Source organism: Antrihabitans stalagmiti (assembly GCF_016482825.1).
Taxonomy (GTDB): domain Bacteria; phylum Actinomycetota; class Actinomycetes; order Mycobacteriales; family Mycobacteriaceae; genus Antrihabitans; species Antrihabitans stalagmiti.
This window is the reverse complement of record NZ_JAEMNV010000010.1, coordinates 114345-229687: the sequence shown is the minus strand read 5'-3', so window position 1 is coordinate 229687 and position 115343 is coordinate 114345. Positions and strand designations below refer to the sequence as shown.

Here is a 115343-nt window from a genome sequence, read left to right as displayed (position 1 = left end):
ACGAGGCGTCGGGAACGAGGGTCCGCTGTGTCGCCGAGTCTGCCCACGCGAGAAGAACTTTGGCGCCGGATCCCGCTGTCATCGGCAGTCGGGCGCCTACCAGCACTGTGTCGCGCAGGCCCGTCGGCGGCTCGACCGATGCGACGCAGACCCGAACCGAGCCTTCGCGACGGTACAACTGCACACTCTCGCCGGTGATTTCGCGAAGCCGGGGGAGCACGCTGCCCGCGGCTTCGACGAGGGTGTCGTTCGCGCTCGCGGCGAGTTCGGAGAGCGCCGGGCCCGGTCGCCACGATCCGTCGGCGTCGCGTGTCAACAGTCGGTGTACCTCGAGGCCGACAGCGAGCCGGTGCGCCGTTGCGCGCGGTAGGCCCGTCTGCTCGCACAGTTCGCCGAGATTCAACGGTTTCTCCGCCACAGCGCGCAGCACGGTCATGGCTTTGTCGAGCACTCCGATGCCGCTATGCTGTCTCATAGAACGATACTAGCGTCTCGCATGCTGGGATCGTCAAGTTACTGTATCGAGTGCAGCGAGCAACGACGCGATACTCGACAAGTGATCGATAACAGTCCCGATCGGGCTTCGAGCAGGCCGCGAAGGTGGAGAAAATGACGAACACCCCCCGCACGATGGCGGAAAAGGTTTGGGAGCAGCACGTAGTCGTGCGCGGTGACGGCACCGGCGAGGCGCGCGAACCGGATCTCATCTACATCGATCTGCATCTCGTACACGAGGTGACAAGCCCGCAGGCATTCGACGGACTACGGCTCGCGGGTCGTCCGGTTCGTAGGCCGGACCTCACGATCGCGACCGAGGACCACAACGTCCCGACCATCGACATCGACAAACCGATCGCCGATCCCGTTTCGCGCACGCAGGTCGAAACGTTGCGCCGAAATTGCGAGGAGTTCGGAATTCGGTTGCACCCGATGGGTGATCTCGATCAGGGCATCGTGCATGTGGTCGGACCACAACTCGGTTTGACGCAGCCGGGTACGACGGTTGTCTGCGGCGACAGCCATACCTCGACCCACGGCGCCTTCGGTGCGCTCGCAATGGGAATCGGCACGAGCGAGGTCGAGCATGTCCTCGCAACTCAGACTTTGTCGTTGCAGCCGTTCAAGACAATGGCAATCACGATCGACGGTGAACTGCAGCCGGGCGTGACGAGCAAGGACCTCATTCTTGCCGTAATTGCGAAGATAGGCACCGGAGGTGGGCAGGGATACGTCCTCGAATATCGAGGAGAAGCTATCCGCAAAATGTCCATGGAAGCACGAATGACAATCTGCAATATGTCGATCGAGGCGGGCGCGCGCGCAGGAATGATCGCACCGGACGAGACGACGTACGAATTCCTGAAGGGCCGACCACACGCTCCGGTCGGCGCGGAATGGGATGTGGCAGTTGCTGCTTGGGAGGATCTGAAGTCCGATCCCGACGCCGTTTTCGACGAGGAGGTACACCTCGACGCGAACGAACTCACGCCGTTCGTTACCTGGGGTACCAATCCCGGACAGGGTGCTCCGCTTGGTGATTCGGTACCCGACCCGGAGCAGATCCTCGACGAGAGCGAGCGCGCGGCCGCGGAGAAAGCGCTGCGGTACATGGACTTGCAGCCGGGAATGCCGTTGCGACAGATCGCCGTCGACACGGTATTCGTGGGGTCCTGCACGAACGGTCGCATCGAAGATCTCCGCGCGGTCGCGAGCGTTCTGAAGGATCGGCACGTCGCTCCCGGTGTGCGAATGCTGGTCGTCCCCGGCTCGATGCGGGTGCGCGCTCAGGCCGAGAACGAAGGCCTTGGAGCGGTATTCACCGCTGCGGGAGCCGAATGGCGTCAGGCCGGATGCTCGATGTGCCTCGGTATGAATCCCGATCAACTCGCTCCCGGCGAACGCTCCGCGTCGACGTCGAATCGCAATTTCGAAGGTCGCCAAGGCAAGGGTGGTCGAACGCACCTGGTATCGCCTCTTGTCGCCGCGGCGACTGCGGTACGCGGAACCCTGTCTTCCCCTGCCGATCTCGACTGACCTACCCAGACAAGCCAAGGAGTAAACCGATGGAATCCTTTACCTTGCATAAGGGAATTGGTGTGCCGATGCGCCGGTCGAACGTCGACACCGACCAAATCATCCCCGCCGTGTACCTAAAACGAGTCACCCGTACAGGTTTCGAGGACGGGCTGTTCGCAGCGTGGCGCAACGATCCTGAGTTCGTTCTGAACATCCCGCCGTACGACAAGGGCAGCGTGTTGGTTGCGGGTCCGGACTTCGGAACGGGATCGTCACGGGAGCATGCCGTTTGGGCTCTCTCGGACTTCGGATTCCGCGTTGTGATCGCCTCGAGGTTCGCCGACATCTTCCGCGGAAACGCCGGCAAGGCCGGTCTGCTTGCGGCTCGTGTCGCACAGCCGGACGTCGAACTGCTGTGGAAACTGCTCGAAAGCCAGCCCGGGCTGGAATTAATTGTCGATCTTCGAAACCGGACCGTCACAGCCGGAACAACGGTGCTGCGCTTCGACATTGACGACTACACGCGGTGGCGTCTGCTCGAAGGACTCGACGACATCGGACTGACGTTTCGGCAGGTAGACGCCATTTCGCAGTTCGAAAAGGCAAGGCCTTCATGGAAACCGACGACACTTCCGGCGCACGTTTCGTCGGACTAATCATCGGTTCCGACCCTCTTCGGAATGCTTGCCCCGCCATGCGAATTTCCTTCGAATCGCATGAAAATTCGCCTGGCACATAGACTCTTGGCGTTTTCCGGTTTACCTTGTTACTAGTCGGTCCAAAGATGGGCCATTAGTTTGCGGAGGAATTTCAATGAACAAGGCGGAGCTCATCGATGTTCTGACCGAGAAGCTTGGCGCGGATCGGCGGACGGCAACGGAGGCAGTGGAGAACGTCGTCGACATTATTGTGCGCGCGGTGCACAAGGGTCAGAGTGTGACGATCACTGGATTCGGCGTCTTCGAACAGCGCAAGCGTGCGGCACGTGTTGCCCGCAATCCGCGAACCGGCGAAACCGTAAAGGTCAAGCCGACTTCGGTTCCTGCATTCCGTCCCGGCGCACAATTCAAGGCAGTTATTGCGGGGAAGCAGAAACTGCCTTCGGCCGGTCCGGCAGTCAAGCGTGGTGCCGCAGCAGCCCCGGCAACGCGCGGTGCAGCCAAGAAGACAGCAACCAAGACCGCTGCCAAGAAGGCAACTCCTGCGAAGAAGGCACCCGCGAAGACGACAACTCGCGCTGCTGCCAAGACCGTCGCAGCAAAGGCGCCTGCGAAGACCGCAGCAAAGACAACGGCGGCAAAGAAGACCACCGCTGCAAAGGCTCCGGCACGCAAGACAACTGCAACGAAGGCGCCCGCAAAGGCTCCTGCGAAGACCGCAGCAAAGACAACAGCGGCAAAGAAGACCACCGCTGCAAAGGCGCCTGCAAAGACCGCGGCAAAGAAAGCCGCGCCAGCCAAGAAGGCACCGGCAAAGCGCGCAACCAAGAAGGCCTAGCGTCACCCGCCCACGCTTACAGCCTCGAAAACGCCCCCTGGTCCAACCAGGGGGCGTTTTCGTCGCGCATCAGGCCAACGGGAGGGGGAGAGGCCGATCCCTAACCGTCGGTGGGGAGTGGGCTGTCGATGTGATCGGCGGCGACCAGTACTCCGTCCGACAACGACAACACCCACATACTGCCTTTGCGGTTTCTGGCTGGCGGCAACTTGATTCCGTCTCGATCCGCCCACCAGCGAAGTAAATCCGGAATTACCTTGCCTTGACTGCAAATAACGCGGACCCCATCTTTGCCTGCAATTCGGCGGGCGCGATTGCGACCATTCTCGCGGTCGTCTGCATAACCCTCCTCGGACAGTCCGGGTTCGAGGCGTATTTCTGCACCGATGAGGTCGGCAAGCGGCTGCACCGTCTGAGTGCAGCGCACCCTGTCGGCGGAATGTAGGTGTGTGGCACCGAATGCGAGCAATTGTGGCGCCAGCGCGTCTGCTTGCGTGCGGCCGACCTTGTCGAGCGGGCGAAGGCGATCGTCGCCCTTGTACCGTGCGCTACGCCCCGCGCGAGCATGACGAACGATGAGCACGGTCGAGGTGTCGGCCGGCTTACGCGAAAAGCTACGCAGGACACGACGATCCATCGGATACGACACAGCGTGCATTGCGTCGGAAACGGGCAGCCATTTCACTTCGTCGACTTCGTCGTTGGCGACGAACAGCCCGTCGATACCTTCGGCGGCCCAGTAGTCGACCCGTTTCAGTTTCCGATGGCCCGGCACCGGATAGGTGATGCGATCGAGGTGTCTGCCCAATCGCACGTTGACGCCTGTCTCTTCGGCAACCTCACGCACGGCCGCGACGATCGACGTTTCGCCGGGTTCGATCTTCCCTTTCGGAAACGACCAGTCGTCATAACGCGGTCGGTGTATCAGCGCGACTTCGATGTCGGCAGGATCGGCCTCCGACCGACGCCACAGAACCGCTCCTGCCGCAAAGATATTCGCTTTGATCGGGTCGTGAGTCGAACTCACAGGGTTCCTCCCAGGCCCTTGCACGGATGATGCACGACAGAGTTACGAGGCGGTCGAGCGTCGTTGCCGCATCATCTCTTCCTGGTGTTCACGGACCTTCTCGCCTTCGGCGGGCGCCGCCACCCAACTTCCGTCTGCCTGCAACAGCCAGCATCGAGTCGTCGGATCCGTTGCCGAATCGAAGATCGCACCGAGTTGTGTGGATTGGCGCGGATCCTTCACCTGCACCATCACTTCGACGCGTCGATCGAGGTTGCGGTGCATCATGTCGGCACTCCCGATCCAGAATTCGTCGGACCCCTGGAAATGCAGAATTCGCGAATGCTCGAGGAATCGCCCGAGTATCGAGCGGACCTCGATCAGCTCGCTCAGCCCGGGCACACCCGGCTTGAGCGCGCAGATGCCGCGAACGACTACCTGTACCTGAACACCGGCCTGCGACGCGCGGTAGAGCGCATCGATGACCTGTTCGTCGACAAGTGCGTTGGCCTTCAACCTGATCCGAGCGTCGCGCCCGGCCCGCTTGTGTTCGATCTCCGCGTCGATCCGCTCGATGATTCCGCGTCGGACTCCGTACGGAGCGACGAGCAGGTTGCGGTAATCCTCTTTGCGCGAGTAACCGGTGAGCGAGTTGAACAGGTCGGTGAGGTCGGCGCCGAGTTCGGGCGACGCGCTGAACAGTCCGACGTCCTCGTAGAGGCGCGCGGTCTTCGGGTTGTAGTTACCGGTGCCTATGTGGCAGTACCGCCGAATCGTCGACCCCTCGCGACGGACGACAAGGCAAGTCTTGCAATGGGTCTTGAGGCCGACGAGGCCATACACGACATGGACGCCTGCCTGCTCCAGCTGCCGCGCCCACTTGATGTTGGCCTGCTCGTCGAACCGTGCCTTGATCTCGACGAGCGCAACGACCTGCTTGCCTGCCTCCGCAGCGTCGATCAGAGCGTTGACGATAGGAGAGTCACCGGAGGTGCGGTAGAGCGTCTGCTTGATCGCAAGCACCTGCGGGTCGGCCGCAGCCTGTTCGATGAAGCGCTGCACGCTCGTCGAGAACGAGTCGTACGGATGATGGACGAGAACGTCACCTTCGCGGAGGGTGGCGAACACACTCTTCGGAGTCTCGCGCTCACCGAAAGCTGGATGCGTCGCGGGCACGAACGGCTTGTCCTTCAATGCCGCGCGATCGACGCCGTACACCTGCCACAGGCACGAAAGATCAAGGAGCCCAGGGACTTGGATGACATCACCCGGATCGACGTCGAGCTCACGAAGCAGCAACTCCATCATGTGCTCGGTCATGTCGTCGGCGACCTCGAGCCGAACGGGTGACCCGAAGCGCCGCCGCGCCAGTTCCCGTTCGAGCGCCTGCAACAGATCTTCGTCGCGGTCTTCCTCGACCTCGAAGTCGGCATTGCGGGTAATCCGGAAAGCATGGTGTTCAACAACTTCCATGCCAGGGAACAACACCTGCAGATGCGCGGAAATGAGCGCCTCGGTCGGCAGGAATGCCGCGATCGGCGACGGCGGGTCTTCGCGCCGGACCCTGACGAAGCGGTCGACGTTGTCCGGCACCTTCACCCTCGCGAAGTGTTCGCCGCCGGTCGTCGAGTCCTTGACGGTGATCGCCAGGTTGAGACTGAGGCCGCTGATGTAGGGGAACGGGTGTGCGGGATCGACGGCAAGCGGGGTCAGAACAGGGAACACCTGCTCGTGGAAATGTGCCGACAAGCGCTCTTGCTCTTGGGTGTTCAGGTCCGCCCAGCCGATGATCTCGATGCCCTCCGCGGTCAGCTCGGGTAGCACCGAGTCGAGGAACACCCGAGCATGGCGGTCGGCGATCTCCTGGGTTCGACTGGCAATGATGGCCAATTGTGCTCGCGGCGACAGACCGTCGGCCGAGCGAACCGAGAGCCCCGTCTCGTCTCGACGTTTGAGACCGGCGACGCGAACCATGTAGAACTCGTCGAGATTGGACGCGAAGATCGCGAGGAACTTGGCACGTTCGAGGAGCGGAAGCGACGTGTCTTCGGCGAGGGCGAGCACCCGGGAGTTGAAGTCGAGCCAGCTCAATTCGCGGTTGAGATAACGATCTTCGGGAAGACCCTCCAGCGTCGCGTCGATCACATCCGGTGTTGCCGCGGGTGGTGCGGTCGGTACCCCTGGTTTGCCCGGGGCGCCGGCAGTGCGCTCGACTTTGCCCTGGGCCTCGTCACCGTTGTGTCCAGTTGCTTTTGTTGCCGCTCGGCCATCTGCGGTCTGCTTGCCGATCGTCTCGGGGTTGCTCACTCTTCGATCATCCCTCACAGAGCGACCGGCTCACACGCTGTCGCCGCTATTTCAACATGAACTTTCACCCGCGCACGCTCGAACCCAGCCGATTTCGTCGAGCACGCCACTCGTCGCCGCGCCGACGCCGAGTGCGACGGCGAGTTCGAGATCGTCTGCGGTGTCGACGTCGAGCCGCAGCCCAGGCCATTCGCCGGGGAGAGCGACCGCGCCGGTCTCCCGGTGGCGCATGGCGGATTCGCGACCGAACCTCGGCGTGAGTCGGCCGATCGGGTCGCGAAGAAGCAGCGCCGAGGTTCCGGTACCGCGGTGATCAACGACATAGGAGCGACGTCCACGCGGTGCGGCACCGATCGCGGCAGCAAGTTCACTGCCCTGCAACGCAGGCAGATCAGCCTGCAGTGCCAGGAGATCGACGCCACCGTGGCGGAGGCGGACGTGCTTGGCAGCGTGTGCGAGCGCTTCGTTCAACCGCTCGATGTCGGCGTCGGGCAGCCGCAGTGTGGGTTCGGGGTACAGCTCGGCACCGGCTGCGAGCGCAGTGTCGGCGACGATCGGATCGGGGGTCACGACGGTCACCGATGCGACGCGGGGCACCGAAAGGGCCGCCGTGACGGTGTCGGTCAGCATGGCGAGGACGAGTCGTTCGCGGTCACCCCGTGCGAACCGAGGTGCGAGCCTGCTCTTCGCGCGCGCCAAGTCTTTGACGGCAATCAGGGCGTGGACCTGGCTCATGCCTGCAATCCTGCCAGGAACCATATTTCCGAGGTCCGTCGCGGATGCGGGAGCACGCGATAATGTTGGCGGTTGTCGCGAATCACATCTGACATTGGAGCGAGCAGGCATGACCAAAGCAGCGGTGCTGGGTTCGGGTTCTTGGGGTACCGCGTTCGCGAAAGTCCTTGCGGAGGCGGGGACCGACGTCACGATGTGGGCTCGGCGTGCCGAGGTCGCGGACGCGATCGCAAACACTCACGAGAACCCCTTTTATCTTCCGGGTACGCAGCTGCCGGATTCGCTTGCCGCGACCTCCGATCATGTCGCTGCCCTCGACGGCGCCGACATCGTCGTCCTCGCGGTCCCGTCGCAGAGTCTTCGCGCCAACCTCGAAGGCTGGAGCGATTCGATCGGCAAGAATGCGACCTTGCTGAGCCTGGCGAAGGGCATCGAAAGCGGATCGCTGCTTCGGATGAGTCAGGTGATCACACAGGTGACCGGTGCGGACCCGAGCCGGATCGCTGTGCTGTCCGGCCCGAACCTCGCTCGTGAGATCGCCGCTCGTCAGCCCGCAGCGACCGTGATCGCCTGCTCGGATTCCGCGCGTGCCATCGACGTTCAGAAGTCCTGTGCAACAGGCTATTTCAGGCCGTACACCAATTCCGACGTGATCGGCTGCGAGATCGGCGGCGCCTGTAAGAACGTCATCGCCCTCGCGTGCGGGATGGCATCGGGAATCGGCCTCGGGGAGAACACGATTGCCAGCATCATCACCCGCGGCCTTGCCGAGATGATTCGGCTCGGTGTCGCGCTCGGCGCAAAGCCGGCCACCCTTGCCGGGTTGGCCGGTGTCGGCGACCTCGTTGCCACCTGCTCGTCGCCGCTGTCCCGGAATCGGTCGTTCGGTCACGTGCTCGGGGAGGGCGGGTCGATGGAGCGCGCGCAGGAAGCAGCACACGGCCAGGTCGCCGAGGGAGTCAAATCCTGCACCTCGGTGCGCTCGCTCGCCGACAGCTACGACGTGGAGATGCCGCTCACCGATTCGGTCCACCGTGTCTGCCACGAAGGTATGTCGGTGCAGGAAGCTGTCGGAAAGTTGCTCGGCAGGCAGACCAAGCCCGAGTGATCGCGCACCCGAGCCACCGTTCGTGCGATTCAGGCTGTCGACGGTACGGTTTGGGTCGTGACTAACCGGATCAAGGTCGCCGTGCTTTTCGGTGGCCGCAGCAACGAACACTCGGTGTCCTGCGTTTCTGCAGGCAGCGTCCTCCGCAATCTCGATCCGGAGCGCTTCGAGGCGGTACCGATCGGGATTACGCCGGAAGGTACCTGGGTGCTCGGTGCCTCGGATCCGCATGCGTTGACGATCAAGGACCGCATGCTGCCTACGGTCGACGGTTCCGGATCGGCATTGGCCCTCACGGCGGATCCGACACGCGAGGGTGCGCTCGTTGCTGTCGGTAAGGGCGAAGCGGGTGCGGTGCTCGCCTCCGTCGACGTCGTCTTTCCTGTACTGCACGGCGCCTACGGCGAGGACGGCACGATCCAGGGTCTGCTCGAGCTCGCCGACATTCCGTATGTCGGTCCGGGAGTGCTGGCGAGCGCCGCCGGCATGGACAAAGAATTCACGAAGAAACTGCTCGCCGCGGAAGGCTTGCCGATCGGGCATCAGGTCGTCCTGCGTCCCGGAACGGCCACACTGACCTCCGAGCAGCGTGACGAACTCGGCCTGCCGGTCTTCGTCAAGCCCGCGCGTGGCGGTTCCTCGATCGGGATCTCGCGGGTGACTCAGTGGGAGGATCTCGAGACCGCCGTCGCCGACGCGCGTAAACATGATCCGAAGGTGATCGTCGAGGCGGCGGTTGTCGGTCGCGAAGTCGAATGTGGCGTACTCGAATTTCCGGACGGTCGGATCGAAGCGAGTGTCGTCGCCGAAATCCGGATGCCGGACACCTCCGGCGATGGTGGCGCGTTCTACGACTTCGACACCAAGTACCTCGACGATGTCTGTGAATTCGACGTTCCCGCAATCCTCGACGAGGGTGTCAGCGACCGGATTCGTGCGCTCGCCGTCGAGGCCTTCGTCGCCTTGGACTGCCAGGGTCTGGCTCGCGTCGACTTCTTCGTCACGCCCGACGGCCCTGTGATCAACGAGATCAACACGATGCCCGGCTTCACGTCCATCTCGATGTATCCGCGTATGTGGGAGGCGGCAGGCATCGACTGCACGACGTTGGTTTCCACCCTGATCGACACCGCGTTGGCGCGAGGCACGGGCCTGCGCTGACGCGGTACACGAAGGTCAGTTCGGCAGTGGCGCCGGATCGATGTCCTTCCGGGGCATAGTTTTCGCCACGACGTCCGTCACTGTTTGAATCGGCGTCGGACCCGCACCGTCAGGTGTCGTCATGGCGACGTAGATGCCGCGATCGACGACGAACCACGTACTCGCGGCAATCGACTGATCAGCGCCCGACACCTGGAACCACTGCACTTCGTCGTCCGGAGCGCTGCTGCTCACCTTGATGCCCTGCAGTACCGACGCCGAATCGAACGTGTCCGGTCGGTCGAGCCCACAGCGCAGCACGATCGGATCGGAGCCGTCGTCTCGCTGCCATGCCTTCGTCGCGGTCGGCGCAGGCTGTGCGAGTTCGGCGTCGGTGAAATCACCGAGCGAGTTCGGCAGGGCTGCCAGCAGGGCGGCACACTCGGGACTCGTCGCAGCGGGAGCAGGCACCGGTGCCAGCGCCACAGGCTCCTTCACAGGGTTACTGTTCGCCAGCACGGCCGCGACGATCACACCGACGACAAGGGCAACCGGCAACGCGACTGCCGCGGCGATCAAAGCCGGTGAGCGTCGTTCCTGTGCGGACGCCGTGTCGGCGGGCTCGGCTGGTTCGTCGTTTGTCGAACCCGGTGTCTTCGGTGTCATCTCCCGGCCTGCTCGGCGCCGTTTCGTACTGTCGCGCCGGCCACCTCGCAGGTGAGCGTCCGTGTGATGCCGGCGATCTGCTGCACCTCGCGCACGATCGCGGCCAGTGTGGAAGCGGACTCGGCTGCCGCGCGGACGATCACGTCGTAGGGTCCTACGACTGCTTCCGCCGACGTGATTCCTGCGACCGCCGCGACTAGTGTCGCGACCGGCGTCGCCTTGCCGACCTCGGTTTGTACAAGAATGAATGCCTCGACCACTGCTGCAACTTACCGCAGCGGTCCGCCCCGACCGAAGGATGCTCGATGGTTGCGAGTACCCCCGCCGAACGGCCCGAGCCGGACGGATCGGACGTCGATTCCACGTTGCCGACGGTGTCGGAGACGTCGCCGACCGTGTCGGAGATCGGTGAGTTCGCCGTCATCGATCGAGCGACCCGCGGTCGTGTGCAAGCGGAGACGACAATCGTCGGGCCGGGCGACGACGCGGCGCTTGTCGCCGTTGCCGACGGACGGGTCGTCGCTACCACCGATATGTTGGTGCAGGGCAGGCACTTTCGCCTCGATTGGTCGACCCCGGAACAGGTCGGTCGCAAGGCGATCGCCCAGAGCGGCGCCGATGTGGCGGCTATGGGCGCCCGACCGACCGCGTATCTGGTGTCGCTCGGGTGCCCGCCGGCTACGCCGATCGCCGTGACCGACGGACTCACCGACGGACTGTGGCTCGAGGTAGCGGTGTCCGGCGGTTCGATCGTCGGCGGCGATCTCGTCCAATCCGGGCAGGTGGTGATATCCGTCACCGCGCTCGGCGACCTCGCCGGGAGGCCGCCGGTGCTGCGGTCGGGATGCCGGGTCGGTGACGTCGTCGCGGTGGCCGGACGCCTCGGCTGGTCGGCTGCTGGCTTGGCTCTGTTCGGAGCGGGAATCGACGCACTACCGGATGTGCTTGCCGCACACTGCGTCCCGTCGCCGCCCTACGAGCAGGGGCCGATTGCCGCCGCTGCGGGTGCGACCGCCATGGCAGACGTATCCGACGGTCTCGTCGCCGATCTGAACACCCTGGCGCACGCGTCGGGCGTAGGGATCGATATTCGGTCGACGGATCTGGTCGTCGACCCGGAACTGTTACAGGCCGCCGACCTTGTCGGCGAGCACGCGCTCGGGTGGGTGCTCGGCGGGGGAGAGGATCACGCTCTCGTCGCCAGTTTTGTCAGTCGCGACGACGTACCGCAGGGGTGGACGGTCATCGGTGTTGTCATCGAAGGCGACGGGGTGACGGTCGACGGCGCGAGCGCACCGAACGCAGGCGGTTGGGATAGCTTCCAGCGGTGATGCGACGCCTCGGCACGTGGTTAGGTAGCAGCCATGGGTAAGCCGCTTGCTGAGGTCGTCGAAGCTGGTTGGGCTCGCGCGCTCGCGCCTGTCGCCGACCGCATCACCGAGATGGGTGAATTTCTCCGTGCGGAAAACGCGGCGGGTCGCGGCTACCTGCCCGCCGGGGCGAACGTGTTGCGCGCGTTCACCCAGCCGTTCGACGACGTGCGTGTGCTCATCGTCGGGCAGGATCCCTATCCGACACCGGGACACGCTGTCGGACTGAGTTTCTCGGTTGCTCCCGACGTCCGACCGCTGCCGCGCAGCCTGACCAACATCTACAGCGAGTACTGCAAAGACCTCGGTTTCAGCCCGCCGTCCAATGGCGATCTGTCGCCGTGGTCGGCGCAGGGAGTGCTGATGCTCAACAGAGTGCTCACGGTTGCCCCTGGCCAACCTGCCTCACATCGCGGCAAGGGTTGGGAAGCGGTGACGGAGCAAGCGATCAGAGCCTTGGTCGAACGTCCCGATCCGATGGTTGCGATCCTGTGGGGGAAGGACGCGTCGACGTTGGTGCCGATGCTCGGCGATGTTCCGTGCATCGAGTCCGCGCATCCGTCGCCGTTGTCGGCCTCGCGCGGCTTCTTCGGCTCCCGGCCCTTTTCGCGGGCGAACGAGTTGCTCGACGAACTCGGAGCGGACCCCGTCGACTGGCGCTTGCCCTGAGCTGAGCACATACCTGACGAACGCCGCTGCCGCGGACCGAATATCGGTCCGCGGCAGCGGCGTTGACAGCGGGTAGCCGTTAGACGGGGATGACGTCGAGGTTGCTCGGGCAGTAGGCGTAGACCGCTGCGCCGATCGTGTAGCCGATCTCGTAGTCGGTGAGGTCCGACTGATCGCGGCCTTCCTGTGCGACGGTTTCGAAGCTGTAGCCCTCGTCGAACGACTCGCAGATGTGGTGGCCGAGATTGATTGCCTTGCTGTCGGATCCGATATCGATGCCCTCGCCTTCGAGCAGTGCGAGGAAGTCCCTGTCGTCGGCGGTGAGGCTCGGTGCCGCGTTGGCAACACCGGCGGTGCCGAGGGCGGCGACAGCGATGAAAGCTGCGACGGAGGAGGTGCGGACGATGGACTTGATGCGGTTGGCGTTCATTTCGGTTGACCTTTTCTGTGGTGGGTTTCCGGTGTCTCGGAAGTTGTTGAGATGAACTTTCGCCGAGAGCCCTTATCGGGCGCTGAACGAGCGCTGAATCCGCTGATCGGCCGGAATTGCGCAGGCGCGACCTACTGCTGCTATACGCCGTATGACATCATCGAACGATGAGTACTTCGCAGTCGTTTCGAGGAGTGGGCGGTATCGCGCTCGCCGCCGACCGCTGGGGTCCGGACGACGGACCGGTCGTGATCATGTTGCACGGTGGCGGCCAGACGAGGCATTCATGGAAGACCACGGGCCTACGGCTCGGCGAGCACGGCTTCCGGGTGTTCGCCCTCGATGCCCGTGGCCACGGGGAAAGTGACTGGTCGACCGATCGCGATTACGAGCGGTCGACGATGGCGCAGGATCTGCTGGACGTGCTGGAGCAGATCGGTACGCACGCGGCCGTCGTCGTCGGCGCGAGCATGGGTGGACTCACCGCGCTGCAGGCATCCACGATGGTTGGTGCAGAACGCATTTCAGGAATCGTTCTGGTGGACGTCGTTCCGCGGCCGGAACTGGTCGGAATCACGCGGGTCTTCGATTTTCTGACCGCGCACAACGAAGGATTCGCGTCGCTCGACGACGCAGCAGACGCGGTGGCTGCCTACCTGCCGCACCGCGAGCGGCCGACCAACACGGACGGCCTGCGTCGCAATCTTCGGCACGCCGACGACGGTCGCTGGTACTGGCATTGGGACCCCGGGATGTTCGAGGGTGAGACGCCAGATCTTGCGATGCAGGTGCAACATCTGGAGGACGCGGCTCGGAAACTGCGGATACCGGTGATGTTGATTCGCGGGAAGCTGTCCGATGTGGTGAGTGAGGAAGGCGTGCAAGCGTTCCTGGATCTCGTGCCGCACGCGCGTTTCGTCGAACTCTCGGCCGCGGCCCACACCGCGGCGGCAGACGACAACGACGCGTTTACAACAGCTGTGTTCGACTTCGTGACGGAGACCTCGGCAGAGTAGTCCCTCGTCAACGCGCTGACGGTTGGTGCTGGGTGATGCAGTGAATGCCACCACCGCGGGCAAATATGTCGTCGGCCGCGACGGCGACGACTTTTCGGCCCGGGTACACGTCTGCGAGAATCGCTTGCGCCACAGCGTCGTTGGGGCCGTCGAAGCTGCACGCGATGACGCCGCCGTTGACGACGAGATGGTTGATATAGCTGTAGTCGACCCACCCCTCGTCATCGCTCAGCACCGTGGGCGCCGGCACTTCCACGATCTGGAACGGGCGGCCGTCGGCGTCTCGGCTGTCGCGTAGGACGTCGATGATCTCGGCGCACACCTCGAAGTCGGGATGCGACCGGTCCTGTTGGCTGTGCACGAGAACGACGCCAGGCGACGGCATCGCGGCCACGATATCGACATGGCCCTTCGTCCCGAACTTCTCGGAATCCCTGGTCAACCCCCGTGGTAGCCAGACGACGTGTCTGGCACCGATCGTGCGAGCAAGCTCCGTTTCGATTTCCGACCTGGTCAGCGTCGGGTTTCGCAGTGGATCCAGTTGCACGGTCTCGGTGACCAATACGGTTCCGCGACCGTCGACCTGGATTCCGCCACCCTCGTTGACGAGCGCCGACGGAACGTGGTCTGCGCCGGAGGCGGCCGCTACCGTCCTGCCGATCGCCCGGTCGTTGCCCCATTCGGCCCAGTCCTGTTGGCCCCAACCGTTGAACACCCAGTCGACAGCACCGACCCGCCCGTCCGGACCGAGCACGAACGTCGGCCCGATGTCGCGCATCCACGCATCGTCGAGCGGCGCCTCGAGGATGTCGATGTTCGGTCCGAGATACCTCTCGGCCACTTCGCGGTCGCTGGGGTCGACGACCACCGTCACGGGTTCGAATGCCGTGATCTGCCTGGCAACTGCTGTCCACGCGGTCCGCGCTTGATGCGCGCTCGCCTCGTCTGCCGTCATCGACGCACCGAACGGCGGGAACGCCATCCACACCCGGTCCTGCGGTTCGGTCTCGCTCGGCATCCGCCACGTCACGACGGCACCGATGCGTGCGCGCGACGGCCGTAGGGGTGCTCGTGGTCGACGGCGTCGGCGAGTCGGCCGTACGTGTCCGGCCGACGGGTCGTCAGGAACGGGAACAGCGCAAGCCAGTCCTTGCGCTGATCGAGGTCCAGATCTGCCACCAGGACGGTTTCGTCGTCGCGCGAAGCCGAAACCAGCACGCGACCATAGGGATCGGAGATGAAGGACGACCCGTAGAAGGCCACGCTGCCCTCGTCGCCACAACGGTTCGGGACGACCATAAATGTTCCGTTGGTGATGCCGTTGCCGACGATCACGTGTCGCCAGATCGGCTGGGTATCGAAGTCGGGAAAGCTCGGTTCCGACCCGATCGCCGTTGGGTACACCAGAATTTCCGCACCGCCGAGGGAATACATACGCGCGGCCTCGGGAAACCATTCGTCCCAGCAGGTCGGCAATCCGATTGCGGCGCCATTCAACTCGGCCGGGGAATAGACGGGGTAGGCGTCGTCGGCAGGTCCGCTGCGGAAGTAGGTGTCCTCGTAGTAGCCGACGCTGACCGGGATGTGGAGTTTGCGGGTGCGGCCGAGGAGTTCGCCTTCCGGCGACACCAGAATGGCGGTGTTGAAGCCGAGCCCGTCGGGTCCGTCCGCTTTTTCGTAGAGCGAGGCATGTACGCAGACACCATGTGTACGAGCGGCATTCGCAGCGAAGGTGAATGTGGGTCCGGTGTAGAGATCTTCGGCGGTGTCGCCTGGTGTGCCCGTTGCTCGCGTGTCTCCTGGGTACCGAGACAGGGTTAGTTCGGGCAGGAAGACGACCTTTGCGCCGAGCGCAGCGGCTTCGCCTATCGCGTCGGTCAGTTTGGCACGCAGGGCATCCGGATCGGGAATCCAGCTGTGCTGGACCACTCCGACGCGAAGGGGTTCGCGTGTGGTTGCGACGGACCGTGCGGGAGAGTGGGGTGGGGTGAGGGCAGTAACGATGTTCATTTCGTGTCCTTGACTGGGGTGTGGAGTTCGGTCGGGTGCGGCAGTGCCAAGTCGATCGCCAGGAGCACGCACGAGCGTGCGTCCGCGGTGGAAAGCTCGTTGCACAGCCAGCGCCCGGAGAGGCCTTCGACCAGTGCGGTCATGGTCGTTGCGATCTTGTGCGGATCGGTCGTCGTAGGGTTGTCTCCCGCGAGTTCTGCCTCCGAGAAAGCCTCGGAGACCGCGTCGGAAATCTCGGCGACCCATGCGGCGGTGGTACGCGCAAGTGGTTCCCGAAGTGCGACCTCGTAGACGGCGGATGCGCGTAATTCGTTCCACGCCAACGAGTTCTCGACGACGTCGGGGCGGTCTTGGATCTCGCCGAGCAGTGCGTGAACGAGTCGGTCACGGGCGGTGTCTGCTGTGGCGTCGCCCTCGCTTCGGTAGGCGCGGGCGCGGTCGTTGATGTAGTTGAGTGCGGCGTCGAGCAGTCCTTCCCGATCTTTGAAGTGGTAGTAGAGCAATCCGGGCGATACGCCTGCGACCTCGGCAACGTCGGTGACGCGAAGCCCGCGAATTCCACGCTCGGCGATTGCCGTTGCGCTTGCCCGCAGAATGGCATTGCGTTTCTCGCTCATCGGACGCGCTCTGGCCAGACGCGTAGCGCGATCAGATAGCCGCCCGCCGCGATCAGGGCCGATCCGATGAGGCTCACGTCGATGCCGCCGGCGAGGTCGGCAAGTGGACCCGAGTACAGCGACGTGTCGACAGCGAGCACCCCGAACAGCGACGCTGCGGCCCACGGGATCACTGCTCGCAGATTCCACCCGCCCGTGAACCAATACCGTCCGCCGCGGCGGCCCTGGTTGAAGACCTGCAGATCGGCCGGATCGTAATTGCCGCGGCGTGCGACGAGGAAGCCCGCGACATTGATCGCCACCCACGGTGCGGCAAGGCCGTTGAGTACCAACGTCATTGCGGTGATCGAATCGACCGCGTCGACCAGAAAGACACCGATGTAGAGGAGGGCGACCGCGAGCGTCGAGGTGATGAGGGTCGTATGGACGCGTCGCAACTGCGGCAGCAATGCCTCGAGATCGAGACCGCTCGCATACACATTGAGGACACCTTGGCCGAGCCCGCCTGCCAATGCGATGAGCACGATGGGCAGGACGTACCAGCCGGGTGCTTCGGCAACCAGGTCGGCGACGTAGGAGTCGCTCAGCGTCGTGAAGGTCGAGGCGGTGAACGAGCCGAACGAGGCGGTCAGGAACAGTCCGAAGAAGATGCCGGCCATGGTTGCGGTGACGATCGAACGGTCGCCGTACTTGGCCCGCGAGATGCGGCGGCTGTAGTCGCCGAGTGTCGGGGCATAGGACAGCGGTCCGCCGACCGCGAGGACTACCGCAAGAGTCCAGGTCTGCCAGAAGCCGCCGAGTAGATAGTCCCCACCGCCAGCACCAGGATCGAATCGTCCGCCGAAGGCAACAACTCCGAGCAGCAGCAGAACGCCGACGACCGGCAGGACGAATTTCTGCAGCGCGACGACTGTTCCGTGCCCGAACAGTGCGACCGCGACGATCTCGGCGGCGATGATGCCGTATCCGACCGCGAGCATCGCGTCGTTGACGGGAGTGCCGAACAGGCGATGCGAGGCAGCGATGAGCGCATCTCCCGAGGTCCACACCGCGATCGCCGCGTAGGCCAATGCGAACAGCAGTGTGAGCCCCGAACCGATCGTTCGGCCGGTGACACCGAAGTGCGCGCCGCTCGAGACCGTGTTGTTGGTGCCCGTGCGCGGGCCGAGAAGCGACAGCGGCGCGATGAGCAGGGTGCCGAGTCCGATGCCGACCGCACTGGCAGCCATTGCACTCGTCCAGCTGAGGCCGAAGGTGATCGGCAGCCAACCGAACACGATGACGGAGAAGGCGAGATTGCCCCCGAAGAAGACGGCGAACATGTTCAAGGGTCGGGAGTCTCGCTTGGACTCGGGGATGAACTCGACTCCGATGGCTTCGATCTGTCCGAAGCGATCGTCCGGGGTCGGCGCTGTCGGATCGCTTGTCGGCGCCTCCGGCGGGTGGGGGTCGGTGATCATGGTGAACCTCGTCTGGTGTCGGTGGAGGTGACTGCGGTCACATCTCCTGGACGAACCATAGACCTAACTGAAATTTCAGTCAAGGTTTTTAACGAACGGCATTCGGTTAGAGGCGCGCATGGGACGACAACGACTTGCCTGGCGTGGCCAGGCTGGGGTTCGGCGGAGCTTGTCGAGCGCTTGCTCAGGGCTCCAAATACTCGAAAACGAAGGCGCTGCTTCCGATTTGAATCACATCGCCGTGTCGCAGGACGGCGCTCTCCACAACCTGCTGCGCACCGACGAACACGCCGTTCGACGAGAAGAGATCTCTGATCACGATGCCGGCGGTGCTGCGAACGATCGCCGCGTGATAGCGGCTGACCTGATCGTCGGCAATAACGACATGGTTGTCGGGTGCGCGGCCGACTCGCAGCGTTCCAGGTCCGATCGGAATTATTCGGCCGGTCGGGTCGCGCAGTTGAGCGGGCGGTGTCTTCGGCCGGCTGTTGACGACAGTGGTCGCCATGACAGGTGCGGCCTGTGGTCGACCGGTCAGCGGCTCCTGCCGCAGAATCTTCAACTCGAGTTCCTGAATGGCAGGACTCGGGTCGACCGCCAACTCGTCGTCGAGGGATTTCCGTAGGCGCCTGCACGCATCCAAGGCGTCGGACGGTCGATTCGAAAGATAAAGCGCGATGATCCACTGACCCCACAGCGGTTCGTGCAGCGGATGCAGCCCGGCGAGCGAAGACAGTTCGGAGAGCACCAATGTCGGTCGACCACAAGCGATCTCGGCCTCGGCCCTGGCGATCTGCGTCGCAAGTCGCTCGTCCTCGAGCGGGGTGGCGTAGTCGTCTGCGAAACGGTGTCCCCGCAGATCGGCGAGGGCGGGGCCCGACCATTGCTCGAGCGCCGAGGTGAACTGCGTACTTGCCTCTTCGAAACGTCCCGCAGCCGCGAGCGTATGTCCTGCGCTCTTGTAGGCGTCGAAGCGTCCCGCGTCGCATTCGTGATCGGCAACAACCATTTTGTACCCGGGGGGAGCGGTGGTCAGTACGCGCATCGGGTCGATTCCCGGCACCTGAAATGCCTTACGCAGCTTCGCGATCGACACTTGCAGATGGTTGCGGAACGAGAGTGGCGGATTGCCGTCCCATGCGGCATCCGCGAGTGCGTCGGCCGAGACGACCTGATTGCGATTGATCAGCAGTTTCGCAAGCAGCGCACGTGGTTTCGCGCCGCCGATCGGCTGCGGTTCGCCATCGATGGTCAGCGCGATCGGGCCGAGAATGGTGAACCCGAGTCGGGCGGTGTCGTTGCCGGGTTCCGCTGTCATAGGAGATATCAAATCAGGTCGGTAGCTGCGCAGTTCTACTGTGTCGAGAAGTCGGGCTTTCTCTTTTCTACGAAAGCGTCGACACCTTCTCGGCCGGTCGGGCTTTCGGCCGATGCGGCGATGGCTGCAGTCTCGCGATCGAGTTGGTCGGACAGGGAGCTGGTTGCCGACAATGCGAGCAGAGCCTTGATACCTGCGTGCGCCGAGCGTGGACCCGCGGCGATCGACTCGGCAACGCGCAAAGCTTCCGCCGCAACATCGTCGTCCGCGACGACTCGCGACAGTATGCCGAGCCGAACGGCGTCGTCACTGTCGATGACGGCGTCCGTCAGGATGATCTCCTTCGCCCTCGCGGCGCCGACGATGCGCGGCAGATTCCACGACATACCGCCGTCGGGAGTGAAGCCGATGCCGGGGTAGGCCGGACGCAGTTTGGTCGACGGTCCGCCTATCGCGATGTCCGCGCCGCACACGAGGCTCATACCCGCTCCCGCAGCCCAGCCCTGCACGCCGACGACGATGGGTGCTGCCGCTGAGTCGAGCGCGCGAATGAAGTCGTGCAACTGCGTGGCGAGGTCGGTCAGAAATTCGCCGCGACTCGGTGCGGACGCGAAGGCTCGCACGTCTCCTCCCGCGCAGAAATTCTTCCCCGAACCGACGAGCAACACGGCGCCGACGTGGGCGTCGAGCGCACGCAACGCGGCGGTTCCCTCGTTGACGCCGCCGAAGTCGAGCGAGTTGCCCTTGGCGGGCGTCGAGATCGTGATTCGGAGCACGCCGTTCTCGATCTGGACGTATTCCGCCGGTTGGTTCGAAGTCATTGGTGAACACTATCTGTCGGCGCGGCGGGCCCAGAACGAGTCATCCTGATTTGGGTTGCGATGGTGATTGCGTCGACTCGGCTGGTGCCGTCGTCGGCGAAACCGTGACGGCGATAAAACGCGCGAGCACGGAGGTTCTGCTCGAAAACCCAGAGGAAACACGCCGATTCGCCGATCGCATGGGTCATCAATGCGGCGCCGGCGCCGGTGCCGTAGTGCGATCTGCGGACGTAGAGCGAATGCAGTTCGAGTTCGGCGGGCTGCTCGCCGTGCCGCGCAGGGCCGGCGTTGGCGAATCCGACGACGCGCGTCCGCTCGCCGTCGTCCTCCAGACAGAGGTACGTGGGATTCGGCGCGGCGCGTTGCTGCCTGCGCCAGGAGTCGGCGCGCCGATCGACGTCGAAGGCGTCGAGGACGTGATCGGGAACAATTCCGCGGTACGCCTCACGCCAGCATTCGATATGGCACTCGGCGGCGTCGCGAAGGAGCGCGTCGGTCAACACGTCGATGCGCCACATCAGACAACTATGGCCCGATGCTCGCGCATCGGGCCATAGAGGTAAGAGTGTGAATGCGTCAGCCGCGCGAGACCTTGCCGGCCTTGAGGCACGAGGTGCAGACGTTCAGCCGACGGGTGTTACCCGGTGCAACCTGCGCACGGACGGTCTGAATGTTCGGGTTCCAGCGACGGTTCGTGCGCCGGTGCGAGTGCGAGACCGACTTACCGAAGCCGGGGCCCTTGGCGCAAACGTCACAGACGGCAGCCATAGTCGCGATCTCCTATATATCTGGGGGTGTGGTGCTAGGTCAGGTGTTGCAGCCTGCGAGCAGTGAGCGCGGCATCGATACGGTAGAACCGAAACGACGTACTACCGAAGCAACACAGACGATCAGCGCGAGGCAACCCTGCAAGAGTAGCGGCACCCATGCTCATCCGCCAAACCGGTGAGCGTGCCGCGCAGTCGTCGAGGGTCGACGTTAATCTGACGGGGCCGGATCGAACGGAACAGGCCGGTGTAACGAACCAGGAGTTGGAGGGCGGACGCGTTGCTCGAGGTCCTGGAGACGCTGGACGGCGCTGCCGTCGTGCGATGGGGACATGCATGTGTCGAAGGTCTCGTTCGCCACTGCGACGAAATCAACGATCTGAACGTGTTCCCCATACCGGACTCCGACACCGGGACGAATTTGCTGTTCACGATGCGCGCAGCCGTCGACTCGATCGCCCGACTTGTTCCCGAGAACCCGACTGCACACGACGTAGCTGCGGCGATGGCACGCGGCGCGACGACGGGCGCACGGGGCAACTCCGGAATCATCCTGTCTCAGGTCATGCGCGGCGTCGCCGAAGCGACCGTCGACGGTCCGCTCACGGGCCGAACACTCGCGGACGCCTTGCACGCCGCAGCCACGCTGGTGCGAGGCGCGGTCAGCGTCCCGGTCGAAGGCACCGTCGTGACCGTTCTCGACTGCGCGGCGGCCGCTGCGCGCACCTGCGCGCGTGACTCTCCGGTCGCCGAAGTGGCGACCATCGCCGCCGACGCTGCGGTGGATGCACTGCAGCGCACCAGGGGCCAACTCGATGTTCTCGAGGCCGCAGGTGCCGTCGATGCCGGTGGGCTCGGCCTCGTCGTACTGCTCGACGCGATGGTCGCGGTGATCACCGGCGTCGAACCGCAGCGTCCACGTTTCGTCCGTGAACGTCGCAACTCTGCCGCTCCTGCGCGTGACGCGGCAGCGGACAGCCAACTCGCCCAGGACTACGAAGTCATGTTCCTTCTTCGTGAGACGGACGAGAACCAGGTCGCGATCCTGCGACGCCACCTCGGCCAACTCGGCGACTCGGTGATCATCGTGAGCGACGGCGACGGCTGCTGGTCGGCACACGTGCACTGCCGCGACGCCGGTGCGGCCGTCGACGCGGGACTGGCAGCCGGTCGTGTGCATCAGGTGCGAATCAATTGCTTCGCTCTCGACGCCGCCAACGCAGGCGCGGTCGTCGAGTCACCGACTGTCGACTTTGCCGATCGTGGCATCCTCGCGGTCGTCGCAGGCGACGGCGCTGCCGCTCTGTACGAGGGGGAGGGTGCGACGGTCCTGCGGTGCGACGAGCCGATCAGTGCGACGCAGTTGCTCAAAGCCATTCGCGCTATGGACAACCGCGAGGTGCTCGTACTACCGAACGGTGCGTTGTCCGCCCAAGAGCTTGTCGCGGTCGGCGTCGCAGCGCGCGATGCACGTCGCGATGTGCTGCTCCTGCCGTGTTCGTCGATGGTGCAGGGCCTTGCCGCGCTTGCCGTGCACGATCAGATGAGAATTGCCGTCGACGACGCTTTCGCGATGTCGGAAGCCGCGTCGAGTACCCGATGGGGTTCGTTGCGAGTGGCACCGGGGCGGGCCCTCACCCTCGTCGGCACCTGCAACGAAGGCGACGGGCTCGGCTTGATCGGCCACGAGGTCGTCGTGATCGAGGCCGACGTCGCAGTCGCTGGTCGTCTGCTGTTGGACCGCGTTCTCGGTCTCGGTGGCGAACTGGTGACGTTCCTCGTCGGTGCGGATGCGCCGGCCGAGCTCGTCGAGCAACTGTCCGAACATGTCTCGCAACATCATCAGGGCGTCGAGCTCATGATCTATCCGGGTGGTCAGGCCGGCGATCTGCTGCAACTCGGTGTCGAGTAGGGGAGGAGTTTTCGATGGCTGACCTAGGCGACCGACTCGACCATCTGCTCGGGAAGAAAGCTGCCGACACACTCGTCGAGGCCTTCGACATCACGACCGTCGAAGACCTGTTGCGCCACTACCCGAATCGCTATGCGTCGCAAGGTCAACCGCTCACCGAGGGCGATCCGCCCGATGGCGCGCACATCACGATCGTCGGCGACATCGTCAAGTCCGATCTGGTGAAGATGCGCAACCGTCCGGGGCACATGCTCAAAGTTGTTCTCGCCGCGGACAAACAGCAGGTGGACGCGACGTTCTTCAACGGAATGAAGGTTCGGCACAACATCAAGGTCGGTCGACGCGCGATGTTCTCCGGGACCGTCAAATACTTCCGAGAGAAGTGGGGCCTGAATCATCCCGGCTACCTGATCCTTCCCGAAGACCGCGAGAGCGACGACATCGTGGCCATGGATCGAGTTCGCGGCGGTGGGACGCTTGCCGGAATGGCGCGCAGCACACAGGATCCCGGCCAGGGTGTCGACATGTCGATCTTCGACCGACCGCTGCTGCCGGTGTATCCAGCGACCAGCAAGCTCGAGAGCTGGGACATCATGCGATGCGTCCGGCAGGTGCTCGATCAGTTGGATCCCGTCGACGATCCACTGCCGCAGGGTGTTCGGGGTGAGCACAGCCTCATCGGTCTCGACGAAGCGTTGCGGGCCATACACTTTCCCGACACGCAGGACGAGATCGATCGGGCCAAGGACCGACTCCGCTTCGACGAGGCAACCGCGCTGCAATTGGTGCTTGCTCAGCGCCGCAACGAGAATTCGATCCGGAATGCGCCCCCCTGTCCGCCGCGGTCCGACGGCATCGCTGCCGCGTTCGAGAAGCTGCTGCCGTTCGAGTTGACCGACGGACAGAACGAAGTGGCGCAGGAGATTTCGTCCGACCTGAGCAATGCACATCCGATGAGCCGATTGCTTCAAGGCGAGGTTGGGTCGGGCAAGACGATCGTCGCGTTGCGAGCGATGCTGCAGGTCGTCGATGCAGGTTTTCAGTGCGCGCTGCTTGCACCGACCGAAGTTCTTGCCGCACAGCACTATCGATCGCTGCGCGCGCTGCTCGGTCCGTTGGGCAACGCAGGTGAGCTCGATGCGGGCGAGGTGGCCACGAAGATCGTCGCCCTCACCGGGTCGATGTCGACGAGTGCGAAACGCACCGCACTGCTCGCCGCGGTGACCGGTGAAGCAGGCATCGTCATCGGGACCCATGCGCTCATTCAGCACAACGTCGAGTTCTTCGATCTCGGCATGGTCGTTATCGACGAGCAGCACCGCTTCGGCGTCGAACAACGAGATGCTTTGCGTGCCAAGGCCAAGCAGGGGACGAGTCCACATCTTCTTGTGATGACGGCAACGCCGATCCCGCGCACGATCGCGATGACCACACTCGGCGACCTGGAGACGTCGACCCTGCGCGAATTGCCGCGTGGACGGTCGCCGATCGTGACGTCGGTTGTGCCAGCCAACGCCAAACCCGCCTGGGTGGATCGGGCATGGGCGCGGATCAACGAGGAAGTTGCAGCCGGCCGTCAGGCGTACATCGTGTGCTCGCGGATCGGCGACGAGAAGGTGTCGGCCAGCGACAAAGAACCACAGACTCATTCGGTCATCGACATGTTCGAGGAGCTGCGGCACGGCGCCCTCGCCGGAATTGAGGTCGGGCTGCTGCACGGCAGGCTGCCCGCCGAGGAAAAAGACGGGGTCATGCGGGCGTTCACCGACGGTGACATCGATGTACTCGTCTGCACGACGGTCGTCGAGGTCGGCGTCGACGTACCCAATGCGACGGTCATGGTGATCATCGACGCCGACAGGTTCGGCGTCAGCCAGCTCCATCAGCTGCGCGGTCGGATCGGGCGCGGCGGCCACAAGGGTCTGTGCATCCTTGTCAGCGAAGCCAATCCGGTCGGTCCGGCGTTCGCGCGACTCCAGGCCGTCAGCGCGACGAACGACGGATTCGAACTGGCCGTCCTCGATCTGCGGCAGCGGCGAGAAGGCGATGTGCTCGGGGCGGCGCAGTCCGGTACGGATACGACGCTGCGTCTGCTGTCACTGTTGGACGACCTCGAAATAATCTCGGCGGCACAGGACTTCGCGCGGTCGGTCATTGCCGACGATCCAGGTCTGGCGCGCCATCCTGGTTTGGCGGCGATGATGAAGTCTGCCCTCGATGGCGAGCGCCTGGAATACCTCAGCAAAACGTAGGCGGCTACGCCGCTCGTGAGTCCTTTCGGAGGGCCCAACCTCCAAAAAGACTCACGAGCCGCGTAGCGGCCTAGGTGTCTATTTGCAGGTAACTGACTCCACGCAGGTCCAGCCACGCTCGACCTTCTTTGCGGACGACACGCATGACGACCGCATCGCAACCGGGACAGCGGACGACGATTCCTGGCGCGGTCGAATACACCTGCGCCGTCCCGAGTGCGTTTGCATTGCCGCAGGATTCGCACCTGCCGACCGCGGTCGTCAGGTCGGCGCAGAACAATTCGCGGAAGACGCCCGCGAGCGCATTCCCGTCCAACGGTCCTGTCATGGTTGTCCTCCGGTCGGTCCGAATCGTTCGGTCTTGATGTTCGCCGCCGAATGGCCTAGAGCGAGCAGAAGGTTCGCGGCGGCTTCGACGAAACCGTTGGAACCACAGACGAAAACGGCAGGCGCGTCGGCGGCGAGGAACCCGGGCACGTCGAGGTCGGCGGCGGTGATCCGACTCGGCGGTCGGGCGGAGTTCGGCGGAGCCGTCCGCGTGTAGATCGTTGCAACGGACAAGTCGGGTCCAGTGCTATCGACGAGTTCGGTGGCAAACAGCGAATCGTGCGGACTGCGCGTCGAGTAGACGAGATGAAAGGGCGCTGCGTCGGGGTTGTGCAGGCGAGTCCGCACCATCGCCATCAACGGCACGAGACCCGAACCACCGCCGATGAGCAACACCGGCCGTGGATCGTCGACGTCCCACACGAACCACCCGCCGAGCGGCCCTCGAATTTCGAGCTGATCGCCGACCTCGACGACCTGAGTGAGATAGGTCGAGACCTCACCGTCGGGCAGGTGGTCGATCGTCAACTCGAGTCGGTCGTCGGTGGCGGCCGACGCGATCGAATACGACCGTTGCGCTGTGTAACCGTCCTCGGCTGTCAGCCGAAGGTCGACGTGCTGGCCCGCCCTGTGTCCTGGCCAGTCGTCGACCTCGAGGACGAGTGTTGCGGCAGAGACCGATTCGACGCGTACGTCGGCAACGGTCGCCACCTGCCAGTTCAGTCGCCCCAATACCTTTGCTCGCGCCATGGATCTCCGTAGTTGTGATAGCCGAGCTGTTCCCAGAATCCGGGCTCGTCGTCGTCGCGCAGGTCGATTCCGCATACCCATTTCGCGGACTTCCACAGGTACAGGTGCGGTACGAGCAGGCGAGCGGGTCCGCCGTGTGACGGATGCAGGTCGTCGCCGTCGTAGGAGAACGCGATCCACGCTTTTCCGTCTCGAAGGTCGTCCAGGGGCAGGTTCGTCGTGTAGCCGCCGTAGGACCGAACGAACGCGAAGTCGGCTGCGGTCTCGACGTCGGCAAGCAGAGTATCGAGCGAGACTCCGCGCCATGCCATCCCGAACTGCGACCACTTGGTGACGCAATGCAGGTCGACCGTGATGTCGTCGGTCGGGAGCTTGCGAAACTCCTGCCAGTTCCACGACCGGGACTTACCCGCTTCGGTTGTGATCTCGAAACGCCAGTCCTCGCGTGCGATGCGGGGGGTCGGGCCGGCCGAGAGCACGGGGAAATCGGTGGTCCGATATTGACCAGGAGGCAGCTTCACGTCGCCGCTGGGACGGTCCGGTCGCTTGAAGCCGCGGGAGATGATTCCCATGGTCTGCAGAGGCTACGCTCGTGAGTCTTTCTTCAGGGCGGACCCGCCGAAAGACGCACGAGGCGCGCAGCGCCCTACCCGGGATACGGCAGATCGACGCTTGTGTTTTCGCCTACCCGAATGGGTCTGCCGATCTGAGGGAACGCTCGTTGGGCACACGCCGGCCGATCGCAGACCTTGCAGCCGGCCCCGATCGGGATCGCAGCCTCGGGATTGTCGAGCTGTAGGCCCTTCGAATAGACGAGCCTGTCGGCGTATTGGATGTCGCAGCCGAGGCCGATCGCGAAGTTCTTCTGCGGATTGCGATAACCCTGCCCGCCGCTTGTCGTCGTGCGCGCCATCCACAGATACCGGCGACCATCGGGCATCTGAGCTACCTGCGTGCAGATTCGGTCCGGGTTCGAAAACGCTTCGTGCACAACCCACAACGGACAACTTCCGCCGACGCGTGAGAAGTGAAATGCCGTCGCCGACTGCCGCTTCGAGATGTTGCCCGCTCGGTCGGTTCGAACGAAGAAGAACGGTATGCCTCGCTGGCCGTGCCGCTGCAGAGTGCTCAGTCGGTGACAGACCGTCTCGAATCCGACTTCGAAGCGCAGGGCAAGCAGGTCGATGTCGTAGCGCAATTCCTCGGCGGCTCGGAGGAACCGGCCGTACGGCAGAATCAATGCCCCTGCAAAGTAATTCGCTAGCCCGATGCGCGCGAGGGCACGGGAATCGGCGGCAAGCGACGTGTCGTCGACGATCGCATCCAACTCGTCGCCGTGCACAAGAAATGCGAGTGTCGTCGCGATCTGAAAGGCGCGTTGTCCTGGCTGCAGCCGTCTCGCCAGCGTCAACGTTCGACTGTCCTTGTCGTACACCCGTTTCGGCACAGTTCGGTCAGCGCCGTCACCACCGACGAGGACGGTGACACCCGCGAGGTCGGTGGCAAGACGCGCGAGCTGACGGTCGAGGGATCCGATGGTGAGGCGGTTGTCTTCGAACAATCGCTCGGCAGCATGATCGAGCAGCGGTATGTGATTGCGCTGGTCGTAGAAGAAGTCGCGGACCTCCTCGTACGGCATCGGGACCGTCGGATCCGTTGGGGCGGAGCCGGATACCTGTGCGGAGAACTGTTCGAGCTGTGCCGTCGCGGCGTGGAGACGCCGGTGCATGCTCACGATGGTCTGTGCGACGCCCGGCATCCGTGCGGCGAGTTCTTCGACCTCGCCGAGCGGAACAGCCTCGCCGGGTGCGGATTCGACGAGTGCCTCGTGCAGATCCGACACCAGCCGCGCATCTTTGTCGGCCGCGAAGAACTGCACGTCGAGGTCGAAGACCGAGTTCAGCTTCAGCAGCACTGCAACCGTCATCGGTCGTTGGTCTCGTTCCAACTGGTTGAGGTAGCTCGGCGAGAGTTCGAGCAGGCTTGCGAGCGCGGCCTGAGTCAAACCGCGTTCGTCGCGCAGTCTGCGCAGACGCGCGCCCGCATACATCTTTCGCACGTCGATCACGATACCCAGAACGGCCTTCGCAAGCTTCGCAAATTTCGCAGGTCTCATCCACAGAAATAGGCACATGCACGCTGTTCAGCAATCGATCGTCGATGCGTAGCCTGCGAAGAAGTCAGACTGCGAAGAAGTCGAACAACGAGGGAGACGAATGAAGGCGCACATTGTCCGGACCCGGCGCTCGGCCGAGCAATTCCCACGCTCGCAGCATCTCGCCAAGAAGATCGCAGACCTCGCGGTCGACCCGGTCGAGGTGCCAGCCGATACCGCGGAGATGGTGATCAACCGGATCATCGACAATGCTGCGGTTGCCGCCGCGTCCGTGGCCAGGCGGCCGGTGACGAGTGCGCGCGCGCAGGCGGTGCTTCATTCCTATCGGCCAGGTGCGACGGTCTTCGGGCTACCGGCGGCCGACCGCGTCTCACCCGAGTGGGCTGCGTGGGCAAATGGCGTCGCCGTTCGCGAACTCGACTTCCACGACACCTTTCTCGCCGCGGAATACTCGCATCCGGGTGACAACATCCCGCCGATCCTTGCGGTCGCCCAGCACACGGGCAGGTCGGGCGCGGACCTGATCCGCGGCCTCGCAACGGGTTACGAGGTCCAGATCGATCTGGTCCGGGGAATCTGCCTGCACGAGCACAAGATCGACCATGTCGCCCATCTCGGACCGTCGGCTGCGGCGGGAATCGGAACGTTGCTCGGCCTCGACGCCGAGACGATCTATCAAGCGGTCGGCCAGGCGTTGCATACGACGACGGCGACCCGTCAATCGCGCAAAGGCGAGATCTCGAGTTGGAAGGCGTATGCGCCCGCGTTCGCAGGCAAGATGGCCGTCGAAGCGGTCGATCGTGCATTGCGTGGCGAAGGTGCGCCGGCACCCATCTGGGAAGGCGAAGACGGTGTCATCGCCTGGCTACTCGGCGGTCCAACCGCCGAATACGTTGTCTCCCTGCCTGGTCCGGGCGAAGCAAAGCGTGCGATTCTCGACAGCTACACCAAGGAGCACTCCGCCGAGTACCAGAGCCAGGCGCCGATCGACTTGGCGCGGCGGATGCGTGATCGGATCGGTGACCTCGATCGGATCGCGTCCATCGTGTTGCACACAAGTCATCACACGCACTACGTGATCGGAACAGGTTCGGGTGATCCGCAGAAGTTCGACCCGAACGCCAGCCGCGAAACGCTCGACCATTCGGTGATGTACATCTTCGCAGTCGCGTTGCAGGACGGCGTCTGGCATCACCAGCACTCCTATGCGCCGGACCGCGCTCAGCGGCCCGACACCGTCGAACTGTGGCGCAAGATCTCGACAGCCGAGGATGCGGAGTGGACGCGCCGCTACCACTCGACCGACCCAGCCGAGAAGGCGTTCGGTGCACGTGCCGAAATCACCTTGAAGAGTGGCGAAGTGATCGTCGACGAACTTGCGGTTGCCGACGCACATCCGCTTGGAGCCAGGCCTTTCGGTCGCGCGCAGTACATCGAAAAATTCCGCACGCTTGCCGACGGCGTGCTCGACACCGCCGAGCAGGACCGTTTTCTCGACGCCGCGACGCGAACCGCCGAACTGTCCGCCGGCGAGCTCGATCAACTCACCTGCACAGTCTCCGACGACGTTCTCGCGTCAGCCCCGGCGGTGCCGACGGGCATCTTCGACTGGTCGGCAACCGTGTCGGAGACCAACTGATGTCGCGCGTGATCGCGGCGCCGTCGTCGGCGGGCGACAAACGTAGGGCGTTCCGAGCTGGTCTGGCGTCGGGCAAGATCCAGCGGCTGCCCGGCGCATTCTCACCGCTCGTCGCAATGGCGGCGCAACGCGCGGGTTTCGAGGGCGTCTATGTCTCGGGTGCGGTGTTGTCCGCCGACCTCGGGCTGCCCGACATCGGGTTGACCACGCTGACCGAGGTTGCGGGTCGCGGTCAGCAGATCGCGAGGGTCACCGACCTGCCGACGCTGATCGACGCCGACACCGGCTTCGGTGAGCCGATGAGCGCGGCGCGCACAGTGACCGTATTCGAGGACGCGGGTGTAGCCGGCGCCCACTTCGAGGATCAGGTCAACCCGAAACGCTGCGGCCATCTCGACGGCAAAGCCGTTGTCCCCGTTGCTGACATGGTGCAGCGGATTCGTGCTGCCGTATCGGCTCGGCGCGACCCGGACTTCGTCGTCTGTGCGCGGACCGACGCGCGAGCAGTGGAAGGCCTCGACGCCGCGATCGACCGCGCAAAGGCCTATGCCGACGCGGGCGCCGACCTCGTCTTCACCGAGGCCCTGGCCGACGAAGCCGAGTTCGAGAAGTTTCGCGCGGCCGTCCACGTACCGCTGCTGGCCAACATGACCGAATTCGGGAAGTCGGAACTGTTGTCCGCGCAGACGCTGGAAAACCTCGGCTACAACGTCGTCATCTATCCGGTCACGACGTTGCGGTTGGCGATGTTCGCGGTCGAGCAGGGTCTGCGCGAGATCGCCGAAACCGGCACGCAGCGAGCACTTCTCGACCGTATGCAGCATCGCGGCGAGCTCTACGACCTCCTGCAGTACGAGAACTACAACACCTTCGACAGCGGCATATTCAACTTCAGCCTCGAGGAGAGTTGGCAATGAGTGACATCAGGAAAGGCCTCGCTGGCGTAGTCGTCGACACAACCGCCATCTCGAAGGTGGTGCCGGAGACCAATTCGCTGACCTACCGCGGCTATGCCGTGCAGGAATTGGCTGCGTCATGTTCGTTCGATGAAGTCGCGTATCTCCTTTGGTACGGCGAACTTCCGAATCCTGGTCAACTGGAGATGTTCAGCCAACGCGAGCGCGCGTTGCGGCGAGCGGACCGGTCGTTGCTGTCGCTGGTCGCGAAACTGCCCGAGAACTGCCACCCTATGGACGTCGTCCGAACGGTGATCAGCTACCTCGGTTGCGAGGATCCGCAGGAAGACGACAGCGCCCGAAAAGCGAACCTGGCCAAAGCTTTGCGGATGACCGCCGTCCTGCCGACCGTCATCGCCGCCGACCTGCGTCGTCGGCGGGGACTGGATCCCATTGCGCCGCATTCGCATCTGGGTTTTGCGGAGAACTTTCTGAACATGTGCTTCGGGTCGATCCCCGACGCACGGATCGTGAAGGCGTTCGAAGTCTCGCTGATCCTGTACGCGGAGCACAGCTTCAATGCGTCCACCTTCGCTGCCCGAGTGGTGACCTCTACGCAGTCGGACATGTACAGCGCCGTCACCGCGGCGATCGGGGCATTGAAGGGTCCGTTGCACGGTGGTGCGAACGAGGCCGTGATGCACGACATGTTGGCGATAGGTGAACCTGCCGACGCCGCGGAGTGGTTGCGCCGCAAGCTCGCTGCCAAGGACAAGGTGATGGGGTTCGGGCATCGGGTCTACAAGAACGGCGACTCGCGAGTGCCGACGATGAAGGCGGCGCTCGATGAGATTGCCGCGCTCACCGGCGGCGTGAAATGGCTCGCCATGTACGACGCCATGGAGAAGACGATGGCGGACGCGACGGGAATCAAGCCCAACCTCGACTTTCCGACGGGACCCGCGTACTACCTGATGGGCTTCGATATCGAGATGTTCACGCCGATCTTCGTGATGAGCCGCATCACCGGCTGGACTGCACACATCATCGAGCAGGCGGGGTCGAATGCGCTGATCAGGCCGCTGAGCGAGTATTCGGGGGTCCCGCAGCGGGCGCTGAGGTCGTGAGTCCTTTTGGAGGGCCTGACCTCCAAAAGGACTCACGAGCGGCGAAGCCGCCTACAGTGCCGCGCGGACCAGAATTGCCGCCTCGACGAGGTTGTGGAGCGACGCCCCCACCTCTTCCGCTCCGCGGGTCTTCAGGCCGCAGTCGGGATTGACCCACAGGCGCTCGGCAGGAACGGCTTTCAGTGCCGCGTGCAGCGAGACGACGATCTCTTCGATCGACGGCACCCGCGGCGAGTGGATGTCGTAGACACCCGGACCGACACCGAGATCGAAGCCGACCGCATTGAGGTCGTCCAGCACCTCCATGTGCGAGCGTGCGGCCTCGATCGAGGTGACGTCGGCATCGAGTCCGGCGATCGCGTCGATCACCTCGCCGAACTCCGAATAGCAGAGGTGCGTGTGGATCTGGGTGGCATCGGAGACGCCGGAGGTCGCCAGCCGAAACGCCTCCACCGCCCAGTCGAGATAGGCCTGCTTGTCAGCTGCTCGCAGGGGGAGCAGTTCACGCAACGCCGGCTCGTCGACCTGCACGATCCGGATACCGGATGCCTGCAGGTCGACGGTCTCGTCTCGAATGGCAAGGGCAACTTGGCGAGCCGAGTCGGGCAGCGGCTGATCGTCGCGCACGAACGACCACGCCAGAATCGTCACTGGCCCTGTCAGCATGCCCTTGACCGGCTTCGAGGTGAGTGACTGCGCATAGGTGATCCACTCGACCGTCATCGGATTCCGACGGACGACGTCGCCGTAGAGGATCGGCGGCCGCACGCAGCGGGTGCCGTAGGACTGCACCCACCCGTTCGCCGTCGCGAAGTAACCGTCGAACTGCTCCGCGAAGTACTGGACCATGTCGTTGCGCTCGGGTTCGCCGTGGACGAGCACGTCCAGTCCCAGCTTCTCCTGCAGGGCAACGACATCTGCGATCTCGGACTGCATTCGCCGCACGTATTCGGCCTCGTCGATCTCGCCCTTGCGCCGCGCCGCGCGTGCAATGCGGATCTGGGAAGTCTGGGGGTAGGAACCGATGGTCGTCGTCGGCAACGCGGGCAGGTCGAGCCGCTCGGACTGCTTCACCCGACGCTCCGCCGCCGGTGCACGCCGACTCGAATCGGGACCGAGTGCATCGAGCCGAGCGCGGACCGTGGTGTTGTGCAATCGGGGATCCGACCGGCGATTCGCCAATGCGTCACGCGCCGTTGCAAGTTCGGCCGAGACAGTCTCGACGCCGTTGCGCAGTGCGCGGGCGAGGACGGTGACCTCTGCGATCTTCTCCGCTCCGAAGGCAAGCCACGACCGCAGGTTGTCGTCGAGATCGGGTTCGACGTCGAGGGTGTACGGAACGTGCAGCAGCGAGCACGACGTCGACACCGCAACGGTTCCTGCGCTCCCTAGCAACGTGCCGAGTGTGGACAATGCGGCGTCGAGATCGGTGCGCCAAACGTTGCGACCGTCGACGACGCCAGCTACGACAAGCTTGTTCGCCAACGCAGGCACTCCTGCGAGGCTGTCGACGCCGCCGGTGCCCGCGATCAGGTCGATCGCGATGCCGTCGACGGCTGTCCCCGCGAGGACATGGAGCGCTGCACCGAGGTCGCCGAAGTACGACGCGACCAGGATCGAGGGTCGTCCGGTCACTGCCGCGAGCCGATCGTAAGTGCTTCGTACGTAATCCAATTCAGCTGCAGTCAGGTCCGTGACCAGTGCTGGTTCGTCGATCTGAACCCACTCCGCACCTGCCGCGCCCAGTTGGGCAAGTAGGTCGGCATAGAGCGGAACGATCTCATCGAGGCGGTCGAGCAGCGACCCCGACTCCGACTCCGACCCCGACTCCGACTCCGACTCCGACTCCGCCCCCGACCCCGACGAGCCGACAGCCTTCGACAGCTTCAGGAACGTGATCGGTCCGACGACAACCGGTCGCGCCGAGATACCAAGTGCGACAGCCTCTGCCAGTTCGCCGAGCAGCTTCTCGGGAGCCAGCGCGAACGTCGTGTCAGGCGTGATCTCCGGCACGAGGTAGTGGTAATTGGTGTCGAACCACTTCGTCATCTCCAACGGCGTCACGGTCGCGTCGCCGCGGGCAGCGGCGAAGTAGCGATCGAGTTCGTCCGCGATACCAGCGACGCGTTCCGGCAGCGCACCGAGCAGGACGGCGGTGTCGAGGACGTGGTCGTAGTAGGAAAACGTTCCGACGGGGATGGAATCGAGTCCGGCGTCGCGCAGTTCGATCAGGTGCTGTTCGCGGAGCGTGCGAGCAATGGACGCGAGTTCGACCTGGTCGATCGTGCCCGCCCAGTACGACTCGATTGCTCTCTTGAGTTCACGCCTCGGCCCTGTACGTGGGGTGCCGAGGACTGTTGCCGAGAATGTCACGGTGTGTTTCTCCATGGGTGTGGCGAAAGTGGCCACCGCCCGACGGTGCGGCATCCCGCGGGAGCCCGGAGCGCACAAAACTGCAGGGAACCACCACGCAAGGATGCTCGCCCAATCCACGAGGCGGAGTCCGCTGGGTACGGCGTACCCAACACAGTCGGCAGGTCTTCGGACTCGCAGGCACTCGGCGCACATCGGCCGAACCTAGTGACCGTCGCTTCCCAGGCGTTGCACCCAGTGCGTGTGACGGTGGTCGTTCCTGCTTACCGCTGCGGGACAGTTCCGGATTCTCACCGGATTCCCTCTCACTCGGAAGACACTTGCGTGGCTCCGAGCTTCGACGCTGACGGGGTCTTCGGGGCTCCTCGTGACCTCACCGGCGAACCAGCTGCAAGGTGAGTATATGCCGTGGTGGGGGCCGCATCTTCGCTGCAGATACCTCACAGGTTGCGAAGATCGCTGTGAAGTTTTGCAATATCGCCGCCACAGGCGTTGAGAGGTCGCACGTGCCGGTACGTTAAGCCAATGTTCTCCAAAGTCTTGGTTGCCAATCGTGGCGAGATTGCTATTCGCGCGTTCCGCGCTGCGTACGAACTACGCATCGGTACTGTCGCCGTCTTTCCGTACGAGGACCGCAACTCGGTCCATCGGCTGAAGGCTGACGAGAGTTATCAGATCGGTCAGGAAGGCCACCCGGTCCGGGCGTACCTCTCGATCGACGAGATCGTCTCGGCAGCGAAAAGTGCTGGGGCAGATGCCATCTACCCGGGCTACGGTTTCCTGTCGGAGAACCCGGACCTCGCGTCGGCGTGCGCTGCGGAGGGCATCACCTTTGTGGGTCCGTCAGCGGAGATTCTCGAACTCACCGGTAACAAGGCGCGTGCGATCGCCGCGGCCAAGGCGGCCGGGCTGCCGGTGCTCGCATCGTCGGAGCCGTCGGCCAATGTCGACGAGTTGCTCGACGCCGCGAAGACCATGCAGTTTCCGCTGTTCGTCAAAGCGGTCGCCGGTGGTGGCGGACGCGGCATGCGTCGCGTCGCGGAACCGGGGTTGCTCAAGGAGTCGATCGAAGCCGCCGCACGCGAGGCGGAGTCGGCGTTCGGCGATGCGACGGTCTTCCTCGAGCAAGCGGTCATCGACCCTCGCCACATCGAGGTCCAGATTCTCGCCGATCAGCAGGGCAACGTCATCCATCTCTACGAGCGTGACTGCTCGGTGCAGCGTCGGCACCAGAAGGTCATCGAGCTCGCGCCTGCGCCGAACCTGCCCGAGGAACTGCGCGACAAGATCTGCTCCGACGCAGTCGCCTTCGCGAAGGAGATCGGTTACACCTGTGCAGGCACGGTCGAGTTCCTCCTCGACAAACGTGGCAACCACGTCTTCATCGAGATGAACCCTCGTATTCAGGTCGAGCACACGGTGACCGAAGAGGTCACCGACGTCGACCTCGTGTCGTCGCAGTTGCGGATCGCGGCGGGGGAGAGCCTCGACGATCTCGGACTGAGCCAGGACAAGATCGTGTTGCGCGGCGCGGCCTTGCAGTGCCGCATCACCACGGAGGATCCGGCCAACGGCTTTCGACCCGACACCGGCCGCATCACCGCCTACCGCAGTCCGGGCGGTGCCGGGGTACGCCTGGATGGTGGGGCAACGCTCGGCGCGGAGGTCGGCGCCTACTTCGATTCGATGCTGGTCAAGCTCACGTGTCGCGGACGCGATTTCGAGACCGCGGTCGCGCGTGCGCGCCGAGCGGTGACCGAGTTCCGGATCCGCGGCGTCGCAACGAACATTCCGTTCCTGCAGGCCGTGCTCGAGGACCCCGACTTCCGCGCAGGCAATGTGACGACCTCGTTCATCGAGGAACGTCCGCAGTTGTTGACGCTGCGCAGTTCCGCCGACCGTGGCACCAAGATCTTGAACTACCTCGCCGACGTCACGGTCAACAAGCCGCATGGCGAACGCCCGTCGACGGTCTACCCGTTGGACAAGCTGCCCGATATCGATCTGTCGATTGCACCGCCGGACGGCTCGCGCCAACGCCTGCTCGCGCTCGGGCCGGAGGGTTTCGCGAAGGCGTTGCGTGAGCAGAAAGCACTCGGCATCACCGACACCACATTCCGTGACGCACATCAGTCGTTGCTGGCGACCCGCGTGCGGACGACCGGTCTGCTCGGTGTTGCGGGCCACGTCGCGCGGCTCACTCCCGAATTGCTGTCGATCGAGGCGTGGGGCGGTGCGACCTACGACGTCGGATTGCGGTTCCTGCACGAAAATCCGTGGGAGCGCCTCGCGGCACTGCGTAAGGCGATCCCGAACATCTGTCTGCAGATGCTGCTGCGTGGTCGCAACACCGTCGGCTACACGCCGTATCCGGAGGCGGTGACGCGTGCGTTCGTCTCCGAAGCGACGGCGACGGGCATCGACATCTTCCGGATCTTCGACGCACTCAACAACGTCGATCAGATGCGCCCTGCGATCGACGCGGTTCGCGAAACAGGAACTGCGGTAGCCGAAGTCGCGATGAGCTACACCGGCGACCTCGCCAATCCGAACGAGACGCTCTACACACTCGACTACTACCTGCGCCTCGCCGAGCAGATCGTCGAGGCAGGCGCACACGTGCTCGCGGTCAAGGACATGGCCGGTCTGCTGCGGGCACCGGCGGCGGCAACACTGGTGACAGCCCTGCGGGAGAACTTCGACCTGCCGGTGCACATTCACACCCACGACACTCCGGGTGGTCAGCTCGCCACCTACCTCGCGGCCTGGCAGGCCGGTGCCGACGCTGTCGACGGTGCGAGCGCGGCGATGGCCGGAACCACAAGCCAGCCTGCGCTGTCGGCGATCGTGGCTGCGTCCGCGCACACCGAACGCGACAGTGGCCTCGACCTGCAAGCGGTCTGCGATCTGGAGCCGTATTGGGAGGCGCTGCGGAAGGTCTACAAGCCGTTCGAATCGGGTCTGCCTGCTCCGACCGGTCGTGTGTACACCCACGAGATTCCTGGCGGTCAGTTGTCGAACCTGCGGCAGCAGGCCATCGCACTCGGCTTGGGCGACAAGTTCGAAGAGGTCGAGGCGAAATACGCTGCGGCAGACCGTTTGCTCGGTCGGTTGATCAAGGTGACGCCGTCGTCGAAGGTGGTCGGTGACCTTGCGCTCTCGCTCGTCGGTAGCGGCGTCAGCGTCGACGATTTCGCGGCCGCTCCGAACAAGTTCGACATCCCCGATTCGGTGATCGGTTTCCTGCGCGGCGAACTCGGTACCCCTGCGGGTGGATGGCCGGAGCCGTTCCGCACGAAGGCACTCGAAGGTCGCAGCGAGGCAAAGCCCGTGACTCCGTTGACCCCCGAGGACGAGGCGGGCCTGAACGGCACGTCGGCCGAACGGCAGGGAACTCTCAATCGGTTGCTGTTCCCCGGCCCCACGAAGGAGTTCCTCGCCCACCGCGAAAAGTACGGCGACACCTCCGGGCTGTCGGCCAACCAGTTCTTCTACGGACTGCGCAGCGGCGAAGAACATCGCGTCACCTTGGAGCCCGGCGTGGTGCTGCTGATCGGCTTGGAAGCGATCTCTGAGCCGGACGAACGTGGCATGCGCACGGTGATGTGCATCATCAACGGTCAGCTGCGTCCGGTGTCGGTGCGTGATCGCTCGATCGCGGCCGAAGTTCCTGCCGCGGAGAAGGCCGACAAGTCGAACCCGGCTCACATCCCGGCACCGTTCGGCGGTGTCGTGACGTTGGCGATCAAGGTGGGCGACAAGATCACGGCCGGCGACACCATCGCGACCATCGAGGCGATGAAGATGGAGGCAGCGATCACGGCACCGCGCAGCGGCGTGGTCAGTCGGGTGGCGATCGGGTCGGTGCAGCAGGTCGAGGGTGGCGATCTACTCGCGGAGATTTCGGTCGGCGAGGAGTCGAGCGCCGAATAAGCAAGGCGAGAACGACAATCGAGTAGATACCGACGTGACGCGCATCGTTGCGGGCAGCGCAGGGGGCAGGCGATTGCAGGTGCCGCCTGCAGGTACGAGGCCGACCTCGGATCGCGTTCGCGAAGCCGTCTTCAGTGCGTTGTTCACCCGCCTCGATTTCGACGGGATCAATGCGCTCGACCTCTATGCGGGGTCGGGTGCACTCGGTTTGGAGGCACTCTCTCGCGGAGCCGAACACGTGTTGCTCGTCGAGTCGGATGCGCGTGCGGTCGCTGTCGTCAAACGCAACGTCGCGGAGGTCGGCCTGCCGGGTGCGGTGGTCAGGCAGGGGTCCGTCGCTGCGGTGCTCGCCGGGTCGCCAGGACGTGCCTACGATCTGGTGCTGTCCGATCCGCCGTATGCCGTCGCCGACGATGCCGTGACGGCCGACCTGAGAGCGCTGCGCGACGGCGGCTGGTTGGCGGATGGCGCACTCGTCGTCGTCGAACGCTCGTCGCGGTCGCCCGACACGACGTGGCCGGCGGGATTCGAGGTCGTCAGGGTGCGCAAGTACGGCGAAACCAAGATCGAGCTTGCGACTTTCGAGCAGCCAGAACCGGCGGCTGCCGATCCTGCTACCGTCTGAATCCATGACAGGTGCGGTGTGCCCCGGCTCGTTCGACCCGGTGACCAATGGCCATCTCGACGTTATCTCCAGGGCCGCTGCGCAATTCGACGAAGTAATCGTGACCGTCATGGTCAACAAGTCCAAGCAGGGTTTGTTCACCATCGACGAGCGGATCGAGATGCTTCGCGAGTCGACAGCACATCTGAGTGGCGTGCGGGTCGAATCGTGGCACGGCCTGCTCGTCGACTTCGCGCGCGAGCAGGGGATGAGCGCGATCGTGAAAGGCCTTCGCGGCGCGAACGATTTCGACTACGAAATCCAAATGGCACAGATGAACCAGAAACTCTCCGGTGTCGACACCCTGTTCATCGCAACCAACCCCACCTACAGCTATCTGTCGAGTTCGCTGGTCAAAGAGGTCGCGACCTTCGGCGGCGATGTCTCCGACATGCTTCCCGCCGAGGTACACAAGCGACTGCTCGCACGCCTGGCCGAACGTGCCACCAGCTGAACCGAAGCATGCCCAACGAAATCCAGGGCAGGAGATAGCCCGACACACCGAGTCGGCAACGGCCGGGTAGGTGCCTCGACGGGCACACTGGGACGAGGAGTGGTCTCGCGACGGTGTTTCTCGAACAGCGATGTCACTCCGACCGCAGTTGTTTCCACGTAGGACCTATCGGGCTGATGCTTGGAGATTGGGGTTTGTTGTGTACCGGGTATTCGAGGCGCTCGACGAGTTGGTCGCGATCGTCGAAGAAGCGCGCGGGATCCCTCCGACCCGCAGCTGTGTAGTTCCGCGCGGCGACGTGCTGGATCTGCTCGACGACGTTCGTGAGGCATTGCCGGGAGAATTGGACGACGCACAGGACGTGCTCGACCACCGTGACAAGTTGGTCGGGGACGCGCGCGCTGCCGCTGATCACACGGTGACGAGCGCGAACACCGAAGCCGTCAACACGATCGATTCGGCGCGCGACAACGCCGACCGCATCCTTGCCGACGCGAAAGCCCAGGCAGATCGGATGGTCGCCGAAGCAAGCTCGCACGCCGATCAATTGGTCGCGGATGCGCACGCGCAGGCCGACCAGACCATTGCCAACGGCAAGCGCGAATACGAAAGCGTCACCGGTCGGGCTCGTGGCGAGGCGGATCGCATGATCGAAGCGGGCAAGGCGTCCTACGAGTTGTCCGTCGCCGACGGTCGCGCGGAGCAGGAACGTTTGATCGCCGCCTCGGAGGTCGCACAGGCAGCGCACGCCGAGTCGGCACGGGTCATCGATGCCGCGCACGCGGAATCGGATCGACTGCGCGCGGAGTGCGATCTGTACGTCGACACCAAGCTCGCGGAGTTCGAGGAACTCCTCAACGGGACGATCCGTTCGGTTGGTCGCGGTCGTCAGCAGCTTCGCACCGGCGCGGGCGTGCCCGACTACGCCTCCGACTACGTGCCCGAATACGCACAGAGCAGGCGGGGCGAGCGGCGCTGACCTACGCGTCTTCGGCACCAGCGGTTTGGAGTAGTGCGCGCCCTCCCGTACCCTGGGGAGGTTGCCCAAGCCCTGATCCCGCTCTCATCGCAGATCTCATCGCATACGGAGTCCTTCCATGTCCGCTCGTACCGGTAGTCAGCGTCGTCGTTTGACCGACGCCGACTTTGTGCTGGATACCCGGACACTTGGGCGCCGAGCAGGGTCTATGCGTGAAGTGACGCGCACGGTTGTCACCCCGGTGCGGATCGGCCTCGATCTCATTGCGATCGAGGAAGGTGCAGAGGTCGATCTGAATCTGCGCCTCGAGGCGGTCTCGGAGGGTGTGCTGATCACCGGCACTCTCGGTGCAGATCTGGTCGGGGAATGCTCGCGTTGCCTCGAGCCGTTCGACGACGAGATTCAACTCCACCTGACCGAGCTGTTCGCATATCCGGACAGCACGACAGAGCGGACGACAGAAGAAGACGAGATCTACCGGGTCGTCGACGATCATGTCGACCTGGAGCCCGTCGTGATCGATGCGGTCGGTTTGGCGTTGCCGCTGCAGCCGTTGTGCACTCCCGATTGTCAGGGACTGTGCTCCGAATGTGGTGTTCGCCTGGCGATTGCCGGATCCGACCACGGGCATGAGATACTGGATCCTCGCTGGGCTGGGCTCGCTGCCAAGCAAGTACAAGGCGCAGGATCCGCCAGCAATCAGACTGTGAAACAAGAAGCCGAGGAGATTTAGTCGTGGCCGTTCCCAAGCGCCGGATGTCGCGTTCCAACACCAGGTCGCGCCGCAGCCAGTGGAAGACCACTGTGCCTACCCTCATCACATGCCCGAACCGTGGCTGTGGCGAGAAGACGCTGCCCCACACCGCGTGCCCGAATTGCGGCACGTACAAGGGCCGTCAGGTCACTGCGGCTGTCTAGTCCTCGACACGAGATACTGGTGACGAGCGACAAGAGCCCTGTAGGCCCAGCCGGCTCTGTCGGCACTTCCAACGGTGACGGCTCCGCAGCAGGTACCACCAAGGCCAGAGCGAACGAGCACGATGTGCTTATCGCGGCGCTGGGTGTCTCGCTGGAGCCCGAACTGTTGACATTGGCATTGACCCACCGGTCCTATGCCTACGAAAACGGCGGGTTGCCGACCAACGAGCGTCTGGAGTTCCTCGGCGATTCCGTTTTGGGTCTCAGCGTCACCGAGAAGCTCTACCTCGCGCACCCCGAGAAGTCCGAAGGTGAGCTCGCAAAGCTGCGCGCGAGCATCGTCAACATGCACGCACTCGCCGAAGTTGCTCGCGGTCTCGGCGAAGGCGGTCTCGGCCGCCATCTGCTGCTCGGCAAAGGCGAAGAGCTGACGGGTGGACGCGACAAGCCGAGCATCCTCGCCGACGGCATGGAGTCGTTGCTCGGTGCCGTCCACCTCGAACACGGCATCGATACCGCACGCGACGTCGTCCTCGACCTGTTCCGCGGCCTGCTCGAGCGCGCTCCTCGAATCGGTGCGGGTCTCGACTGGAAGACCAGCCTGCAAGAGTTGACGGCCGAACAGGGCCAGGGTCCACCGTCGTACGAGATCACCTCGACAGGCCCCGATCACGACAAAGAATTCACCGCCACGGTCATCGTCGGCGGGAACGCTCTCGGCACCGGCATCGGTCGATCGAAGAAGGAAGCCGAGCAGAAGGCCGCCAGTTCGGCGTGGGCGGCACTGTCGCCCGACGAGAAGTAGCCAAGCGCAACCGTGCCGGAACTTCCCGAGGTCGAGGTCGTTCGTCGAGGGCTCGCCGCACACGTTGTCGGTGCGACCATCGAAGCGGTCGAAGTCCTGCACCCACGCGCGATTCGTCGCCATTTCACCGGCGAGAACGACCTGGTCGGACGCCTCACCGGACAGCAGATCGTCAGTGCCGATCGGCGTGGCAAGTTTCTCTGGCTGACCTTGGAAGATTCCGGCGATGCCCTCGTCGTGCACCTCGGTATGAGTGGCCAGATGTTGGTGCAGCCGCCCGACGCCCCGGTCGAGAAACATGCCCGCATCATCGCGGTCCTCGACACCGGTCGCGAGTTACGTTTCGTCGACCAGCGAACCTTCGGAGGTTGGGCACTCGCGCCGCTGCGCGAAGTCGACGGCACCGTCGTACCGGAACCGGTCGCACACATAGCGCGTGATCCACTCGACTCCTTCTTCGACGCCGAAAGCGTCGTCAGCATCCTTCGCGGCAAGCACACCGAGATCAAACGTGCGCTGCTCGACCAGACCGTCGTATCGGGCGTCGGGAACATCTATGCCGACGAAGCGTTGTGGCGCGCCAAGATTCACGGCAATCGGCTCACCGACAAGTTGACCCGCCCACAATTGCGAAGTTTGCTCAACCATGTCGGATCCGTGATGGGAGAGGCCCTCACGAAGGGTGGCACGTCGTTCGATTCGCTCTATGTCAACGTCAACGGCCAATCCGGGTACTTCGAACGCTCGTTGGCCGCCTACGGTCGCGAGGACAGGCCGTGCCGTCGCTGCGGCGCACCTATTCGCCGTGAGAAGTTCATGAATCGCTCGTCCTTCTCGTGCCCGAAATGTCAGCCGCGCCCCCGATTGTAGAAGTTGGAATATTTTCGCCGACGGCTCCGCGCGCGGGCTACGGTGCATGAAGAGATCCGAACAGGGAGAGTTCGACGCCGTGGATTCGATATAGGAGGGTCGGATGCGAAAACTCACGTACTACGTTGCCTCGACGATCGACGGATTCATCGCCGCCGCGGACGGCACCGTCGACTTCTTTCCGGTCGGAGGTGATCACGGTCCGGCGATCACTGCGCAGTATCCCGAGACGCTGCCGACACGAGTGCGCGAAGCCCTCGGTATCGACGCGACGAACGACACCTTCGACACCGTTCTGATGGGACGCAAGACCCACGACTTCGGGGTCAAGACCGGCACCTCCAGTCCGTACGCACATCTGCGGCAGTACGTCGTGTCGACGACGTTGACCGAGAGTCCGGATCCCGCAATCGAATTGGTGAAGACGGACGCGTTGGAGACGGTGCGCGCCCTGAAGAAGGAGATGGGTCTCGGAATCTGGCTGTGCGGTGGTGGCGAACTTGCGCACCACCTACTGCCCGAGATCGACCAGATCTACCTCAAGCTGTACCCGATCGTGCTCGGTGCGGGTCGGCCGCTGTTCGGTACGGGCGGTCGCTCGGTCGAGCCACTCACCTTTCGTGTGACGTCCAGTCGGGTGTTCAACGACGGCGTCGCATTTGTGAAGTACAGCAAGCACTACTGACCACGAACGCCGCGGCGCAACTCGTCGAGCCACGCCGCCGAAGACGCGTCGCTCGGCGCGCGCCAATCGCCCCTGGGCGAAAGTGAGCCGCCCGAACCGACTTTCGGGCCGTTCGGCATCGCGGATCGTTTGAACTGATTGCGCATGAACCGATCCAGAAAGATCGTCAACCACCCTTCGATCGTCGCGAGATCGTATTCGTGCCGACCGTCGGGCGGAATCAGATCGGACCAGTCGCCGCGGGTGCGGTCGCGCCATGCAACGTGCGCGAGGTAGGCGATCTTGCTCGGCCGATACCCGAACCTGGTGAGGTAGTAGAGAAAGAAGTCGTGCAGTTCGTACGGACCGATCGCGGCTTCGGTGTCCTGCGCCTGACCGTCGGCACCTGCGGGGACGAGTTCCGGTGAGATGACGTCGTCGAGGATGGCGCCGAGCACAACCGAGGTCTCGTCGGAGTACCTGTCCGACTTGATCATCCAGCGCACGAGATGTCTGATCAGCGTTTTGGGAACCGAGCCGTTGACGTTGTAGTGCGACATCTGATCGCCGACGCCGTAGGTGCACCAGCCGAGAGCGAGTTCGCTGAGATCGCCGGTTCCGAGCACGATCGCGCCCTGCTGGTTCGCGAGTCGAAACAGGTGCGACGTACGCTCGCCGGCCTGGACATTTTCGAACGTCACGTCGTACACCTGCTCGCCACGGGCGTACGGGTGGTCGAGATCCTTCAGCATCTGTAGGCACGACGATCTGATGTCGATCTCGGCCGCGGCTACGCCGAGAGCTCGCATGAGGTCGTGCGCGCGTCCGAGCGATGCCGACCCCGTTGCAAAACCAGGCATCGTGTAGCCGAGGACGTTGGTGCGCGGCAGGCGGAGCCGGTCCATCGTCTCGACTGCCACAAGCAACGCGAGCGTCGAGTCGAGGCCGCCTGACACCCCGATCACGATGCGATCGATGCCGGAACTGCGCAGTCGTTTGGTCAGGCCCTGCACCTGGATGCTCTCCACCTCGCGGCACAGTGCATCGCGATCGGCGGAATCACTAGGCACGTAGGGAAAGCGGGGGACCGAGCGGCGGAGTTCGACGGACTCGTCCGGGTGCGTATCTTCGGCCGGGACATCGAAAGGTATGCGCCGCAACGCCCGTGCGCGATCGGAGTAATCGCCGACCTGATCCTGAAAACTGGTCGTGCGCATACGTTCTTGACGTAGTCGATCGAGGTCGATGTCGGCGAAAACGAGTTGCTCGTCGGTCGCGAATCGTTCGGAACGAGCAAGCAGCGTGCCGTTCTCGGTGACGAGTGCGTCGCCGTCCCATGCCAGGTCGGTCGTGGATTCACCGAATCCTGCGCTCACGTAGAGGTGAGCGGCGATGCAGCGAGCGGAATGCGCCGTGCACAACGCCCGCCGGTAGTCGGCCTTGCCGGTGGTGATATTGCTTGCCGAGAGGTTCGCAAGGACGGTGGCACCACCGAGTGCCGCCCAGGTGCTCGGCGGAATCGGCACCCAAAGGTCCTCGCACACTTCGACATGCACGGTGAAGCCGGCAATGCCACGTGCTTCGAAAAGCAGGTCGGTGCCGAAGGGGACGTCGCTACCCAGGAGTCGCACGGTGTAGGTCACGACGTCCCGGGCGGCGGCAAAGTACCGCTGCTCGTAGAACTCTCGGTAGTTGGGGAGATACGACTTCGGAACGACACCCAGTATCCGGCCGTCCTGCAGCACGACCGCACAGTTGAACAGGCTCGCGCCGAAGGCAAGTGGTGCTCCGACCGCTACGACGATCGACAATCCGCGGGTCGCCGACCGAACCGATTCGAGTGCATCGAGGCTCGCGTCGAGCAATGCGTCCTGCTGGACCAGATCGTCGATGCTGTACGCGGAAAGTCCGAGTTCGGGGAATGCGACGAAGGCTGCGCCACCGGCGGCGGCACGGCGCACGAGTGCGATGGTCTGGTCGGCACTGAACCGTGGATCGGCTACTCGAACCGACGGCACAGCGACCGCGACAGTTGCGAATCCATGCGAGTACGGCGAATCGAAGGTGGTGGTTTCCGACGTCACGCCCGAACGGTAACACCGGCGTCAGCCCGACCCCGGGCAACGTGATGTCGGTCGATCCGCCAGGATGGGTTCATGGATCCGATCGAAGCGCTGCGGGAGGTCGCGTTCTGGCTCGAGCGATCGCGAGCCGAGACGCATCGAGTCAAGGCCTACCGACGAGCGGCCGACATCGTCTCCGATCTCACCGATGCGCAGCGCGTCCTGCACGCGAAGGCGAACACCTGGACCAACCTGCCTGGAATCGGACCGAAGACCGCAAAGGTCATCAGCGAGGCCGCGGCAGGCGGCGAACCGGTGTACCTCACGGAATTGAAGAATCAGGCTGCCGAGATCGGCACCGGCGGACGAGAACTGCTCGCCGCGCTGCGCGGCGACCTGCACACGCACTCGGATTGGTCGGACGGTGGCAGCCCGATCGAGGAAATGATGCGCCGCGCAGCAACTCTCGGTCACGAATACTGTGCGTTGACCGACCATTCGCCGCGCCTGACCGTCGCGAACGGTTTGTCCGCCGAGCGGTTGCGACGGCAGTTGGACATCATCGCCGAGCTCAACGCCGAGCTTGCCCCTTTCCGAATCCTCACCGGTATCGAGGTCGACATCCTCGACGACGGTGGCTTGGATCAGGACGCGGATCTGTTGGCAGAACTCGACATCGTCGTTGCGAGCGTGCACTCGAACCTGCGCGCAGATTCCGACACCATGACGCGGCGAATGGTCTATGCGATCGCCAATCCGAACGTCGACGTGCTCGGCCATTGCACGGGTCGCCTCGTCGAAGGTGGACGGGGAACTCGCCCGGAGTCGAAGTTCAACGCCGAGGTGGTCTTCGAGGCGTGCCGACGCTTCGGAACGGCCGTCGAGATCAACAGCAGGCCCGAGCGCCGTGACCCACCGCGACGACTTATCGAGATGGCTCTGGAAACGGGCTGCCATTTCTCGATCGATACCGACGCGCACGCACCAGGCCAGCTCGACTGGCAGGGTTATGGCTGCGAGCGAGCGGAGGCGTGCGACGTACCGGCGGATCGTGTGATCAATACGTGGGCAGTCGACGAGCTACTCGATTGGACGAGGCAGCCGGGCTGACCGATCCGGTCGTTATGCCTCGTCGGTCAGGTAGCCGCCGCCGTGTGGGAAGAATTCGTCGGCGTTGTGCTCGACGCCGTCGTCCGTACGGACTCGCTCGATCACCAAGCCACGGCCCTGGCCGAGGTAGGCATCGGCGCCCGCGACGATCACCATGCCTTTGCCCTCACGAATGAACACCCGACCCGGCGTGCCGCCGTACACGCAGCGCGATACGGAGGCTTCGAGGATCCGTAGGCGTTGACCTCGGAAGTAGGTGTACGCGTTCGGGTAGGGGTCCGACAGGGCGCGGACGAAACGCTCGATCGCCTCGGCAGGCCAACGCCAATCGATGCGGCTGTCGCCTTCCGTGCGCTTGTGGAAGAACGTGCGGTCGTCGAGGTTCTGCGGTGTCCAGGTTGCCTCGCCTGATTCGATCAGGCGTAGCGACTCGGTGAGCAGGTCGGGGATCAGGTCGATGGTTGCGCGCACGAGATCGGTACCGGTGTCGTCGGGCCTGATCGGCACTGCGCTCTGCAGCAGGACGTCTCCTGTGTCGAGTCCTTCGTCCATGCGGTGTGCGGTGAGGCCGACCTGTTCGGCTCCGCTGATGACTGCCCAGATGACGGGGGAGAAGCCGGTGAACTTGGGCAGCAGCGAATCGTGCAGGTTGAGCGTGCCGAACTTGGGCCAGTCGTACACCTCGCGGGGGAGCCAGGTCCGCCAGTTGTTGGCGATGATGATGTCGGGCGCGGCTTCGGTGACTGCCGCGAGTAGAGCATCGTCGGGCCGCTTGGCGAGATGGACGGGAATGCCGTTCGCGCGTGCCAGATCTTCGACCGAATCCGACCAGATCGTCTCGTATACGTGATCGCTACGCGGGTGTGTGACGGCAAGCACAACGTCGTGGCCGGAGTCGATGGCCGCCTGCAGGGTCTTGTGACCCCACGTCTGGTACCCGAATGTCGCTACGCGCATGTGAATTGACCTTTTCTGCTATCGGCGGCGTGGTTGCGTCGGCTGATTGCGAACCAGCGTGTGCTCCCCGCGAGGTGCCCTCCCAGCTTGACCGACCAGCAAAGGTTATGCAAACCTAACCGAACTTGGAGTTGCTCGATCACTCCCCGTTCGACCGCGCACGAGACGGATGTCCGGCACTCGAAACACCGGAGAGGTTCACTTGGAATCGGCAGAGTCGTTGGCTGCCCACGCCAACCTTCGCCCGGCCACCCCAGCCGGCTCTGCAGCGGACTCCTTTCCTCTCACGGTCGCGCAGCGAGGCATCTGGTTCGCCCAGCATCTCGCGCCACACGTACCGATCGTCATCGCGAACTACGTCGAGGTCAGAGGTCGCCTCGACCTCGACGTTCTGCAGGAGGCGTGTAGGCGCGCAGCACACGAGGTCGGTAGCGGCATGCTGCGGCTGGTCGAGATAGCCGGTGAACCGCACCAAATCGTCGATCCGTCGCTCAACGACGTGATCGAGCGCGTCGACCTCCGTGCGGAACCTGACCCTGCTGCAGCGGCGATGGAATGGATGCTGCGCGATTACTCGGAGCCGCTCGATCTGCTCACCGACAGGCTGATCAACGCGGCCGTACTGCAGCTCGGTGCCGACCACTACTACTGGTACTCCTGCATACATCACATCGCTCTCGACGGGTACGGCGCGATTCTCTTTATGAATCGTGTTGCGGAGTTGTACACCGCCGCAGTGACGGGGACGGACGCACCGGCGTCGAAAGTGCCGAACCTGACGTCTCTCAACGCCGCCGAAGCCGATTACCGATCGTCGACGCGGTACACCAAGGACCGCGACTACTGGGCGAGTAAGGCCGACGACCTCGCTGATCCGATCAGCCTCGCCGCGCGCGCCGGACCGATGCGGTCGCGTCCCGAGGTCGTCGGAGGGTTGCTGTCGCAGGAACTGGTCACGTCGATGGGCGAGGCCGCGACGAGATTCGAGTCCGCCGACACCGCGGTGGTGATCGCCGCGGTCGCCGCCTATCTGTCACGGCTCACCGGCCTCGACGACATTGTGTTGAGCCTGCCTGTCTCCGCCCGCACGAACGCGGTGCTGCGCCGTTCCGGCGGCATGGTCTCCAACGTCGTGCCGCTACGGGTGTCGATCACACCGACGACGACCGTGTACGAACTGGTAGCCGCCGTCGGACTCGAACTGACCGGTGCACTTCGGCATCAGCGCTACAGGTCGGAGGACCTTCGTCGCGATGCCGGTGCCGGTGGCGCGCGCGGTTTCTACGGTCCGGCGATCAACATCATGAACTTCCCTTCGGACGTGCTGCTCGGATCGGTGCCGGGGCGATTCAACGTGCTGTCGACGGGACCCGTCGAAGACCTCTCGATCAACCTGTATCCGAGCGTCGAGGGCAGCGCACGAATCGACTTCGAAGCGAATCCGAACAGGTACGCCGCGAGCGAGGTGAGCGATCACTATCGTCGTTTCCTTTCGCTGCTTGGGGGTTTCGCGGACGCAGCGAGCAACGACCGCGTCTTCGAACTGAATGTGCTCACCGACTCCGAACGTGGCGCTCTTGTCCCGTTTCAGGGGCCGCGGGCGGTGCGACCCGCAGTGCTTGCCGACCTGTTCCGGCGCGGCGTCGCGGCCGACCCGACAGGTGCGGCTCTCGTTTGTGGTGATCGATCGCTCACCTACGCCGAACTCGATCACTGGTCGGATTTCGTGGCTGCAACGCTTGCGGACCGCGGTATAGGGCCGGAATCTTTTGTCGCGGTGGCATTTCCACGTGGTATAGAGTCTGTCGTCGCGGTGTGGGCGGTCGCGAAATCGGGTGCGGCGTTCGTGCCGATCGACCCGACCTACCCGGTCGAGCGTATTCGGCACATGCTCACCGATTCCGGCGTTGCGCTGGGACTCGCTGGTTCCGAACAACTCTCGACGCTACCCCGCGACGTCGAATGGGTGACGCTGCCCGGGGCCGACAGCGTTGGACCACCTGCGCCTGCTGAGTCGGCGCGGCCGGATGTGGCAGCCGCGGCCTACATGATCTACACGTCGGGGTCGACGGGCACTCCGAAGGGTGTGGTCGTCACTCACGAGGGTCTCGCTGCTTTTGCTGATCGCGCAGAGCTCGGTATCGGCACATCCTCACGCGTACTTCGGTTTTCGTCGTCCAGCTTCGATGCCTCCATCTTCGAGATGATCGCCGCTTTCAGTGCGGGCGCGACGATGGTCATCGCTCCGAACGACGTCTACGGCGGCGACGATCTGACGACGCTGCTCAGGGAGCAGCGGGTAACGCACATCATCTCGGCGCCGGCGGTGCTCTCGACGGTGGGCGAGGAACTCGACGATCTCGAAGCCATCGTGGTCGGCGGCGATATCTGCCCGCCCGACCTCGTCGATCGATTCGGTGATCGGTGCCGCTTCTACAACAGCTACGGACCGACCGAATCGACCATCGTCGTCACGGTCTCCGAACGACTGTCAGATTCGCGCGACGTGACGATCGGGCGTGTGATCGATGGGATGAGGGCGGTCGTCCTCGACCGGTGGCTACGCCCGGTGCCGCCCGGCGCTCTCGGCGAACTCTACGTAGGCGGGGCAGGACTGGCACGGGGGTACCACGATCGGCCCGAGCTGACAGCAGCGCGGTTCGTCGCCGATCCGTATCGGTCGGGGCAGCGGCTCTACCGCACCGGTGATCTGGTTCGCTGGGACGGCGTCGCCGATGCTCGACTTCTTTATGTCGGTCGCGGTGATCAACAGGTCCAGATCAACGGCGTGCGAATCGAACTCGGTGAGATCGACGCGGTACTGGCTGCGCACGAATCGGTCTCGTTCGCGCTCACCGATGTCAGGAACGGCGCCCTGGTCGCCTATGTCACGCCCGCTGCCGGGCACAGGGTCGACTCGGCGGCACTCGGTAGTTTCGCTGCTGAGTTCTTGCCGATACACCTGGTGCCCGGCGTATTCGTCGAGGTGGAAGCAGTTCCGCTCACACCGGCGGGCAAAGTCGACCGCCGCGCGCTACCCGATCCTGTTGCACTGTCCACCAGTCCTTTTCGTGCACCGACGAACACTATCGAGAAGACGATCGCTGATGCCGTCGGGGCCGTGCTCGGTCTGGAACGTGTGGGGGTCGACGATTCGTTCTTTGCTCTCGGTGGCGACAGCATCATCGCGATCCAGCTTGTCTCGAAAGCGCGCGCCGTGGGAGTTGTCTTCACACCACGCGACGTCTTCGAACGCAAGACCGTCGCCGCGCTTGCGCTGATAGCTGCGAAAGCCGATGCGGGTGAGCAGGTTCGGTTGCCGGAGTTGCCCGGTGCAGGGGTCGGCGCAATACCATTGACGCCGATCATGCGTGAGGTACTCGGGAGGGCTCCGACGGAGAGTGCCGTCGATCGCTTCTACCAAGCGGTTGTTGTGACAGCACCAGCCGATCTCGATTCCGACGCACTGCGTCGGACGGTCAGCGTGGTTCTGGACCAGCACGATGGTCTGCGGGCGACACTTCGAGGTGAAGAACTTGTCGTTGCTCCCGCGGGGAGTGTCGACGTGGCCGACATCGTCAGTCGGGTGGAACTGGCAGTCGGCGTCGATCCAGTTGCGTTGCTGGAGAACGTCACCGCTGCTGCCGTCGGTCGCCTCGCGCCGCGATCCGGCGTGATGCTTCAAGTGGTGTGGATCGAGCCGGCGGTCAGCGCGCAGGCCGAATCCCAGATCGTTCTCGTCGTCCACCATCTTGTCGTCGACGGTGTGTCGTGGCGAGTTCTGTTGCCCGACTTCGCTGTTGCCTGGCAGCAGGTTCGTACCGCCGAGGCACCCACATTGCCACCGGTGGGAACGTCGATGCGTCGCTGGGCCCACGCGCTCGCGGATCTGGCAGCACACGTCGAAAGCGAACGCGAGCACTGGATTGCGACGCTCGACTGCGCGCCGACGCCGCTCGGGTCCCGACCGCTCGAGCCGACCGACACCGGGTCGAGCGTCGAACGTATGCGGATCGACGTCGAACCCGACGTGACGCGGGCGCTGCTCACGACCGTTCCGGAATCGTTTCGTGGCGGCGTCGACGACGTGTTGGCGACCGCACTTGCAATCGCATTCGCGTCGTGGCGACCCGACCATCCGATCCTCGTGACGACCGAGACCCATGGCCGCGACGAAACGGTGGTGCCGGGTGCCGACCTGTCGCGAACGGTCGGCTGGTTCACCGCCGCCTACCCGGTCCGATTGTCGTTGTCCGACATCGAGATCGCGGACGCACTGGTAGGCGGCGCGAATGCCGGTCGCGCACTGAAAGCGGTCAAGGAGCAGATGCGCGCGGCACCTGGCAGCGGCATCGGATTCGGTCTGCTGCGTTATGCACGTTCCGATTTCGACGATGAGGCGGCGGGGCTTGCGGCACCGCAGATCAGCTTCAACTACCTCGGCAGAATCGATGCCCCCGGGCTCGCGGCGCTACCGGCAGGCACCGGATGGGTGCCCCGCACGGACATCGATCTCAACGGGCGCAGCGGCGCCGACCTCTCGGTCGCCTACGTTCTGGACATCAACGCCGCGGTTGTCGAGGGCGATCGACTCTCGGCGTCGTTTGCCTACCCGCGCGAGGTGCTTCGCGACGACGAGGTCACCGAGTTCGCCGAACTGTGGCGAACTGCCCTACTAGGCTTGGTCGCGCACACCGCGTCGGGCATTGCCGGCGGCTTGACTCCGTCCGACGTCCCACTGGTCTCGGTGGACCAGACGCGAATAGACCTGTGGGAGGCGCAGTTCGAGCAGTTGCGTGATATCTGGCCGCTCGCGCCACTGCAGGCGGGTCTGCTGTTTCATGCGACGCTCACCTCGGCGGACGTCGATGTCTACGTCGGCCAGATCGTGCTCGAACTCGGCGGGAATGTGGATGCATCCCGAATGCATCGTGCGGCGCAGCGTCTGCTCGATAGGCACGACACACTGCGGACCGCCTTCGTCTACGACGCGGATGGTGTTGCGGCTCAGCTCGTTCTTGGTGATCTCGACGTGCCGTGGCGTGAGGTCGATGGCGATGACGCCCGAGTGGTCGCGGCACAGGAACGGTCGTCGCGGTTCGACATGGCGACGGCGCCGCTCATCAGGTTCGTGCTCGTTCGGCACAGCGACGCCTCCGATCGTGCGGCCGCGACCCTCGTGATCACGAACCACCACATTCTTTTCGACGGTTGGTCGATGCCACTCTTCGTGAAGGACCTGCTCGTCCTCTATCTGACGGATGCTTCGATACCGATTGCTGCACCGAGCTATTCGGACTATCTGCAGTGGCTCGCCGGGCAGGATTCGGATGCCGCTCTCGACGACTGGGCGCGCGCACTGGACGGCGTCGACGGTCCGACGTTGCTCGTTCCGGATATCGATGTTCGCTCAGCGGCGGTTCCCGCCGAGCACGACATTCCGATCTCGGCCGAGGTTGTCGCCGGGCTTGCCGAACTCGCCCGATCGAGTGGGGCTACGGTCAACACCGTTGTACAGACCGGTTGGGGAATACTGCTTGCGCGTCTGCTTTCTCGCGACGACGTCGTCTTCGGGGCAACCGTGTCCGGCCGGCCCGCTGCGCTCGCAGGCGCAGGTGAGACGCTCGGACTCTTCATCAACACGATTCCTGTTCGGGTGCGGACCGATCGTGACGAACCGGTCGGCGCACTCGTCAGCAGACTGCAAATCGAACAGGCACAACTACTCGATGCCCACCACATCGGCCTCGCCGCCATCCAGGCTCGGATCGGAACAGGCGCTGTCTTCGACACACTGACGGTGTTCGAGTCCTATCCAGTGGATCGGGCGGGTCTCGACGAGCACACCGACTTCGCAGGTATGCGAGTCACCGGCATCGACGTCGCGGATGCGACGCACTATCCCGTCGCCGTCGTGGTGACGCTGGAGCCGACGCTGCGCATCACCCTCGAATACGCTCCCGGCGTCGTCGGCCACGATGCGGCACGGATCATCGGCCGTAGATTCGCCGCAGTGCTCGACGCGATGGTGTCACGACCGACGGCCACAGTCGGTTCGATCGGCATCATCGATTCCGACGAGCGCCGACTTGTCTTGCACGAGTGGAATGCCACAGCATCCGCGGTCCCTGAGTCCACGTTGGTCGATCTACTCGACGCAGCCGCCATGCTGCATCCGGACGCTGTCGCCGTGCTCGATCACGACATATCGCTGACGTACGCCGAGTTCACACAGCGGGCCGATGCTGTTGCACGCCAACTTGCCTCGCGTGGGATCGGTCCGGAGTCGCTCGTCGCAATAGCAATGCGGCGCAGCCTCGACTATCTGATCGCCATTCATGCTGTCGTCCGCGCCGGTGGTGCCTACGTCCCGATCGACCCGACGCAACCGACCGCCCGGATGGTGCACATCCTCGAAAGTGCCGAGCCCGATCTTGTCCTGGGCTCGCGCGCGGATGCCGACTTGCTGGCAGCGAACACAGCCGTCGACCTCGACGACGTGATGGCGGGTGCGGAATCGTTGGCGCCCCTCATCCCACCGACCCCCGCCAATGCCGCCTACGTGATCTACACATCGGGTTCGACCGGCCGTCCGAAAGGTGTGGCGGTCTCGCACGGCGCGATCGTCAACCGTCTGCTGTGGATGCAGGACAGCTATCCGATCGACACCGACGACGTCGTCCTGCACAAGACGCCCGCGACTTTCGACGTGTCGGTGTGGGAATTGTTCTGGCCGTTGCTGACGGGCGCCCGCGTCGTGATAGCCGAGCACGACGGCCACCGAGACCCCCGCTACCTCGCCGATCTCGTTGCGAAAGAGCAAGTTACGACCCTGCACTTCGTTCCGTCCATGCTGGACGTATTTCTCGAGACCGCTCCTGCCGGCGACTGCGCCTCGGTGCGGCAGGTCTTCGCCAGTGGCGAAGCGCTGCCGCGCAGCACCGTCGAGCGTGCGCACGGTGTCCTCGATGCGGAATTACACAACCTCTACGGTCCCACCGAAGCCGCCGTCGACGTCACGTTCCACCGCACGGACCCAGCAGACACCGGACCGGTGCCGATCGGTGCGCCGGTATGGAACACACAGGTCTACGTCCTCGACGGGCAGTTGACGCCGGTTCCGGTCGGCACACCCGGTGAGTTGTACTTGGCCGGAGCACAACTCGCGCGTGGCTACGTCGGTCGTCCCGATCTGACAGCGGATCGATTCGTCGCCGATCCGTTCGCGGACGGGCAGCGGCTCTATCGCACAGGCGATCTGGTGCGCTGGAACGCCGACGGTGAACTCGACTACATCGGCCGTACCGACTTCCAAGTCAAACTGCGTGGCCAGCGTATCGAGCTCGGCGAGATCGAATCCGTGCTCACGGAATTCGGCGGCGTTGTCGGCGCGGTCGTCGTCGTACGCGACGACAGACTGGTCGGCTACGTGACCGCCCGCGCCGGGGTTCGGATCGATACGCACGAGTTGGCTGACCACGCGGCGCTTACTCTCCCGCAGTACATGGTGCCGACCGCGTTCGTGGTTCTCGATGCAATGCCGTTGGGGCCCAACGGCAAGCTCGACCGGTCGGCCTTGCCCGACCCTGTCGGAACCGTTGCAGGCACAGTTGCGCCCTCGACGCAGGCCGAGGTCGACGTCGCACATATCTTCTCCGAACTCCTCGGCGGAGCCGCGGTCGGCGCGACCGACAGCTACTTCGAACTCGGCGGGAACTCGCTGACGGCCACCCGGGTGATCGCGCGTGTGAATGCGCGGTTCGGCATCGAACTGAGTGTCCGCCAATTGTTCGACGCGCCCTCCGTTCGAGGCTTGGCCGCGCTGGCAGACGCGGCGGAAAAGGCAGCGGACCTACCTACCCTTGCTGCGGGCGCTCGGCCGGATCGCCTACCGCTATCGCCTGCACAGCAACGTATGTGGTTGCTCAACCGGATCGACCCCGGCTCCGGGGCCTACAACATCGCCGCGGCGCTCCGGATCACGGGAGCCTTGGACGTCGGTGCCCTCGATGCAGCGATCGCCGATGTGATCGAGCGCCACGAAGTGCTCCGCACGGTCTATCCGGATTCCCCTGAAGGCCCGGAACAGTTTGTCCGACATGGCGCGTCGCCGCATGGGTCGATCGCACCCATCGAGGCGGCTCCGCAATCGGTGGCAGCTCACGTCGGTGCGGTGATGGCAACAGGTTTCGACGTCACCACCGAGGTGCCGCTGCGCGTGTCGCTGCTGCGGAGCGCTCCTGACGACTACGTACTCGTCATGGTCGTGCATCACATTGCTGCGGACGGCTTTTCGATGGGTCCGTTGACGCGCGACGTCATGGTTGCGTATCTGGCGCGGTCGAGCGGAGCTGCTCCTCGGTGGGCACCGTTGGCGGTGCAGTACGCGGACTATGCATTGTGGAAGCTCGCCGTGCTCGGTGCCGAGGAGGGTGAGGGTTCGAGGCACCGGCGTCAGCTCGATTTTTGGCGGGGTGCGTTGGAGGGCGTTCCGCAGTTGTTGGAGTTGCCGACCGATCGGGCGCGTCCGGTGGTGGGGTCGGGTCGTGGTGGCAGTGTCGATGTGGGGATCGATGCGGACGTTGTCGATGGGGTGCGGCGGTTGGCGGTGGCGTCGCGCTCGACGCCGTTCATGGTGGTGCATGCGGCGTTGGTCGTGTTGTTGGCGCGGTTGAGCGGTGGTGAGGACGTCGCGGTGGGGACGCCGGTGGCGGGTCGCGGCGAGGCCGTCCTGGACGATCTGGTGGGGATGTTCGTGAACACGGTGGTGTTGCGGACTCGGGTGGACGGGTTGTCGACGTTTGCCGATCTGTTGGGTGTTGTTCGTGATGGGGATGTTTCGGCGTTTGCGAATGCGGATGTGCCGTTCGAGCGGGTGGTGGAGGTGCTGGCGCCAGGGCGGTCGACGGCACATCATCCGTTGTTCGTCGTTGCGTTGTCGGTGGAGGAGCCTGCGCCGCGGGTGGAGTTGGCTGGCTTGGTGGTGCAGCCGTTGGACGCCGAAGAGGTGGTTGCGAAGTTCGATTTGCAGGTGACGGTGACATTGTCGGAAACCGGTGCGGCGTCGTGCCGGTGGACCTATGCGACGGACCTCTTCGACAGGTCGACCGTAGAAGCTGTAGCGCAGCGGTTCGCACGGATTCTGCAGGATGTTGTCGCCGATTCCAGCCGCAGGGTCATCGACCTCGACGAGGTGTCCGATACCGAGGTGGCTGGCCTGGTGCCTGCGGTGGGGCCGGGGGGAGTGGTACCGGTGTTGCTGCCGGACTTGTTTGCTGCTGGCGTGGTGGCCAGTGCTGGTGGTGTGGCGTTGGTGTCGGGTGGGACGTCGGTGTCGTATGCGGAGTTGGATGCTCGGTCCGATGTGGTTGCTCGGGTGTTGATAGGTCACGGTGTGGGTCCGGATTGTGTTGTGGCTGTTGCTTTTGCGCGTGGTGTGGATTCGATTGTCGCGGTGTGGGCGGTGGCGAAGTCGGGTGCCGCGTTCCTGCCGGTCGATCCGAGTTTGCCGCGCGAGCGGGTCGAGCACATGGTTGTGGATTCGGGTGTGGTGGTGGGGTTGACCGATGCGGCGGGCCGGGGTGGTTTGCCGTCGTCGGTGTCGTGGTTGGTGCTGGCGGGTGAGCACTTGGATGATGTTGTGTTGGATGAGGTTTCGGGTGTGGGTTGCGGTCCGGTGTCGGATGGGGAGCGGACGTCGTCGTTGCGGGTCGATCATGCGGCGTATGTGATGTACACCTCGGGGTCGACGGGGTTGCCGAAGGGTGTGGTCGTCACCCACGCGGGGTTGGCGGTGTTTTCGGCGGCTGCGCGGCCGGAGTTGGGTGTGTCGGCGGAGTCGCGGGTGTTGCGGTTTTCGTCGTCGAGTTTCGATGCGTCGGTGTTCGAGATGGTGGTGGCGTTCTCTGCTGGTGCGGTGGTGGTGGTTGCCGATCCGGGTGTGGTGGGTGGTGCGGAGTTGACGGAGTTGTTGGTGGCGCAGCGGGTGAGTCACATCGTGTCGGCGCCGGCGGTGTTGGGCACAGTCGATGCCGACGTGCTCGACCAGCTGGAGGCTGTTGTGGTTGGCGGGGATGTGTGTCCGCCGGATCTGGTGGCGCGGTTCGGTTCTCGGGTTCGGTTTTTCAACAGCTATGGTCCGACGGAATCGACGATCGTGATCACGATGACGTCGCCGCTGGTCGATGCGGGTGTGGTGTCGATCGGGTCGTTGTTGGCGGGTGCGCGGGCGGTTGTGCTGGATCGGTGGTTGCGTCCGGTCGCTGCGGGTGTTGCGGGGGAGTTGTACGTGGGTGGGCCGGGGTTGGCTCGGGGCTATCACGATCGGGTGGGGTTGACGGCGGCGCGGTTCGTAGCTGATCCGTTCGCTGCCGGTGAGCGGTTGTATCGCACGGGTGATGTGGTGCGGTGGCAGATTGGCGGTGCTGGTGGTGTGCCGGTGCTGGAGTATGTGGGGCGCAGCGATTTTCAGGTGAAGATCCGGGGTATGCGGATCGAGTTGGGTGAGGTCGATGCCGTGCTGTCGGCGGATCCTGCCGTTGCGTTTGCGGTGACTGTCGCGCGTGCCGGCGCTGGTGGCGAGTTGGCGCTGGTGTCCTATGTTGTTGCGGCGGCAGGGTTGTCAGTGGATGTCGATGTGGTGCGTGCGCAGTGTGAGCGCGTGTTGCCGGGGTACATGGTGCCGGCGTCGGTGATGGTGCTGGAGTCCGTACCGATGACTGCTGCGGGGAAGGTGGATCTGCGGGCATTGCCGGATCCGGTGTTCGTGGTGGCGGAGTTCGTTGCGCCGCGGACGGATTCGGAGGTGTTGGTCGCGGAGGTGTTCGGTGCGGTGCTCGGGGTGGCTCGGGTGGGTGTCGATGACGACTTCTTCGCTTTGGGTGGCAATTCGTTGAGTGCGACTCGGGTCGTGAGTCGGATCAACGAGCGTGCGGGCACAGCGTTGGGTGTGCGGGTGTTGTTCGATGCGTCGACGGTCGCTGGTGTTGCTGCGGTCGTGGCGGATTCGGGCCGTGGTGATCGGCCGGTATTGGCGGCGTATGAACGTCCGCTGCGGGTTCCGTTGTCGCTGGCACAGACCCGCATGTGGTTCCTCAACCGCTACGACCCGACGTCGACGGCCAACAATCTTTCGCTTGCGCTGCGTTTCTCGGGCGATCTCGATCCCGCGGTGCTGCGGAGTGCTGTTGCTGACGTGATCGAGCGCCACGAAACACTGCGAACCCGGTATCCGGACAGTGACACCGGTCCGTGGCAAGAGGTATTGCCTGTCGACGCTGTCGAGATCGAACTCGGTTCGGAAGCCGTCGGTGAACACGAACTACACGAACTCTTTGTGCGTCTCGCAGGTCGATCCTTCGATGTAAGCGTCGAGGTTCCCGTGCGGGTCGCCCTGCACGCCTTGCGAGATGGCGACCACATTCTGTTCGTCGTGCTGCATCACATTGCTGCTGACGGCTTTTCGCTGGGTCCGGTCGCACACGACGTCATGGTTGCCTACTCGGCGCGCACGGCAGGTACCGATCCTGCGTGGCAACCGCTCACCGTGCACTACGCAGATTTCAGTCTGTGGCAGCGCGACGTTCTCGGCGACGAGACCGATCCGGAGTCGCTGGTTTCGAGTCAAATTCATTACTGGCGAGAAGCTCTCGCGGATGCCCCGGAGTCAATCGAACTACCCACCGATCGGGCGCGGCCTGCACAGCAGAGCTTCCAGGCTCGCGAGATCGACTTCGAGATCGACTCGGCGGTGTATCGGCAACTGCAGTCCGTGGCGAACGCGAACGGCGCCACGTTGTTCATGGTTGTGCATGCTGCTTTTGCGGTGTTGTTGGCGCGGTTGGGTGCTGTCGACGATGTGGTTGTGGGGACGCCGGTTGCGGGTCGTGGTGAGCAGGCGCTCGATGACGTGGTCGGGATGTTCGTCAATACGTTGCCGTTGCGGACCCGCGTCGATGGTGGGTCGTCGTTTGCCGAGTTGTTGAGACTGGTGCGTGAGGTGGATCTCGGTGCGTTTGCACATGCGGATCTGCCGTTCGAGCGGATGGTGGAGGTGCTCGATCCGAGTCGGTCGACCGCTCGGCATCCGATCTTCGGTGTCGCACTGTCGTTTCAGAACATGGCACCGACAACATTCGAATTGCCGGGCCTGACCATCTCCGCATTGGAGGCCGACAATCCCGTCTCGGCCTTCGATCTGCACCTGACGATGACGCCGAGGGACGGCGACATCGCGGCCTCTCTCACCTATGCGACGGACCTCTTCGACGAGCGATCCGCAATGCACCTCGTATCTCGACTGCAACGCGTACTCGCCGCCGTCGGGGCCAAACCTGCTGTGCGAGTGGGTGATATCGATATTCTCGCGCCGGCTGAGGTCGAGGCTACGTTCGCACGGAACATAACGGACGCGGTGGTGTCGGATGTGATGTTGTTGGACGCTTTCGAGGCGCGTGTTGCCCAGTCGCCGGGTGCTGTTGCGTTGCGGTTCGGTGGGTTGTCGCTGACGTATGCCGAGTTCGACGGGCGGGTCTCGCGGTTGGCACGGTTTTTGATCGAGGGTGGTGTCGGACCGGAGTCGTTGGTGGGGTTGGCGATTCGGCGGTCGCTGGATCTGGTTGTCGGTATGTATGCGATTGTGCGGGCCGGTGGTGCGTGGGTTCCGTTGGATCCGGATCATCCGGTGGATCGGATTGGCCACATTCTGGAGACTGCCACTCCGGTGTGTGTGTTGACGACGTCGCGGGATCGCGTCGAGGGCCTTGGCTCGGTTCCGGTGGTGGAGATCGATGTCGTTGATCTGTCTGGTTTTTCGGCGGTGCCGGTTGCCGGGTCGGAGCGTCTTGGTGCGGTGCGGGGGGATAGTCCGGCCTATGTGATTTTCACGTCGGGGTCGACGGGTAAACCGAAGGGTGTTGCGGTTTCGCATGCGGCGATCGTGAATCAGTTGGCCTGGATGGGTGCGCAGTACGGGCTTGTCGAGTCGGATGTGTATTTGCAGAAGACGGCGACGACGTTCGATGTGTCGTTGTGGGGCTATTTCTTGCCGTTGCAGGTGGGGGCGTCGGTGGTGGTGGCGTCACCGGATGGGCATCGGGATCCGCAGTATCTGGCGGAGACGATCGCGGCTCATGGTGTGACGGTGACCGATTTCGTGCCGACGGGGTTGTCGGTGTTCGCCGGGGTGGCGGATGCGGAGTTGCTGTCGTCGTTGCGGTTGGTGTTCGTGATCGGTGAGGCGTTGCCGCCGGAGACGGTGTCGGCGTTCGGGTCGGTGTGTTCGGCTGCGGTGCACAACCTGTACGGTCCGACCGAAGCTGCTGTGTCGGTGACCTATTCGCCGGCTGTCGCTGATGGTGGATCGGTGCCGATCGGGGTGCCCGAGTGGAACACGCAGGTGTTCGTGCTCGATTCCCGGTTGCGGCCGGTGCCGGACGGTGTGTCGGGTCAGTTGTATTTGGCCGGTGTGCAGTTGGCGCGTGGGTACGTGGGTCGGGCGGGGTTGTCGGCGGATCGGTTTGTTGCCAATCCGTTCGGTGGTGGCGGTTCGCGGATGTATCGGACCGGGGATGTGGTGCGCTGGAACGGGTCCGGTGTGTTGGATTATGTCGGGCGTAGCGATTTTCAGGTGAAGTTCCGTGGGCAGCGGATCGAGTTGGGTGAGATCGAGTCGGCGTTGTCGGGGTTGGTATCGGTGCGTCAGGCGGTGGCTGCGGTTGTGGCGACCGAGTCCGGTGACCAGTTGGTGGGTTATGTGGTGCCCGAGGCAGGGGTGGTGCCGGATCCGTCGGATCTTGTTGCGGGGGTAGCGCGGGTGGTGCCGGCGTATATGGTGCCGAGCGCCGTGGTTGTGCTCGAGGAGTTCCCGTTGAACACGTCGGGCAAATTGGATCGGAAGGCGTTACCGCTGCCGGTGTTTGCGGCGAGGGTGTTCCGGGCGCCGGTGTCGGCGTCGGAGGTTCTGGTGGCCGGGGTGTTCGCGGAGGTGTTGGGTATCGACCGGGTGGGTGTCGACGACGACTTCTTTGCGTTGGGTGGCAATTCGTTGGTTGCGACGCAGGCCACTGCGCGGATCGGTGCGGCGTTGGGTGTGCGGGTTGCGGTGCGATCGGTGTTCGATGGGCCGTCGGTCTCGGGATTGGCTGCGTTGATCGATGAGTTGTCGGTCGATGCTGCTGAGGGTGGTGAGCGGGTCGAGTTGGTTGCCGGCCCTCGCCCGCAACACATCCCGCTCTCGCTCGGCCAGACTCGAATGTGGTTCCTCAACCAGTTCGAGCCGGAATCAGCCGCGTACAACATCCCGCTGGCGCTGCGCCTGACCGGAAGCTTGAATATCGTTGCGCTGCAAGCCGCAGTCGGTGACGTGCTCGAACGACACGAAGCGCTGCGCACCGTGTTCCCCGATGTGGGTGACGGTCCCGTGCAGCGAATCCTTTCGGCCGAAGAGGTTGCACTACAACTCGATCCGATCGACGTATCGACCGACGAACTGCCGAGGAGAGCGCTCGACGTCGTGAGTCGCCGTTTCGACGTCACGACAACGGTCCCGATCGCAGGCGCGCTGTTCCGATGCGAGACCGACTACGTCCTCGTCATGGTCGTCCACCACATCAGCGCCGACCGAATCTCGTTGGCACCGCTCGCTCGCGACATCGTGGTTGCCTACGAATCGCGTGTACGACGGCAGCAGCCAGGCTGGGCGCCGCTGTCGGTTCAGTACGCAGACTTCGCGATCTGGCAGCGCCGGGTGCTCGGATCCGACGCGGACCCGACGTCGATCGCACACCGACAACTCGACTACTGGAAAGCCACTCTGAGGGGGCTTCCCGAAGTTCTTGTACTGCCGTCCGATCGCCCCCGCCCGCCGGTTGCATCGCATCGTGGAGCGGCTGTCGAATTCGTCGTCGATCCAGCGACGACGGAACGCCTCGAACACCTCGCGCGAGCAGCGGGCGCGACCACATTTATGGTCCTGCACGCTGCGTTCGCGGTCACCCTGGCTCGACTTTCGGCAACGTCGGACATCGCAATCGGTACCCCGGTCGCGGGCCGTGGTGAGCGAGCACTCGACGACGTGGTCGGCATGTTCGTGAACACGCTCGTCCTTCGAACGCACATCGATGGTGCCGAACGGTTCTCGGACGTGCTTGCGCAGGTTCGCGACGTTGATCTCGGTGCGTTCGGCAACGCGGAACTGCCGTTCGAGCGGATTGTCGACGCGCTGCAACCGACTCGATCACAATCTCATGCGCCGCTCTTCCAGGCGGCGTTTGCATTCGAGCATCAGCAAGCCGACGCTATCGAGCTGCCCGGTCTGACGGTGACAGAATTTGCCTTCGACGCCGAGATCGCCCAATTCGATCTCGCGCTCACCATGGCCGAGGCGTCAGCGCCCGGCATGGGCTTGGCCGGGACGCTTCGCTTCGCGACAGATCTATTCGACCGCGACACGGCGGCCGCATTCGTGGACCGATTCGTTCGCATCGTCGAAGCTGTTGCGGCACAGCAGGATATCGTCGTCGGCGATATCGACCTGCTCAGCCTCGACGAACGAACTGCCCTGGTGCCGGTGTTGGGACCGCGAGGGATCGAGCCCGCGTCGCTTGCCGATCTCGTCGCGGCCGCAGTCGCTGCAAACCCTGACGGTCCGGCGATCGTATGGGATGGTGAGACGTTCACCTACCGAGCAGTCGACAAATGGACGACTCGGCTGGCCCGGGTGCTGATCGACCACGGAGCTGCAGCGGAAATGCTTGTGGCACTAGCTCTTCCGCGTAGTCTTGACTCTGTTCGCTCGGTGTGGGCGGTGGCAAAGACCGGCGCCGCGTTCCTCCCGGTCGATCCGTCGTATCCGGCGCAGCGCATTGCGCACATGCTGGGCGACTCGGGTGCTGCGCTCGGTATCACCACCGCAGAACTGCGATCCGGCTTGCCCGATTCGGTGACGTGGCTGGTTCTCGACGACATCGTCGACGAGATTGCCTCGGCAGCAACCGATCCGATCACCGATGCCGACCGAATTTTGCCTGCGCGACTACACAATGCCGCCTACATGATCTACACGTCCGGCTCGACCGGCGTGCCGAAGGGCGTCGTCGTCACCGGGACCGGATTGGCAAACCTCGCGGCCGAACGTCGTGTGCGCTACCGCATCGACTCCTCGTCGCGATTCCTGCACACCGCATCACCGAGCTTCGACATGGCGGTCGGAGAAATCGTGTCCGCGTTGTCGGCGGCCGCCGCGTTGGTGATTGCGCCGACGTCCTCCGTCGGCGGCGATGCGCTTGCGGAACTGCTCGATCGGGAAAGCGTCAGCCACGCGTTGATCACACCTGCCGTGCTGGCGACGATCGCACCCGACGCGCATCCGATGCTCGAGGTACTCGGCGTCGGCGGTGAGGCGTGCACCCCGGAACTCGTAGCGCGCTGGCAGCCAGGTCGCGTTATGTTGAACGGCTACGGACCCACCGAGGCCACCGATATCTCCACTGTTGCAGAACTTTCCGCCGGCAAGCCGGTATCGATCGGTATCCCCGTGCATGGGTTCGGCGTTCAGGTTCTTGACACGCGGTTGCTCCCGGTTCCTGTCGGTGTTGTCGGTGAGCTGTACGTCGCGGGTCCTGGACTGGCGCGTGGCTACCACGGCCGCCGTGGGTTGAGTGCGCAGCGTTTCGTCGCGAATCCGTACGGTGAACCGGGAGAGCGGATGTACCGCACAGGTGACGTCGTCGCCTGGAACAGCGAAGGCGAGCTCGTCTACCACGGCCGCAGTGACGGCCAGGTCAAGATTCGTGGCCATCGCATCGAGTTGGGGGAAATCGAAGCCGCCGCGGTTCGCTCACCGGGCGTTCGCCAGGCGGTTGTGCTCGTGCACGCGACGCCGCTGGGTCAACGCCTCGCCGCGTATCTCGTTGGTTCTGCAGTCGATTCGGCGGCTGTGCGCACAAGTCTCGAAGATTCGCTACCGCGGCAGCTGCTGCCCGACGCCTATGTCGTCGTCGATGAGCTACCGGTCACGGTCAACGGCAAACTGGACCGCGACGCGCTCCCGACTCCGGAGTTCGTCACTGCGGCAGTCGAGTTCACTGCGCCGGAGGGCGAAACGGAATCGGCGATCGCGGCCGTGTTCGCCGAGCTGCTAGGCGTGGAGCGGGTGGGTCGCGACGACTCGTTCTTCGCGCTCGGCGGGGACAGCATCGCGTCGATCCAGTTGGTCTCTCGTGCAAAGGCCCGCGGAATCGTCTTCTCGCCCCGCGATGTCTTCGAACAGAAGTCGGTTGCGGCATTGGCGACTCTCGCGCACCGTGCCGGAGGCGACCCTGTGCCGGTGCTCGACGAGCTTCCCGGTCGCGGTATCGGTTCGCTACCACTGACACCCGTCATGCGACTGATGACCGCTCGTGGTCACTTCGACCGCTACGCGCAGACGGTCGCGCTTTCGTTGCCGACCGGTATCGACAGGGCCGGAGTCGTCGCAACCTTGCGTACGGTTATCGACCACCATGATCTGCTGCGCGCGCGGGTCGTTGGCAACGGCGAGCAGGCACAGCTCGACGTGGCAGCAGCGGGAACCGTCGACGTCGATGCGCTCGTCCATCGTTGCGAACTCGCGCAGGGTGGCGATGTCGCCGCGACGGCGCGGGTCGAAGTCGATTGCGCCCTCGACCGATTGGACCCCGCAGCGGGTCGGATGCTGCAGTTCGTCTGGCTCGACCCTGTCAACGAACCGGGCGCCCTTGTCGTCGTCGCGCATCATCTGGTGATCGACGGGGTCTCGTGGCGGGTTCTCGTGCCCGATCTCGTGTCGGCGTGGGCACAGCTTCGGTCCGGGGCGGCTCCGGTTCTCGACGAGGTCGGTACTTCCTTCAGGCGATGGGCGCACTCGCTCGCCGATCTTGCCGTGGACCCTGCAACATTGGCCGAACTCGACCACTGGCGCGACGTCTCGGCCGGTTCCGATCCCGATCTCGGCTCGCGTGCATTCGATCCCATGATCGACACGATCGAGACCGTCGAGCACGTCTGCGTCGAGCTCGACGCCGCGGATACCGAGGCGCTGCTCACTGGTATCGCGTCGGTTTTCCGAGGCGGCGTCAACGACGGCCTGCTTGCCGCGCTCGCAATTGCGGTGCGGCGGTGGCGTGCTGCGCGCGGTGCGGACGAGTCGTCTCTGCTGCTACAGCTCGAAGGCCATGGGCGCGAGGAATGGGCAGTCCCGGGTGCAGATCTGTCCAGGACTGTCGGGTGGTTCACCTCGGTCTACCCGGTGCGGCTCGATCTCGCTGACGTCGACCAAGGCTCGGCGGGGGAGCTCGCGCAGGCCGTCAAGACGGTGAAAGAACAATTGCATGCGGTGCCACGGCGCGGGATCGGCTACGGCCTGCTCCGACACCTGGGTGCCGACACCTCCGATGTGCTTGCAGCCCTTCCCGATCCGCAGCTCAGCTTCAACTATCTCGGCCGTGTGTCGGGTTCCGAAATTCCGGTCGGTCTGTCCGAACTGGGCTGGACACCAACAGATCTCGGCGATGTCGGTGCCCGCGCCAATGCGACCATGCCCGCACCCGCCGTGCTCGACATCAATGCGATCGTGACCGATAAGCACGGCGCACCCACGCTGACCGCGACCTTTGCCTATCCCTCCGGCCTGCTCTCCAATGCCGAGGTCAGCGAACTGGCCGCGAACTGGACGACCGCGCTGCACGCACTGGCCGACTACGTTCGCAGTGGTGCCGATCCCGGTTTGACGCCGTCCGACGTCGCGTTGGCTCGAGTCACGCAGACCGACCTGACCCGGTGGGAAGCAACATATTCCGGACTAGCCGATGTGTGGCCGCTGTCGGCGTTGCAGCGGGGCCTCGCTTTTCACACCCAGTTGGCGACGGAGTCCGTCGACCCGTACACGACGCAACAATCGCTTGAATTGAATGGTCCTCTCGATACGGATCGAATGCGCGCTGCAGTCGACGCGTTGCTCGCCCGGCACGAGACCTTGCGCACCGCATTCGTTGCAACGTCGTCCGGGCAGTTGGTTCAGCTCGTTCTCGACCGAGTCGAGACGCCATGGCGTGAAATAGATCTGCGCGGATCGACGGACCTGACCTCCGCAATCGCTGCCGCCGAGGCCGGCGAACTCGGCACTCCGTTCGAGTTGGATGCACCTCCGCTCGTGCGTTTCGCTCTGGTGCGCTGCGGTCCACTGAACTACCGTCTCGTCGTCACGCTGCATCACATCAACGTCGACGGCTGGTCGATGCCGCTCTTGCTGAAAGACCTGCTGGTTCTCTACGCAACGAATGCGGACTCTTCGATGCTGCAACGGGTTCCGTCGTACAAGACTTTCCTGGCATGGCTTGCCGAGCGCGACGACCATGCTGCGGCGCAGGCCTGGACGGCAGCACTTGCAGGCCTCGATCAGCCGACTTTGCTCGCACATGGCGCAGCGAGCGGGGCTGGGGTCACAGGTGCCATCGTCTGTGACACCGGGGCGGAGTTGCTGGCTCGACTCACCGGTGTCGGCGCGCGCCTTGGCGTCACCATGAACACTCTCGTGCAGGCATCGTGGGGAATCGTTCTGGCGCGCATGCTCGGTCGCGATGACGTCGTGTTCGGTGCCACCGTGTCGGGCAGGCCCGCGGACCTGCCAGGAGTCGAGTCGATCGTCGGACTGTTCATCAACACACTGCCGGTCAGGATTGCTCTCGACGAGGACGAAACGATCGCCGACCTGCTGGTCCGCGTGCAATCGGAACAGGCAGCCCTGCTGGACCACCACCATCTCGGCCTGTCCGATATTCAGCGGATTGCCGGTGACGCAGCCGATTTCGACACCTTGACGGTGTTCGAGTCGTATCCGGTGGACGCGGCGACCGTCGCTGCCGCTGGCGCAATCGACGGTGTTCGCGTCGTCGGTGTCAGCGGAAGAGACGAGACCCACTACCCGTTCACCCTCACTATCGTCGCGGGTACGACGCTCACGCTGACGCTGAAGTACAAGACGGCCCTGTTCACGACCGAGTTCGCGACGCAGATGCGCGATCAGCTTGTGCGAGTACTCGAAGCCCTGGCGGGGGACGAACATATTCCGGTCGGTGTGATCGACATCATCGGTGCCGACGAAGCCAGGCGAACTGCACCGGCCAGAGGACGGTCGAGTGCACCGGCGTCGACGCTGATTTACTTGATAGCCACTGCGGTGCAACAGCATCCGGACGGTGTGGCGCTGCACTGGGCAGGCCGCGATCACACCTACGCCGACGCGGATGCGTGGGCCAACCGGGTCGCTCGAATGCTGATCGCGCGCGGTGCGGAACCCGAGACTTTCGTTGCACTCGCACTGCCGCGCTCGGCGGACTCGGTTCGGTCGGTGTGGGCGGTGGCGAAGACGGGCGCCGCGTTCGTCCCTGTGGACCCCACGTATCCCGCGGATCGCATCGCACACATGCTGACGGACTCCGGTGCGGCTATCGGTGTGACTACTTCTGCACAGCGACCGGGTCTGCCGGACACGGTCGACTGGGTGGTGCTCGACGAGTGCGAAGAGGAATTGGCCGGGGCATCGACGGCTGCGATCGATACCGACGAACTTCTAGCACCCGTTCGATTGTCGAATCCGGCGTACATGATCTACACGTCGGGCTCGACGGGCGTACCGAAGGGTGTCGTCGTCACGCATTCCGGTCTGGCGAATCTGGCTGCGGAGCGGCGCGAACGCTACCGCGTGCAGCCGACATCGCGGTTCCTGCACAACACCTCGCCGAGCTTCGACATGGCCGTCGGGGAGATGATCTCGGCGCTGTCCGCGGCAGCGACACTCGTTGTGTCGCCGGCGCCGGGGAGTGCAGAGGAGTTCACCGACTTCTTGACATCGAGGGCCGTCACACACGCGCTGATCACACCGACCATGCTTGCAGCACTCGATCCGGAGGGGCTCGACTCGCTTGCCGTCCTCGGCGTCGGTGGCGAAGCGTGCAATGCCGAACTCGTCGCACGCTGGCAACCGGGACGGGTCTTGCTCAATGGCTACGGCCCGACGGAGGCAACGGATATATCGACTGTTGCCGAACTGCTCGTAGGCAAGCCCATCGCGATCGGCACACCTGTGCACGGGTTCGAAGTAATGGTGCTCGACACCCGGTTGCGACCGGTCCCGCGTGGCGTCGCGGGCGAGTTGTACGTGGCAGGGCCAGGTTTGGCACGCGGATATCACGGACGACTCGGGTTGACGTCGGAGCGCTTCGTTGCGAATCCGTTCGGTGACGCGGGTGCGCGGATGTATCGCACTGGCGACGTTGTTGCCTGGAATGCCGACCGCGAACTGGAATATCGTGGGCGCGGCGACAACCAGGTCAAGATTCGTGGCCACCGCATCGAACTCGGCGAGATCGACGCAGCACTTGTCGAACACGCGGACGTCGACTACTGCGTGACGCTCGCGAGAACCGTCGACAACGGTGAGACGGCGTTGATTTCGTATGTCGTCCCGACCAAGGGGAGCGCACCCGACAGCGCGCAGATCATCGCGTTCGTGGCGGAATTTCTACCGCGGCACATGCTTCCGGCAGCTGTGGTCGCGATCGGGTCGATCCCGCGTACGCCGACGGGAAAGCTGGACGAAGCAGCGTTGGTGACACCGACACTTGCTGCGAGAGTGCCGTATCGGGCGCCGTCGACACCGACCGAGGTCGCTATTACGGAGATCTTCGCGCAGGTGCTCAGCCCTCGGAGCGACGGCGCCCCCGACATCGGGGCAGACGACAATTTCTTCGACCTCGGCGGCAATTCGATGATCGCGATGCGCGCGCTTGCACTGTTGCGCGAGAAGACGAACGCACCGGTCTCGTTGCAGTGGCTTCTGACCGACCCGACCCCATCCTCGATCGCGGCGTTGATCGACTCTCCCGAATCGGATGAATCGGGAGGGGCCTTCGACATCGTGCTGCCGATCAGAACTTCCGGTCCCGATGCTCCTGTCTTCTTCATCCATCCGATCGTCGGATTGTCCTGGTGTTATTCGACATTCGCACCGCACGTCGAAGGGACGAGGCCGATCTACGGGATACAGACGCCTGCAGCCCTGGGTGCCGAAGTGCTGCCCGAGTCGATCGACGCGCTCGCAGTCCGGTACGCGGCCGAGATTCGCGCGATCCAGAAGTCGGGCCCCTACCATCTGGTCGGCTGGTCGCTCGGCGGCGTTCTCGCGCATGCGATTGCAGTCGCCTTGCGCGATGCGGGCGAGAGTGTGGATGCACTTGTGCTGTTGGACAGCGTTGCCCACCCAGTGGATTCGCACGATGAGCAACTCCGAACAGGCGACCTGCTTGCAGGTCTGGGTCTATCGGGCGATCTCGAAGTCGAGATAGACAGCCTGACAGTGGATTCGACCGACGAACTGCTCACCCAGCTCGACGGTGTCGAGCTTCCGGCGAGTCCCGAGCAGATTCACAGGCTCGTCGAAGCTGCCGAACACAACGCGGCATTGCTCAGGCTGCACACCCCACGACGGTTCGACGGTGACGTGCTCTTCTTCACTGCTGCCGCAGGACGTTCGGACGTAGCGCGCACCGCCGACTCCTGGCTCCCGTACGTCGAACGGATCGTGGCGAACCACCGGATCGACTGCACCCACTGGCAGATGTGTACCGCCGACACCCTCGAAACGGTCGGGCCGCTTGTTGGTCGATACCTCGAACGAGACTGGGCCGCCGAGCAATTGGAGGTAGAACGGTGACACGCATCGGGTCGTTGTTCTTTGCGATTGCATCGGCCGTCGTCGTGCTTGCCGGATCCCCGCTCGCCGGATCCCCTCTCGCCACGGCCGAGCCAATCGCATCAGCACAGGTTGGCAGCCTCGACCGGATCGAAGAGATCGGCGACCGTCGCTGGGATGTTTTCGTCTACTCGCCGTCGATGGACGAGGTGATCAAACTTCAGGTGTTGCGTCCACGCGATACGTCGATGGCTCGTCCGACCCTGTACTTACTCAACGGCGCCGGAGCGGGGGAGGACGGTGCCAATTGGATCCGACAGACCGATATCGTCGATTTCTTCGCCGACAAGGACGTGAATGTCGTCATTCCAGTGGGCGGGTATCTGAGTTATTACACGGACTGGCGTAGCCAGGACCCAGTACTCGGCCGCAATATGTGGCAAACGTTTCTCACCCGGGAATTGCCACCGGTGCTCGATGACGCGCTCGGCGCGAATGGTGTGAATGCGATCGGCGGACTGTCGATGTCCGCAGGGTCGGTCCTCGACCTTGCGGTACAGGCACCCGGCCTCTACCGCGGTGTCGCGTCCTACAGCGGTTGCGCGATGACGAGCGACCCGATCGGTCAGGCACTCATCCGGATCGTCGTCGAGGGTGGCGGTAAAGGTGACACGAGGAATATGTGGGGTCCACCCGGCGATCCGGCGTGGGCACTCCATGATCCGTACGTCAACGCCGACAAGTTGCGCGGAACCGCACTGTTCATATCGAGCGCAACCGGTTTGCCGGGTCCGTACGAGATGCCGGGTGTGTCCAGGCCGACCGGCTCGCCGCCGTTGCAGGATCAGATCGCCGTCGGGGGCTTTATCGAGTCGGTGACGAACTACTGCTCCCACAGGCTGCAGCAGCGACTCTCTGACCTGGGCATTCCGGCGCAATTCGACTTCAGGCCGACCGGAACGCACTCCTGGCTCTACTGGCAGGACGCGTTGCGGACGTCGTGGCCAGTGCTTTCGGCAGCGATGGGAGTCGACTAGGGAGGGCGCTGGAGGTCGCCAGCATTGGACCGGTAACCAGGATAAGGTTAGGCTGCACTATCTATGACGGGCATGGAGAGCGACGATGAAAGCTAGTGACCACGAAAACGACATTTACGACATAGTCGGCATCGGGTTCGGTCCTGCGAATCTCGCGCTCGCCATCGCTGTTGCCGAGTACAACGAGCAACATTTGCAGGAACGACCGATCCGGGCGTGCTTCGTCGAGCGGCAACAGGGCTTCGGCTGGCATCGGGGAATGCTCCTCGAGGGCACGACGATGCAGATCGCGTTCCCGAAAGACTTGGCCACCTTCCGGAATCCGACCAGCAAATTCGGATTCCTGCCCTATCTGTTCGACCGCGAACGTCTCGTCGACTTCGTAAATCACCAGACGTTCTTCCCCACCCGCCACGAATTTCACGACTACCTCGAATGGGCGGCCGAGAAGGTCGCTGCAGACGTCAGGTACGGCCGAACGGTGCAACGGGTCCGCGCCGCACATGACGAGCACGGTGCAGGTGGTCACGTGATCGTCGAAACCACGGACGGTCTGCAGATTGCGACGCGAAACGTGTCGTTCGGCGCGGGGTTGCAGCAACGGATACCTGAGTGGGCAACACCGTCGCGGCGATGCTTCCACAATCACCAGTTCCTCTTCCGCATCGCCGAGTTGCCCGAGCCTGTGCACAATCGGTTCGTCGTTCTCGGCGCGGGCCAGAGTGCCGCAGAGGTCGTGCAGTACCTGCATACGAATTTCCCGGATGCCGAAGTGCACAGCGTCTTTTCGCGATTCGGCTACAGCCCGGCGGACGACAGCCCGTATGCAAATCGGATCTTCGACCCAGCCGCTGTCGACGAACTGCACAGCGCCCCCGACGACGAGCGGCGCAAAGTGATCGAACTGCATCGCAGTACCAACTACTCCGTCGTCGACCTCGACCTCATCAACGAGTTGTACAAGACCGAATACCAGGAACGTGTTCGCGGGCAACGGCGACTGTTCATGCGCCGCGCATCCGACGTGGTCGGAATCCGCGAGCTGGAGGACGGAATCGAAGTAGAGGTCCGAAGCAATCTCGACGGTCTCACCGATGCGCTACCGTGCGATGCCATCGTGTTGGCAACCGGTTTTCTTCCGACACCCATGTCGTCGATCTTCGGCGACCTCGTCGACGACACGGCAGGTCCGGTCGTCGTTGCGCGCGACTATCGAGTGGCGACCAGAACGGACGTCGACGCCGGCATCTATCTGCAAGGCGGAACCGAGAACTCGCACGGTCTGACGTCGTCGCTGCTGTCCAACGTCGCGATTCGATCGGGCGAAATCGTGCGATCGATCGTCGAACGTCGGGAGTGCGCAGGCGAACGTGACTCCGACGCGCAGAGCTTCGCCCGGGCATAGTTCGCCGGTGTGAAAATTCCCACCTTCACTTGCTGCCAGCCGCGCGGGCACCTACGTTGGCTCGTATCGCAGGAGTGAGCGACGTCGAGGTTCTCACGTAGTCAAGGTCTATCGAATGTTTCGAAAGACCAAAGGGCACAGGAGAATCGAGTGAAGAACCATATTGTCGTCGGCGCCTCCGGATTTCTCGGTCGCCGCGTTCTGCAGGCGTTGCTGCAATCCGATTCCGATGCCGTTGTCCATGTGCTCGTCAGCCCGCGCGAGCGTGCCGAACTTGCCAGTTCGACAGCGAAATGGCCTGAGGCCGAACGCATTCTAGCGCTGACGGGCGATCTGACCGCCACGGATTTCGGTATGGACATCGATCTGCCCAAGGTGCGAAACATCGTCCACATCGGTCCTGCACACCGAGCAGGACGAGGCAACACCCACGCTCACGCGGCCGACACTGCGGCTGTGATCGCACTTGCACAGCGCTGCGGCGCGATGTTGCACCACGTGTCCTCGGTCGCTGTCGCAGGCGATCACCGCGGGTCCTTCGACGAAACCGATCTCGATCTGGGACAAAGCTTTCCGACACGAACCCACCGCGCGTTCTTTGCCGCTGAACAACAGATTCGGACGAGTCCCGGCCTTGCCTGGCGGATCTACCGACCCGGGATCGTCATCGGCGATTCCGAGACCGGCGAGATCGACAAGATCGACGGTCCGTACTCGTTTTTCACCGCACTGTCCCGATTGGCGCAGCTGCCGTCTCCGATGCCGATCGCCCTGCCGAATATCGGGTCGACGAATATCGTCCCCGTCGACTATGTCGCCCGAGCCGTCGCGGCGCTCGTATCAGCAGACGGTCGAAGCAAGCAGACGTTCCACCTCGTCAACCCGAAACCCCAACCGCTCCATGAGGTTTACGCCGCTTTCGCGACCGCTGCCGGAGCTCCCAGCGCAGTCGTGCCCGTGCCAGGGGTGCGAGCGCCGCTGGCCCGAATGGGTGCCGTTCCCGGCCTACGGGCAATCCGCGACTTCACCATGGCCCGGTTCGGAATACCAAGTGCCGCAATAGATCGTGTGCTCGTCGATGCGAGACTCGGGTCCACGTTCACCAGATCCGCACTGCGCTTCGATCGCAGCATCACCGTCCCCGAACTGTCGACCTACGCCGGCAAGATCTGGCGCTACTGGGCCGACGACCTCGACCCGGCTCGTCTGCGACGGGTCTCCGGACCCGACGGCTTCCGCGGCCGCGTCGTGCTGATGACAGGTGCGTCGTCGGGCATCGGACTCGCCTCGTCGCATGCGCTCGCTCGGCGTGGTGCAACGGTGCTGATGGTTGCCCGAGGTGCCGAGGATCTGGACGCCGCAGTGGCTGCGATTCGCGCCGACGGTGGCGACTCGCACGGCTACGTCTGCGACATCACCGATCCCGAAGCCGTCGCGATGCTGGTCAAGACCGTGCTGAACGATCACGGTCGGGTCGACTACCTGGTGAACAATGCGGGCCGGTCCATTCGACGGTCTGTGATCAGTTCGACCGAGCGGATGCACGACTTCGAGCGAACGATGGCTGTGAACTACTTCGGGGCCGTGCGCCTCGTCCTTGCACTGTTGCCATCGATGCGCGAACGCGGCTTCGGCCACGTCGTGAACATCTCGTCGATAGGCGTGCAAACCAAGGCGCCGCTGTTCTCCGCCTACGTCGCGAGCAAGTCGGCCCTCGACGCATTCGCAACGATCGCCGCGGCCGAAAACCTCGATGCGGGAATTACTTTCACCTCCATTCGGATGCCGCTCGTTCGCACACCGATGATTGCGCCGACCGCCGCCTACTCGTCGTTGCCGGTCGACAGTCCGGAGAGTGCCGCCGAGCGAGTGGTGCGTGCCCTCGTCGACCGTCCGGACCGGATCGACACCCCCGTCGGGACCGTCGCCGATTACGTCGGCTTGTTGGCGCCGGACCTCAAGCGATTCGTCCTGCATCAGGTGTACAAGGCATTTCCCGAATCGTCGGCGGCTAAAGGCGGCGGCGGCAAGGCCCCAGAGGTACAGGCGCAACCCCGAACTGAGACAAAGTCGATGACACAGACGCTGCTGGCGCCGCTGATGGCCTTACCCACGCCGGGAGTCGGTTTCACCCGCAGGGTGCCGGGTCTGTACTGGTAGGGCGCTCCGCGCCTCGTGAGTCTTTTCGGTGGTTCTGCCCTCCGAAAGGACTCACGAGTAGTAGGCCTAATGGGTCCGCGAGTGTCCGTACGATGCGAAGATGCAGTTGTCTTACGAAACGGTCTACCTCGGTCTTTACGTCCAGTCCCGCGGCGGGCTCAAACGTGCACTGGTAGAACATCTTCGGAGTGATCGAGCACTGCGCAGCGGATCAGGGGAGCAACGCGGGAAGGCGCTGGGGAAAATCAGCATCGTCGAACGTCCCGCGGAACCTGACGATCGAAGCGCGGTGCCGGGGCATTGGGAAGCAGATCTAATCATGGGTGCCTCGGACGCGTCGGCAATCGGCACGCTTGTCGAGCGCAGAACGCGGTTCGTCATGTTGCTGCACTTGCCCGATGGGTATTCCGCGGAGCAGGTGCGGGCGGCGATGGCCCGGAAGATTGTGACGTTGCCGCGGGCTTTGACTCGACCTATCAGCAGGCGTCAGAGCGCCGAAATCAGTCAGCATGCCCAGTTCGCGGTCGGTCGCGGCATTCAGATCTATTTCTGTGATCCGCGATCGCCGTGGTTGCGTGGCTCCAACGAGAACACCAACGGGTTGCTGCGTCAGTACTTCCCGAAAGGCACCGATCTGTCGGTGCATTCGAGCAAGCGGCTCGACTTCGTCGCTGATCAACTCAACGGTCGCCCGCGCGAGACCCTCGAATGGGAGAACCCGGCCGAGAGGCTGAACAAACTACTCGTTGCGGCCTCGTCATAGAACCGCCCGCCTTGCCCGATTTCAACGCTGAGCAGGCACTTTTCGCGGAGGCCACTCGCGTTTTGTTGCAGTAGGTGCCTGCTCGCCGAGTTGGGTGGTGACGGGGTGGAGCCGCAGGCCTGAATGTGGTGTTGTGCAGGGACTTTGCGTCGGAAACTTGTCGGTGGGTGGCGATAAGCTTCGCACATGCTTTCGAACCCGACACCCGCACCCGCCACGGCGGTGGAAGCTGCGATGGTCGCGTTCGAAACAGCTCTCCAAGGGTTGCGTGACGTCGGATTCGGCGAACTGTCGAACAACCGCGACCGTCTCGACCTCGTGCAGCGATTCGAAACCGGAACACGCACGATCGCCGGTTTCGGAACCGTTCTGATCGCCGACATGCAGGAACAATGGATCCCCGGCGAGCTCGGCGACTACCGCCTCGCCGACGTTCTCGCCGACACCCTGCGGATCTACCCCAGCGAAGCCAAAGCCCGCCGCAGGATCGCCGAAGACCTCGGACCCCGCACCGGATTCTCCGGCGCACCCTTGGACCCGGTCTACCCGAACACCGCCGCCGCCCACCGTGACGGGGCGATCGACCGTGCCCACATCACCGTGATCCGCGAATTTTTCGCCCAGGTTCCCAGCTACGTCGATGCTGAGACCCGCGAGCAGGCCGAAGCGAAACTGGCCGAGCAAGCCCGGATTCTGCGGCCCGATCAACTCCGCCGCGCAGGCAACCGGATCCTGGCCTACCTCAATCCCGACGGGAACGCACCCGAGGTGGACCGCGACCGCAAACGGACTTTCATCCTCGGCAAACAAGGCACCGACCTGATGACCAAAGGCAGCTTCTGCGTCGACCCCGAACTGCGGTCCTACCTCGAAGCACTGTTCGCGAAATACGCGAAACCCGGGGTCGGGAATCCGCACGACGCTGACTCGACGGTCGATGCCGAACCCACCGACGAGGTCGCGCACCGTGACGAACGCTCGGTCGGGCAACGTCAACACGACGCCCTGACAATGGTGCTACGCGACGCGCTCGCCTCCGGCACCCTCGGCCAACATCGTGGGCTGCCGGTGACTGTGGTGGCGACCATGACGGTGAAAGAACTCGAAGATGCGTCCGGGACTGCGATCACCGGCGGCGGATCGTTACTTCCGATCCGGGATGTGCTGCGCGTGGCACGACATGCCCACCACTATCTGGCGTTGTTCGACGACGACGACGGCCGACCGATCTATCTCGGCAGATCGAAACGCATCGCTCAAGGTGATCAACGTCTGGTGTGTTACGCCCGGGACAAAGGCTGCACCTTCCCGGGATGTTGGCGACCAGCCAATTGCTGTCAGTGTCATCATTGCCGGGAATGGGTGGCCGAACTCGGGCTCACCGATGTGGATCAACTTGCGCTGGTGTGTGATTCGCATCATCGGTTGGCCGGGGTCAAAGACACCGACTGGCACACCATCGTCGCCGGACCCGATCATCAGTATCCGGGTCGGATTCTGTGGGTTCCGCCGAAACATGTCGACCCGACCCGAAAACCGAGGATCAATCACTACTTCCATCCCCACGAATACTGGGACCTCGACTGAGGGTGCCCATCCCGGCGCCGAGCAGGCGCTTACGGCGGAGGTCACTCGCGTTTCTTCGCGATAAGCGCCTGTTCGGCTGAAGGCGGCGCGTCGTCGACGTGATCCCGATCATGCCCGTATCGGCGCGTGTCCGGCAGCCCGTAAAGAAACCGTCAAGGACGCGACCGCAGCCGTAAGTGGTGTGTCAGTGCCCGTCCAACAGGCAGCCGCAGGTTGCACCCTGATGAGGCCCGTCGAAGGTCGACGGCATGCGTCATAAGGATCTCGATGGCTGACCTTGCATATGTTCTGCTGATCATCGGCGGATTCATATTCTGTGCGCTCGTTTTGCGTCTCCTGCAAAACCAGAAGTTGGCCAAATGACCGGCGCCGGTGTGGTGAGCGTTCTGCTCATCGCGCTTTCGCTCGGACTGGTCGTCTACCTACTGGTCGCCCTCGTCGACCCCGAGAGGTTCTGACCTATGAATCCCGCTCTTGCTGCGGGGCTCCAGATCGCCCTTGTGATCGGTGTGCTCGCAATTGCGTACGTCCCCCTCGGCGACTACATGGCCAGGGTCTACACATCCGACAAGGATCTGCGTGTCGAAACGCTGCTGTACCGCTTGTGCCGCATAGATTCTCGCGCCGAGCAGACCTGGTACGGCTACGCCGGTAGCCTCCTCGGATTTTCCGCTGCCGGCGTCGTGTTCCTCTACTTCCTGCAGCGGATTCAGGGAGTTATGCCGCTGCACGGAGACCTGGCGGGGGTGAGCCCTGCGGTCGCGTTCAACACCGCGGTCTCGTTCGTCACGAATACGAACTGGCAGTCCTACGTCCCCGAAACGACGATGAGCAACTTCACCCAGCCGGTGGGGCTCGCGGTGCAGAACTTCGTGTCTGCTTCCGTCGGTATGGCTGTCGCCGTGGCACTGACGCGCGCTTTCGTCAGAGTCCGCACCAGCGGCGAGATCGGCAACTTCTGGGTCGATCTCACCCGCGGCAGCCTGCGAATTCTGCTGCCGATGTCGTTTGTCATCGCGCTCGTGCTGCTGAGCCAGGGCGTGGTTCAGTCCTTCCACAGTGGCTTCTCCTCGACCGGCCTCGACGGTTCAGCTGTTCGGAATGCGCTGGCGCCGGCCGCATCGCAGGAAGCGATCAAGGAAGTCGGCACCAACGGTGGTGGCATCTTCAACGCCAACTCGGCGCATCCGTTCGAGAATCCGACGCCGATTTCCAACATCGTCGAAATCATTGCGATCCTCATCATTCCGGTGTCGTTCACGCGGACCTTCGGGACGCTGGTCGGCAATGCCCGTCAGGGGCTGACGCTGGTCTCCGTCATGGCTCTGCTGTGGGGCACGTTGCTCGCCGTCACGCTGTGGTCGGAGTCGAACACACGCGGAATCGCAGCCACGGCCGCCGGCGCGATGATGGAAGGTAAAGAAGTTCGGTTCGGGATTCCAGGTTCCGCGCTGTTTGCTGTCAGTACGACGGGAACGTCGACCGGTGCGGTGAACTCCTTCCACGACAGCTTCTCTGCCGGTGGCGGCGGCGCACTGATTCTGAACATGCTGCTCGGCGAGATCGCGCCAGGCGGGGTGGGGACTGGGCTCTACGGCATTCTTGTGCTCGCCTTGATCGCCGTCTTCGTCGGCGGCCTGCTGGTCGGGCGCACCCCCGAGTATCTCGGCAAGAAGCTCGGCAAACGCGAGATCACTCTCGCAGCGCTGTCGGTGCTGGTCATGCCTGCGTTGGTCCTGATCGGGACGGGGATAACGGTAATCCTCGGTTCTACGACCGGTTTTCAGGGCAACAGCGGTGACCCGGGCACACCCGAATCAATACACGGATTCTCGGAAGTGTTGTACGCGTTTGCATCCGCCTCGAACAACAACGGCAGCGCCTTTGCCGGCCTCACAGTGACGAGCGACTGGTTCCAATCGGCGCTCGGTATCGCGATGCTCTTCGGGCGTTTCCTACCGATCCTCTTCGTGTTGGCGCTGGCCGGATCGCTGGTCAGTCAACGTCAACACCCGAGCGGGGCAGGCACTTTGCCGACAACCGGCGGGATGTTCGCCGGTTTGCTGACCGGCACCGTCGTACTGGTCGCAGCTTTGACATTCTTCCCAGCGCTGGCGCTGGGCCCGATCGCAGAGGCATTGCAATGAGCACCATCACCGAGAGTCCGCATGAGCCCGCGCAGCGCGAGCACGTGAGCGCACGCGGTGACGGCGGCACTGCCGTTGCAGGCGGCATCTTCAACGCGCGTCAGCTCGTCACATCGCTACCCGGCGCATTCCGAAAACTCGATCCGCGCCACCTTGCCCGCAACCCTGTGATGTTCGTCGTTCTGATCGGATCGGTCGTCACGACGCTGTTCGCGGTCGCCGATCCGTCGGTCTTCGGTTGGGCTGTCGCACTGTGGCTCTGGTTCACCGTGCTGTTCGCGAACCTGGCCGAATCCGTTGCCGAAGGTCGCGGCAAGGCACAGGCCGCGAGCTTGCGACAGGTCAAGCGCGACACCACCGCTCGGCGGCTGCTGGCCGACGGAGCGACCGAGGAGGTGTCCGGCACCGAATTGAAGGTCGGCGACCGTGTCGTTGTGGTCGCCGGTGAGGTGATCCCGGGTGACGGCGATGTCGTCGAAGGTATTGCGACCGTCGACGAATCGGCGATCACAGGTGAATCAGCCCCGGTGGTGCGCGAATCCGGTGGTGACCGGTGTGCGGTGACGGGTGGCACCACCGTGTTGTCCGATCGGATCGTCGTTCGGATTTCGTCGGCGCCGGGCGAGTCCTTCGTCGACCGCATGATTGCGCTCGTCGAAGGCGCCTCGCGGCAGAAGACGCCGAACGAGATCGCACTCGACATCCTGCTTGCGTCGTTGACGATCATCTTCCTGTTGGCAGTCGTCGCCATCGGACCGATGGGTCAGTATGCCGGCCAGGAACAGGATCCGATCAAACTGATTGCGCTGCTTGTCTGTTTGATACCGACGACAATCGGAGCGCTGCTTTCGGCGATCGGCATCGCAGGTATGGACCGTCTCGTGCAGCGCAACGTGCTCGCGATGTCGGGTCGGGCAGTCGAGGCGGCAGGCGACATCGACACCCTGCTGATGGACAAGACCGGCACGATCACGTACGGAAACCGCAGGGCCACAGCGTTTTATCCCGCACCTGGCGTTGCCGTGGCAGATCTGGCCGAGGCCGCGCGGTTGTCCAGCCTCGCTGACGGCACGCCGGAGGGTCGCAGCATCGTCGATCTGTGTGCCGACCAGTTCGGAATGGATCCGACGCCGAGTTCTGCAGAGAAGGCCGGTGAGTTCGTTCCGTTCACAGCGCAGACGCGGATGAGCGGACTCGATCTCGACGGCCGCGAAATTCGCAAGGGTGCAAGCGATTCGGTGATCGCCTGGGTGTGCGACATCGGGGAGACGGTCGACGAGGTCGTCAGCCGAACGGTCGACGACATCGCCCAGGGCGGCGCGACGCCGCTTGTTGTTGCCGTCGTCGAGTCGGGCAGGGCCAAGGTACTCGGTGTCATCGAGCTGTCCGATGTCGTCAAGCCCGGCATCGCCGAACGGTTCGCGCAGTTGCGCGCGATGGGCATCCGCACGGTTATGGTCACCGGTGACAATCCGTTGACCGCCAAAGCCATCGCGGACCAGGCCGGCGTCGACGACTTCCTCGCAGAAGCCACGCCGGAGCAGAAGTTGGAGCTCATTCGCCAGGAGCAAGAGGGCGGTCGCCTCGTCGCTATGACGGGCGACGGCACCAATGACGCTCCCGCACTGGCGCAGTCGGATGTCGGTGTCGCGATGAACACCGGCACGTCGGCAGCCAAAGAAGCCGGGAACATGGTGGATCTGGACTCCGATCCGACCAAGTTGATCGAGATCGTCGAGATCGGCAAGCAGTTGCTGATCACCCGCGGCGCACTGACGACGTTCTCGCTTGCGAACGACCTCGCGAAGTATTTCGCGATTCTGCCCGCGTTGTTCAGTGGGATCTACCCGCAGCTCGACACGCTGAACGTCATGCGGTTGGCGACACCGGAATCGGCGATCCTGTCCGCGGTGATCTTCAACGCGCTTGTCATCGTCGGTCTGATTCCGCTGGCACTCAAAGGCGTTCGCTACCGACCGTCGTCGGCGTCGAAGCTGCTCGGCCGAAATCTGTTGATCTACGGCGTCGGTGGCGTTGTCTCGCCGTTCGTCGGCATCTGGTTGATCGACCAAGTCGTTCGACTCATTCCAGGGATTGGGTGAAGTGTGATGCGTTTCGTCATTGGTTTCGTTCGCCAGACCTGGGCGGGTTTCAGCGTTCTGTTGGCTCTCACAGCGGTTCTCGGTGTGCTCTATCCAGCAGCGGTATGGGGCGTGAGTCGGCTCGCGTCCGGATCGGCGGAGGGCTCGCCGGTGACCGACGCCGCCGGTTGCGTCGTCGGTAGCCGATGGATCGGGGTCGACCCGCAGGTGCCCGACGGCGCTGCGGACCCCTACTTCCACAACCGCGTCGTTGGTTCGGCTGCGGACGAAGATGCTTTCGCCCCAGGTGATCCGGCTGCCGCAGCGCCGACAAACCTCGGGCCGAGCAGCGAGACGCTCGCCGCATTCATCGACGCGAGGCGAGCGCGTATCGCCGAGCGTGACGGCGTTTCGCCCGATCTGGTCCCCGTCGATGCGGTCACGGGTTCGGGATCGAGTATCGACCCTCACATCAGCCCGGAATACGCAGCGATTCAGGTCGACCGGGTGGCACGGGAGAACGGTATGACCGACGAGCGGGTCGCTGCCCTCGTCGCCGAGCACACCGACGGCAGGACGCTCGGCTTCCTCGGGCAGGAACGTGTAAACGTTCTCGAACTGAATGTCGCGCTCGGGTTGCGAGCACCCGACTGCACGACCGGTGGATGATGAGAATGTGACTGCCTCGGAGCGATCGACGAAACGTGGGGAGCTGCGCATCTATCTCGGCGCAGCTCCCGGCGTCGGGAAAACGTATGCGATGCTCGGTGAAGCGCACCGGCGGATCGAGCGGGGCACCGATGTCGTTGCAGCAGTTGTAGAAACGCACGGGCGGCACAAGACTGCCGAGCTGCTCGACGGGATCGAGCTGATCGCGCCGAAGTATGTCGAGTATCGAGGCACGAGGATGCCGGAGCTGGACGTCGACGCGGTGGTGCGTCGGCGACCCGCACTGGTTCTGATCGACGAACTGGCGCACACGAATACCCCGGGTAGCAAGAACTCCAAGCGCTGGCACGACATCGACGAGATCCTCGACGCCGGCATCGATGTGCTGTCGACCGTCAATGTGCAGCACCTCGAAAGTCTCAACGACGTCGTCGAGCAGATCACCGGAATCGTGCAGCAGGAAACGGTTCCCGACGAAGTTGTGCGCGGTGCCGCCCAAATCGAGTTGGTCGACATCACACCGGAAGCGCTGCGCCGCAGACTCTCTCACGGCAACGTCTACGCACCTGCCAAGGTCGACGCAGCGCTGAGCAACTACTTCCGGCAGGGCAATCTGACGGCGTTGCGCGAGATCGCGCTGCTGTGGTTGGCCGATCAGGTCGATGCCGCACTCGCGAAGTACCGCGCGGAGAACAAGATAACCGACACGTGGGAGGCGAAAGAACGCGTCGTCGTCGCCGTGACCGGCGGTCCGGAATCGGAAACCCTTGTCAGACGGGCGAGTCGGATCGCATCGAGATCCAGCGCCGAATTGATCGTCGTCCACATCGTCCGCGGCGACGGCCTTGCCGGAATTTCCGCACCGCAGATGGGCAAGGTGCGCGAACTGGCAACGAGCCTGGGGGCAAGCCTGCACAGCGTCGTCGGCGACGATGTTCCCACCGCACTGCTCGACTTCGCACGCGAGATGAACGCGACTCAGCTTGTCATCGGTACGTCCCGTCGTTCGCGCTGGGCTCGCATCGTCGACGAGGGTATCGGTGCCGCGACGATCCAGCGGTCCGGCAAAGTCGACGTGCACATGGTGACCCACGAGGAGGCCAACCTCGGACGCACACGCACAGCGACACCGACCCAGCGTCGCCTGATCTCCTGGGTCGCAGCAGTACTCGTTCCGTCGGTCGTGTGCGCGTTCACGTTCGGACTGCTCGACCCGTATCTCGACGTCGGTGCCGAAGGCGCGGTGTTCTTCGTCGCCGTGCTGCTCGTCGCGCTGCTCGGTGGTGTCGCTCCCGCCGCATTGTCCGCCGTGTTGTCGGCGATGCTGCTCAACTACTTCTTCGTCGAACCTCGCTACAGCCTCACTGTCGCCAAACCGAGCAGTTTCGTGACGTCCGTCGTTCTGCTGATCGTTGCTGTCGCCGTTGCGATCCTGGTCGACGGTGCCGCGACGCGAGCACGGGAAGCCAAACGGGCATCCCGTGAAGCCGAGTTGCTGGCTCTGTTCGCAGGCTCGGTACTTCGAGGCGCGGACCTGCCTGGATTGTTGGAGCGGGTGCGAGAAACCTACGCGCAGCGAGCAGTGAGTGTGTTCCACGAGGAGGACGGTCTGTTCGCGTCGGTTGGTGAGGACCCGCCTGCGTCGGTCGAAGCGGCGGACACGGCAGTCGAGGTTGCGGACGGACCCTACTGGCTGTTGTTGGCCGGCCGCCGCCTGCCGAGCAGTGATCGTCGTGTCGTCGGTGCGGTCGCCAATCAAGCTGTCGGACTGATCAAACAGCGGGAACTGACCGAAGCGGCCAGTGCGGCAACGGCGCTCGCCGAAGCCGACCGGTTGCGCCGCGCGTTGCTGTCGGCGGTGAGTCACGATCTGCGCACACCTCTCGCGGGAGCAAAGGCAGCGGTGTCGAGCCTGCGCAGCGTCGATGTCGAGTTCTCGCCGGAGGCCACCGCCGAACTGCTTGCGACGGTGGAGGAGTCGGTCGATCAATTGACGTCCCTTGTCGGTAATCTGCTCGATTCCTCACGGCTGGCCGCGGGTGTGATCCGGCCCGAGTTGCGTCGGGTCTATCTCGACGAGGTTGTGCACCGTGCGCTGGTGAGTATCGGCTCGGCTGCTCACGATCGGGTGGAAGTCGAGGTTGCAGACGTCAGTGCGATGGCGGACAGCGGACTGCTCGAACGTGTTGTCGCGAATCTCGTCGAGAACGCACTACGCCATGCGCCAGGCAGTCCGGTGCGCATTGCCGCAGCGCAGGTCGGCGTTCGGGTGCTGATCACCGTCGCTGACGAAGGACCTGGTGTGTCGAGGGGGACGGAAGAGGACATCTTCGGCGCTTTCCAGCGGCTCGGCGATCACGACAACACAAGCGGTGTCGGACTGGGACTTTCGGTCGCACGCGGATTCGTCGAAGCGATGGCAGGTACGGTCCATGCGACGGACACGCCCGGCGGAGGTCTGACCATAGTCGTCGACCTCGCGAATCCGGATGCGAAAGGGGCGAAATGACAAGGGTTCTCGTAGTCGACGACGAGCCACAGATCTTGCGGGCCCTTCGCATCAACCTCTCGGTGCGCGGATACGAGGTGACGACCGCTGCCGACGGCGCTGCGGCACTGCGTGCGGCCGCACAGACTCGCCCGGAGGTGATCGTTCTCGATCTCGGCCTCCCGGACATGGACGGCATCGAAGTACTTGCGGGACTGCGTGGCTGGTCGACGGCGCCGGTGATCGTGTTGTCTGCGCGCACCGATTCGGCGGACAAGGTCGACGCGCTCGATGCCGGAGCGGACGACTACGTGACCAAGCCGTTCGGCATGGACGAGTTTCTCGCCCGGCTGCGCGCTGCAGTGCGCAGGGGAGCAGCAGCGGCCGACGTGGACGAGCCGGTCGTCGTGACCGAATCGTTCACCGTCGACCTCGCAGCCAAGCGGGTCGTCAAGGACGGATCGGAGGTCCACCTGACGCCGACCGAGTGGGGCATGCTCGAAATGCTCGTACGTAACCGCGGCAAGCTGGTCGGTCGCAAAGAACTACTCAAGGAGGTGTGGGGCCCCGCGTATGCGACCGAAACCCACTATCTCCGTGTGTATCTCGCCCAACTGCGCCGGAAGCTGGAAGACGATCCGGCACATCCGAAGCACCTGCTGACCGAAGCGGGCATGGGCTATCGCTTTGCGGAGTGAAGAAAGAAGGTCGTCAGCGCCGATGCCAGGTGTCGGTCGGCGACTCCGTGCCATTCACCCGGCAGGCTCAGGTGCGCCGAACCGGGGATGTGGCGGGCCACCGTAGCGGCCATGCCTGTCAGATCGTCTGTGCTGCCTGCGCTGTCGAGCACCAGCGTCGGGGCGGTGACGGATGCGAGCATCTTCGACGAGGTGGCTTCGCTGATGAGGCTGTCGTAGACGAGGGTGTGCGACACCGAGCGCATCAGCGACCAACTGTCCGTGGATCGCATCCGAGCGACCACGTCGTCGGGCACACCGATTTCCGTGAGGTAGAAGTCCAGCGTTGCCTCCCGATCACCCGAGTCGACCAGCCTCGTGAGTTCGCGGGTGAAGGCCTGTTGGTTCTCCGATGGGCCGTGCGGTGCAGTGCTGTCGATCGGCGGCTCGAGCACGGTCATTGCCGTTGTCGCGAGGCCGCGCACCGAAGCATGCAGTGCGAGCAGCGCTCCCGAGGAGAAGCCGTGCACATACGCCGATCCGCCGTTGGCTGCCACGACTGCGGCTAGGTCGTCGACCTCGCGTTGGACGACGGCGTCGGGAGTTCGGTCGGTGCCCGAGAAGTCGGAGCTCGCTCCTCGTCCACGACGGTCGTACTGCACGACGCGGAAATGCTCGGCGAGCACGGTCGACAGGCCGTCGAAGGAACTGAGTCGACGGAAGTGTCCCGCGGCGTCCACAAGAACCAGAACCGGTCCGTCGCCCGTCACGGTGTAGGCGATCGATGTGCCGTCCTTCGACGGCGCGGTCTTGGTTTCTGCGGCCCTGGTTTCCATCGAATCCTCCGTCGCCAACTGTACTGAATCGTTCACTTCAGAGTAGAGTGAAGAAACTGTACTGTCTAGTTCATTTGGAGATCGACATCGACCGGAGGTGTGGTGAAGAAAGGCGATCAGGTAGTCGGAACGGGCAGCAGTCGGTCGGACCGAAAACGTGCTGCGATCGTGGCCGCCGCGCGCGAGGTATTTTTGCGGCACGGCTATGCGGGCGCAACGATGGACGACGTCGCAGAGCTGGCCGGAGCGTCCAAAGTGACGGTATACAAACACTTTTCGGACAAGCCGAGCCTGTTCACCGCTGTCTTCACCACGGCGATAGACGACGTCGCCGCGGCCTCGCGGCCCCTCGTCGACAGCCTCGGTGACAGCACCGACATCGAAGGCGACCTGCGCCGCTTCGCGCGCGATCATGTCGTGTCCGTCACCGCGCCGGACCTCGTCCGGATGCGGCGCATGATCATCGCCGAGGCCGAGCGCTTTCCCGATGTCGCGGCTGCGTGGCATCGTGCCGGGCCCGAACGTGGGCATCGGAGCCTCGCCGAACAGATCCGCAAACTCACCGCCCGCGGGCTGCTGAGAGCGACCGACCCCATGCTCGCGGCCCAGAACCTCAACTACCTGATTCTTTCGGTTCCGTTGAACGAGGCCATGTTCGTCGTCGGAGTCGATCCGCCGAGCATTCGACGGCTGCACCGCTACGCCGATGAGGCGGTTCGACTGTTCATCGCCGCCTATGGAGTTGCCGCCTGTGGAGTTCCGGACGCCGATCCTGCGTGAGCGGGGTGCCTACCTAGGATGTCGATATGACCGAACAGGCGTCCGCGCCCGACGCATCCGACACCACAACCCCTGCACCGACCACGCTGTGGGTCGAGCGCACCGGCACCAGACGCTATACCGGTAAGAGCTCGCGCGGCGCTGAAGTACTCGTCGGCTCCGAGTCGGTCGACGGTGTCTTCACACCCGGCGAACTGATGAAGATCGCGCTTGCCGCGTGCAGCGGGATGAGTTCGGACTTGCCCCTGTCACGTCGCCTCGGCGATTCCTACGATGCGAAGGTTCGGGTCTCGGGTGCCGCCGACCGTGAGAACGAGACGTATCCGCAGCTCGACGAGGTGCTCGAGCTGGACCTCAGCGAGCTCGACGAAGCCGCGCGGCAGCGGCTGCTCACGACCGTGGAACGTGCGATCGACCGAGTCTGCACGGTCGGACGAACCCTCAAAGCCGGCGCGAAGGTAACGCTGACCTTCGATATCGACGAGTGATGCTCTGACGATGAGTGACGCAGTTACGGGGGAGCACGTTCGGCTGACCGCCTGGGTCCACGGGCACGTCCAAGGCGTCGGATTCCGATGGTGGACGCGCTCACGTGCGTTGGAGCTCGGATTGGTCGGACACGCAACCAACACGAGAGACGGTCGTGTTCTCGTGGTCGCCGAGGGCCCACGCGAACAGTGTGAAAAGCTTCTTGCGCTTTCGAGGTCCGGCCATACACCCGGCACGGTCGATCTCGTTGTGGAAAGCTGGGACCCCGCGAAGGGTGACATGTCCGGATTCGAGGAGCGCTAGTTGGGTCAGCACAGCAACGACGACGACGATCGCGAACGTACGGGCGGTACACCGAACACCCCACCGCCGTTGCGTCCGAATCAGGGTCCGACAACCCCGCCGCCGTTGCGTCCCAATCAAGGTTCGGTCCCGCCGCCGTTACGGCCGAACCAGCCTTCGGCAAGCCCGCCGCCGTTGCGTCCCAACCAGGGTTCGGTCCCGCCGCCGCTGCGGCCGAACCAAGGATCGGTCCCGCCACCGCCGCCACCACCACCCGCACCCGAGCCACGCGCACCGGAACCGCCAGCGGCAGAACCCGACCGGCCGGCCGCGGCGTCGAGTGCGCCGCCACCGTTTGAACCACCGCCATGGGAACCCCCGCCACCGGGGTGGCAGCCGCCGGTATTGGAGCCCGAACGGCAGGGTGGCAGCATTCGCCGCCAGGACGCCGGATCGACACGCCCGCGGCCGCAGACCGTCGCGGACGCACGGGCACGAGACAAAGCGCGGCAACGGCAGGCCGAACTCGATCGCCAAGCGGCCGAGCATTCCGACAAGAAGCGCAAGACCAGGCGTCGTCTCATCGGTGCAGGAGCGGTCGTCGGCGTGGTCGGAGCGGTCGCGCTCGGCTACTACGCGCTGCGGTCCGACGACGTTCGCGCCGACTGTGTCGCCATCGAGGATGGTCAGGAGATCATCGTCGACGACCAGTTCTGCGACGGAACGCCGAACTCCAGCGGTGTCTTCATCTATGCGGGCAGCGGTAAGCAGTATCGCTACTACTACGGCGGTTCCGGCTCGAAGGGCGACCGGATCTCCGGCGGCACAACAGTCAAACCCAAAGGTGCCAACATCACGACCAGCTCGGGTAAGACCGTGCAGCGTGGTGGACTCGGTAGCAAATTCAGCAGCAGCAGTGGGTCGTAGCTGATGCGCCGAGTTCGGAGCAATCCACGGCCCGGTTGGCAGCAGATCGTCGAGTCGCAAGGTCTTGTCTACGGCTCGCCTGCGCGCGACGCCGAAGGCTACGCGCGGCCGTACTGGGACGAGTCGGTGCACTACGAGTTCGAGATGGACGAGATCCTCGCCCTCGAAGCCGACGTCGAGCTGCTGCATTCGATGTGTCTGCACGCCGTCGAGCACGTCGTCCTCACCGAGCGGTATCGCGATTTCGGTCTGCCCGAATGGAGTTGGGGGCCGATCGCGGAATCGTGGAAACGGTCCGACCCACACGTCTACGGGCGTTTCGATCTGCGGTACGACGGTCGGAGACCGGCAAAGCTGTTGGAGTACAACGCCGATACGCCGACGACGTTGCTCGAGGCCGGAATTCTGCAGTGGCACTGGCTGACCGACCTCTACGAAGGCGACGACCAGTGGAACTCGTTGCACGAGAAGCTCGTCGAGCGCTGGACCGAACTGAAGGACGTGCTTCCTGCCACGCAGTTGCACTTTGCCTGGTCCTCGGCGGACGAGTCGGGCGAAGACAACGTCACCACCGCCTACATGCAGGAAACGGCGGCCGAAGCCGGCTTCGATACAGTCGCGCTCGCGATCGAGGACGTCGGCTACGACATCGAACTGAACCGATTCGTCGATCTCGAAGAGGCACCCGTCGCCTCGATCTTCAAGTTGTATCCGTGGGAGTGGGTCCTCGACGACGAGTTCGGCAAGCGCGTCGTCGCGAGTCTGCCCGCCACCATGTGGATCGAGCCGCTCTGGAAGACGTTGCTCAGCAACAAGGCGATCCTCGCCGTCCTGTGGGAGATGTACCCCGGACATCCGAATCTGTTGCCCGCGTACCTGGATCAGCCGAACGAGCTGACCGAATTCGTGCGGAAACCGAAGCTCGGCCGTGAAGGCGCGAACATCACGATCGTCGGCGCCGGCATGGAAACCGCGACCGGTGGCATCTACGGCGAAGAGGGCTTCGTCTACCAATTGCTGGACCCGCTACCGGAATTCGACGACATGCGCCCCGCGCTCGGGGCCTGGATCGTCGGCGACGATTCGGCCGGGCTCGGGATCCGCGAAACCTCGGGCCTCGTCACCGACGACGGCGCCGCCTTCGTACCGCACCGCATACCTGCCAAAGACTGAACGTCGCACACTCGAAAGTAAACGGAGACAACGTAATGACATCGGTATCGCTGCTAGCTTCGTCCACCTCACCCGTGACCACCATGGCGCTCGAATCGGGATACTGGGGTTCGCTCGGGCGAGGCGTCGGGGCGATCGTCTGCTACGCGATCGTCGGACTCGTCCTGATGATCGTCGGCTTCTACGCGATCGATCTGACCACACCTGGCAAACTGCGTGATTTTGTCACCGCGGGCATGCCGAACGCGATCATCGTGCTCGCATCGGGGATGGTGAGTATGGCTCTCATCGTCGTCCTTGCGATCTTCGCGTCCTCCGGCAAGCTCAGCGAAGGGCTTATCGCCTCTCTTGTTTTCGGCCTGGTCGGCATCGTCGCGCAGGTCGTCTCGGTGCGCGCGATCGAGCTTGTGTCCGGAGTCGACATCGGTGCCGTCATTCGGTCGGAAACCTACACGCCCGAGGTGCTCATCGTCGCGGCTGCCCACTTCGGTCTCGGTCTCGTCGTAGCCTTCGCGATTTTGTAGCCGACGTCCGGCCGAGATCAGCGGGCGGAGATCAGAAGTCGGTCTGCACGACCGAATCGAGCTTCTTCGTGTGCAGAGCCTTCGTCACGTTCTTGGACCAGGCGTCGACCCTCGTGACGACGACGGGGGATTCGCTGAGTTCACGCGCTCGCTCGATCTCCTGCTCTGCCGCCTCGAGGTGCCGGTAGGCGATGTCGGTGGACGTTGCGATCGCCTCGGACCACATCTGCTTGTCGATCGCTGAAAGATCGCGCCCTGCCGGTGTTTTCGCCGCCGCGTCGAGTGCGATGACAACCGGCAGTGTGTAGTTGCCGAGGTCGATGTCGAACTGCGCACTCTTCGAACGGTCCTTCTCTGCGCCTTCCAGCCACGCTGCCAGGTCTTCGACATCGTCGACCACCTGGAATGCGATGCCGATCTCGCGGATCGCGAGCAGCAGGTGCGCGTGACCGTCGTAGCGTCCCGCTTCTGCGGCTCCGATGAGGAAGGCCAGCTCCAACATTGCCGAGGTCTTGCCGCGGCAGATCGTGTAGTACTGCTCCGCGGTTTTGTCGAGGCGCCCGCGGAATCTGAGCTCGGATTCCTGCGCGGTGTTCACGCGGTCGTAGGCCTCGACGAAACTTGTCGTCATCGGTGCCGAACCCGATGCCGCGATGAAGATTCCGCGCGTCGAGATCAGGTTGCCGATGAGCAGCGCTTCGTCAGGGCCGAAAGAATTTGTCAGCGTAGGTAGATTGCGCCGCAGTACTGCCTTGTCGATGATGTCGTCGTGCACCAGCGTCGCTGTGTGCAGCATCTCGAGTGCCTTGCAATGATCGAGCAACGTCGAAGTATGTGTTCCCGCAACGTGATGCGCCAAGCGCGATCGAAAGTAGCGGCCCTTGTACAGACTGGCCGAGTGTTCGGCCAACCCGAATCGTCCGAGGATCTCGTCGTATTCGCGTTTCAGTTCTATCGCCAACTCGTGCTGGAACTCGGAGAAGGCGTCGGCGTCCCCGCCGGCGTAGGTTCGCGACATTGTCAGGCCGTGCCGACCTGGGTCGTGCCGACATCGGCCGCGCTGCGGGTGGACTCGGAGGTTCGGCAAACGAGTACGACTGCCATGGCTTCAACCCCCTCGTGTTAATCGATCCCGCTCGCTGCGAACGGGTCCGGCGTCGATATGGACAGGTAAGAATGTCAACGGCGCAGTGCTAGGTCAAGACGAGATCGTAATGGGCAACAAAGACCGATATCGGCGAACTGCTTCATGATCAACTCACGACGTCGATTCGAGTATGTCCAGTTCAGAGGGTAGCTGCCTCGGAACGTGTTTGCCGCGCAAGAGCGCAGTGGCCGTGGTGATGCTGCGCTGGAGACGCCTCTGCGGTGTGCATGATCACACGCCGGTGGCGGACGCAGGGTGCTCGTACGGGCCGGAAGATCGTGCGGGCTGCAAACCGTCTGGTACGGCACCCGGTAATCTGGGCCGACTATGTCAACCCCCGTCGCTCGATCAGCCGCATGCATCTGAAGAGTCTCACGCTGAAGGGTTTCAAATCCTTCGCGTCCGCGACGACGTTGCGGTTCGAACCAGGAATCACGTGTGTCGTGGGTCCCAATGGTTCGGGGAAGTCGAACGTGGTCGATGCGCTCACCTGGGTGATGGGCGAGCAGGGCGCGAAAGCACTGCGTGGCGGCAAGATGGAAGACGTCATTTTCGCCGGTACCTCCGGCCGTGCCCCGCTGGGACGTGCCGAGGTCACCCTGACGATCGACAACTCCGACGGTGCGCTGCCCATCGAGTACTCCGAGGTGTCGATCACCCGGCGGATGTTCCGCGACGGCGCGGGGGAGTACGAGATCAACGGCACCGCGTGCCGGTTGATGGACGTACAGGAACTGCTCAGCGACTCCGGTATCGGCCGTGAGATGCACGTGATCGTCGGCCAGGGTCAGCTCGCTGCCATCTTGGAGTCGCGGCCGGAGGACCGGCGGGCGTTCATCGAAGAAGCCGCTGGGGTGCTCAAGCACCGCAAGCGCAAGGAAAAGGCGGTCCGCAAGCTCGATTCGATGCAGGCGAATCTCGCCCGCCTCACCGACCTCACCTCCGAGCTACGTCGCCAGCTCAAACCGCTCGGCAGGCAGGCCGAGGTGGCAAGGCGAGCGCAAACCGTGCAAGCGGATCTGCGTGACGCCCGCCTGCGGTTGGCCGCCGACGACCTCGTCACGCGCCGCATCGAACTCGCCGGACAGCGGAGTCACGAAACGATGATCCGCGAGGAGCAGGACGCCGTCGCGGCCGAATTGGAGTCGGCAACCGCACAGCAGGCGGATCAGGAACTCGCCGTGGCGCGGTTGACCCCGAGTGCGGAAGCGGCCGGCCAGACCTGGTTTCAGCTGAGCGCGCTCGCGGAACGGGTCAGTGCGACGGTTCGGATCGCGAAGGAGCGGGCGCGGCATCTCGAGGCCGAACAGTCCTCCGGGCGCGGCCGTGAACCCGAACAGCTCGAAGCCGAAGCTGACCGGGTCGCTGCCGAGGAAGAGGAGTTGCTCGCGGTTGTCGAAATCGCCACCGACCGTCTGCTCGACGCCAAGGAGCAACTCGGCGAGCGGGAACGAGCGGCGACAGCGGCCGAACACGCGCACCTCGCAGCTGTTCGCGCCATCGCAGACCGACGCGAGGGTCTGGCGCGACTGTCCGGCCAGGTCGACACCCTGCGGATGCGAGCGCAATCGGTCGACGCCGAAGTCGCCCGCCTGTCCGGTGCGATAGAGGAAGCGCGACGCCGCGGTGACGCCGCACAGGCCGAATTCGACGAAGTGCAGGCGCAGATGGGCGATCTGGACTCCGGAGAACAGGGACTCGACGCTCAGCACGAACACGCCGTCGAAGCGCTTGCACACGCGGACCGACGAGTCACCGAACTTCGTGACCGGGAACGAGCAGCAGGCAAAGACGTCGCGTCGTTGACCGCCAGGATCGAAGCGCTGTCGATGGGCTTCGGTCGCAAGGACGGCGCGGCCTGGCTGCTCGCTCGCAACGACGCCGGGCTGCTCGGCCCGTTGGCCGGTTTGATCAGCATCCACGCCGGCTACGAAGTCGCTGTCGCGGCAGCGATGGGTCCGGCAGCGGACGCGGTTGCAGTCGACACCGACCGCGCAGCCACCGCAGCCGTCGCAGCGCTCAAGCACGGAGACGGCGGCCGAGCAGCGCTCGTTTTCGGCAACGGTGCCGCGCCTGCCTTGCCGTCGGTGCAGCTCCCGACCGGTATTCGTTGGGCTATCGAGGTCGTGACCTGCCCGGACTCCTTGCGGGGCGGGCTCGCCGCGATGTTGCACGGCGTCGTCGTCGCTACTCACCTCGACGATGCAGTCGGTTTCGTCGGTAGGCAACCATCCCTGCGGGCGGTCACAGTCGACGGCGATCTCGTCGGCTCGGGCTGGATCACCGGCGGTTCGGATCGTCCGCCGAGTCAGCTGGAGATTCAGGCCACGATCGATTCGGCGAAGGCCGACCTGCGGACCGCCGAACGCCTTGCCGAGGAACTCGGCGCAGCGCTGTCCGGTGCACTCGACGAACAACGTGATCGCCGCGAGGCCGCCGAAGTTGCACTGAGCGCGCTGCACGAATCCGACCGCGCGATGGCGGCCGTTTACGAGCAACTCGGCAGGCTCGGGCAGGTTGCGCGACTCGCGCATGCCGAGTCCGTCCGGTTGACCCAACAGCGGTCCGCCGCTGAGGCCGGTCGCGAAGAGTCCATGAATTCGCTTGCGGAACTGGAAGATCGGCTCCGCAACGCCGAGCAGGAGCATTCCGAAATCGACGCCGACGGGACGGGCGCGGCGGGTGCGGAAACAGCGGGGCGCGAACGTGCGGACGCCGCGGAGGCACTTGCGGAGGCGCGAGCAGCCGAGATCGAGGCGAGGCTCGCGGTGCGAACTGCCGAGGAACGAGCCGAATCTCTACGGGGCAAAGCGGATTCGTTGCGTCGCGCTGCCCGAGCGGAACGTGATGCGCGTGCCCGCGCCGAGCGCGCTCAACGGGCGCGACAACACGCAGCTGCGGTCGCGGGTGCCGTCGCAGCGTCGGGTCAGCGCGTCGCCGAGCACCTGGAAGAGGTTGTCGCCGAAGCAGTTTCGCACCGTGACGACCTCGTGCGGGAACGGGCCGAGCAGAACGAGTTGCTGGAGAAGACCAAGGAGCGAGTGCGGGTGCTCAGCGGCAAATTCGCCGCGCTCACCGATGCGGTCCACCGCGACGAGGTCGCTCGCGCGCAGGCGGCGCTGCGTATCGAGCAGTTGGAAGAAGGCATCGCCGAACAGTTCGGCATCGGTCTCGACGACCTCGTCGCCGAGTACGGACCCGACGTTCCGCTACCACCGACCGCACTCGAGCTTGCCGAATACGAGCAGGCGAAGGAACGTGGCGAGCAGGTGGTCGCGCCGGCGCCGATGGCCTACGACCGAGCGACCCAGGAGCGTCGTGCCAAGTCCGCGCAGAAGGACCTGACGACACTAGGCAAGGTCAATCCGCTTGCGCTGGAGGAGTTTGCGGCGCTGGAGGAGCGCTACACCTTCCTCTCCACGCAGCTGGAGGACGTGAAGAACGCGCGCAAGGATCTGCTCGACGTGGTCGCCGAGGTCGACGAGCGGATCCTGCAGGTGTTCGCCGAGGCCTACGCCGACGTGGAGCGCGAGTTCGTGCAGGTCTTCGAAACGCTCTTCCCCGGCGGTGAGGGCAGACTGCTGCTGACCGATCCCTCGGACATGCTCACGACAGGTATCGAGGTCGAGGCACGGCCGCCCGGCAAGAAGGTGAAACGGCTGTCGCTGCTGTCGGGTGGCGAGAAGTCACTCACCGCGGTTGCGTTGCTGGTGGCCATCTTCCGCGCCCGACCCTCGCCCTTCTACGTCATGGACGAGGTCGAAGCAGCTCTCGACGACACCAACCTGCGTCGCCTGATCGCGCTCTTCGAACAGCTTCGGGAGAAGTCCCAGCTGATCGTCATCACCCACCAGAAGCCGACCATGGAAGTTGCCGACGCCCTCTACGGCGTCAGCATGCGCGGCGACGGCATCACGACGGTGATCTCGCAAAGGATGCGTGGCCAGAATGTGCGAGTGGCAGCCGGTGCCACTACCACCGAAGACACGGCCGACGCCTGACCCGTTCGATCAGGACAGGCCGGCCAGATCGTCGGGTACGTCGACGGCGTGTGCACGCAACGCTTCGAGCGGAACGATGTCGAGCGCGCGTTCGTGCGTCGCGGCGAGCACGACCGGTGCTGCGACGCCGTCGAGGAAGGCCTGCATCCACCGCGCGGCGACAACACACCACCGATCGCCGGGTACGAGTCCTGGGAAGTTGTACTCGGGTCGCGGGCTGGACAGGTCGTTGCCGACCGCAGCTTGATGCTCGAGGAATTCAGCGGTGACCACGGTGCAGACGGTGTGGCTGCCCGCATCCTCCGGGCCCGTGCTGCAGCAGCCGTCGCGGAAGAAGCCGGTGACAGGATCCGTCCCGCATTCCTGCAGGCGGTCGCCTAGAACGTTGCGTTCGATCACCGGGCAATCGTCGCACCCCGGGGTGAGGTGTGCACGGGGTGAGGTGTGCACGGGGTGAGGTGTGCACGGGGTGAGGTGTGCACGGGGTGACGGTTAACGGCCAGATGGTTCCTCTGACAGGATGGCCGGGTGACTGCCGAAGCTTGGATCCTCATCGCGGCTGCGGCCGCAATCCTTCTGATCGCCCTCGTCGTCGGCTTCGTCCTGTACCGACGCAGGCAGATCTCGTTGACGGCGACGAAAGCGCCGACCGCGGTCGAAGATCGCTCGGGCGGCTACAAGGCAGGTGGTGGCTTCAGCTTCAGCCAGGGCGGTACGGCGACAGCTCCGAGGCAACCGGTCGGTGAGCGCACCGATGTCGACGGTCAGCCCGGTGTCGGGGACGACGCCGCTGTCCCGCGCGACGCTCCCAAACGTGGAATCACCGAAATTCGGCTGCCTGATCCTGTTGTGGACGAAGCGACTCCTGTCGCCGAGAAGTCCGCACCGGCGGTCGACAAGCCCGCACCGGTTGCTTCGGAGCCGGCTGTTTCGGAGCCGGTGGTCGAGGATCGAGCGGTCGAGGAGCCGCTGGTCGAGGAGCCGAAGCTACCGACCGCACCCGCGACGCCGCAGAGCCTGGACACCGCACCGACCATCGACGAGATCGCCCCGACGGAAGGTCGACTTGATCGGCTGCGTGGGCGACTGTCGCGATCGCAGTCGGCGGTCGGTAAAAGCCTGCTCGGCCTGCTGGGCGGCGGTGACCTCGACGAGGACTCGTGGGAAGAAGTCGAGGACACGCTGCTGATAGCCGATCTCGGCTCTGCCGTCACGACCACCGTCGTCGCTGCACTGCGGGAGCGGATGGCTACCCGCAACGTTCGGACCGAAGCCGAGGTCAGAGCGCTGCTTCGCGAAGTGCTCATCGAAGCGCTGCACCCGGAACTCGATCGGTCGATCCGGGCTTTGCCGCACGACGACCATCCGTCGATCCTGCTCGTTGTCGGTGTCAACGGCACCGGAAAGACGACGACGACCGGCAAGCTTGCTCGCGTCCTCGTCGCCGACGGTCGGCGGGTGCTGCTCGGCGCCGCTGACACGTTCCGCGCGGCCGCAGCCGACCAGCTGCAAACGTGGGGTGAGCGCGTCGGCGCCGATACCGTTCGCGGCAAGGAACATGCGGATCCGGCGTCGGTTGCGTTCGATGCGGTGAGCAAGGGGATCGAGCTCGGCGTCGACGTCGTACTCATCGACACCGCAGGCCGCCTGCACACCAAGACCGGTCTGATGGACGAGCTCGGCAAAGTCAAGCGTGTGATCGAGAAGCGTGCGACCGTCGACGAGGTGTTGCTCGTTCTCGATGCGACGATCGGTCAGAACGGGCTGATGCAGGCTCGGGTCTTCGCGGACGTCGTTGCGATATCGGGTGTGGTGCTGACCAAACTCGACGGCACGGCAAAGGGCGGCATCGTCTTCCAGGTCCAGCACGAACTCGGTGTTCCCGTGAAGTTGGTCGGCCTCGGTGAGGGTGCCGACGACCTGGCCCCGTTCGAGCCTGCCGCTTTCGTGGATGCCCTGCTCGGCTAGGCCGAAACCCTCCCGACGCGGCCGCTGCACCTGCGGAAGATGCTGGCGCAGCGGTTGTAGCGTGGCGTAAAGTCCGGTGCCCCGACGGCGATGACATGCCAGGCGGGTGCGGATCGTCGCGTACACGATGTCGTGGAACGAGGTGAACGATGGCGAGACTGACCCACGCCGAATTCGCCGCGAACGTCCTCGCCGCATCAGCGTCGCCGAAACGTATCGGCAAGGTCATCTCGCACATCCTCGGCGATCGAATCGACATCGGACCACTGCGGGTCGGGCCGGGGGGAGTCGGCTCTGCGACCGCGATCGGCGTGCCTGGTCTGGTCGAGGCGTATCGCTGCAACGACCTGGAATGGGACATCGCGATCGCGGTTCCCGTGCACCTCAGTGTGCGGGTGAACCTGGCCGGCGCGATCGCGCGCTACACGATCGCCGTCAGGGTGCAGACGCGAATCCGTTTGGTGCCGGAGGAGCCGTGCACCGTCGTCGTCGACATCGAACAGGTGCACCGCGACAACATTGCAGCCAGAGTGAATCCTCGCGGCATGCCGTCTCGACTGGTCGGGAAGGTCGGCAACATCGATGTCGTTGTCGCCGACCACGTTCTGGCCTACATCAACGAACTCTTCGCCAGTCCGCCGATCGTCGCACTACGGCGCATCGATGTCGCACAGATGATGGAACGCGCATGGGACGCCGGACTTGTCGTCGACATGTCGGTGTCGAGGAGTTTGTTGGAGCCGGCTCGGCGGATTGCCCACACTTCGACCCACTCGACTGGTTAGCTCGGACCTGCACGTGCCGTTTCGACGTGAAACTCGTCGAACACAACTCGTCACAACCAAAGGGGAGAGATATATGGGTCGCCTTCATGTAATGCGGAAGCTGACCGGCGTTGTCGCCACCGCCGCCGCCGCAGCACTCGTTTTCGCAGGACCAGCAAGTAGCGCGCCGACAGTCGGTGAGGACATCGACTGGAACGCCGCCGCACTCCAGCTGCGTGACATCGCGCGCGAATCCGGCAACGCAGACGCGTTGGCAGCGATGAATCGTCTCGTCGAAGCGCCGAAGCAGTTCGCGCCGCAGGACTTTGCCCGCCAGGATGCCGCGCTGCCCGCGCAGCCGTTCCAGATTCCGGCGTTCTCGGACACCGGACGTATGGATCCCGCGTCGGGTCAGCTCTACGGGTCCGGCATCGCTCTCGGTGTCGATGGTTTCCGGTTCGGATTCTTCGGCGGACCCGGCACCATCTCGCCGAACCAGGGCGGGGCAAAGCTGGAGGTCATCTGGCTGAACCTGCTCAGCGGTCGTAGCGGTACCGAGGTGCTCAACGAACACCTCGACGTTCCCGTCGACACGACGATCAGGACGCGCGCCCTCAATCCCGGTGGCGGACCGATCGTCGCGGCCGTCTACGGATCGCTGTGGCATCGCTGGTCGGTACCCGTCAGCGACCAGTACCCCGACGGCTTCAAGTACGTGAAGAGCACCATTTTCTGGCCGTCGATGGGGTCGGTACTCGGCTGATCGCCACCCTCGATATCACCTGCTCAGAGAGTTGAGAAATTGCTCGAGCGCCGGGTTGACCTGGTCGGCGTGGGTCATGTTGGACGCGTGTCCGCCGCCCTCGACGACCACCAACTCGGCGTTCGGCAGTTCGGCCGCGTACTGCTGCGCGATCGATAGCTCTATCGAGGCATCGTTGGAGCCGTGGACGACTAGGGTCGGCGCGGTGATTTCGGCCAATCGTGGTGTGACGTCGTTCTCGCGGTTCACGAGCGTCGTATACGTCTGTCGCACGGTCGTGGTGTCGAGGTCGCGCCACTTCTGTTGCCAGGCAGGCGTGTCCGCGAAGCCGGGTCCGATGATGATTGCTGCGACTATGTCCGCGAGCTGGTCGGTCATGCCGACGGCAATCCATCCGTCGAGCAACTGGTTGTACGCGGCGACCTTCTCCGGATGCTCAACACCGGGTTGGCTGTCCATCAGAACGAGTGCGCGGACCCGTTCGGGTGCGGTCAGCGCTGCCCGCAGCGACAGAAAACCACCCTGCGACATACCTGCCAGAACGGCGCTTTCGATGCCGAGATGATCGAGCAGTCCGAACAGATCGGCCGCGCTGTCCCAATAGGTGAACGCCGCCGACGACGTCTCGGTCCGGCCGTGGCCACGTTCGTCCCAGCGAATGCAGCGCCAGTTGCCGGAGAGTGCCGCAACCTGCGCATCGAACATCGTGTGGTCCATGAGGAACCCGTGGGAGAAGATGATCGGATCCCCGGAACCGGAATCGGTGTAGTAGAGCCGCTGACCATTGACTTCGGCGTAGGGCATTTGCGGTTACTCCTTCGATCGGCGACGCTGCCGCCGCCGACCATACGCCTGTCATCGACTAGCGTTTCTGCTTGTGAGCGAAACCGTGTCAGGACCGCTTTCCGGTGTCCGTGTGATCGAGATGGGCCAGCTGATAGCGGGTCCGTTCGTGGGAAGTCGGCTCGCCGATTTCGGTGCCGAAGTTCTCAAGGTAGAGCCGCCGGGCAAGGGCGATCCCATGCGAAATTGGGGGCGCTCGTTCGAGGGCAACAGTCTGTGGTGGTCGGTGATCGGCCGCAACAAGAAGTCGATCGGCATCGATCTCGCGACCGACGAGGGACGCGACCTCGTCCGCGGACTTGTTGCGGAGGCGGACGCCGTCGTCGAAAATTTTCGGCCCGGAACGCTGGAGAAGTGGGGCCTCGGCCCGACAGAGCTGCACGAGATCAACCCGAAGCTCGTGATCGTCCGTATCTCGGGTTTCGGCCAGACCGGTCCATACGCGACCCGGCCGGGTTTCGCGAGCGTCGGCGAAGCGATGGGCGGACTGCGCTACATCAACGGGTTCCCCGGTCAGGTGCCACCGCGTAGCGGTATCTCGCTCGGTGACACGCTCGCCGCACTGTTCGCTCTCGAAGGTCTGCTGATGGCGTTGTACTGGCGTGATGCGAAAGGTGGCACCGGCCAGGTCGTCGACGCGTCGATATTGGAAAGCTGTTTCGCGATGCTGGAGTCGACGCTGCCGGAGTACGACAAGCTCGGCATCGTCCGCGAGCCGATGGGCACAGGGCTGAAGAGTCTCGCACCCTCGAACGTCTATCCGACGAAAGAGGGTCGCAGCCTCATCATCGCCGCGAACGCGGATCCGCTCTTTCGCCGCCTCACCCAGGCGATGGGGTCGCCGGAACTCGCCGACGATCCGCGCTTCTCGACCCACGTCGCACGTGGCCAGAACTCCGACGAGCTGGACGCCCTCATCGCTGGGTGGTCGGCCACCTTGGATTTCGGCGACCTCACCGCCGTCCTCGACGCACACTCGGTCGTCTGGGGACCGATCAATTCGATCGCCGACGTGGTCGCCGATCCCCAGGTCGAGGCGCGGGAGATGATCGTCCGGCAGCAGGATCCGAGGTTCGGCGACCTCGCCGTGCCGGGTGTCGTGCCGAAACTGTCACAGACGCCCGGCGCGATCGCGTGGCTCGGCAGGCAGACGCCGGGCGCTGACAACACGGCCGTCTACACCGAGGTGCTCGGACTTTCCGCCGAACGGCAGCAGGAGCTTGCCGACAAGAACATCATCTGATCATGTCGGTACTACGTGTGTGCGAAGTCGGTCCGCGCGACGGCCTGCAGAACCAGACCCGGCATTTCTCGGTCGACGAACGCATCGAGTTGATCGATCGCCTGACCGGAACGGCCCCTGCCGCGGTCGAAGCGGTGAGCTTCGTCAACGATCGCAGGGTGCCGCGGATGGCAGGTGCGGAAGAGATCCTCGATCGGATCGCCAGACCCTCCGGCGTCGATATCGCTGCACTTGTACTGAACGGTCGCGGCGTGACCCGTGCGCTCGAGTGCGAACTCGACGAGATTCGGTTCGCGGTCTCGGCGACCGACTCGTTCAATCTGCGCAACGTCAACGCACCCGTTTCCGCAACGGTCGACGACTTTCGCGCCAGCGCACGCGCGATTCGTGATCGCGACATCCGCCTCACCGCGATCATCGCGGTTGCCTTCGGTTGCCCGTTTTCGGGTGTGGTGGCTGCCGATGCGGTGATCGAGCTTGCCGGTGAGCTCGCGGCGGCGGGGGCCGAGGAGATCCTGCTCGCCGACACGATCGGGTGCGGCGTGCCGAGCCAGGTTTCGGTCCTCCTTGCCGGTGTCGCACAGGTGGCACCCGGTATTCCGCTCGGCGTGCACCTGCACAACACCCGCAACACCGGTTACGCAAACGCCGTCGCTGCGGTGTCGGCGGGCGCGACGACCTTGGATTCGTCGGTCGGTGGGCTCGGCGGGTGTCCGTTCGCTCCCAACGCCACAGGCAACATCGCGACCGAAGATCTGTGTTTCATGCTGCGCAACATGGGGATCGAAACCGGTGTGCGCTTGCCTGCGTTACTCGACGTCGTCGGTTGGCTCGGAAAGATCGTGCCGGACGAGATCACCGGCCAATTGGCTAGGGCAGGGCTGTTTCCCGAGGTGGCCGGCGAGTAGCTGACGCGGTCGAGGTGACGGATTCTCACGGGAGTACCCGCTTGCGTTTGCGCAGGAAGAAACCTCATGGCAACACAGACCCGTCATGCGTTCACGAGCGTGAAACATCCCAGCGTCATACCTGAAACACCGAGTGAGCACTCTTCTCTCCAGGTCGTCAGTCGGAATTGGCTGGGCTATGAAGGAGGAGACACAAGGTGGATGGATTCCCATTAACCGGCGCGCCCGACGCCGGCGACACAGCATGGATGTTGGCTAGCGCCGCGCTCGTGCTGCTCATGACCCCAGGGTTGGCGTTCTTCTACGGCGGCATGGTCCGCGCCAAGAGCGTCCTGAACATGATCATGATGAGCATCAGTGCCATGGGCATCGTGACGGTGCTCTGGGTGCTCTACGGCTTCTCGATCGCGTTCGGCGACGACAAGGCAAATCTGTTCGGTGACCCGACCCAGTACTTCGGTCTGAAGTCGGTATTCGGTGGCACCGACCAGGGCAACGTCCTTCCGGACGTCGACACGAGTGTGCCGCTGTTCGGCACGATTCCGCTCTCGGTGTTCGTCGCATTCCAGCTGATGTTCGCAATCATCACCGTCGCCCTGATCTCGGGCGCAGTTGCCGACCGCATGAAGTTCAGCGCTTGGCTGGTGTTTGCAGGCGTCTGGGCAACCTTCGTCTACTTCCCGGTCGCGCACTGGGTGTTCGCTTTCAACGGCTACACCGGTGAAAACGGTGGCTGGATCGCGAACAAACTGAAAGCGATCGACTTCGCAGGTGGTACCGCAGTCCACATCAACGCTGGTGCAGCGGGTCTTGTGCTCGCCCTCGTGCTCGGCAAGCGGGCAGGCTGGCCGCGTACGCCGTTCCGGCCGCACAACCTGCCGTTCGTCATGCTCGGTGCCGGTCTGCTGTGGTTCGGCTGGTACGGCTTCAACGCTGGTTCGGCTGTCGGCTCGACCGCCGCAGCGGGCAACACGTTCCTGACCACGACGATTGCCACTGCAACCGCCATGATCGCCTGGTTGGTCGTGGAGAAGATCCGTGACGGCAAGCCGACCTCGCTCGGTGCAGCCTCGGGTGTCGTTGCAGGCCTCGTCGCCATCACGCCGTCGTGCTCCTCGGTCAATGCTCTCGGTGCTATCGCAATCGGTGCAACCGCAGGTGTTCTCTGTGCACTCGCCGTCGGACTCAAGTACAAGTTCGGCTTCGACGATTCGCTCGACGTCGTCGGTGTCCACCTCGTCGGCGGCATCGTCGGCACCTTGATGGTCGGCCTGGTTGCGGCTCCCGAGTCCTACGCCGGAATCAAGGGTCTGTTCTACGGTGGCGGAATCGAGCAGCTCAAGCTGCAGGCTGTCGGCGCGGGCGCCGTTCTCGCCTACTCGCTCGTTGCGACTGCAATCATCGCTTACATCATCAAGTTCACGATCGGCCTGCGCGCGAGCGAAGAGGACGAAGCGGTGGGCCTGGATGAATCCGACCACGCAGAGACGGCATACGATTTCGCTGCAATGGGTGGAAGCTCTGCAATTGGCCACGCGACCCGCAAGGAGGTATGAGCGAAAATGAAGCTGATCACTGCAATTGTCAAACCGTTCACGCTCGAAGACGTCAAGACCGGACTCGAGCAGGCGGGCGTGCTCGGCATGACCGTGAGCGAAGTACAGGGCTACGGACGCCAGAAGGGTCACACCGAGGTTTACCGCGGTGCGGAATACTCGGTGGACTTCGTTCCCAAGGTCCGGGTGGAGGTCGTCGTCGACGACGCCGCCGTGGACAAGGTCGTCGAGGTGATCGTCGAGGCATCGCGCACCGGCAAGATCGGTGACGGCAAGGTCTGGGTCACCCCGGTCGAAGCGATCATTCGAGTTCGTACCGGTGAACGTGGCGCGGATGCGCTCTGACCCAAAAGGGTCGCGGAACAGCGGCCCCGTTCCTGCCGGGAAACCGGCGGGCGCGGGGCCGCTCGCATCTAGCGGGTCGGCGGGAGGTGGGAAGCAGGGACCCGAAGCTGCCGCCGATCTGGTCCGCGCCAGAAAGCAATTGCTCGACGGAGGCGGTACTCGCAACCGGCGGCTCGATGCGCACGCCCTGCGTCAAGCACTCGTCGATCTGCACGAATTTTGGCTTACGACAAAGGCTGCCGAGCTGGGCATCAGGTCCGACAGCGGCTTCGCCGTCGTCGCGGTCGGTGGGTTGGCTCGTCGAGAGATGTTGCCGTATTCCGACCTCGATCTGATTCTGCTGCACGACGACGTCGATCCGAAGCGGGTCTCCGAAGTCGCGGATCAGCTGTGGTACCCGCTGTGGGACGCGCATATCAAACTGGACCACAGTGTGCGAACGGTGCCGCAGGCGCTGCAGGTTGCGGGTTCGGATCTGACGGCAGCGCTCGGCATGCTGGAAGCGCGGCACATCGTCGGCGACGAGGATCTCTCCAATCTGCTGATCGGAGGGGTACGACGGGAATGGCGTACCGGGATCCGCACGCGCTTCGACGAATTGGTTGCGCAGACCCGATCGCGTTGGTCGCGTAGCGGCGAGATCGCGCACCGCGCCGAACCCGATCTCAAAAACGGTCGCGGTGGTCTTCGGGACGTGCAGTTGCTCGATGCTCTCGCGATCGCGCAACTGACGGACGCGATGCCCGGTCTCGGGCCGGAGGTGCCGGGAGGTGGCCTCGAACAGTCGCATCGACGACTGCTGGACGTCCGTACCGAACTGCATCGCGTCGCAGGACGTGCTCGCGACCAGCTGCGAGCCCAGGACGCCGACGAGATCGGTGCGGCGCTACGGATCGGTGACCGGTTCGATCTTGCTCGCACGCTGAGTGATTCGGCTCGGACAGTCAGCTATTCGGTCGATGTCGGTCTGCGCACTGCCGCCGCCGCCATACCGCGGCGCGGGTTCTCTCGGCTTCGGCGCGTACCTGTGCGCCGACCACTCGATGAGGGAGTGGTCGAGCACGGTGGTGAGGTTGTGCTTGCACGCGATGCCAGGCCGAAGAAGGATCCCGGGCTGATTCTCCGGGTGGCGGCGGCATCGGCGCAGACCGAGATGCCCATGTCGGCAACGACATTGAACCGCCTGTCCGAAGGCGCACCCGAGCTGCGTGAGCCGTGGCCGAAGGAGGCGCTCAACGATCTGCTCGTGTTGCTCGACACAGGCAAGAGCGCGGCCGCCGTGATCGAGGCGCTCGACCGCACCGGACTGTGGGGTCGGCTCCTTCCCGAGTGGGGTGCCATTCGGGACCTACCACCCCGAGATGCCGTCCATACCTGGACGGTCGACCGGCACCTCGTCGAAACCGTCGCCTACGCAAGCGGATTCACGACCAGGGTGGCGCGACCGGACATTCTCGTCCTTGCCGCGCTACTCCACGACATCGGCAAGGGGCGCGGCGGCGACCACAGTGTCGTCGGTGCCGACCTCGCAGTTCAGATCGGAAACCGGTTGGGGCTGTGGCCATCCGACGTCGCGCTGTTGAGTTCGATCGTCCGGTACCACCTGCTGCTGCCGGAAACCGCGACTCGTCGCGATCTGGAAGACCCGCTGACCGTGCAGACCGTCGTCGACGCGCTCGACGGCGACACCATGCTGTTGGAACTCCTGCACGCTCTCGCCGAAGCTGATTCTCTCGCAACAGGACCCGGCGTGTGGGGGGACTGGAAGTCGTCCTTGATCGGCGAACTCGTCCGCCGGTGCAGGTTGGTCATGGCAGGTGAGCCGTTGCCGCAGCCCGATCCCATCGATCCGGACCACATCGCGCGCGCCGCTAACGGTGGCGTTTACGTCGAACTGCAGCCCGAGGGCGGCCAGCACACCTACATCGTCACCGTCATCGCACCTGACGAGCCCGGTCTGCTTTCCGACGCCGCGGGTGTTCTCGCGATGAATTCGCTGCGTGTCCTGTCTGCCTCGGTCGGCAGTCATGCCGGGTCGGCGATCAACACCTTCGTCGTGTCACCGAAGTTCGGCACACCGCCTGCCGCGGGTCTGATCAGGCAGGAACTGATCAGGGCGATTGCGGGCGACCTCGATCTGATCGCGCTGCTGGACAAGAAGGAGAAGGACGCCATAGCGGCCGCCCCGGTACGCGTGGGCGACGAAGGTGTGCCGACGACAGCGTTCGCGCAGGCGCCGCCGAAGATCATCTGGTTCGACGCAACGGAGGACGGGGAAGTCATCGTCGAGCTGCGTGCCGAAGACCGTGTCGGGCTGCTGTGCCGGCTTGCTCGGGTACTCGAGCTTGCGGGCGCCGACGTCCGCTGGGCAAAGGTGTCGACGCTGGGTTCGGTTGTCGTCGACTCGTTCTGCCTCGCACTGAGAGACGGGGACAGCTCTGCGAACCGCGAACGGATCGAAGCAGGCATCCTGGGGGTCGTTCCCATGATCCGGCCGCCCAAGCCCGCAGAAGAACAGACCACCTGAGGCGTCGACGGTCGTCGGTGTAGTCCTCACGCACTAGGCTGGTCTCCGACGTGTACCCATAGCCCATGATCAGGAGCGCGATCGGTGTTCGAATCCCTTTCCGACCGGTTGACCGGTGCGCTGAAGGACTTGCGCGGCAAAGGCCGCCTTTCCCCAGCCGACATCGATGCGACGTGTCGTGAGATCAGGCTTGCCCTGCTCGATGCCGACGTCGCGCTGCCCGTCGTGCGCAGCTTCATCGCCAAGATCAAAGAGCGCGCCAAGGGCCACGAGGTTTCCGGCGCGCTCAACCCGGCGCAGCAGGTTGTCAAGATCGTCAACGAGGAGCTCGTCGGCATCCTCGGCGGCGAGACCCGGCGGCTGACCTTCGCGAAGACCCCTCCTACGGTCGTGATGCTTGCAGGTCTGCAGGGTTCGGGTAAGACGACCCTCGCGGGCAAGCTGGCCAAGTGGCTCAAGGATCAGGGCCACACGCCGCTTCTCGTCGCGTGCGATTTGCAGCGCCCCGGCGCAGTAAGCCAGCTGCAGATCGTCGGCGAACGCGCCGGCGCGGCTGTCTTCGCGCCGCATCCGGGAACGTCGATCGGCGGCGGCGACAATGCGCTCGGCATCACAGCGGCCGATCCTGTCGAGGTTGCCAAGGCAGGCATCGCCGAGGCGCGAAACAAGCAGTACGACGTCGTCATCGTCGATACCGCCGGTCGTCTCGGTATCGATGCCGAACTGATGAACCAGGCCATCGGCATTCGCGATGCTGTGCAGCCCGATGAGACGTTGTTCGTGCTCGACGCGATGATCGGTCAGGACGCTGTCAGCACGGCCGAGGCCTTCCGCGACGGCGTCGGATTCACGGGTGTCGTGCTCACCAAGCTCGACGGTGACGCCCGCGGTGGTGCCGCGCTGAGCGTGCGCGAGGTGACCGGTCAGCCGATCATGTTCGCGTCCACCGGCGAGAAGCTCGAAGACTTCGACGTCTTCCACCCCGACCGGATGGCGAGCCGGATTCTCGGCATGGGCGATGTGCTGACGCTGATCGAGCAGGCCGAGTCGGTCTACGACGAGCAGCAGGCGATCGATGCTGCCGAGAAGATCAGTTCGGGCCAGCTGACGCTCGAGGACTTCCTCGACCAGATGATGGCGATCCGCAAGATGGGTCCGATCGGCAATCTGCTCGCCATGATGCCTGGCGCAGGTCAGATGAAAGAGGCGTTGTCGCAGGTCGACGACAAGCAGCTCGACCGTGTTCAGGCGATTATTCGGGGCATGACGAAGGCCGAGCGCGACAATCCGAAGATCATCAACGCGTCTCGACGACTCCGGATCGCGAACGGTTCGGGTGTGAAGGTGTCCGAGGTCAACCAGCTTGTCGATCGCTTCTTCGAAGCGCGCAAGATGATGGCGTCGATGGGCCGACAGATGGGGCTACCCGGTGCGCGTCGCGGGCAATCGCAACGCGGCAAGAAGGGTAAGAAGGGCAAGGGTCGTGGTCCGACGCCCCCGAAGGTGCGGGGTGGGATGCCCGGCATGCCCGGTGGATTGCCTGCCGGTATGCCTGATCTGAGTGGTATGCCGAAGGGTCTCGACCAATTGCCACCGGGCCTGGAAGGCTTCGACCTCTCACAGTTCAAGCTGCCCAAGAAGTAGCGATGGACGGCGCGCTCCATCTGCGCGGGACCGGGCTGCCCGACGAACAGCCGGTCGAGCTGTGGGTTCACGACGGTGTCGTCTCGTTCGAGCCGGTCGCCGACGCCCACACCGTGACGAAGTCGGGCTGGATATTGCCGGGCCTCGTCGACGCGCACTGTCACGTCGGCATCAAGTACAACGGCGGGCACGAGGACACTGCCGGTGCGATCGCGCAGGCCGAGACGGAGCGCGACGTCGGAGCGCTGCTGCTGCGTGACGCAGGCTCGCCCATCGACACCCGGTTCATCGACGACATGCCCGAGCTGCCCAAGATCATCAGGGCAGGCCGTCATATCGCAACACCCAAGCGCTACATCCCCGGCCTCGCGGTCGATCTCGAAGATCCCGCTCAGCTGCCGGAAGCTGTTGCGCAACAGGCCATGTTGGGTGACGGCTGGGTGAAGTTGGTCGGCGACTGGATCGATCGCTCGGTCGGCGATCTGCGTCCGCTGTGGGACGACGACATCCTTCGCGAGTCGATTGCCGCGGCCCATCGGCACGGCGCTCGGGTGACCGCCCACGTGTTCGGTGAGGACGCCCTGCCCGGGTTGATCGCGGCCGGAATCGACTGCATCGAACACGGCACCGGACTCACCGACGAGACCATCGAGATGATGGTCGACGGTGGCGTCGCACTTGTGCCGACGCTCATCAACATCGAGACGTTCCCAGCCATTGCCGATTCCGCCTCGAAATATCCGGTGTACGCACGCCACATGCGTGATCTGCATGCCAAGGTCGCCGACACGGTCGGCCGGGCACACGATGCCGGCGTGCCGATCTATGCGGGCACCGACGCAGGCGGCTCGATCGTGCACGGCCGGATCGCCGACGAGGTCGCAGCACTCGTCAAGGTCGGGTTGTCGCCGACCGAGGCGCTCGGTGCTGCCTGCTGGGATGCGCGAACCTGGCTCGGGCGCCAGGGCATCGAGGCGGGTGCTCCTGCGGATCTGCTTGTCTACGAACATGATCCGAGAACCGGTCCCGATGTGCTTGCTGCTCCCGATGCGGTGATCCTGCGCGGTCGGCTCGTCACCGTGCGCGGCTCGATCGGGTGAGTTCACCAACTCGGCGCTGGGGTCTGCCCGCGGCGGCGCTTGTGCTCGCAGTCAACGCGGTGGGTTTCGTCGTCGCAGCTGTGCTGATCGACGAACGGACAGCCGCGACGTTCTTCGTGGCACTCACCGTGCCGACGACGGTCGCTGCACTGCTTGCGCTCGCGATCACCGCGTTCCGCGGCAACGGCCCTGTCGCCGATTTCGGATTGCCGACGAACCTGCGAGAGGCGGCCGCTCAACTGCGCGTCGGTCTCGTCTGGGGCGCCGCGTCGGTATTGGGCGGCCTGGCCATCGTCGTCGTTCTGCTTGCCGTCTCAGGGACGACCGAGGAGTCGCCACTCACCGAGATCGGGCTGCCTCGAGGCTGGAAAGTCGCTGTTGCACTCTGGGTTTGGCTCGTTGCACCGCTGGGGGAGGAGTTGATGTTCCGCGGCATGCTGTGGGGCGCGCTCGAAAAGCGATCGGTGTCGACCGGGTGGACGCGTGTGCTCGGCAGTCCGTGGGTGACGCTCGCGATCACCGCCGCGCTGTTCGCCGCCTGGCACGGCGAGTGGTGGCGCTACATCGTGCTGCTGTGGGGCGGTGTTGCCATCGGAATGGCACGGCTGCGAACCGGCAGCGTGTTCGCGTCGTGGACGGCGCATTCGATGAACAATCTGCTTCCGGCGATATCGGTACTCTTCCTGCCTGCGTAAAGTGTCGGTCGCCAGGCAAGCTCCGCGCAGGATCGTCGGACCGGCGTACTGTCGATTTACGTGAGCATCCGCCTCGGCTATCAGATGCCGAACTTCAGCTATTCGAAATCAGTCGCCGACCTGTTCCCGACTGTCATTGCCCAAGCGCGCGAAGCCGAGTCCGCCGGATTCGACACCGCGTTCGTCATGGACCACTTCTATCAACTCCCCGGGATCGGCGAGGCCGACGAGCCGATGCTAGAGGCATACACGGCGCTCGGGGCGCTTGCCACGGCGACAGAGTCGATCCAGCTGTCGACACTCGTCACCGGCAATACCTATCGAAATCCGCCGATGCTGGCCAAGACGGTATCGACACTCGACGTCGTCAGCGGTGGTCGCGCCGTGCTCGGTATCGGCGCAGGGTGGTTCGAGCTCGAGCACCGCCAATTCGGTTACGAATTCGGCACTTTCACCGAGCGCTTCGAGAAACTCGACGAAGCGCTGCAGATCATCGTTCCGATGCTGCACGGCGAGAGGCCGACGTTCGACGGCAAGTGGTACCACGTCGAATCGGCGATCAACGAGCCCCGCATCCGCAACGACATCCCGGTGCTGCTCGGCGGCGGCGGTGAGAAGAAGACGTTCGGACTCGCCGCCCGGTTCGCCGATCATCTCAACATCATCTGCAACGCCTCCGAGTTGCCACGGAAGATGGATGCGTTGAAGCAGCGGTGCGACGAAGCGGGGCGGGAGCGGTCGACGCTGGAGACGAGCTTCCTTGCGTTTGTCATGATCGACGAAAGTGGCGATCGCGCGCGGGAACTGCAGCGCGAATTCCTTCGTGCGCGCGGTGTCGACATCGACACGCTGTCCGCGGAGAAGCGAGCGGAACTGACCGATCGTCAGTTCGTCGGCGATCCGGACGACGTCGCCGAACAACTGCAGGACCGAGTGTTGCGCCAGGGGATCGACGGACTTGTCATCAATCTCGTCACCAACGGTCACGAGCCGGGGATCGTCGAACTAGCGGGCAAGACGTTGGCGCCGCTCGTGGCATAGGCGGCGTGCTGCCTAACGGAATTCGAGCTCGGATTCGAGGCCGCGGCGTCCGGCCATCCAGAGGGCGAGCGCTTCGGTGGTGCCGCGGACCTCGGGTCCGCGGCCCCACGGCTCGCCGCCCGGCGTCGTCGGAATCACCCTGTTACGCATCGGCTTCGCGTTGAGATATCGCCACGCCTTGCCTTCGCGGAAGATGGCTGCGGCCGACTCGGCGGGCACGTCGTGTGGCTTGCCGAGGCCACGGAGCACGTCCTGGTGATGCATCGCGCAGTCGCCCGCATACAGCCATGCCATCATCCGGCCGTCGATACTCGGCTTCTCGGCCGCCGCCCAACCCTGGGCGGTCAGTTCGGCACGGCTCAGTTCGTGGCTGCCGCGAACCATCGCCGCGTTGCCACGACTGATGGTCATGCCGCTCGGCTTGAGGTAGTTCGAAAGCTTGTCGGTTCCGACGATGTGCGCCAACACATCTCGTGGCGTCCACCCGTCGCAGAGGGTCGTGCCGTTCTCGAACTCGTCGTCGGTCAGCGACTCGATCATCGTCATGAAGCGTGTGCGTTCGCGACGCAGATCGTCCTCGTTGGGGAACTTCATCGTTCCGGCTCCTCGCTCTCGAGACTGCGCTCGTTCTACTCGGCGGTGATCTTCGGCAACCGCAGGACGTGACCCGCGTAGGCGAGGCCGGCACCGAACGCCATCACGAGCGCAACATCGCCGGGCTTGGCCTGACCGGATCGCAGTACTTCCTCGATCGCGAGGGGAATCGACGCCGCAGACGTGTTTCCGGTTTCGACGATGTCCTTGGCGACGACGCAGTCTTCGCGCAACTTCAGCACGCGGGTCAACGCCTGGGTGATGCGCAGGTTCGCCTGGTGCGGGATGAAGACGTCGATGTCGTCCATGGTCAGTCCGGCGCGGTCGACGGCCGAGCGGCAGGCCTGCTCGAGGAACGTCGCGGCCCAGCGGAACACCTTCGTGCCCTGCATCCGGATGTACGGACGAACCGACGTCGTTCCTGCAGCTTCCGCAGCTGCAACCTCGTCGAAGTACGTGCCGAAATCCTTGTCCTGCCAGATGGCTTCCCACTGGCTGCCGTCCGAGCCCCACGACACCGGGCCGATGCCCTCGACGTCGGACGGCCCGACGACCGCAGCGCCCGCACCGTCGGCGAAGATGAACGCCGTGGTCCGGTCGGCCCGATCGAGCAGGTCGGACAGTCGTTCCACGCCGACAACGAGTACGTATTTCGCGGTGCCGCCACGGATCAGACCGTTGGCGATGGTCAGGCCGTAGCAGAAGCCCGAGCATCCGGCGCCGACGTCGAAACCGGCCGTGTCGGCCATTCCGAGCAGCGTGGCAACCTGCGGACCTGCCGCGGGACCGAGGACGAGGCGCGACGACGTCGAGACGATGACCGCACCGATCTGATCGGCGGTGATACCGCTTGCGGCGAGCGCGTCCTTGCTGGCCGCGACACTCATGCCGATGATGGACTCGTCTTCGCCTGCGAAACGGCGTGCCTTGATGCCGGAGCGCGTCTGAATCCACTCGTCACTCGAGTCGATCGCGTCGACGATCTCGGAGTTCGGAACCAGGCGCTCAGGGCGGTACACACCGAGTCCGAGGATCGCGGTGTGTTCGACGCTTTGCAGCGTTGCGATTGGCGCGGTCATGTCTGTTTCTCCTCGCGTGCTTCGATGCAGCCCGGTTGCAACCGGCACCCGCACACTACCCGGCCGGGGCAGGGCGCTTTGCGCCTCGTGCGTCTTTTCTGAGGTCCGGACCACCGAAAAGACGCGCGAGCGGCGTCGTCGCATCAGGCCGCGTCAGTTCCTCGGGACGCGATAGCGGCGTTCGGGTCGGCCGGCGCGGCCGTACTGCAGTCGAATTTCGACGGCGCCGGTCGTGAGGTAATACTCCAGATAACGTCGCGCACTCACCCTGGACAGACCGACGAGGTCGGCACACTCGGTCGACGACAGTTCGCCACCGGTTCGCAGGGTTTCGAGCACGAGCTTGCCCGTTTCCGCGCTGAGTCCTTTGGGGAGTTGCGATTTCGAATGGTCGACCGACGACGCGACGGTGGTGCCTGCCGGTGTGCCCGTGTTGCCGAACAGCGAGTCGATCAGCGATTGGTCTGCACCCGAGTCGGAGCCGAGTGCGCGAGCTCTTGCTGCGAAGGCACGCAGCTTGTCCTGCAACTGCACGAATTCGAACGGTTTGATCAGATAGTCGGCCGCCCCGCCGTGCAATGCCCCGCGAACGGTGTCGATCTCGCGTGCCGCGGTGATCATGATGACGCCGACAGGGTTGCCGTCGGCACGCAGGCGACGGAGGACGTCGAGGCCTGACATGTCCGGCAGATAGACGTCGAGCAGGACGAGATCGGGCTGTTCCGACGCGATGGCCGCGAGTGCCTCGGCACCGTTGCGGGCGACGGCGACGACAGCGAAACCATCGACCTTGGCGACGAAGCGTCGGTGGATCTCCGCGACCATGAAGTCGTCGTCGACGACGAGCACGTCGAACGTCTCGCGTGCCGTCATAGTTGCGCAGTGTAGGTAGGCACCGGTGCCGGTGGGGGCGAGTCGGGCAGCGTGACCGCGGCGCGGGGCAGGCGGACCGTGAACATCGCTCCGCCACCCGGCCCGTCCGAGATGGTCACCGTTCCGCCGTACTGCGCGCTCACCAACCGCACCAAGGCAAGTCCGATACCTCTTCCACCCGGCACGTCGGGCTTCGACGTCACACCGCGCGCAAAGACGGCAGCGCGGAGGTTCTCTGGAATGCCTGGTCCGGTATCGGCGACGGTCAGTTCCAGACCGTCGGTGTCGTCGATTCCGATCGTGACCCGAGCGTCCGCACTGTTCTCGGACACGTCGACAGCGTTGTCGATCAGGTTGCCGAGCAGCGTGATCACGTCGGTCGACAACGCAGGGTCGAGTGCTCGCAGGTGTGCGGTCGGGTCGAGTCGAAGGGCGACACCGGTTTCGGCGGCAAGCGAGGTCTTGGCGATCAACAGTGCCGCGACCGCCGGATCGGAGATGCGTTGGGTGACTGCGTCGCTGATCGCCGCACGGCGTCTGGTCAAGGTCCCGACGAATTCGGTCACCGAGTCGAACTCGCCGAGTTGAGCAAGCCCGGAGATCGTGTGCAGCTGATTGGCGAACTCGTGGGTCTGCGCGCGCAGCGTGTCGGTCACACTCTTGTGCGAGGTCAATTGGCTTTGCATGGAGGCGAGTTCGGTACTGTCGCGCATCGTCGTCACCATGCCGATCTGCTTGCCCTGACTCGTCGCTGCCCGGCGGTTCAGGGCCAGAACCTTTGTCGGCGTTGCGATCACAACATCGCGTTCGTTGTCGTCCGACAGCAGGAAGGCGCGGACCGTCGGGTCGAGTTCGGCTGCGGCCAAAGGCTTCCCGACGTCGTCGGGAGTCAATCCGAGCAGGTCCTGCGCACTGTCGTTGAGCACAGTGACGACGCCGTCGTTGTTGACCGCGACGACGCCCTCACGAATGCTGTGCAACAACGCTTCTCGATGTTCGGCGAGGCTCGCGATCTCGGCAATCTCGAGCCCGCGTGTGCTCTTCTTTATCCGCCGCGCCAGCAACCACGAGCCGATGGAGCCGAGTGCGGCACCGAGACCGAGGTAGAGGACGAGCCGTTCGCCTGCTCCGCTGAACAGCGTCCACAGCGACGGATACTTCTCGCTCACGGCAACCACTGCGATCACATCGCCGTCCGAGGTCAGGATCGGAACGTGCGCGGCCAACGAATGACGTGCGTCGATGTCGGCGTCCCCGAACCACGCTCGACCGAGCAGCACGTCGCTCCCACCGAGTCCGACTGTCTTTCCGACTCGCAAAGGGTCCGAAGACACGTCGACCCGACCGTCGGCGCCGATGATCTCGGCGAGACTCGCACCCGACAACCCGACCGCCCGATCGACTTCCGGCGCGAGAGTGCTTGCGACGAACGGGTCACGCGCAGCTCCGGGCTCCGCCGGATATCGGTCCCGCACGATGGGCGTCGACGCGACGTTCTCGGCGACGGCGATCATGCGCTGGCCTCTGACGTCGCGAAACTCCTTCGTGGACTGGGTAACCGAGATCGCTGCGACGGCTACGAGCACGACGGCAACCACGACCAGCTGAAACAGCAGGAACTGGCCGGCGAGACTGCGTCCGCTACGAGAAACCGATGACCACAATGTCCAATACTTCCGTTGCGTTCGTAAGCGTGACGTAGGTCACGTATCGGCCCAGTATTGCTGAGGATCTCCACCCGAGCGAAATCGGATCAG

At 64.2% G+C, this 115343-nt stretch carries 84 protein-coding genes and 1 riboswitch (1 of these 85 only partly in view); of the genes, 54 read left to right on the top strand and 30 right to left on the bottom strand.

Translation table 11 applies throughout. The features are described 5' to 3' along the window. Positions 1–475 carry the 5' portion of an IclR family transcriptional regulator gene (locus tag JGU71_RS25600; protein WP_199707654.1) on the bottom strand. It extends 227 nt beyond the left edge of the window, so only the first 475 of its 702 coding nucleotides appear in the window; it begins with the start codon at positions 473–475; the stop codon falls past the left edge of the window. Between the two features lie 134 nt (positions 476–609). Here JGU71_RS25600 and leuC point away from each other — a divergent pair, with 134 nt between their 5' ends. The 3 genes from leuC (at position 610) to JGU71_RS25585 (ending at position 3513) form a co-directional block, all read left to right on the top strand. After that, positions 610–2034 (top strand): 3-isopropylmalate dehydratase large subunit, encoded by a 1425-nt coding sequence (leuC, locus tag JGU71_RS25595; RefSeq protein ID WP_199707652.1) that lies wholly within the window; start codon positions 610–612, stop codon positions 2032–2034. A gap of 29 nt (positions 2035–2063) precedes the next feature. Beyond that, positions 2064–2672: a 3-isopropylmalate dehydratase small subunit gene (leuD, locus tag JGU71_RS25590; protein WP_199707651.1), complete on the top strand. Its 609-nt coding sequence runs from the start codon at positions 2064–2066 to the stop codon at positions 2670–2672. A 157-nt stretch (positions 2673–2829) separates the two neighbouring features. Further along, positions 2830–3513, top strand: a complete 684-nt coding sequence (locus JGU71_RS25585; RefSeq protein WP_199707649.1) for an HU family DNA-binding protein — start codon at positions 2830–2832, stop codon at positions 3511–3513. 100 nt (positions 3514–3613) lie between these two features. Here JGU71_RS25585 and JGU71_RS25580 read toward each other — a convergent pair whose 3' ends face one another. The 3 genes from JGU71_RS25580 to cofC are packed head-to-tail and all read right to left on the bottom strand — an operon-like array spanning position 3614 to position 7561. Beyond that, complete coding sequence (locus JGU71_RS25580; protein ID WP_199707647.1) at positions 3614–4540, bottom strand: NUDIX hydrolase; 927 nt, start codon at positions 4538–4540, stop codon at positions 3614–3616. Positions 4541–4582: 42 nt separating this feature from the next. Further along, a complete protein-coding gene (locus JGU71_RS25575) occupies positions 4583–6826 on the bottom strand; it encodes an RNA degradosome polyphosphate kinase (RefSeq protein ID WP_307829874.1) in 2244 nt (747 codons plus the stop codon). Positions 6827–6877: 51 nt separating this feature from the next. Further along, positions 6878–7561, bottom strand: coding sequence for a 2-phospho-L-lactate guanylyltransferase (cofC, locus tag JGU71_RS25570; RefSeq protein ID WP_199707645.1), 684 nt, complete (start codon positions 7559–7561; stop codon positions 6878–6880). Positions 7562–7670: 109 nt separating this feature from the next. On the opposite strand from cofC, the gene JGU71_RS25565 reads away from it, so the two are divergent. Next, positions 7671–8669 carry an NAD(P)H-dependent glycerol-3-phosphate dehydrogenase gene (locus tag JGU71_RS25565; protein ID WP_199707643.1) on the top strand — a complete coding sequence of 333 codons (999 nt, stop codon included), beginning with the start codon at positions 7671–7673 and terminating at the stop codon, positions 8667–8669. A gap of 57 nt (positions 8670–8726) precedes the next feature. Next, positions 8727–9830 (top strand): D-alanine--D-alanine ligase family protein, encoded by a 1104-nt coding sequence (locus JGU71_RS25560; protein ID WP_199707641.1) that lies wholly within the window; start codon positions 8727–8729, stop codon positions 9828–9830. Between the two features lie 15 nt (positions 9831–9845). Here the strand turns inward: JGU71_RS25560 and JGU71_RS25555 are convergent, their stop codons facing one another. Both JGU71_RS25555 and JGU71_RS25550 read right to left on the bottom strand, forming a co-directional pair. Further along, on the bottom strand, positions 9846–10475 hold the full coding sequence (locus JGU71_RS25555) for a DUF3515 domain-containing protein (RefSeq protein WP_199707639.1): 630 nt from the start codon (positions 10473–10475) through the stop codon (positions 9846–9848). Then, complete coding sequence (locus JGU71_RS25550) at positions 10472–10735, bottom strand: Lrp/AsnC ligand binding domain-containing protein (RefSeq protein ID WP_199707638.1); 264 nt, start codon at positions 10733–10735, stop codon at positions 10472–10474. Before JGU71_RS25550 ends, JGU71_RS25555 begins: the two co-directional genes overlap by 4 nt. 45 nt (positions 10736–10780) lie before the next feature. Here JGU71_RS25550 and JGU71_RS25545 point away from each other — a divergent pair, with 45 nt between their 5' ends. Then, positions 10781–11806: a thiamine-phosphate kinase gene (locus JGU71_RS25545; RefSeq protein ID WP_199707637.1), complete on the top strand. Its 1026-nt coding sequence runs from the start codon at positions 10781–10783 to the stop codon at positions 11804–11806. Positions 11807–11839: 33 nt separating this feature from the next. Beyond that, positions 11840–12514 carry a uracil-DNA glycosylase gene (locus JGU71_RS25540; RefSeq protein ID WP_199707636.1) on the top strand — a complete coding sequence of 225 codons (675 nt, stop codon included), beginning with the start codon at positions 11840–11842 and terminating at the stop codon, positions 12512–12514. 79 nt (positions 12515–12593) lie between these two features. Here the strand turns inward: JGU71_RS25540 and JGU71_RS25535 are convergent, their stop codons facing one another. After that, positions 12594–12944 carry a DUF732 domain-containing protein gene (locus JGU71_RS25535; RefSeq protein WP_199707635.1) on the bottom strand — a complete coding sequence of 117 codons (351 nt, stop codon included), beginning with the start codon at positions 12942–12944 and terminating at the stop codon, positions 12594–12596. 167 nt (positions 12945–13111) lie between these two features. On the opposite strand from JGU71_RS25535, the gene JGU71_RS25530 reads away from it, so the two are divergent. Beyond that, on the top strand, positions 13112–13960 hold the full coding sequence (locus JGU71_RS25530; protein WP_199707634.1) for an alpha/beta fold hydrolase: 849 nt from the start codon (positions 13112–13114) through the stop codon (positions 13958–13960). A 7-nt stretch (positions 13961–13967) separates the two neighbouring features. Here the strand turns inward: JGU71_RS25530 and JGU71_RS25525 are convergent, their stop codons facing one another. The 8 genes from JGU71_RS25525 to rpmB all read right to left on the bottom strand — a co-directional run bounded on the left by JGU71_RS25525 (position 13968) and on the right by rpmB (position 20954). Continuing rightward, positions 13968–14990: an agmatine deiminase family protein gene (locus tag JGU71_RS25525; RefSeq protein WP_199707632.1), complete on the bottom strand. Its 1023-nt coding sequence runs from the start codon at positions 14988–14990 to the stop codon at positions 13968–13970. Further along, positions 14987–15970 (bottom strand): nitrilase-related carbon-nitrogen hydrolase, encoded by a 984-nt coding sequence (locus JGU71_RS25520; protein WP_199707631.1) that lies wholly within the window; start codon positions 15968–15970, stop codon positions 14987–14989. The genes JGU71_RS25525 and JGU71_RS25520 overlap by 4 nt, the downstream gene beginning before the upstream one ends. Beyond that, positions 15967–16587, bottom strand: a complete 621-nt coding sequence (locus tag JGU71_RS25515) for a TetR/AcrR family transcriptional regulator (RefSeq protein ID WP_199707630.1) — start codon at positions 16585–16587, stop codon at positions 15967–15969. Before JGU71_RS25515 ends, JGU71_RS25520 begins: the two co-directional genes overlap by 4 nt. Further along, on the bottom strand, positions 16584–18047 hold the full coding sequence (locus JGU71_RS25510; protein WP_199707629.1) for a purine-cytosine permease family protein: 1464 nt from the start codon (positions 18045–18047) through the stop codon (positions 16584–16586). The genes JGU71_RS25515 and JGU71_RS25510 overlap by 4 nt, the downstream gene beginning before the upstream one ends. A 184-nt stretch (positions 18048–18231) precedes the next feature. Beyond that, a complete protein-coding gene (locus tag JGU71_RS25505; RefSeq protein WP_199707628.1) occupies positions 18232–19365 on the bottom strand; it encodes a BTAD domain-containing putative transcriptional regulator in 1134 nt (377 codons plus the stop codon). 35 nt (positions 19366–19400) lie between these two features. Beyond that, the gene (locus JGU71_RS25500) at positions 19401–20186 is read right to left on the bottom strand and encodes an enoyl-CoA hydratase/isomerase family protein (RefSeq protein ID WP_199707627.1); all 786 of its coding nucleotides are present in this window, start codon (positions 20184–20186) and stop codon (positions 19401–19403) included. Beyond that, a complete protein-coding gene (locus JGU71_RS25495) occupies positions 20183–20704 on the bottom strand; it encodes a GNAT family N-acetyltransferase (RefSeq protein ID WP_199707626.1) in 522 nt (173 codons plus the stop codon). Before JGU71_RS25495 ends, JGU71_RS25500 begins: the two co-directional genes overlap by 4 nt. A gap of 58 nt (positions 20705–20762) precedes the next feature. After that, positions 20763–20954, bottom strand: coding sequence for a 50S ribosomal protein L28 (gene rpmB, locus JGU71_RS25490; protein WP_199707624.1), 192 nt, complete (start codon positions 20952–20954; stop codon positions 20763–20765). 279 nt (positions 20955–21233) lie between these two features. Here rpmB and JGU71_RS25485 point away from each other — a divergent pair, with 279 nt between their 5' ends. Then, complete coding sequence (locus JGU71_RS25485; protein WP_199707623.1) at positions 21234–22865, top strand: DAK2 domain-containing protein; 1632 nt, start codon at positions 21234–21236, stop codon at positions 22863–22865. Between the two features lie 14 nt (positions 22866–22879). Then, on the top strand, positions 22880–25117 hold the full coding sequence (gene recG / locus JGU71_RS25480; RefSeq protein ID WP_199707622.1) for an ATP-dependent DNA helicase RecG: 2238 nt from the start codon (positions 22880–22882) through the stop codon (positions 25115–25117). 70 nt (positions 25118–25187) lie between these two features. On the opposite strand, the gene JGU71_RS25475 is transcribed toward recG, so the two are convergent. From JGU71_RS25475 to JGU71_RS25460, 4 genes are all read right to left on the bottom strand, one after another. Continuing rightward, entirely contained in the window at positions 25188–25445 is a 258-nt protein-coding gene (locus JGU71_RS25475; protein WP_199707621.1) for a DUF6510 family protein, read from the bottom strand. Then, on the bottom strand, positions 25442–26194 hold the full coding sequence (locus tag JGU71_RS25470; RefSeq protein WP_199707620.1) for a ferredoxin reductase: 753 nt from the start codon (positions 26192–26194) through the stop codon (positions 25442–25444). Before JGU71_RS25470 ends, JGU71_RS25475 begins: the two co-directional genes overlap by 4 nt. Then, positions 26164–26766 carry a molybdopterin-dependent oxidoreductase gene (locus JGU71_RS25465; protein WP_199707619.1) on the bottom strand — a complete coding sequence of 201 codons (603 nt, stop codon included), beginning with the start codon at positions 26764–26766 and terminating at the stop codon, positions 26164–26166. Before JGU71_RS25465 ends, JGU71_RS25470 begins: the two co-directional genes overlap by 31 nt. A 74-nt stretch (positions 26767–26840) precedes the next feature. Then, the gene (locus JGU71_RS25460) at positions 26841–28253 is read right to left on the bottom strand and encodes a short-chain fatty acyl-CoA regulator family protein (RefSeq protein WP_307829870.1); all 1413 of its coding nucleotides are present in this window, start codon (positions 28251–28253) and stop codon (positions 26841–26843) included. Positions 28254–28410: 157 nt separating this feature from the next. Here JGU71_RS25460 and prpD point away from each other — a divergent pair, with 157 nt between their 5' ends. The 3 genes from prpD to JGU71_RS25445 are packed head-to-tail and all read left to right on the top strand — an operon-like array spanning position 28411 to position 31972. Then, the gene (prpD, locus tag JGU71_RS25455; protein WP_199707617.1) at positions 28411–29949 is read left to right on the top strand and encodes a 2-methylcitrate dehydratase PrpD; all 1539 of its coding nucleotides are present in this window, start codon (positions 28411–28413) and stop codon (positions 29947–29949) included. Beyond that, a complete protein-coding gene (prpB, locus tag JGU71_RS25450) occupies positions 29949–30866 on the top strand; it encodes a methylisocitrate lyase (protein WP_199707615.1) in 918 nt (305 codons plus the stop codon). Before prpD ends, prpB begins: the two co-directional genes overlap by 1 nt. After that, positions 30863–31972 carry a bifunctional 2-methylcitrate synthase/citrate synthase gene (locus tag JGU71_RS25445; RefSeq protein WP_199707613.1) on the top strand — a complete coding sequence of 370 codons (1110 nt, stop codon included), beginning with the start codon at positions 30863–30865 and terminating at the stop codon, positions 31970–31972. The genes prpB and JGU71_RS25445 overlap by 4 nt, the downstream gene beginning before the upstream one ends. A 51-nt stretch (positions 31973–32023) precedes the next feature. Here the strand turns inward: JGU71_RS25445 and metE are convergent, their stop codons facing one another. Next, positions 32024–34360: a 5-methyltetrahydropteroyltriglutamate--homocysteine S-methyltransferase gene (gene metE, locus JGU71_RS25440; protein WP_199707687.1), complete on the bottom strand. Its 2337-nt coding sequence runs from the start codon at positions 34358–34360 to the stop codon at positions 32024–32026. Positions 34361–34487: 127 nt separating this feature from the next. Continuing rightward, a riboswitch (cobalamin riboswitch) is annotated at positions 34488–34702 on the bottom strand. Positions 34703–34870: 168 nt separating this feature from the next. On the opposite strand from metE, the gene JGU71_RS25435 reads away from it, so the two are divergent. The 9 genes from JGU71_RS25435 (at position 34871) to JGU71_RS25395 (ending at position 43653) form a co-directional block, all read left to right on the top strand. Then, on the top strand, positions 34871–38278 hold the full coding sequence (locus JGU71_RS25435; protein WP_199707612.1) for a pyruvate carboxylase: 3408 nt from the start codon (positions 34871–34873) through the stop codon (positions 38276–38278). A 34-nt stretch (positions 38279–38312) separates the two neighbouring features. Then, positions 38313–38903, top strand: a complete 591-nt coding sequence (gene rsmD, locus JGU71_RS25430) for a 16S rRNA (guanine(966)-N(2))-methyltransferase RsmD (RefSeq protein WP_199707611.1) — start codon at positions 38313–38315, stop codon at positions 38901–38903. A gap of 4 nt (positions 38904–38907) precedes the next feature. Next, positions 38908–39396: a pantetheine-phosphate adenylyltransferase gene (gene coaD / locus JGU71_RS25425; RefSeq protein ID WP_199707610.1), complete on the top strand. Its 489-nt coding sequence runs from the start codon at positions 38908–38910 to the stop codon at positions 39394–39396. A 199-nt stretch (positions 39397–39595) separates the two neighbouring features. Further along, positions 39596–40375 (top strand): DivIVA domain-containing protein, encoded by a 780-nt coding sequence (locus JGU71_RS25420; protein WP_199707685.1) that lies wholly within the window; start codon positions 39596–39598, stop codon positions 40373–40375. Positions 40376–40493: 118 nt separating this feature from the next. After that, complete coding sequence (locus tag JGU71_RS25415; RefSeq protein ID WP_199707609.1) at positions 40494–41108, top strand: YceD family protein; 615 nt, start codon at positions 40494–40496, stop codon at positions 41106–41108. A gap of 2 nt (positions 41109–41110) precedes the next feature. After that, the gene (gene rpmF / locus JGU71_RS25410) at positions 41111–41293 is read left to right on the top strand and encodes a 50S ribosomal protein L32 (RefSeq protein ID WP_199682012.1); all 183 of its coding nucleotides are present in this window, start codon (positions 41111–41113) and stop codon (positions 41291–41293) included. Between the two features lie 124 nt (positions 41294–41417). Beyond that, on the top strand, positions 41418–42098 hold the full coding sequence (gene rnc / locus JGU71_RS25405; protein ID WP_307829877.1) for a ribonuclease III: 681 nt from the start codon (positions 41418–41420) through the stop codon (positions 42096–42098). Between the two features lie 12 nt (positions 42099–42110). Beyond that, positions 42111–42968: a bifunctional DNA-formamidopyrimidine glycosylase/DNA-(apurinic or apyrimidinic site) lyase gene (gene mutM, locus JGU71_RS25400; RefSeq protein WP_199707606.1), complete on the top strand. Its 858-nt coding sequence runs from the start codon at positions 42111–42113 to the stop codon at positions 42966–42968. Positions 42969–43071: 103 nt separating this feature from the next. Continuing rightward, positions 43072–43653, top strand: coding sequence for a dihydrofolate reductase family protein (locus JGU71_RS25395; RefSeq protein WP_199707604.1), 582 nt, complete (start codon positions 43072–43074; stop codon positions 43651–43653). On the opposite strand, the gene JGU71_RS25390 is transcribed toward JGU71_RS25395, so the two are convergent. Next, positions 43647–45716 carry an NAD(+) synthase gene (locus JGU71_RS25390; RefSeq protein ID WP_199707602.1) on the bottom strand — a complete coding sequence of 690 codons (2070 nt, stop codon included), beginning with the start codon at positions 45714–45716 and terminating at the stop codon, positions 43647–43649. The two genes, JGU71_RS25395 and JGU71_RS25390, sit on opposite strands and share 7 nt — an antisense overlap. Before the next feature lie 72 nt (positions 45717–45788). On the opposite strand from JGU71_RS25390, the gene JGU71_RS25385 reads away from it, so the two are divergent. Then, a complete protein-coding gene (locus tag JGU71_RS25385; RefSeq protein ID WP_199707600.1) occupies positions 45789–46805 on the top strand; it encodes a PHP domain-containing protein in 1017 nt (338 codons plus the stop codon). A 12-nt stretch (positions 46806–46817) separates the two neighbouring features. On the opposite strand, the gene JGU71_RS25380 is transcribed toward JGU71_RS25385, so the two are convergent. Then, positions 46818–47762: a methionyl-tRNA formyltransferase gene (locus JGU71_RS25380; protein WP_199707598.1), complete on the bottom strand. Its 945-nt coding sequence runs from the start codon at positions 47760–47762 to the stop codon at positions 46818–46820. Between the two features lie 202 nt (positions 47763–47964). Between JGU71_RS25380 and JGU71_RS25375 the strand changes: the two genes are divergently transcribed. The 12 genes from JGU71_RS25375 to JGU71_RS25320 all read left to right on the top strand — a co-directional run bounded on the left by JGU71_RS25375 (position 47965) and on the right by JGU71_RS25320 (position 85505). Then, the gene (locus JGU71_RS25375; RefSeq protein WP_233530075.1) at positions 47965–70491 is read left to right on the top strand and encodes a non-ribosomal peptide synthase/polyketide synthase; all 22527 of its coding nucleotides are present in this window, start codon (positions 47965–47967) and stop codon (positions 70489–70491) included. Continuing rightward, positions 70488–71507 (top strand): alpha/beta hydrolase, encoded by a 1020-nt coding sequence (locus JGU71_RS25370; protein ID WP_372433227.1) that lies wholly within the window; start codon positions 70488–70490, stop codon positions 71505–71507. The genes JGU71_RS25375 and JGU71_RS25370 overlap by 4 nt, the downstream gene beginning before the upstream one ends. Positions 71508–71592: 85 nt before the next feature. Further along, positions 71593–72912, top strand: a complete 1320-nt coding sequence (locus tag JGU71_RS25365) for a lysine N(6)-hydroxylase/L-ornithine N(5)-oxygenase family protein (RefSeq protein WP_199707595.1) — start codon at positions 71593–71595, stop codon at positions 72910–72912. Between the two features lie 150 nt (positions 72913–73062). Continuing rightward, entirely contained in the window at positions 73063–75072 is a 2010-nt protein-coding gene (locus tag JGU71_RS25360) for an SDR family oxidoreductase (RefSeq protein WP_199707594.1), read from the top strand. Between the two features lie 100 nt (positions 75073–75172). Continuing rightward, on the top strand, positions 75173–75835 hold the full coding sequence (locus JGU71_RS25355; RefSeq protein ID WP_199707593.1) for an IS30 family transposase: 663 nt from the start codon (positions 75173–75175) through the stop codon (positions 75833–75835). Positions 75836–76021: 186 nt separating this feature from the next. Further along, positions 76022–77422: an HNH endonuclease signature motif containing protein gene (locus JGU71_RS25350; protein WP_199707592.1), complete on the top strand. Its 1401-nt coding sequence runs from the start codon at positions 76022–76024 to the stop codon at positions 77420–77422. Positions 77423–77781: 359 nt separating this feature from the next. Beyond that, positions 77782–77880 (top strand): K(+)-transporting ATPase subunit F, encoded by a 99-nt coding sequence (gene kdpF / locus JGU71_RS25345; protein ID WP_199707591.1) that lies wholly within the window; start codon positions 77782–77784, stop codon positions 77878–77880. Between the two features lie 3 nt (positions 77881–77883). Further along, on the top strand, positions 77884–79569 hold the full coding sequence (gene kdpA / locus JGU71_RS25340; protein WP_199707590.1) for a potassium-transporting ATPase subunit KdpA: 1686 nt from the start codon (positions 77884–77886) through the stop codon (positions 79567–79569). After that, entirely contained in the window at positions 79566–81671 is a 2106-nt protein-coding gene (gene kdpB, locus JGU71_RS25335) for a potassium-transporting ATPase subunit KdpB (protein ID WP_199707588.1), read from the top strand. Before kdpA ends, kdpB begins: the two co-directional genes overlap by 4 nt. Positions 81672–81677: 6 nt before the next feature. After that, positions 81678–82319 (top strand): potassium-transporting ATPase subunit C, encoded by a 642-nt coding sequence (locus tag JGU71_RS25330; RefSeq protein ID WP_199707587.1) that lies wholly within the window; start codon positions 81678–81680, stop codon positions 82317–82319. Further along, positions 82273–84828 (top strand): DUF4118 domain-containing protein, encoded by a 2556-nt coding sequence (locus JGU71_RS25325; protein WP_199707585.1) that lies wholly within the window; start codon positions 82273–82275, stop codon positions 84826–84828. The genes JGU71_RS25330 and JGU71_RS25325 overlap by 47 nt, the downstream gene beginning before the upstream one ends. Further along, a complete protein-coding gene (locus tag JGU71_RS25320) occupies positions 84825–85505 on the top strand; it encodes a response regulator (protein WP_199707583.1) in 681 nt (226 codons plus the stop codon). Before JGU71_RS25325 ends, JGU71_RS25320 begins: the two co-directional genes overlap by 4 nt. Here JGU71_RS25320 and JGU71_RS25315 read toward each other — a convergent pair. Then, a complete protein-coding gene (locus tag JGU71_RS25315; protein WP_199707581.1) occupies positions 85487–86356 on the bottom strand; it encodes an alpha/beta fold hydrolase in 870 nt (289 codons plus the stop codon). The two genes, JGU71_RS25320 and JGU71_RS25315, sit on opposite strands and share 19 nt — an antisense overlap. Positions 86357–86422: 66 nt before the next feature. Here JGU71_RS25315 and JGU71_RS25310 point away from each other — a divergent pair, with 66 nt between their 5' ends. The 6 genes from JGU71_RS25310 (at position 86423) to JGU71_RS25285 (ending at position 90495) form a co-directional block, all read left to right on the top strand. Continuing rightward, positions 86423–87100 carry a TetR/AcrR family transcriptional regulator gene (locus JGU71_RS25310; RefSeq protein ID WP_199707579.1) on the top strand — a complete coding sequence of 226 codons (678 nt, stop codon included), beginning with the start codon at positions 86423–86425 and terminating at the stop codon, positions 87098–87100. A gap of 26 nt (positions 87101–87126) precedes the next feature. Continuing rightward, positions 87127–87588 carry an OsmC family protein gene (locus JGU71_RS25305; protein WP_199707577.1) on the top strand — a complete coding sequence of 154 codons (462 nt, stop codon included), beginning with the start codon at positions 87127–87129 and terminating at the stop codon, positions 87586–87588. Between the two features lie 10 nt (positions 87589–87598). Beyond that, on the top strand, positions 87599–87892 hold the full coding sequence (locus JGU71_RS25300; protein ID WP_199707575.1) for an acylphosphatase: 294 nt from the start codon (positions 87599–87601) through the stop codon (positions 87890–87892). Continuing rightward, on the top strand, positions 87893–88798 hold the full coding sequence (locus tag JGU71_RS30050) for an alanine and proline-rich secreted protein Apa (RefSeq protein WP_233530074.1): 906 nt from the start codon (positions 87893–87895) through the stop codon (positions 88796–88798). It begins immediately after the preceding gene. 3 nt (positions 88799–88801) lie between these two features. Then, complete coding sequence (locus JGU71_RS25290; protein ID WP_199707573.1) at positions 88802–89971, top strand: glutathionylspermidine synthase family protein; 1170 nt, start codon at positions 88802–88804, stop codon at positions 89969–89971. 74 nt (positions 89972–90045) lie between these two features. After that, a complete protein-coding gene (locus tag JGU71_RS25285) occupies positions 90046–90495 on the top strand; it encodes a DUF350 domain-containing protein (protein WP_199707679.1) in 450 nt (149 codons plus the stop codon). Positions 90496–90526: 31 nt separating this feature from the next. Here the strand turns inward: JGU71_RS25285 and JGU71_RS25280 are convergent, their stop codons facing one another. Next, positions 90527–91513: a polyprenyl synthetase family protein gene (locus JGU71_RS25280; protein WP_199707571.1), complete on the bottom strand. Its 987-nt coding sequence runs from the start codon at positions 91511–91513 to the stop codon at positions 90527–90529. Between the two features lie 485 nt (positions 91514–91998). On the opposite strand from JGU71_RS25280, the gene smc reads away from it, so the two are divergent. Then, on the top strand, positions 91999–95643 hold the full coding sequence (smc, locus tag JGU71_RS25275; protein ID WP_199707569.1) for a chromosome segregation protein SMC: 3645 nt from the start codon (positions 91999–92001) through the stop codon (positions 95641–95643). A 9-nt stretch (positions 95644–95652) separates the two neighbouring features. Here smc and JGU71_RS25270 read toward each other — a convergent pair whose 3' ends face one another. Beyond that, positions 95653–96042, bottom strand: coding sequence for a DUF2237 family protein (locus tag JGU71_RS25270; RefSeq protein ID WP_199707568.1), 390 nt, complete (start codon positions 96040–96042; stop codon positions 95653–95655). Positions 96043–96171: 129 nt separating this feature from the next. Between JGU71_RS25270 and ftsY the strand changes: the two genes are divergently transcribed. From ftsY to JGU71_RS25255, 3 genes are all read left to right on the top strand, one after another. Beyond that, positions 96172–97611: a signal recognition particle-docking protein FtsY gene (ftsY, locus tag JGU71_RS25265; protein WP_199707566.1), complete on the top strand. Its 1440-nt coding sequence runs from the start codon at positions 96172–96174 to the stop codon at positions 97609–97611. A 149-nt stretch (positions 97612–97760) separates the two neighbouring features. After that, complete coding sequence (locus tag JGU71_RS25260; RefSeq protein WP_199707565.1) at positions 97761–98396, top strand: hypothetical protein; 636 nt, start codon at positions 97761–97763, stop codon at positions 98394–98396. A gap of 91 nt (positions 98397–98487) precedes the next feature. Continuing rightward, entirely contained in the window at positions 98488–99138 is a 651-nt protein-coding gene (locus JGU71_RS25255; RefSeq protein WP_233530072.1) for a hypothetical protein, read from the top strand. A gap of 15 nt (positions 99139–99153) precedes the next feature. Here JGU71_RS25255 and JGU71_RS25250 read toward each other — a convergent pair whose 3' ends face one another. Beyond that, positions 99154–99942: an alpha/beta fold hydrolase gene (locus tag JGU71_RS25250; RefSeq protein WP_199707563.1), complete on the bottom strand. Its 789-nt coding sequence runs from the start codon at positions 99940–99942 to the stop codon at positions 99154–99156. A gap of 73 nt (positions 99943–100015) precedes the next feature. Between JGU71_RS25250 and JGU71_RS25245 the strand changes: the two genes are divergently transcribed. The 9 genes from JGU71_RS25245 (at position 100016) to JGU71_RS25205 (ending at position 111040) form a co-directional block, all read left to right on the top strand. After that, entirely contained in the window at positions 100016–101224 is a 1209-nt protein-coding gene (locus JGU71_RS25245) for a CaiB/BaiF CoA transferase family protein (protein WP_307829865.1), read from the top strand. A gap of 2 nt (positions 101225–101226) precedes the next feature. Continuing rightward, complete coding sequence (locus tag JGU71_RS25240; RefSeq protein WP_199707562.1) at positions 101227–102132, top strand: hydroxymethylglutaryl-CoA lyase; 906 nt, start codon at positions 101227–101229, stop codon at positions 102130–102132. A gap of 197 nt (positions 102133–102329) precedes the next feature. Further along, positions 102330–103688 (top strand): ammonium transporter, encoded by a 1359-nt coding sequence (locus tag JGU71_RS25235; protein ID WP_307829862.1) that lies wholly within the window; start codon positions 102330–102332, stop codon positions 103686–103688. 6 nt (positions 103689–103694) lie between these two features. Next, entirely contained in the window at positions 103695–104033 is a 339-nt protein-coding gene (locus JGU71_RS25230) for a P-II family nitrogen regulator (protein ID WP_199707561.1), read from the top strand. Next, positions 104023–106560 (top strand): [protein-PII] uridylyltransferase, encoded by a 2538-nt coding sequence (locus tag JGU71_RS25225; protein WP_199707559.1) that lies wholly within the window; start codon positions 104023–104025, stop codon positions 106558–106560. Before JGU71_RS25230 ends, JGU71_RS25225 begins: the two co-directional genes overlap by 11 nt. 84 nt (positions 106561–106644) lie before the next feature. Continuing rightward, positions 106645–108204 (top strand): signal recognition particle protein, encoded by a 1560-nt coding sequence (gene ffh / locus JGU71_RS25220; protein ID WP_199707557.1) that lies wholly within the window; start codon positions 106645–106647, stop codon positions 108202–108204. 2 nt (positions 108205–108206) lie between these two features. Then, entirely contained in the window at positions 108207–109304 is a 1098-nt protein-coding gene (locus JGU71_RS25215; protein WP_199707555.1) for an amidohydrolase family protein, read from the top strand. Then, on the top strand, positions 109301–109999 hold the full coding sequence (locus tag JGU71_RS30475) for a CPBP family intramembrane glutamic endopeptidase (RefSeq protein WP_199707553.1): 699 nt from the start codon (positions 109301–109303) through the stop codon (positions 109997–109999). The genes JGU71_RS25215 and JGU71_RS30475 overlap by 4 nt, the downstream gene beginning before the upstream one ends. 60 nt (positions 110000–110059) lie before the next feature. After that, complete coding sequence (locus tag JGU71_RS25205; protein ID WP_199707552.1) at positions 110060–111040, top strand: LLM class F420-dependent oxidoreductase; 981 nt, start codon at positions 110060–110062, stop codon at positions 111038–111040. Between the two features lie 12 nt (positions 111041–111052). Here the strand turns inward: JGU71_RS25205 and JGU71_RS25200 are convergent, their stop codons facing one another. From JGU71_RS25200 to JGU71_RS25185, 4 genes are all read right to left on the bottom strand, one after another. Next, positions 111053–111634, bottom strand: coding sequence for a maleylpyruvate isomerase family mycothiol-dependent enzyme (locus tag JGU71_RS25200; protein WP_199707551.1), 582 nt, complete (start codon positions 111632–111634; stop codon positions 111053–111055). Positions 111635–111669: 35 nt separating this feature from the next. Next, positions 111670–112713, bottom strand: a complete 1044-nt coding sequence (locus JGU71_RS25195) for a beta-ketoacyl-ACP synthase III (protein WP_199707550.1) — start codon at positions 112711–112713, stop codon at positions 111670–111672. A gap of 153 nt (positions 112714–112866) precedes the next feature. Continuing rightward, on the bottom strand, positions 112867–113586 hold the full coding sequence (locus JGU71_RS25190) for a response regulator (protein WP_199707549.1): 720 nt from the start codon (positions 113584–113586) through the stop codon (positions 112867–112869). Then, positions 113583–115250 (bottom strand): sensor histidine kinase, encoded by a 1668-nt coding sequence (locus JGU71_RS25185; RefSeq protein WP_199707548.1) that lies wholly within the window; start codon positions 115248–115250, stop codon positions 113583–113585. The genes JGU71_RS25190 and JGU71_RS25185 overlap by 4 nt, the downstream gene beginning before the upstream one ends. Positions 115251–115343: the final 93 nt, after the last annotated feature.

Bases quoted from the DNA above. Each gene is read 5' to 3' on its own strand.
- leuC (WP_199707652.1), top strand. From the start codon at position 610: ATGACGAACACCCCCCGCACGATGGCGGAAAAGGTTTGGGAGCAGCAC.
- leuD (WP_199707651.1), top strand. From the start codon at position 2,064: ATGGAATCCTTTACCTTGCATAAGGGAATTGGTGTGCCGATGCGCCGG.
- JGU71_RS25585 (WP_199707649.1), top strand. From the start codon at position 2,830: ATGAACAAGGCGGAGCTCATCGATGTTCTGACCGAGAAGCTTGGCGCG.
- cofC (WP_199707645.1), bottom strand. From the start codon at position 7,561: ATGAGCCAGGTCCACGCCCTGATTGCCGTCAAAGACTTGGCGCGCGCG.
- JGU71_RS25565 (WP_199707643.1), top strand. From the start codon at position 7,671: ATGACCAAAGCAGCGGTGCTGGGTTCGGGTTCTTGGGGTACCGCGTTC.
- JGU71_RS25555 (WP_199707639.1), bottom strand. From the start codon at position 10,475: ATGACACCGAAGACACCGGGTTCGACAAACGACGAACCAGCCGAGCCC.
- JGU71_RS25545 (WP_199707637.1), top strand. From the start codon at position 10,781: ATGGTTGCGAGTACCCCCGCCGAACGGCCCGAGCCGGACGGATCGGAC.
- JGU71_RS25540 (WP_199707636.1), top strand. From the start codon at position 11,840: ATGGGTAAGCCGCTTGCTGAGGTCGTCGAAGCTGGTTGGGCTCGCGCG.
- JGU71_RS25535 (WP_199707635.1), bottom strand. From the start codon at position 12,944: ATGAACGCCAACCGCATCAAGTCCATCGTCCGCACCTCCTCCGTCGCA.
- JGU71_RS25530 (WP_199707634.1), top strand. From the start codon at position 13,112: ATGAGTACTTCGCAGTCGTTTCGAGGAGTGGGCGGTATCGCGCTCGCC.
- JGU71_RS25520 (WP_199707631.1), bottom strand. From the start codon at position 15,970: ATGAACATCGTTACTGCCCTCACCCCACCCCACTCTCCCGCACGGTCC.
- JGU71_RS25515 (WP_199707630.1), bottom strand. From the start codon at position 16,587: ATGAGCGAGAAACGCAATGCCATTCTGCGGGCAAGCGCAACGGCAATC.
- JGU71_RS25510 (WP_199707629.1), bottom strand. From the start codon at position 18,047: ATGATCACCGACCCCCACCCGCCGGAGGCGCCGACAAGCGATCCGACA.
- JGU71_RS25505 (WP_199707628.1), bottom strand. From the start codon at position 19,365: ATGACAGCGGAACCCGGCAACGACACCGCCCGACTCGGGTTCACCATT.
- JGU71_RS25500 (WP_199707627.1), bottom strand. From the start codon at position 20,186: ATGACTTCGAACCAACCGGCGGAATACGTCCAGATCGAGAACGGCGTG.
- JGU71_RS25495 (WP_199707626.1), bottom strand. From the start codon at position 20,704: ATGTGGCGCATCGACGTGTTGACCGACGCGCTCCTTCGCGACGCCGCC.
- rpmB (WP_199707624.1), bottom strand. From the start codon at position 20,954: ATGGCTGCCGTCTGTGACGTTTGCGCCAAGGGCCCCGGCTTCGGTAAG.
- recG (WP_199707622.1), top strand. From the start codon at position 22,880: ATGGCTGACCTAGGCGACCGACTCGACCATCTGCTCGGGAAGAAAGCT.
- JGU71_RS25475 (WP_199707621.1), bottom strand. From the start codon at position 25,445: ATGACAGGACCGTTGGACGGGAATGCGCTCGCGGGCGTCTTCCGCGAA.
- JGU71_RS25470 (WP_199707620.1), bottom strand. From the start codon at position 26,194: ATGGCGCGAGCAAAGGTATTGGGGCGACTGAACTGGCAGGTGGCGACC.
- JGU71_RS25465 (WP_199707619.1), bottom strand. From the start codon at position 26,766: ATGGGAATCATCTCCCGCGGCTTCAAGCGACCGGACCGTCCCAGCGGC.
- prpD (WP_199707617.1), top strand. From the start codon at position 28,411: ATGAAGGCGCACATTGTCCGGACCCGGCGCTCGGCCGAGCAATTCCCA.
- prpB (WP_199707615.1), top strand. From the start codon at position 29,949: ATGTCGCGCGTGATCGCGGCGCCGTCGTCGGCGGGCGACAAACGTAGG.
- JGU71_RS25445 (WP_199707613.1), top strand. From the start codon at position 30,863: ATGAGTGACATCAGGAAAGGCCTCGCTGGCGTAGTCGTCGACACAACC.
- metE (WP_199707687.1), bottom strand. From the start codon at position 34,360: ATGGAGAAACACACCGTGACATTCTCGGCAACAGTCCTCGGCACCCCA.
- JGU71_RS25435 (WP_199707612.1), top strand. From the start codon at position 34,871: ATGTTCTCCAAAGTCTTGGTTGCCAATCGTGGCGAGATTGCTATTCGC.
- coaD (WP_199707610.1), top strand. From the start codon at position 38,908: ATGACAGGTGCGGTGTGCCCCGGCTCGTTCGACCCGGTGACCAATGGC.
- JGU71_RS25415 (WP_199707609.1), top strand. From the start codon at position 40,494: ATGTCCGCTCGTACCGGTAGTCAGCGTCGTCGTTTGACCGACGCCGAC.
- JGU71_RS25395 (WP_199707604.1), top strand. From the start codon at position 43,072: ATGCGAAAACTCACGTACTACGTTGCCTCGACGATCGACGGATTCATC.
- JGU71_RS25385 (WP_199707600.1), top strand. From the start codon at position 45,789: ATGGATCCGATCGAAGCGCTGCGGGAGGTCGCGTTCTGGCTCGAGCGA.
- JGU71_RS25380 (WP_199707598.1), bottom strand. From the start codon at position 47,762: ATGCGCGTAGCGACATTCGGGTACCAGACGTGGGGTCACAAGACCCTG.
- JGU71_RS25365 (WP_199707595.1), top strand. From the start codon at position 71,593: ATGAAAGCTAGTGACCACGAAAACGACATTTACGACATAGTCGGCATC.
- JGU71_RS25355 (WP_199707593.1), top strand. From the start codon at position 75,173: ATGCAGTTGTCTTACGAAACGGTCTACCTCGGTCTTTACGTCCAGTCC.
- JGU71_RS25350 (WP_199707592.1), top strand. From the start codon at position 76,022: ATGCTTTCGAACCCGACACCCGCACCCGCCACGGCGGTGGAAGCTGCG.
- kdpF (WP_199707591.1), top strand. From the start codon at position 77,782: ATGACCGGCGCCGGTGTGGTGAGCGTTCTGCTCATCGCGCTTTCGCTC.
- kdpA (WP_199707590.1), top strand. From the start codon at position 77,884: ATGAATCCCGCTCTTGCTGCGGGGCTCCAGATCGCCCTTGTGATCGGT.
- kdpB (WP_199707588.1), top strand. From the start codon at position 79,566: ATGAGCACCATCACCGAGAGTCCGCATGAGCCCGCGCAGCGCGAGCAC.
- JGU71_RS25330 (WP_199707587.1), top strand. From the start codon at position 81,678: ATGCGTTTCGTCATTGGTTTCGTTCGCCAGACCTGGGCGGGTTTCAGC.
- JGU71_RS25325 (WP_199707585.1), top strand. From the start codon at position 82,273: ATGTCGCGCTCGGGTTGCGAGCACCCGACTGCACGACCGGTGGATGAT.
- JGU71_RS25320 (WP_199707583.1), top strand. From the start codon at position 84,825: ATGACAAGGGTTCTCGTAGTCGACGACGAGCCACAGATCTTGCGGGCC.
- JGU71_RS25305 (WP_199707577.1), top strand. From the start codon at position 87,127: ATGACCGAACAGGCGTCCGCGCCCGACGCATCCGACACCACAACCCCT.
- JGU71_RS25300 (WP_199707575.1), top strand. From the start codon at position 87,599: ATGAGTGACGCAGTTACGGGGGAGCACGTTCGGCTGACCGCCTGGGTC.
- JGU71_RS25290 (WP_199707573.1), top strand. From the start codon at position 88,802: ATGCGCCGAGTTCGGAGCAATCCACGGCCCGGTTGGCAGCAGATCGTC.
- JGU71_RS25280 (WP_199707571.1), bottom strand. From the start codon at position 91,513: ATGTCGCGAACCTACGCCGGCGGGGACGCCGACGCCTTCTCCGAGTTC.
- smc (WP_199707569.1), top strand. From the start codon at position 91,999: ATGCATCTGAAGAGTCTCACGCTGAAGGGTTTCAAATCCTTCGCGTCC.
- JGU71_RS25260 (WP_199707565.1), top strand. From the start codon at position 97,761: ATGGCGAGACTGACCCACGCCGAATTCGCCGCGAACGTCCTCGCCGCA.
- JGU71_RS25255 (WP_233530072.1), top strand. From the start codon at position 98,488: ATGCGGAAGCTGACCGGCGTTGTCGCCACCGCCGCCGCCGCAGCACTC.
- JGU71_RS25250 (WP_199707563.1), bottom strand. From the start codon at position 99,942: ATGCCCTACGCCGAAGTCAATGGTCAGCGGCTCTACTACACCGATTCC.
- JGU71_RS25240 (WP_199707562.1), top strand. From the start codon at position 101,227: ATGTCGGTACTACGTGTGTGCGAAGTCGGTCCGCGCGACGGCCTGCAG.
- JGU71_RS25230 (WP_199707561.1), top strand. From the start codon at position 103,695: ATGAAGCTGATCACTGCAATTGTCAAACCGTTCACGCTCGAAGACGTC.
- JGU71_RS25225 (WP_199707559.1), top strand. From the start codon at position 104,023: ATGCGCTCTGACCCAAAAGGGTCGCGGAACAGCGGCCCCGTTCCTGCC.
- JGU71_RS25215 (WP_199707555.1), top strand. From the start codon at position 108,207: ATGGACGGCGCGCTCCATCTGCGCGGGACCGGGCTGCCCGACGAACAG.
- JGU71_RS25200 (WP_199707551.1), bottom strand. From the start codon at position 111,634: ATGAAGTTCCCCAACGAGGACGATCTGCGTCGCGAACGCACACGCTTC.
- JGU71_RS25195 (WP_199707550.1), bottom strand. From the start codon at position 112,713: ATGACCGCGCCAATCGCAACGCTGCAAAGCGTCGAACACACCGCGATC.
- JGU71_RS25190 (WP_199707549.1), bottom strand. From the start codon at position 113,586: ATGACGGCACGCGAGACGTTCGACGTGCTCGTCGTCGACGACGACTTC.